A 101,148-nucleotide genomic window follows, 5' to 3' on the forward strand; every position below is an offset into this window, starting at 1 on the left:
CCCGACGGGGTAATGCTTTTAATGCGGATGCCCTGCGCCGTCAGCTGCTGATAGAGGTAAAACCCGTCCGGCAGCGGGCCGCCGGCATGGGATACGCGGATCTGCACTACGCTTTCGTGCCGCAGCAGCGTCGGCGTCAGGCAGATCGCCAGCAGCAGCAGCACGGCGATAGTCAGCCAGGGCAGCATGCGGCGGGGGACAGGGCCATAGATTTTCATGACTCGCCCTTGCCGTTCTGATTCGCCTGGCGTTTGCGCCACAGCACCACCAGCGATCCCACCAGGCCAATTACCAGCAGCACCAGCGGCAGCAGCATCAGGCAGAACATCAGCTCATCTTCATAGCGGCGGAAAATGGGCGTCTTGCCCAGCGCAAAGCCGAACACGGTCAGAATCAGCACCCAGAGCAGCGCGCTGACCCAGTTAAAAAACTGGAAGCGGGCGTTATTCAGCCCGGATAAACCGGCAATGGTCGGCAGCAGAGTGCGCACGAAAGCGATAAATCGGCCAATCAGCAGGGCCGACAGCCCGTGACGATGAAACAGGCTGTGCGCGCGGGCGTGATACTGCGCGGGAAGATGAGAGAGCCATTTCTGCACCGTCGGCGTGTTGCCGAGCCAGCGGCCCTGGATATAGCTGACCCAGCAGCCGAGGCTGGCGCCGGTGGTCAGCACCAGTACGGTGAGCGGAAAGCTCATGGTGCCTTTGGCGATCAGCACGCCCACCAGAATCAGCAGGCTGTCGCCTGGCAGAAAGGCGGCGGGCAGCAGGCCATTCTCCAGAAACAGGATCAAGAAGAGCACGCCGTAAATGGCCCAGACCAGCGTCGGATCGGAGAGGGTTTCGTAGTCCTGTTGCCACAACGCCTGCAGCAACGCTTGCAAAATATCCATCAATCATTCCTGAACATCATTGTTTAACGCGTCTTAAAAGACATAAGCGCAGACCGGCGGTTGGTTATCTGTTTTAGGAGCGCAGTCTGTGCAGAGTTTTCCGGATCCTTCCAGAATAGATTGTTAAATCAGCGAATTTTTAAACCCTGTCGCAAAGGGTAAGAAAGGGTCGATAACTGTAACAAAAATCACAGGTTTGAGACAGGGGAATGTGCCCGCCGCACAGGAGTTTTACCTGCTGACGCGGTCCGCCAAAAGGAGCTTTACACGACCTGACACTATTGCAGATTAACTGACTTTCCTGCGTGAAAACGCAGCAGAATCAAGGTTAATTGCTTGCGCCGTCCGGCAGGATGACGGGATTTTCGGCAAACATGTAACGATCCACATTAAATTCAAAGTCATCGGCGGTCGCGTTAAACAGCATCTGCTTAGTATTTTCCAGATGTTGCCACATCGCCAGTTTGCAGGCGGCGGGATCTTTGCGCATCAGCGCTTTGAGGATTTGATCGTGGTCGTCGCACCAGCTGAGGATGCTGCGCTGGTCGATATGCTCGTGGAGTTTGAGCCAGTAGGGGTTGTGCAGGCGATGCAGCCACATTTTTTCGACGATGGCCGCCAGCGCGCTGTTTTGGGTGGATTGTGCAATACGCACGTGAAACTGCATGTCCCACTGCGAGTCGCGAAAGTGATCTTCCTGACGCGCCTTTTCCTGAATCGCCATCAGTTCGATAATGTCCTGACGCGTCACCTGCGTCGCAGCGAACTCGGCGACGTTGCTCTCAATCAGCTGGCGCGCCTGCAGCAGTTCAAACGGGCCAAAGCTGGCGAATTCGAGCTGGCTGGAGGTCATCACTCGATTCTGCTGCTGACTGGCGATAACGTGAATACCTGAACCTTTGCGCACCTCAACGTAGCCTTCTACCTCCAGCATAATGATCGCCTCGCGCACCACGGTGCGGCTGACGTTCATCTCTTCCGCGATCAGGCGTTCCGCAGGTAGCTTGTCTCCCACCGGGTAAATGCCTGTTTCAATACGGCTTTTCAGATCGCTGGCGAGCTGTTGATAAAGTCGACGAGGTTCGGTCAGTTCCATAGCGCATTCTCGTGTCGCAAATAAAGTTGTTATACCACTTTGCGGCCGTTAAATAAAAGGTCCCGCGCAAGGATGGCGCGGGACGCTTTGCTCTTCGGTCAGCGCTGCTAGCCGCGTACCGGCGCGGCCTGCGGCGGCGTTATCTCTTTTTCCAGCTCCGAGACGGGCTTATTGCGCAGCACCGTCCAGATCACCACCGCGCCCAGCAGATCGAACACCGCCAGCGCGGCGAACAGCGGGCTGAAGCCCAGCGTATCGGCCAGCGCGCCGACCACCAGCGCGAACATGGTGCTGGCTGTCCAGGCCGCCATGCCGGTCAGACCGTTGGCGGTCGCGACTTCGTTACGGCCAAAAACGTCGGAAGAGAGGGTGATCAGCGCGCCGGAGAGCGCCTGATGGGCGAAGCCGCCGACGCAGAGCAGGCCGATAGCGACGTAAGGGCTGGTGAAAAGACCGATGGTGCCGGGGCCGATCATCAGCACCGCGCCCATGGTGACCACCAGCTTGCGCGACACGATCAGGTTCACGCCGAACCAGCGCTGAAACAGCGGTGGCAGATAACCGCCGAGAATGCAGCCGAGGTCGGCGAACAGCATCGGCATCCAGGCAAACAGCGCGATCTCTTTCAGGTTGAAGCCATAAACCTTAAACATAAACAGCGGGATCCAGGCGTTAAAGGTGCCCCAGGCCGGTTCCGCCAGAAAGCGCGGCAGCGCGATGCCCCAGAACTGGCGGTTGCGCAGGATCTGACGCGCCGTCATTTTTTTGGTATTGCCGGTCTGATGCTGCGCTTCCTGACCGGAAATAATGTACTGACGCTCTTCTTCGCTGAGTTTGGTCTGCTGCTTCGGATGTTTATAAAAGATCAGCCAGCAGATCGCCCAGAGCAGGCTCAGCACGCCGGTAATGATAAATGCCATCTGCCAGCTGTGCGCCACGATCGCCCACACGACCAGCGGCGGCGCCAGCATGGCGCCGATAGAAGAGCCGACGTTGAAGTAGCCCACGGCGACGGAACGCTCTTTAGCCGGGAACCACTCGCTGCTCGCCTTCAGGCCCGCCGGGATCATCGCCGCTTCCGCCGCGCCCACCGCGCCGCGCGCCAGCGCGAATCCGCCCCAGCTGCCGGCCATCGCCGTCGCGGCGCAGAAGATCGCCCACAGCACGGCGAATACGGCATAGCCGACTTTGGTGCCGAGCAGGTCGAGCACATAGCCGGCGACCGGCTGCATAACGGTATAACAGGCGGAGTAGGCCGCCACGATGTAGGAGTACTGTTGGGTGGTGATATGCAAATCGGTTTGGAGCGTCGGCGCGGCGACGGCGATGGTATTACGGGTGAGATAACCCAGCACGGTGCCCAGCGTCACCAGCCCGATCATATACCAGCGTAGCCCTTTAATCTTACGCATCATTTACCTCTTCCAGTGTTCTGTCTGCGGTCTTGCCGCTGTTGTTATCTGGAGCGGGACAACCGTGAGCCGACTTAATCTCACGCCCGCAGGTCGCGCAAAAGCGACCCTGTGTTTACCTTGCCATTACGGAGCGAGAGCGTAACTTGTTATACAACTTTAAAAGTTGAGAGCCATCACAAAAGCCCCTTTTGCAATGTGGGATACTTTAAACCTGCGTAATGACAGCCATTTAGCACGCTGCAGAGAGCAAAAACGTCCATGAGTTCAGTGAATAGCTGCTGTTTATGTGAGCGAGATCTCAAAGAATTCTGTGGCTGGTGAAAATTGGTATGATAACTTTGAGCGCATTAAGGCTCTATCCAAGAGGAAGCAAGTATGTCGCGTTTTATGACCGAGGATTTTTTGCTGGATACCGAATTTGCCCGTCGTCTTTATCATGACTACGCAAAGGATCAGCCGATTTTCGACTATCACTGCCATCTTCCCCCGCAGCAGATTGCCGAAAATTACCGCTTTGCCAACCTCTATGACATCTGGCTGAAAGGCGATCACTACAAGTGGCGCGCCATGCGCGCTAACGGCGTGCCGGAGGCCTTCTGCACCGGCGACGCCAGCGATCGCGAAAAATTCGACGCCTGGGCGCGCACCGTGCCGCACACCATCGGCAATCCGCTCTACCACTGGACGCACCTTGAGCTGCGTCGTCCTTTCGGCATTACCGACACCTTGCTCTCTGAAAAAACCGCCGACAGCATCTGGGAGCGCTGCAACGCGCTGCTGGCGCAGGATGATTTTACCGCGCGCGGCATCATGCAGCAGATGAAAGTGAAAATGGTCGGCACCACCGACGATCCGCTGGATGATCTGCAGCACCACCGCGCGCTGGCGCAGGACGGCAGCTTCGGCGTCAAGGTGCTGCCGAGCTGGCGTCCGGATAAAGCTTTTAATATCGAAGCGGAAAGTTTCCTGCCGTGGATTGAGAAACTGGAGTCGCTGACCGACGTCAGCGTGCGTCGCTTCGACGATCTGCGCCGCGCGCTCAGCAAGCGTCTCGACTACTTCGCCGAGCACGGCTGCAAAGTGTCGGACCACGCGCTCGACGTGGTGCTCTACGCCGAAGCGGACGATGCGACGCTGGACGCCATCCTGGCTGGCCGCCGCGCCGGCAAGGCGTCGGACGGGCAGGCGATCGCGCAGTTCAAAACCGCCGTGCTGGTGTGGCTGGGCGGCGAATATGCGCGTCGCGGCTGGGTGCAGCAGTACCATATCGGCGCGCTGCGCAACACCAACCGCCGCCAGTTCGAACTGCTGGGGCCGGACGTCGGCTTCGACTCGATTAACGATCAGCCGCTGGCGGAACCGCTGGCGAAGCTGCTGGGCGCGCAAAATCTGCATAACGCGCTGCCGAAAACCATCCTCTACTGCCTGAACCCGCGCGACAACGAAGTGCTGGCGACCATGGCGGGCAACTTCCAGGGCGAAGGCGAGGCGGGCAAAATGCAGTTCGGCTCCGCCTGGTGGTTCAACGATCAGCTCGACGGCATGCAGCGCCAGATGACGCAGCTGGCGCAGATCGGCCTGCTCAGCCGCTTTGTCGGCATGCTGACCGACAGCCGCAGCTTCCTCTCCTATACGCGCCACGAATATTTCCGCCGTCTGCTGTGCCAGATGATCGGCCGCTGGGTCGAGAACGGCGAAGCGCCGGGCGACGAGGCGCTGCTGGGCCAGATGGTGCAAAACATCTGCTTCAATAACGCGCGCGACTACTTTGGCATCGAGCTGGGAGCCTGATCATGCAGCGGCTAAACCGTCACGACTTTCCCGGCGCGACCTACAGCGAGCGCGTCATCCAGTTCGGCGAAGGCAACTTTCTGCGCGCCTTTATCGACTGGCAGCTCGACTGGCTGAACCAGCACCAGGGCACCGACGCGGGCGTGGTGGTGGTGCGGCCGCGCAACCGGACCGTCAGCGACAGCCTGAATCAGCAGGACGGGCTCTATACCACGCTGATCCGCGGGCTTAACGAGCAGGGCGAGCGCGTCAGCGAAACGCGCCTGATCCGCAGCCTGAATCGCGAGATCCAGCCTTACGTCCAGCACGAGGATTTTCTGGCGCTGGCGCGCGCGCCGCAGATGCGCTTCGTCTTCTCCAACACCACCGAAGCGGGCATCGCTTTTGTCGAGGGCGATCGCCTGACGGATGCGCCCGCATCCAGCTTTCCCGGCAAGCTGACGCAGCTGCTGTGGACGCGCTTTGAGCACTTTAACGGCGCTGAAGACAAAGGCTGGCTGATTGTGCCCTGCGAGCTGATCGACCATAACGGCGACGCGCTGCGCGAGCTGGTGCTGCGCTATGCGCGCCACTGGCAGCTGCCGGAAAGCTTCGCCGCCTGGGTGTCGCAGCACTGCGTGTTCTACAACACGCTGGTGGATCGCATCGTGACCGGCTTCCCGCAGGAGAGCGAGGCGCTCACCGCTCAGCTCGGCTATGAAGATCGTTTTCTGGTGGCGGGCGAGGTCTACTACCAGTTCATTCTGCAGGGGCCGCGCGCGCTGTTCGACGAGCTGAAGCTCGACGCGCTGGCGCCGCAGGTGCGGCGGGTGGATGACATCGCGCCGTGGAAGGCGCAGAAAGTGGCGATCCTCAACGGTGCCCACACCGCGATGGTGCCGGTGGCGTTTCAGGCCGGTCTGGAGAGCGTCGGCGAGGCGATGGCGGATCCGGCCATTGCAGGCTTCGTCGATCGCCTGCTGCGCGAGGAGATCATTCCCACGCTCGATCTGCCGCGCAGCGAGCTGCACGCTTTCGCCGACGCGGTCGAGCGACGTTTCCGTAACCCTTTTATCCGCCATGCTCTGCTCTCGATCGCGCTCAACGGCATGACCAAGTTCCGCACTCGCCTGCTGACGCCGCTGCTGGCATCGCACGCGCAGAGCGGCATCTGGCCGCCGCGTCTGACCTTTGCGCTGGCGGCGCTGATCGCCTTCTATCGCGGCGCATCGGCGGAAAAAAGCTGGCCGCTGCAGGATGACGCGCACTGGCTGGCGCGCTTTGAAAAAAACTGGCAGGCCCTTAATAACGACCAGATCTCCCCGGAACAGCTGGTGCGCGAGGTGTTAAGCGACGCGCAGCACTGGGGCGAAGATTTGACCCGGCAGCCGCAGCTGGTGGCCGAGGTCAGCCGACACCTGCAAAATATCATCGCCCACGGCATGCGTGAGGCGTTGAGCACACTGGGATAAAGCTATGCAAGACGCGATTAAGATTCACTCTCAGGACAACGTCGCCGTGGCGCTGCGCGACTTAGAAGCAGGGCAGACCATCGATCTGCAGCAGACGGCGGTGCAGCTGCAGCAGGCGGTGACGCGCGGCCATAAGTTCGCGCTGCGGCCCATCGCCGAGGGCGAGCTGGTGATCAAGTATGGGCTGCCGATCGCCCACGCCACGCAGCCGATCGCCGCAGGCGAGGTGATCCACTCCAGCAACGCGCGCACCAACCTGAGCGATCTGGACGAGTACGACTACCGGCCGGAGTTTGTCGAGGTGCCGCCGCAGCCGGGCGATCGCGAGGTGCAGATCTATCGCCGCGCCAATGGCGACGTTGGGATCCGCAACGAGCTGTGGATCTTGCCGACCGTGGGCTGCGTCAACGGCATTGCGCGTCAGATCCTGCAGCGCTTTCTCAAAGAGACCGACAACGCGGCGGGCACCGACGGCGCGTTTCTGTTTAGCCATACCTTTGGCTGTTCGCAGCTGGGTCAGGATCATGAGAATACCCGCACCATGCTGCAAAATATGGTGCGCCATCCTAACGCCGGCGCAGTGCTGGTGATCGGGCTCGGCTGCGAAAACAATCAGGTCGACGCCTTCCGCGAGACGCTAGGCCTGCCGGAGAGCGACCGTATCCAGTATATGGTGTGCCAGCAGCACGACGACGAAGTGGAAGCAGGGCTGGAGCATCTGCGCGCCCTGTATGAGGCGATGCGCCATGACAAGCGCCAGCCGGGCAAGCTGAGCGAGCTGAAGTTCGGCCTGGAGTGCGGCGGATCGGACGGTTTCTCCGGCATTACCGCCAACCCGCTGCTGGGGCGTTTCTCCGATCAGATGATCGCTAACGGCGGCACCACGGTGCTGACCGAGGTACCGGAGATGTTCGGCGCGGAACGTATCCTGATGAGCCGCTGTCGCGATGAGTCGACCTTTGAGAAGACGGTGGCGATGATTAACGACTTCAAGCGCTATTTTATCGACCATCAGCAGCCTATTTATGAGAACCCGTCGCCGGGCAATAAAGCGGGCGGCATTACCACGCTGGAAGAGAAGTCGCTGGGCTGCACCCAGAAGGCGGGCTCCAGCCAGGTGGTGGACGTGCTGAAGTATGGCGAGCGGCTGAAGACGCCGGGACTGAATCTGCTGAGCGCGCCGGGCAACGACGCGGTCGCCACCAGCGCGCTGGCGGGCGCGGGCTGCCATATGGTGCTGTTTAGCACCGGACGCGGCACCCCCTACGGCGGCTTTGTGCCGACGGTGAAGCTGGCGACCAACTCGCCGCTGGCGGAGAAGAAGCCGCACTGGATCGACTTTAACGCCGGTCGTCTGCTGGAAGGAATGAGCATGGATGCGCTGCTGGAGGATTTCGTCGACACCATCGTGGCGATTGCCAGCGGCGAGCTGACCAACAACGAGAAGAACGATTTCCGTGAGCTGGCGATTTTTAAAAGCGGCGTGACGTTATAGTTTGTCGGGCAAAAAAATGGCGGCCTGAAGGCCGCCATTGCTGTCTGTCAGTCTCGAGCCCTTCGCGGGTGGCAGGGTCCGATCGCAAAGTCGCTAAACGCATCCCTGCTCGCTCGGCCCGCGCCTTCCCTGGCGCGGGACGCTTTGCTCTTCGGACCCTGCCACCCGCTCTTTAGGCTATTAAGCTATCTGAACGATCAAGCCCGGCTGGTTTCGCGCTCGGCTTCCGCCTGACACACCGCCGCGGTAAACAGAATATCAGTCGAAGAGTTCAGCGCCGTTTCGGCGGAATCCTGCAGCACGCCGATAATGAAACCGACCGCGACCACCTGCATTGCCAGATCGTTGGGAATGCCGAACATATTGCAGGCGACCGGGATCAGCAGCAGCGAACCGCCCGCCACGCCGGATGCGCCGCAGGCGCACAGCGAGGCCACCAGGCTCAGCAGAATCGCCGTCGGCACGTCGACACTGATCCCCAGGGTATGCACCGCCGCCAGCGTCAGCACGGTAATAGTGATGGACGCGCCCGCCATGCTAATGGTGGCGCCCAGTGGAATCGACACCGAATAAGTATCCTCATCCAGATTCAGGCGTTTCGCCAGCGCCATATTCACCGGAATATTGGCCGCCGAGCTGCGGGTAAAGAAGGCGGTCACGCCGCTCTCGCGCAGGCAGGTAAAGACCAGCGGATAAGGGTTGCGGCGAATCTTGCTGTAGACCAGCAGCGGATTCACCACCAGCGCCATCAGTAGCATACAGCCCAGCAGCAGCGCCAGCAGATGCGCATATTGCCACAGCGCGCCGAAGCCGGTAGAGGCCAAAATCGACGCTACCAGGCCGAAAATGCCGATCGGCGCGCAGCGGATCACGCAGCGCACCAGCCAGGTTACGGCGTTTGAGGCGTCATTAAGCAGGTCGCGCGTGCTCTGTGCGCTGTGGCGAAACGCCAGGCCGAGGCCGATCGCCCACACCAGAATGCCGATATAGTTGGCCTCCATCAGCGCGGTGATCGGGTTAGCGACCATGCTCATGAGCAGGCCGCGCAAGACTTCGGTAATGCCCGACGGCGGCGTAATCTCGGTTTTACCGACCGCCAGCGTCAGCGTCTGCGGCACCAGATGGCTAAACACTACCGCGACCACTGCCGCGAAAAAGGTGCTCAGCAGATAGAGCGCGATAATGGGTTTGATATTGGTTTTCTGGCCCTGCTGGTGATTCGCAATCGAGGCGATTACCAGCACCAGGACCAGCAGCGGGGCGACAGCCTTCAGCGCGCTAACGAACAGCTCGCCCAGCAGGCCGACGGCCAGCGCCGCATCTTTCGAGACCCAGGCCAGTGCCACGCCAGCCACCAGCCCTACCATAATTTGTTTCACCAGGCTTCCTGCGAGTAGCGCGCCCAGACGACCGGAAAATGAGTTCTGCATAATTGTTCTTTACGTTGTAGCGAGATGTGGCTTCAGAGGACGTCGATTAACGCGCCTGAAGCGGTTTGCCCGGCGGAGTATAAGGAAAAGAGCGGACGAGGAAAGAGATAATTCTGTCGGTGCGAGGGCGATCGGATTTCTATTATGCTGTATGAAGAGAGTGTGACAGAGCGATGAAATGTCGCATCCGGGGCTGGCAAAATAAAACAGGGGCATTACCTGCCCCTGTAGCGGATTATTGCGAGAGTTTTTTCTGGTCGTTTTTGCGATTCACCCAGGCGTTGATCAACAGGGTTGAACCGAGGATCACGCCGACAACGCCCAGCGAGATCGCCACCGGAATATGGTAGAACTCGACGATCAACATTTTAATGCCGATAAACACCAGCACGATCGCCAGGCCATATTTGAGCATCGAGAAACGCTCGGCGACGTTGGCCAGCAGAAAATACATCGCGCGCAGGCCGAGGATAGCGAACAGGTTAGAGGTCAGTACGATAAAGGGATCGGTGGTCACGGCGAAGATCGCCGGGATGCTGTCGACCGCGAAAATCACGTCGCTCAGCTCTACCATAATCAGCACCAGCAGCAGCGGCGTCGCAAACAGCACGCCGTTCCTGCGGGTGAAAAACTTCTCGCCCTCCAGCTCGTCAGTCATGCGCAGATGCTTGCGCAGCCAGCGTACCACCGGCTTATCGCCCACCGCATTCTCATCATCTTCTTTGGAAAAGGCCATCTTCAGGCCGGTCAGCAGCAGGAAAGCGCCGAACAGATAGAGGATCCAGCTAAACTGCGTCACCAGCCAGCTGCCCGCGAAGATCATAATGGTGCGCAGCACGATGGCGCCCAGCACGCCGTAAATCAGCACGCGGCGCTGCAGCGCGGCGGGAATAGAGAAGTAGCTGAAGAGCATCAGCCAGACGAAGACGTTATCGACCGCCAGCGCTTTTTCCAGTACATAACCGGTCAAAAATGCCAGGGTTTGCGTGGTGGCGACTTCGCGCCCGGCGCTTCCCTCGAGATACCACCAAAAGGCGGCGCTGAACAGCAGCGACACCGACACCCAAATCAGTGACCAGACGGCCGCCTGTTTAAAACTCATGGTCTGCGCGCCGCGTCGTCCCTGCAAAAAGAGATCGATCGCCAGCATAATCAGCACCACCACTGCAAAGCTGCCCCAGAGAAGAGGCGTTCCTACTGTCTGCATAGCGTTTCCTGCCCTGAAATAAAAAACGGCTGAAGTCAGAAGACGTCAGCCGCTTTACAGGGATGTAAGCAAACCTCGCCTTCCGGCAAGGTCTCACTTACAACGCAGAATCAGATTCCGGGTTGCCTGACGACCGGATGCTTACGCACCGTAATGACGATCGTGCAGCTTACAAGTTACTCCCCTTTGCTGTCCGTTAAGATAGGCGCTGGCCATGAAAGAGGCAAGCACAGCCATTCATATTTAGACATATTTACACAGCCGGCTCGTCGGCCGGGAAAACCACGCCGGTCTGACGGCGGATTTCGGTCAGCAGCGCGGCGGTGATGCGCGCGGTTTCCAGTCCAGGATGATCGACATGGCGCTGGCGCACCAGCTGCACAAAACTCTGGGCCTCATAAAGCATGGTATTGATATGCTGCGGCTGGCTGAGATCCTGCACCTGAGCGGCGCTCTGGCGCGGCACCAGGCTGACCGACTGCATCTCCGACAGCTTTTCGATCAGCAGCGAGCCCGCTTCGCCCTGAATTTCGCTGGCAATGCGCGAATCGCTGACCTTGGAGTGCAGCAGCGTGACGTCGAAGTCGCCGTAGTCGAGCAGCACGCTGCCGTGGCCGTCGACCCCGCTCGCCAGCAGCGTAGCGCGTGCGCTTACCGCCTGCGGCGCGCCCCACAGCGCCACCGCCGTCGCCAGACAGTAGTAGCCGATATCCATGATCGAGCCGTTGGACCAGCGCGGATCAAAGGTATTGGGATTCTCGCCGTCGAGATAGCGCTGATAGCGCGATGAATACTGGCAGTAGCTGAACAGCGCCTTGCGCAGCGGGCCGATGGCGGGCAGCGCCTGCTGCAGCTGTGCGAAGTTGGGCAGGCTGGCGGTTTTAAACGCCTCGAACAGCACCACTTGATGCTGACGGGCGCAGGCGATCATCCGCTCCGCCTCGTGCAGGTTGGAGGCGAGCGGCTTTTCGCAGATAACGTGCTTGCCGTGCGACATAAACAGCAGCGCCTGCTCGCAGTGGAGTGCATTCGGGCTCGCCAGATAAACCGCATCGATAAGATCGCTGGCGGCCAGCGCCTCCAGCGAGGTAAAGAGATGTGAACAGGGATAGTCTGCGGCAAAGGTTTCCGCCTGCTGCTGCGAACGCGAATAGATGGCGTTCAGGCGCAGATGGCCGGTTTCATGCGCGGCATCGATAAACTGGCGCGTTATCCAGTTGGTTCCCACAATAGCAAAACGGATCACGTCGGCTCTCCTGCGGCAAATAGCGGCAGAGTAACACGGCCGGCACCGGGCGCAAGCGCTGATAGTAAAGGCAATTTAATTATGCGATCCGCCTTCCAGTCAGGTACAAGCGACAGATTCCGGGAGGTAAAGAGCACATGCTGTTTAGAGGTGGAAAGCGATGCGTTTGCCAGAAGGCAATTCTACATCCAGGCTGAGCTTGCCCCCCATTGCCTCAATGTAGCGCTTAAGTGTTGCTATCTTAAGCTCGTTGCCGCGTTGCTCTAGCTGAGTAATCGCGGGCTGGCTGATGCCCATCGCTTCCGCAACGCTTTTTTGCGACAGTTGCAGCTCCTCTCGCATCATCTGTAAGCCGGTTTCGAGCACCATCTCGTCTGCCATATCGCGTATGCGCTGCTGGCTTTCCGCTGAGCGTGCGGCAATAGCGTCATCAAGCGTTCTCATCGTTTCCCCTTCAGGTTGTTCAGGTGCGCCGTGAATTCATCGTCGGCAATACGTATCATGCGCGGGTAAAAATTTTTATCATTGCTTTTATCACCTGCGCAAAGGATGACCGCTCTGCGTACGGGATCAAACGCGAAAAAAGCGCGTACCGGCTTTCCAGCGTATTAAATACGAAGTTCTTTCATATTCTTGTGTCGCGATCCATTCACCGAATCTGCATAAGGCCGAGGCAGCACAGGTCCGTACGTCCTGAGGTTGATAAGATCGGCAAGGATTTTTTCCTGTAAAGCCTCTTCCTGTTCTTCGAACCACGCATCGAATACCTTACCGAAAAGCACAGTCCACATAGAATATCCTTATAAGCTGTAGCTTATAAAAATGCTATAAGCTACAGCTTATAAAAGCAAGAGGCACGACATGATGGTTCATTGCCAGTCCATCCAGCCTTTGCAAGTGAGTCGCCTCTCACGCTTCACGCCAGCCTCCTTGTTACGTTTTATGATATATATCCCGCAAGAGGGAACCGCGCGATAGTGACGGCGACTGGCTGAAAAAGGTGGAGAACGCGCTTGAAAGGAAGTAAACACGCACTGAACTGGACCACGCTGCTGGTGGCGATCCCGGTCGGACTGGCGGCGTCGCTGGTGACGCTGGCGTTTCGCGGCGTTATCGAGCTGATCAACCGTTTGCTGTTCAACAGCGGCAGTGAGATTACCGTGGCGATGCACGTCTGGCCATGGATCTTCTGGCCGCTGCTGGTGGGCGCGGGCGGCGTGCTGGCGGGTTTTTTCCTGCGCTACGCGGTGAGTATCGAACAGCAGCAGCAGACGGTAAAGACCGACTACCTGGAGGTGATTAACGCGCGGCTCGACGCGGTGCCGACCCGCACCTCGCTGTTTCGCGCGCTCTCCTCTATCGCCAGCATCGGCTCGGGCGCCTCTATCGGTAAAGAGGGGCCGATGGTGCAGCTCTCCGCGCTGTGCGGCAGCGTGCTGGGCCGCTGGATCCCCGCCTCGCTCAACCTGAAAAACAGCGACGTGGTGGCGATGGCCGCCGCCGCCGGACTTTCATCGGTCTACCACGCGCCGCTGGCGTCGGCTATTTTCGTGGCTGAAATCGCCTTCGGCATTTCGGCGCTGCAGCGCCTGATCCCGCTGGTGATCGCCTCGTCGGTCGCCGTGATGACCATGTGGTCGCTGGGCTTCCGCAACGCGCTCTATCCGCTGGCGGACGCTAGCTTTCAGATGGACGTAAGCAGCCTGCTGCTGACGGTTGTCATTGGCCTGGCCGCCGGGCTGGCGGGCTGGCTGCTGATTAAGCTTATCGCGCGCAGCAAAGCGCTGTTCGGCCATATCCGTTCGCTGCCGCTGCGGCTGGGCGCCGGTGGGCTGGCGGTAGGGCTGCTGGCGCTGATCTCCACCGATATCCTGGGCAACGGCTACGAAGTGATCGTCAAAATCATGGCGGGCGACTATCTGCTGCCGGGCCTGCTGCTGCTCTTGCTGCTGAAGACGCTGGCGACCACGCTGTCGGTCGGCTCCAACGCGGTGGGCGGTCTTTTTACGCCGTCGCTGCTGATCGGCGCGCTGCTCGGCGTGGCGCTGGCGACGCTGGGCGCAGCGCTGCATCTGCCGCTCGGCAACCTGCTGCTCTACGCGGCCATCGGCATGGCGGCTGTGCTGGCTGCCGTCAGTCAGGCGCCGCTGATGGCGATCCTGATGGTGCTGGAGATGACCCTCAACAGCTCGCTGCTTTTTCCGGTGATGATCGCCGCCGTGCTGGCGTCGATGGTGGTCTATCGCCTGCAATCCGCCAGCACCTATCCGGTGGTCGGCAACCACTTTAACCGCTCGGAGGCGAAATATGACTTCGACAATATGCGCGTGGCGGAGCTGATTATTCCGGGGGCGGCGCTGCAGCCGCAGGAGTCAGTCGGGCAGGCGCTGGCGGTCAGCTCGCTGAAGCGCGAGCGCTACGTCTACGTGATTAACGCGGCGGGCGCTTTTCTCGGCGTGGTCTCGATCCACGATATCGCGCGTAAGGTGCTGGCGCAGGAGATCACGCTGGATTCGCCGGTCTCTACGGTCATGGACGACAACTTTCCCTTCGTCTACCAGAATCAGAGCATGCGCGAAGGCTGGGAGGCGTTCGCGCGCGTGACGCTGGAGCGCCTGCCGGTGCTGAATAATCCGCAGGAGAAGCGCTTTCTCGGCGCGCTGACCAAAACCAGCCTGATCCAGAAAGCGCAGGAGTTCCTTTAGGCCGCGTTGCCGCGCATCGCCTGATCCGTCATCCAGAGCCGGGCGTCGAACTCCAGCTGATGGTAGTCCGGCTCCATATGGCAGCAGAGCTGATAGAACGCCTTGTCGTGATCTTTCTCTTTCAGGTGCGCCAGCTCGTGCACCACGATCATGCGCAGGAAAGGCTCGGGCGCGAGGCGGAAAAAAGTCGAGACGCGGATCTCCGCTTTGGCCTTGAGGTTGCCGCCCTGAACGCGTGAAACGGCCGTATGCAGGCCCAGCGCGTGTTTCATCACCTTGATTTTATTGTCCCAGATGACTTTGCTGATCGGCGGCGCGTTGCGCATAAAGCGATTTTTCAGCGCCTGGGTATAGTCATATAACGCTTTATCGCTAACGATATTGTGGGTGTCGGGATAGCGCTGCTGCAAAAAAGCGCCAAGCTTTTCATGTTTGATCAGCGTCTGAACCTGCTGAAGGATGTTCTCAGGATAACCCTGCAGATAGATGAGTGAGGACATTAGGGATTCCCGGCGAAAGACAGTATACTGCGCCCCCTTTTTAGGGCGTAAAACAGCCAGATTGTACCAGCCGGAGAATTCATGAGCCAACTTGAACTAGCGGATCGCACCCTGATCCTGCATCGTTTTCCGCAAATGCGTGAAGAGAGTCCGCTTCAGGCGTGGGATGCGGCAGATGAATATTTGCTGCAGCAGACGCTGCCGGAAGGGCCGATCCTGGTGTTCAACGACAGCTTCGGCGCGCTCACCTGCGCGCTCAATCCGCGTCCGGTCTGGCACGTCAGCGACTCCTGGCTCAGCCAGCAGGCGACGCGGCAAAACCTGCGCCTCAATGAACTTGACGACGGCGAAGTGCGCTTTCTCAGCAGCCTCGACCCGCTGCCTGCCGCGCCGGCCGCGGTGCTGATCAAGGTGCCGAAAACCCTGGCGCTGCTGGAGCAGCAGCTGCGCGCCCTGCGCGAGGTGGTGACCGCCGATACGGTGATCCTGGCGGCGGCGCGCGCTAAAGAGATCCATAACTCCACGCTGCAGCTGTTCGAGAAGATCCTCGGCGACACCCGCACCTCGCTGGCGTGGAAAAAAGCGCGTCTGATCTACACCCAGTTCAGCGCGCCGACGCTGGCGCCGCAGGCGGCGACCACCGTCTGGCCGCTGGACGAGACGCCCTGGCAGATCCACAACCACGCCAACGTCTTCTCGCGCACCTCGCTGGATATCGGCGCGCGCCTCTTTATGCATCACCTGCCGGAAAATATCGAAGGCGAGATCGTCGATCTCGGCTGCGGCAACGGGGTGATCGGCCTGATGGCGCTGGAGAGCAATCCGCAGGCGGAAGTGCATTTTCTTGACGAGTCTTACATGGCGGTGGCGTCGAGCCAGCTCAACGTCGAGGTGAACCGCCCGCAGGATGTGACGCGCTGCGTCTTTCGCGTCAACAACGTGCTGAGCGGCTATCCGTCAGACCGTCTGCACGCGGTGCTCTGCAACCCGCCGTTCCATCAGCAGCACGCCGTCACCGATCACCTGGCGTGGCAGATGTTCCGCGACGCCAAACGCTGCCTGCAGTACGGCGGCGAGCTGCGCATCGTCGGCAACCGCCACCTCGACTATCACCACAAGCTGAAAAAACTGTTCGGCAACTGCACGCTGGTGGCCTCGAACCAGAAGTTCGTGGTGCTGCGCGCGGTGAAGATGCGCTGATCAGATAGTCAGCGCGAGCTGCACCGCCTGGGCGATTGCCCGGCGGGCATCCAGCTCCAGCGCCACGTCGGCGCCGCCGATAAGGTGAACGGACTTGCCATGGGCACGCAGCGCCGCCTCCAGCTCGCACTGCGGCTCCTGACCGGCGCAGATAATGACGTTATCCACTACGACTCTCTCTACTGCGCCGTCGCGGCGCAGCAGCAGCCCCTCATCGTCGATCGCCAGATACTCGACGCCGCCCCACATGCGCACGCCGCGCGCCTGCAGCGTGGCGCGATGGATCCAGCCGGTGGTTTTGCCCAGACCCGCGCCCGGTTTGCCCGGTTTACGCTGTAGCAGCCAGATGGCGCGCGTAGCAGGCTGCGGCTCGGCGTGCGTCAGGCCGCCGCGCTGCGCCAGCGTCAGGTCGATGCCCCATTCGCGGCAGAAGCTTTCGCTGGTCTGCGCTTCCGCCGGCTGAGAGAGGTACATGGCGGTATCGAAGCCGATGCCGCCCGCGCCGATAATGGCGACGCGGCTGCCCACCGGCTTTTTGTCGCGCAGGACCTCAAGATAGCTGAGCACGCTCGGATGATCGATGCCGGGAATCGCCGGCGTGCGCGGCTGAATGCCGGTTGCCAGCACCACCTCGTCCGCCTCGACCAGATCCGCCGCCGTCACCCGACAACCGGTTTGCAGCTCGACGCCGGCCGCGGCAAGCTGGTGAGCGAAGTAGCGCAGGGTTTCGCTAAACTCCGCTTTGCCCGGGATCTGGCGCGCGATGTTGAACTGGCCGCCGATAGCGTCAGCAGCTTCATAGAGTTGCACCCGATGGCCGCGCTGCGCCGCCTGCAGCGCGAAGGCCATGCCTGCCGGACCGGCGCCCACCACCGCGATAACCTTCGGCGCGGCGCAGGGCGTTACCGGCATCAGGGTTTCGTGGCAGGCGCGCGGGTTCACCAGACAGGAGGTGATCTTGCCGACAAAGATCTGGTCGAGGCAGGCCTGGTTGCAGGCGATGCAGGTATTGATGCTTTCCGCCGCGCCGCGCGCCGATTTGCTGACGAAGGCGGCGTCGGCGAGAAACGGACGCGCCAGCGATACCATATCGGCGCAGCCGCTCTGCAATAGCTGCTCGGCCACCTGCGGATGGTTGATGCGGTTGGTGGCGATCACCGGCACCGAAACATGCTGACGCAGCCGCCGCGCCGCTGAAGCGAAGGCCGCGCGCGGCACCGAAGTGGCGATGGTGGGAACGCGCGCTTCGTGCCAGCCGATGCCGGTATTGAACAGGGTGACGCCGCTTTTCTCTAGCGCGGTCGCCAGCGTCAGCGTCTCTTCCAGCGAGCTGCCGTCTTCCACCAGATCCAGCATCGACAGGCGGAAAATCACAATAAAGTCGCGGCCTACGGCGTCGCGCACCGCGCGGGTGACGGCCAGCGCGAACGCCTGGCGGCGCGGCGCGTCGCCGCCCCAGCGGTCGCTGCGCTGATTGGTGCGCGGCGCTAAAAATTGATTAATCAGGTAGCCTTCCGAGCCCATGATCTCTACGCCGTCATAGCCCGCGCGCTGCGCCAGCCGCGCGCAGCGTGCGAAATCGTCGATGGTTTGCAGGATCGCCTGCTCACTCATCTCCTGCGGCAGATAAGGATTAATCGGCGCCTGAATCGCCGAGGGCGCCACCAGATCCTGCTGGTAGCTGTAGCGGCCGGTATGCAGGATCTGCAGAGCGATTTTGCCGCCTTCCGCATGTACCGCGTCGGTAATCTGGCGGTGCCAGCCGCACTGCTCCGGCGAGACCAGCGTCGCGCCATGCTTCATCGCCACGCCCTGGGCATTGGGCGCGACGCCGCCGGTGACGATCAGCGCGACGCCTTCGCGCGCGCGTTCGCCATAAAATGCGGCAAGGCGCTGGGCGCCGTCGGCATGCTCTTCCAGTCCGGTATGCATCGAGCCCATCAGGAAGCGGTTGCGCAGCTGCGTAAACCCCAGGTCGAGCGGGGCGAACAGGGCAGGGTAGGCGTGACTCTTCACGGCGGCATCACTCTGGTAAGTGGTCGGATGAGTGTAATGTAGCTGCCGTGATGTTAAAAAAAAGTGAAAGTTTGCCGCGCTGTGAGGCGCATCATAAAAGCGAGCCTTAGCCGCCCCGACGGCGTATCCATGAGAAGCGCGACTGATAGCCGCTGTTGAAGTGGGTGTTGCGGCGATAGCTGGAGCCGGTTTCCGCCATGCAGTAGGTGCAAAAGCTGACGTTTTCGATGTTCGCCGCCGGCACGCCCGCCTCTGTCAGTCTTAGCGTCGCCAGCTGCGGCAGATCGAACCAGACGCCGTTGCGGGTCGCCTTCGCCTGCGGCCTGACGGCAAGCGGATTGTGCGGCTGCTCGCGGTGCCAGCAGGGCTGCTGCGATCCGGAGAGCGTGGGCGCGACGGCGCTCAGCATCTCCTCGCCCAGCTCATAGCAGCAGGGCGCGATGGCTGGCCCAATGGCGACATAAAGACCGTCCGGCGAGCTGCCCGTTTCGCACAGCCTGTCGACGGCGCGCTCCAGCACGCCCGCCAGCGTGCCTTTTAGCCCGGCATGCACCGCCGCCACGCGCCGCTGCTGCGTATCGGCAATCAGCACCGGCAGGCAGTCGGCGGTATAGACCGCGACCGGCCGGGCGCCCAGGCCGATAATCCCGTCGGACTCGCAGCTTTTCGGCGGCACGTTGGCTTCGTCATCCACCACCGTGGCGCTGTGGCGCTGACGGCCGTAAGCGACATCGTCGGGCGGCGCTTCGCCTGCGGGCTGAAAGGCATAGTCAACCCACTCCAGCGCATCAAGCAGGGTAGAGCGTACGCGGATTCCCATATGAATCTCCTCTGAGGCGTTTGGCTGCATTCAGCTTAGGTTAACTGCTACATTTTTAAAGCGTTACCTCTTCCCACTTTCGGCTTAAGGATAACAGGATGAAAATGACCGCAACGCTGCTGACCAGCGGCCTGATGGCGCTGATGCTGTCGGGCTGCGCCTCGCAGACAACGCAACATGCGCAGCAACAGCTCGGCCAGCAGTCGGTGCTGGCTCTGAACTGGTTCCAGCAGTCCGGCGAGTATCAGGCGCTGACGTGGCAGGCCTTCAACGGCGCGCGGCTGGCGTTCGACGCCGCGCCGTCGCTGACCGGCAAGCCCAAGGCGGTAATCGTCGATCTCGATGAAACCATGATCGACAACAGCGCCTACAGCGCCTGGCAGGCGAAAAACGGCCAGCCGTTCAGCGCGCAAAGCTGGTCGACGTGGACCCAGGCGAAGCAGGCGCTGGCGGTGCCCGGCGCGGTCGATTTCGCCCGCTACGTCACCTCGCACGGCGGCACGCTGTTCTACGTGTCGAACCGCGACCAGAAAGATTTCGACGCCACCGTCGCTAATCTGACGCAGCTCGGCTTCCCACAGGTCACGCCGCAGACCGTGCGCCTTAGCACCGGCAGTTCTAACAAGCAGGCGCGTTTCGACGCCATCAAAGCGGCGGGCTACAACGTGGTGCTCTACGTCGGCGATAACCTCAACGATTTCGGCGCGTCGACCTGGCATCAGGGCAACGCGCAGCGTCGCGCCTTTGTCAGCCTGAACCACGCGCTGTTCGGCACCCAGTTCATCGTGTTGCCTAATCCGCTCTATGGCGACTGGGAGAGCGGCATGGCGGAAAACTACAATAAGCTGACGCCGCCGCAGCAGCTCTCAACGCGCGATGCGCAGCTGAAAGCGTGGAACGGTAAATAATTCGTCAAGCGAAAGAGCCTGCGTCAGCAGGCTCTGCTTTTTATCCGCCGATATTTACGTTTACAGGTAACTATTTTGCTGCAAACTAATTTAATTATCTCTTACTTTCAAAACCACCTTTATTAAGTTTATTACGCTGCCTTTTTTGCCAGCAGCCAGTGTTAATCGCTATTGGTTAAAAAATTAATTCGGATTTTTCTGTAATAAAGTACCGCTGGTAACTGAGCATGTGTAAAAGCCAGCGCAGCTGGAATGTCATTATTTGTCAGCAGAAAGAGCTTTTAAATAATAAGGTTATTTCAATGCATTGATAATAATAATTTTTAATGGTTATCCCCGCATCGCTTAAATCAGGCGTACTTAAATAGTTTTACCTTAAATTTACCTCTGCTGAATTATTCCTTACAAAAAGCGGGCAGCCCTGGCCTGGAGAAAAATTACGGATGCGTAATTAATCATAAACGTCTATAAACAATTTCTGTGATCAACTGCGTTATTTCTTAAACCGACGCCGGCTAACTGTGAGCCGGTTCACCGCCTTGTTCGCCTGAATATTCGATCCCCGGTTGTTGAGAGAGACGATTGTGACGACACTGAAACCATTATTAGCGAAAAATCGCAGCTGGGCGCTCCAGCGCCGCGAGCGTAATCCTGACTATTTTGAAAAATACCTCCATCAACAAAAACCGCATTCACTCTGGATTGGCTGTTCAGACAGCCGCGTACCGGCCGAAGTCCTGACCGGCTCGCATCCCGGCGAACTCTTCGTTCATCGCAATATCGCCAACATGGTGGTCGACGGCGATGACAACCTGATGAGCGTGCTGCAGTACGCCATCATCTATCTTGGCGTAAAACGCATCGTGCTGTGCGGCCACTACGGCTGCGGCGGCGTTCAGGCGGCGCTTGACCTGCCGCAGAGCCCGCTGGCGCACGAAGACTCGGCGCTGGCGCGCCGTATCGCCGCGCTGCGTCAGGCATTGGGAAACGAACTGCCCGATGAGCCGCAGCCAGCAGCGGAGACGCTGAACCGGCTGGTGGAAGTTAACGTGCTGGCGCAGTTCGCCCGTCTCGCCGCCGCCGCCCCGGTGCGCGACGCGTGGCGCGCGGGCCAGACATTAGATCTGTTCGGCTGCGTTTACGATCTGCAGTCGGGCCACCTTAAAGAGTTAATCCAGCAATCAGCAGAGGAATCTTCGCCATGAATGTGAATACGCTTCGTCAGGATATTCCTGCCGGCCTGGTGGTTTTTCTGGTGGCGCTGCCGCTCTGTCTGGGCATCGCGCAGGCGAGCGGACTGCCGCCGTTCGCCGGCCTGCTGACCGGAGTGATCGGCGGGCTGCTGGTCACCGCGCTCAGCCCGTCGCGCTTTGCCGTTAGCGGCCCGGCGGCGGGTCTGGTGACAATCGTCGTCGCCTCTATCGAGACGCTCGGCAGCTTCAGCGCTTTTCTTACCGCGCTGGTGCTGGCCGGCCTGATGCAGTGCGGCCTCGGCCTGCTGCGCGCCGGTCGTTTTATCTCGCTGGTGCCGGGCAGCGTCATTAAAGGCATGCTGGCGGCTATCGGCATTTTGCTGATTATCCAGCAGATTCCGGTGGCGTTCGGTATCGAGGGCGATGCCGGTCTGGCCGGATTCGCCAGCGGCGCCGCGACCTTTTCCGCGCCCGCCATGCTGGTCGCCGGCGGCAGTCTGGCGATCCTCTGGCTCTGGACCACGCCGCTGGTGAAAAAGGCGGGCGTGCTGGGCTGGATACCCGGTCCGCTGGTGGCGGTGCTGTTCGGCTGCGCCGCCACGGTGTTCGGCGGACGGCTGATGCCGGAGATGGCGGATCAGCTGTCGCGCATCGCGCTGCCGCAGTTCGACAGCCTCTCCGCGCTGGCGGCGCAGCTGGAGAGTCCGGCCTGGAACGCGTGGCAAAATCCGTCGGTCTGGGTGGTGGCGGTGACGCTGGCGCTGGTCGCCAGCCTGGAGACGCTGCTGAGCCAGGAGGCGCTGAAGAAGCTGCGCCCGCAGAATCCGCCGCCGTCGCCCAATCGCGAGATGTTCGCGCAGGGGATCGGCAATCTCAGCGCCGGCCTGCTGGGCGCCATGCCGATTACCGCGGTGATCGTGCGCAGTTCAGTGAACGTCAGCACCGGCGCGCAGACCAAGCTCTCTATTCTGATCCACGGCGTGCTGCTGCTGATCTGCGGGCTCTGGTTCAGCGATATGCTGAACGCCATTCCGCTGGCCAGCCTGGCGGCGGTGCTGCTCTATACCGGCTATAAGCTGGCGACGCCGCGCCTGTTTGTGGAGCAGTTCCGCATGGGCGCACAGCAGTACGTGCCGTTCCTCGCCACCATCGGCGGTATTATCCTGTTCGGCATGCTGGCAGGTATCGGCATCGGTCTGGCGACGCAAATGCTTTACAGCCTCTACAAGAGCCACCGCAACGCGCTGCAGCTGACGCGCTATGACGATCACTATGTGCTGCGCTTTCAGCAGAATCTGACCTTTCTGCACAACCCGAAGCTGCAGGGGCTGCTGGCGGAGATCCCGGAGAACAGCGTAGTGATCGTGGATCACGATAACGCCGAGTATCTGGATCCCGACGTGAAGGCGGTGCTGAAGGATTTCGGCGACAACGCAGATAAGCGCGGCATTCGCCTCAGCCAGTGGCCGGTGGCGGTGAAGTAAAAGAGGGATTCGCCTGTTAGGCACCCGCTAGTTTGACTCAGTTGCTGTCTGAAAAATCGGATATCTCGGATAGCCGATTTTTTTATTTAAGGCATAATTTTCGCGCCGTAAGCCAGACGGCGCAGCCCAGATTGCGAGTAGCGTCGATCTCTGCCGTTTATTCACTGAATTGCCCAGGCGGCGAATGCGGTTTAATGGCGTGCGACAATCGTCCGAAACAGGCAGGGAGCGGGGAAATTACAGGCTACAGGGTTCAGACCTATGCGCGTTAAGCTGTTTGCAGAGCACAACACCACAATAAATCTCCTCTCGCTGTTTCTGATCACCCTGCTGTTTTGCTTTTTGGGCAGCCATCTGCGCGTGCCTGCGGAGCTTTCTCTCTTCTGGCCGGTTAACGCCATCGTCGCCGCCGTCATCGTTCGGCATCCCTGGCTGCACCGTATTCGCTACTATCTTGCCAGCTTCGCCGCCATGGTGGTGAACGACACCCTCTTTTCCGGCTGGGCGTGGCCCGCCGTGACGCTTAACGTCGCCAACCTGCTGTTTATCATTATCTCCATCTCGATGCTGGTGAAGCACTACCTGCGCGACTCCGACCGCAGGCAGATCAGCAACGCGCTGCGCATCTTTCCCGCCTGCCTGCTGGCCGCCTTTGCCTGCGCCACCTGGGGCGGGCTGGCGCAGGATTTGAGCTTCGACACCCGCTTCGCCACCGCCTGGGGCGACTGGTTCAGCGAACAGTTCTCTACCGGCGTGATGCTGCTGCCGTTCCTGCTGGCGCGTAACTGGCGCGGCCTGTCGTTTGCCGCGCTGCTCTCGCCGGGCAAATGGCTGCCGCTGCTGAGCGTGGTGCTGTCGCTGGCGGTCGGGGCGATGATGGGCGGCGCCGGCAGCCTGACTTTTCCGGTTCCGGCGCTGATCTGGTGCGCCATCGTCTTGCCGATCCCGGTCACCAGCCTGGTGATCCTGCTGACCGGCATCAGCGAAATCGTGCTGGTATCGCACGGCGTCATGAACATTCAGGGCAACGATAACCTGCTGCATTTAAGTCATCTCACCTCGGCGCGTCTCGGCGTCGCCACCGTCGCCATCAGCCCGCTGATCGTCGCCGTCAGTATGGATGCGGTACGTCAGCTTAATCAGCGTCTCGCGCTGCGCGCCAACTACGATTTTCTTACCCAGCTGCTGTCGCGCTCCGGGCTGTATGAAAGCCTGAAAGAGGAGCCGTTCTCGGCGCAGCGCAACGTCGGCGTCATCCTGCTGGATGTCGACTATTTCAAAGCCATCAACGACAACTTCGGTCATGACGCCGGCGACGGCGTACTGGAGGAGATTGCGCTGCGCATGCAGCAAGTGGTGGGCCAGCAGGGGCGCATCTGCCGCTTCGGCGGGGAAGAGTTTGCTATCGTGCTGTTCGACGCGCGTCCCGAGCGCCTCTACCAGCTGGCGGAAGCGGTGCGACAGGCGATCGGCAAAGAGAAGTTCTGGCTGCAGGGCAACACGGTTACCGTCACCGTCAGCCTCGGGCTGGCGCAGGGCAAGGCGGGCGAAGAGCGCGACTGGCACAGCCTGGTCAACCAGCTGATCTCCGCCGCGGATAAAAACCTCTATCTCTCCAAGCGCAACGGGCGCAATCAGACCACGCCCGCCTTCAGAACCCTTGCGCTGGCCACCAGCGACGTGGCGTAACGCGACGCTTCGCCACTAAACGCTGCTTTTCAGCTGACTGGTTTGCTGATGGCGCTCCAGCGCCAGCTCGATCAGGCGGGTAATCAGATCGCGATAGCTCAGTCCCGCCGCCTGCCACAGCTTGGGATACATGCTGATATTGGTGAAGCCGGGCAGGGTATTCACCTCGTTGACGATAATCTCGCCCGCTTCCGTCAGGAAAACGTCGACGCGCGCCATTCCGCTGCACTCCAGCGCCTGAAACGCCTTAATCGCCACGGCGCGAATCGCTTCGCTGTGCGCGTCGTCGATAGCGGCAGGCACCTGCGTCTGCGCGCCGGTTTCGCTGATATATTTGGTCTCGTAGGAGTAGAAGGCGTCGTGCACCACCACTTCGCCGCACGGGCTCGCCTGCGGATCGTCGTTGCCCAGCACCGCACACTCGATCTCGCGGCCTTTGATGCCGGTTTCAATCAGCACCTTGCGATCGAAGGTAAAGGCGAGATCCAGCGCGCGGTCGAAGTCGTCGATGCTGTCGACTTTGCTGACGCCCACTGAAGAGCCCTGATTGGCCGGTTTGATAAACAGCGGCAGGCCGAGCTGCGCGACGATCTCCGCCGCCTGAATACGCGACCGCTGCGCCTGCGTGACGCTAATCCAGGGTGCGATCTGCAGCCCGGCGTCGCGCAGCAGACGTTTGGTGAAGTCTTTATCCATGCTGACCGCCGAGCCGAGCACGCCAGAGCCGACAAAAGGCAGCGACGCCATGCGCAGCAAGCCCTGCAGCGATCCATCTTCGCCGAGCGTGCCGTGCACGATAGGGAAAATCACATCGATCTGCGACAGCGCATGACCGCTCTGACGGGCGATCACCTGCTGCTGCGACGCGCCAGGCACCAGCGCCACGCTTTCGCCAGCGCGGTTAAGCGCGATGAGCGCCGGATCCTGCGCATTGATGAGAAAGTTCGAGGCGTCGTTAAGATGCCACTGACCCTGTTTATCAATGCCTAACAGCACCGGCTCAAAACGCGTTTTATCGATCGCATCAAGGATATTTTTAGCCGACTGTAACGATACTTCGTGCTCGGCCGATTTGCCGCCGAACACAATGCCTACCCGCAGTTTTGTCATGAGAGCTTGCCTGAAAGGATGTTGCGAAACCCACAAGATAACACGCGGATTTCGCGCTGTAACGGCGTGGCGCAGCGTAGCGTCGGCTTAATTCAGCGTCGCGGAGAGCAGGGCGCGGCACTGGGCGGCGTCGGCGCTGGCCTGCGTCTTTTGCTCAGCGCTCAGCGTCTGCCAGGCGTCCGCCACGTGCTGGCCCAGGCGCGGCTGGAAGTGAATTTTTTGCAGCGCGTAGTCGGAGTTGCCGCCTTCGATAACCGTGCGCATATCCGCCACAAAGCGGCGGCTGTCGTCATGGTGAATCGCGCAGAATACCGAGATGTAATAGGCCTCATCCTCTTTGCTGTAGTGTGGCGTCAGCCAGTACCAGCCGGCGGCTACGCAGAGCAGGATAAGGGGGATGAGAATGTTAAGTCTGAATCGCATGTATCGGTTCGGTTCGCCGGGGCGAAGCGCGGCTCCTTTAAATTAACGTCATCACCACGATGCCGGTGGGGGAAATCTCGTTCAGCGCGCACTCAAACTCCGCGTCGCCGCCGCTGATTCTGACCCGCCCGCCAGGCAGGCGCGCGAGATTGCGCAGGCTGGCCATGCCCTCGATATCCAGCAGCCATTTGCCGTCCACCACCGCCTTAAAGCTGCGGTTAACGATGTACTGCTGCTCGCCTTCAATCACCGCCAGCAGATTGCTGTGAGGCGCCACCTTATCCAGGAACAGCTTGCTCTCCAGAGTCACAAAATCGACAGGCGCCAGCTCACCATTTGTTAATTTCACTCGCTCAATATCGGTGAGGCTCTTCATCGGGTGACTTTCGCTGCCTTTTTCCGCCGTCTGCGCCTGCACCGCGCTAGGGGGATTGCCCTGGCCATAGAGGATCCAGTTCAGTTCGGCATCGGTATCAATAAGGCACTGCACCACCAGATCAGCCGGGAAAGCGTCTCTTTTATAACGCATTGCCAGGTTGCTCGAAGAAAGGCCGACATGCTCGGCATACTGCGACTTCTGTTTAAACCCATAGGCCTGAATCAGCCTGTCGAGGATAGCCCCGCCGCTCCCGTTAAAATTAGTGACTAACATTTTTGAGCTTCCTCTTGTGTTACTAACATATTTGAATTAGCATCACTGCGTTGTGAATGTTATCGCATATAACTGACATTACGTTAACTGGAGATGATGCCCTATGAGGCCTGATATTACAAATGCCATAGCTGCGCTCCTTTTATTACGGATCGGCGTAAAACGCCCCGTTTCAGCGCTTTTTATTCAGGCAGAGCGCCTCTTGCCTGTGTTTTGCGGCAGGCTCAGCACATCGGCTATAGCGACGCGCGGCATGCAGAGCGCGCCAGCGCGGGCAACAAAAACGCCCTGTTCTTTTTCTGTTAACTTTCAGCCAGCCTGATTCACTTATGATGAATAGCCATTCTGAACCTGCGGCGGCCATGAGCTTCGATGAGTTCCGCAAAAGCTGGCGGCGAATGCGGAGCGACAGCCGTAATCCGGCGCTGGTCGCCTTTAACCGACAGAGCGAGGAATTTAAGTTCTGCGTGCTGACGCTGGCGAACCGGGAAAAACCGGGGAGCTTCCGGCTACAGGAGGTCGGCGACGCCTTTGAATCCTTCGATGAGCCGCGCCGCGCGCTGATTATCGCCGCCATGAACAAACTGGTGCGCTGGGGCAGGCTGCTGCCGCGTCCCTTTTCCGACGCCGACCAGTATCTGTCTGAGTAACTGACCTTAACCGCAAATCGATGACGTCAACCCGTCGGGCTTCCCTTTGCCCGCATTCAGGAGAGATAAGATGAAATACCCGAATCCTCACGCCGACAACGACGCGCTGAACGTTCTGCTAACTGCCGCGCGCTGCGACGAACGCAGAGGCCGCGCGCAGGCGGTCGCCGATCGTCTGGCCGCGATGGCGACGCATATCGGCCGCCAGGGACTGAGCGGCGTCGAGGCCGTCGAGCTGCTCCGCTATGAAGCGCAGCGCTACCGCGATGAATCGCAGGAGCTGCGCTAATGGTCGACAGCATGGACATTGAGCAGCAGCGTCAGGCGGAGCAGCTGGCGCTCGATATCGCCGCCGTGACGCAGCGGCCAAAAGGCGTCAGCGCCTTCTTCTGCGAGGAGTGCGACAGCGCGATCCCCGAGGCGCGTCGCCGCGCCATCGGCGGCGTCTCCCGCTGCGTCGCCTGTCAGGAGATTGCCGAGCTGCGTGGCCGTCACTATCAGGGCGGCCGGTAATGCAGCGCGTCTTCTGGCCGTGGAACGCGCCGCGTCAGGCTATCGCCTCGCCATATCCCACGCACGCCGCGATGCAGCAGCGCAGTCGCGAGCTGGCGGCGTTGTCGCAGGCGTGGAGATCGCTGGAGCAACAGCCGGCGCTGGTGCAGCGCGCTATCAGGCTGCGTCACGGCCAGCTCACGCGCGAGCGCGGCCCGGCCCGCGCCGCATCTTATTTGACGACCACTTTTGCCGAGCGCCTGCTGCCGCGCGTGGAGCGGGTCAACGCGCAGTATCGGCTCGGCGCGATGCGTCGCGGCGTGGCCGCGCGGCTGAGCGGCCACGCCGCACAGGAAAAAGGCGCGGCAGAGACGGCAGGCGCGCTGTGGGAGCTGATGCGCCGCTTTAACCAACTGCCCGATATGGCGCGCGCCGATGTCGATCGGCTGGCGGGCGATATCGCCAGCTTTATCTTTGCTGAGCTGGTGCAGCTGCACGCGCAGAATCGCGGCGAATCGGACTGGCGCTACAGCCACAGCCTCTATATGACCGCCGCGCTCCTGACCCGCGAATTCGGCCAGACGCCGCCGCTGTGGCAGAAGGTCACCACGCGCCTCTTCGCGCCGGAAGAGGTAACGCCGGCGATTATGCGTATGCAGGGAGAGACGTGGTGGAAAGGGCGGCTGCGCCGCATCGCCGCCGAATGGCGCGAGCATCTGCAGATTGCGCTGGCGCAGGTCAGCAAAACGCGTTCGCCCTACGCCAGCCGCGCGACCATTGCCGAATGGCGCGATCAGAAGCGCCGCACCCGCGACTTTTTACAGAGCATGGAGCTGGAGGACGAAGAGGGCAACCGCATCAGCCTGATCGACAAGCATGACGGCAGCGTCGCCAACCCGGCTATCCGCCGCTGCGAGCTGATGACGCGTATTCGCGGCTTTGAAACCATCTGCCATGAGATGGGTTACGTCGGCGAGTTCTGCACGCTGACCGCGCCGGCGCGCTATCACGCCACGCTCGGCAGCGGCCAGCACAACCCGAAATGGCGCGGCGCCAGCCCGGCTGAGACGCAGCGCTACCTCTGTCAGCTCTGGCAAAAGGTGCGCGCCAGGCTACACCGCGAGCAGATCCGTCTGTTCGGCATTCGCGTTGCCGAACCCCACCATGACGGCACGCCGCACTGGCATCTGCTGCTGTTTATGCGCCCCCAACAGGCTGCGCAGGTGCGCCAGATCCTGACGGAGTACGCCTGCCAGCAGGAGAGCGAAGAGCTGACCAGCGAACAAGCGCGCAAGGCGCGCTTTCACACCACCGCCATCGATCCGAAGAAGGGCAGCGCCACCGGCTACATCGCGAAATATATCGCCAAAAACATCGACGGCTACGCGCTCGACGGCGAGCGGGACAGCGAGAGCGGCGAGCCGCTGCGCGACTGCGCCGCCGCGGTTTCCGCCTGGGCGGGTCGCTGGCATATCCGTCAGTTTCAGTTTGTCGGCGGCGCGCCGGTGACCGTCTGGCGCGAGCTGCGCCGTCTCACCGACGGCGAGGGGCTGCGCAGAATGAGTGACGAGCTGGCCGAAGCGCGCGCGGCGGCGGACAGCGGCGACTGGGCCGCCTATGTCAACGCCCAGGGCGGCCCGTTCGTGCGACGCGATGCGCTGGCGGTGCGCGTCTGGTACCAGCAGGCCGAAGAGCGCAACAGCTGGGGCGAAGAGATCACGCGCATTAAAGGTGTCTACCTCAGCGCCACGGGCAGCGAGAAACCGCTGCTGACCCGACTGGTTAACTGGAAGCTGGTGCCGAAGCGTAAAGCGGAGGCTGAAAAGAGCGAGCAGGGCGCATCAGCTTGGAGTTCTGTCATTAACTGTACACGGATATCGCGCCCGCCAGGCGTATTAGCGCGGTTAAATCATTGGCCTGATCCGGCGGTGAAAAAAAGGACGAAACCGGCTGGCGATGGCGCTTTATACAGCCAAAATACGCCGCCCTGACGCGCTTTTTCCGCCTTTTTTACTAATTTGGCTTAGGGGTTATCACGCCAAAAAAGTTTCTATATCAATAGCCTAAAGGCAGGTCGTTCAGATCTTAATTTTCTTTATATCAGATTGCATGCTGTGCTACTGTATAGATATACAGTTATAAAATGGGGGAGGGAAAGTGGATACTGATTTACAAGAACAGGTAATGCTTGAGCGCGTCGAGCTCATTGCACGTCTGACCACTGAAGGAGTTTGCAGGGAACGCGACCGGGAAGTGGCCCTCGCTTTGATCGCCGAGATTGCCGGCGACATGATGATAAAAAACAAGGAATTTGCCGTTTCGTTCTCCGCGATACCCACCAATAAATAACAATGCAGGTATAGCGATGAGAGGCGATGGCTCGACGCATAATAAGCGGCAGATCCCACACCTTTCCTTTGACGCTCGCGCCGTCTGACGACGGCTGAACGGAAGCAATAACGGCACCCTCGGGTGCCGTTTTTTTTTGCGCCGCGATCTGGCTGTTTGCCCATATCCCAGCGGGCGGGCCGGCGTTGAGCCGTCGCCCCGCAGCGAGGAGACTGGCTATGCCGGATAGCGCGCAAGCGCCGCCGCACTTAACGGCCCGAACCCGGGTCTGCCGACACCACCTCCAGCGGGGAACAACAACAGTGACGCACCATTTTAGCGTGCCCGTCCGCGGGTCCGATGGGGAGCTATCGCCATGAATATCTACGCGCTCCAGGGCGATACGGTCGATGAGATCTGCTATCGCTACTACGGCCGCACGCAGCAGGCGGTCGAGCAGGTTTACGCCGCCAATCCTGGCCTCGCCGAGCGCGGCGTCGTCCTGCCGCACGGCTGTGCGCTGACGCTGCCCGAACTGCCAGACGCAGCCACCGGCGAAACCGTCAATCTGTGGGACTGAAGATGGAGAAAACCAGCTCGCTGATTAACTACCTGGTCAGCCTGTTTCTGATGTGGCTCGGCCGCCACACCATTCAGGATATCGCGTTTCTGGTCGGCTCCGGCGTGGCGGTCATTACCCTGATCGTCAACGTAGCGACCTTTTTCATCAACTGGCACTACCGCCGCAAAACCTATGAGCTTCAGCGCCGGCGCGCAGGGAGGCTGTCGTGAGCCAGACCGCGAAGCGCTGCGCCGTGGTCGCCGTGCTGGCGATCGCCGCGCTGCTGCCGCAGTTTCAGACCCTGAAAATCTCCTCCGGCGGTTTGCAGCTGCTGGCCGACGCGGAGGGGTGCCGCACCTCGCCCTATCAGTGCAGCGCCGGCGTCTGGACCAACGGCATCGGCCATACCGCAGGGGTGACGCCGCAAAGCATCGTCAGCGAGCGCCAGGCGGCGGTCAATCTGGTCGACGACCTGATACGTGTCGAACGCCAGCTCTCTCTCTGCGTGCCGGTGGCGATGCCGCAGCCGGTCTGGGACGCGCTGGCGAGCTTCGCCTTCAACGTCGGCGCCGGCGCCGCCTGCCGCTCGACCCTGGCCAGCTATCTCAATCAGCAGCGCTGGCGCGCGGCGTGCGACCAGCTGCCGCGCTGGATCTACGTCAACGGCGTGAAAAGCGCCGGGCTGGCGCAGCGGCGCGAGCGGGAGCGCGCCTGGTGCCTGCGAGGCGTCCCATGATGCGCCTCTGTCTTGCGCTGTTGGCGGCGCTGCTGCTGGCGCTCGCCTTCACCGGCTGGCGCGGCGCGCAGGTCGGTGCGCAGTTACGCGAGGCGCAGCGCGCCAGCGCCGCGCTCTCCGCCGATCTCGCCAGCCGTGACCAAACGATCGCCCGCCTCAATCAGGAGGCGCAGGCGAACAGCAAACGCGAGGCGGCGCTGCGTCAGCAGCAGAGTCAGGCCAGCCGCCTCGCTCTTAACCGCGAAGTGCAAATAGCGAGGGAAACCGATGCAAACCAGGCGTTACGCGAGTGGTCTGCTGCCGCTCTGCCTGACGATCTTATCCGGCTGCACAGCCGTCCCGCCTTCGACAACGCCCACGATTATCTGGGCTGGCTGTCCGCGCGTGAACAGCTGTCCAGTGCCGGGCAACAGCCTGCAGACGCAGGGCGATCTGGCGGCAGATAACCGCCAGCTAGAGGCTGCGCTCGCGTCTTGCGGGCTGCAGATTGAAACCATTAAAGCGTGTCAGGAGCAACAGGATGCAGAAACCTCAACAGCTACGCGCGGCGCTGAGCCGCAGCGTGCCGCTGCTACAGCAAAACCCGGAGCGGCTGACCATGGCGATCGCCGCCGGAACGGTGGTGGCGACCAGCGCGCCGTCGCTCTCTTTTGAGTATCGCTACCGGCTGGAATTGACCCTCGTCGACCTGCAGCAGGATATCGAGGCCGTTATCGTGCCGCTGCTCGCCTGGCTGCGCGATAACCAGCCGGAAATGATGGGCAACGCCGAGAAGCGACGCAGCGATTTTACCTTCGCCGTCGACGCCGCCGGCGCGCTCCGCATCGGCCTGCAGCTGACCGAGCGCGTGCTGGTCACGCAGCAGGATAGCGCGCTGCAGGTCACCTTTCCCGGCGAGCCGACGCCGCCCGCTAATGACGACGCGCCGCTGCAGCTCTGGGTGCACGGCGCGCTGGTCAGCGAGTGGCAGCGCTAAAGCTGTTCTGTCATCTCTCAGCGGTCGGCGTCGCGTTGCTGGCCGCATGCACCGGAGGTAACACTAGCGACATGAACGAACATATCAGCGAAATCCTGCGCCTGCTGCGCAACCTTATCCGCATCGGCACCGTCTCGGCGGTGGATCCGCAGAGCGGGCGCTGCCGCGTACGCAGCGGCGACAATGAAACCGGCTGGCTGCCGTGGCTCAGCGCCCGCGCCGGACGCTCTCGCGCCTGGAGCGCGCCGTCAATCGGCGAGCAGGTGCTGGTGCTGAGCCTGGGCGGCGAGCTGAATACCGGCTTTATCCTGCCGGGTATTTTCTCCGACAGCCATCCTGCGCCTTCCGCCTCGGCTGATGCGCTGCACTGGGCGTTTCCCGACGGCGCGGTTATCGAGTATGAGCCGCAGAACGGCGCGCTCAGGGCGAGCGGCATTCAGACCGCTCGCCTGCAGGCGGCGACCAGCATCCTGCTCGACGCGCCGCTGGTGGAGTGCAGCGCAAAGCTGAAAACCGCCACGCTGGAGGTGACCGGCGGCGGCACGCTGCAGGGCAACGTGACCCACAGCGGCGGCAGCCTGAGCTCTAACGGCATCGTGGTGGACGCCCATCAGCATGGCGGCGTGAAGTCGGGCGGCGATCTTTCTGGAGGACCGCAGTGATGGCCGAAAGATATATCGGTATGAACCGCGACAGCGGCGCGGCGCTGGCGGAGCTGGAGCATATCCGCCAGTCGGTGCGCGATATTTTGACCACGCCGCTCGGCTCCAGAGTCATGCGTCGCCGCTACGGCTCGCTGCTGTCGGCGCTGATCGACCAGCCGCAAAACCCGGCGCTGCGCCTGCAGATCATGTCCGCCTGTTATATGGCGCTGTTGCAGTGGGAGCCGCGCATTCAGCTGAGCGCTATCAGCTATGAGGCGTCGTATGACGGCGGCATGACGGTAGAGCTTACCGGCAGCCGCAGCGATACGGCGCAAGCATTTTCCCTGACCATTCCCGTGAGCTGAACCTATGGCAACCATTGACCTGAGCCAGCTGCCTGCGCCCGACGTGGTGGAGGCGCTGGATTATGAAACCCTGCTGGCCGAGCGTAAGGCGACGCTGATTTCCCTCTATCCGGCCGAGCAGCAGGCGGCGATAACCCGCACGCTGGCGCTGGAGTCGGAGCCGCTGGTGAAGCTGCTGCAGGAGAACGCCTATCGCGAGCTGATCCTGCGCCAGCGCATCAACGAGGCGGCGAAAGCCAATATGGTCGCCTGGGCGACCGGCGCCGATCTCGACCAGCTGGGCGCCAACAACGGCGTGACCCGACTGACGCTTAGAGCGGCGGACAACAGCACGCTGCCGCCGACCGCGGCGGTGATGGAGAGCGACGACAACTTCCGCATGCGCATCGCCGCCGCGTTCGAAGGACTGAGCGTGGCGGGGCCGAGCGGCGCCTACGAGTATCACGGCAAAAGCGCCGATGGACGCATAGCGGACGTTTCCGCCACCAGTCCGGCGCCGGCGGAGGTGGTGATCACCGTGCTGAGCCGCGAAGGCGACGGCACCGCGCCTGCCGATCTGCTGACCATCGTGGCGAACGCGCTCAACGATGAGGATGTGCGTCCGGTGGCCGATCGCGTTCGGGTGCAGGCGGCCGCTATCGTCAGCTATCGCGTCGACGCGACGCTGTTTCTCTATCCTGGCCCGGAAGCGGAGCCGATCCGCGCCGCCGCCGAAGCGAAGCTGCTCGCCTTTATCAACGCCCAGTCGCGGCTGGGACGCGATATCCGCCAGTCGGCGCTCTACGCCGCGCTGCATGTAGAAGGCGTGCAGCGCGTCGAGCTGGCGCAGCCGGCGGCCGATGTGGTGCTGGATAAAACTCAGGCTGCGTACTGCAGCGGCTACAGCATCACTGTAGGAGGTTCCGATGAGTGATCGGCTGCTGCCGACCGGCTCTTCGCCGCTTGAGGTCGCCGCCGCCAGGGCGTGCGCCGATATCGAGGCGATGCCGGTGCCGCTGCGCCAGTTATGGAACGCGCAGACCTGCCCGGTGGCGCTGCTGCCTTATCTCGCCTGGGCCTGGTCGGTTGACCGCTGGGACGCCGGGTGGAACGAGGCGACCAAACGCAACGTCGTGGCCGCCTCGGAGTACGTGCACCGGCATAAAGGCACCATCGGCTCGCTGCGGCGCATCGTCGAGCCGCTCGGCTATCTGATCCGCATTATCGAGTGGTGGAAAACCGGCGACGCGCCGGGCACGTTTCGCCTTGACGTCGGCGTGCTCGATACCGGCATAACCGAGGAGATGTACAACGAGCTGGAGCGGCTGATCGCCGATGCGAAGCCGTGCAGCCGGCATCTGATCGGCCTTTCTATCAATCTCGATTCAAGCGGAACGCTGCCGGTAGCGGCCGCCAGCTACAGCGGCGACGAGCTAACGGTTTATCCCTACACCCCTGAAATCATCACCGTGAACGGGCCAGGCTACACCGGCTCAGCGGTACATTTAATTGACCTGACGGAAGTGCGCACATGACAACGAAATATTATGCCCTGCTGACCAATCAGGGCGCGGCCAAGCTGGCGAACGCCACGGCGCTCGGCACTAAGCTGCAGATCACTGACATGGCGGTAGGCGACGGCGGCGGCGCGCTGCCGACGCCGGATGCCTCGCAGACGAAGCTTATCGGCGAGAAACGCCGCGCGGCGCTGAATTCATTAAGCGTCGATGCGGCCAACAGCAGCCAGATTATCGCCGAGCAGATTATCCCCGAGAACGAAGGCGGCTTCTGGATCCGCGAAATCGGGCTGTTCGACGCCGACGGCGTGATGATTGCCGTCGCCAACTGCGCCGAGACCTATAAGCCGCAGCTGCAGGAGGGCAGCGGCCGCACGCAGACGGTGCGCATGATTATCATCGTCAACAGCGCCGCGTCAGTGACGCTGAAGATCGACCCGTCGGTGGTGCTGGCGACGCGCCAGTATGTGGATGATGCAGCGATCGAGGTGAAAGCTTATGCGGATGACTTGATGGCAAAACACATTGCCGCAGCTGATCCGCACAAGCAGTATGCGCCAAAAGAGAGCCCGATTTTTACCGGCGCGCCTAAAGCGCCGACGCCAGTCAGCGGCAATAGCACTACGCTGATTGCCACTACGGCATTTGTACAGGAAGCAATAGCGCGGCTAGTAGATTCCGCGCCAGCTGGGCTTGACACGTTAAATGAACTGGCTAACGCGCTAGGTGATGATCCAGATTTTGCTACGACCATAACGAATCAGATCGCTTCACGAGCGCTAATCGCAGGGAATGTTAATCAACAATTTTTTGTCAAAGATTCTACTGCTGACGGTCATGCGGTTAACCGTGGCCAAATGAATACAGCTCTGGCATTGCGGGCATTACTGACTGGTTCTGTGTCGCAGAAGTTCTGGGTAATGAGTGCACCGGCAGATAGCAATGCTGCCGTTCCGGTTTCATTACTCAACGATGGATTAAATAAAAAAGCCAATCTGAATGGTAATGACCAGACAGATTTTTATGTACGTAATAATGGTGAAACAAATGCGGCAGTGAACAACGCGCGTCTGAATTTCGTGCTGGGAAACTATGCGTACAAAGGCGGTGATGCAAACCAGGGATTTGCAGTGGCAGGGGGTAATAATACTTATAGCGCTGTGGCTTATGGGCAGTTTCAGTCAGGTGTAAACGGTAACGGCGCATGGACTAAGTTGCCTGGCGGCGGGCAGTGGTGTCGTCAGAACCTTAACATCTCATCTAAAAGCAGCTTTAGCTGGACATTTCCGGCTGCTTTTGGCAGTACGCCTGCCGTCTTTATTTCTGCCATCAATGGTGATCCTGCTGTCTGGTGCGCAGGCGTCGGGGCACAGAGCGCGATTTTATATAACAACAACGATACAACCCTGAACGTAAACGTTTTGGCTATCTGGTGATCAATATGAGCGAGCAGAAAAATATCACGTCTGAGCAGAGAGATACGGCCCCATTTGCGGCATATAAAAATCGTTATTTCGTCGCGATAAATAATGAAAATTATATTAATGGCATGCTGATTGCTTTTACCGAGGCGGAGGCACAAAACTATAAGTCGCAGAGCCTGTCTGAGGTGTCGCAAGAGCAGTTTGAATCCATCGGGCCAGATTACCAGCTTGTTGATGGCAAGATTGTAAAGGGAGAACCACTTATACCTGTACTATCCAAAGAAGCTAATCAGGCGATACTATTTGCACGGATTCGAGATGCCAGTGAAAAAATACAAACGCTGGCTGATGCGCTTGATTTTGGGATGGGTCAAGAAGGCGATAATGAACGACTGACCGCCTGGAAAAAATATCGCGTTTTGTTGAGCCATGTTGATATATCTAAGCCATTGCCAGAATGGCCTACAGCTCCATTAGCAAGCACAGCAGCTTAAACATGAGCCCCATGACTGGGGCTTTTTTTTGCGTTTGCTCTAGAGTCATTTTTACCTTTGTTCACTCATCCTTCAGTAAACTCTAACCGCATGATTTCTCTCACCTGACCTGACAATCTGAGCGCACCCTCAACACGGAGTGCATCAGATGTCTGATTATCATCACGGTGTACGCGTTGTCGAAATTAATGACGGCACGCGCACCATTTCTACCGTATCCACCGCCGTAGTCGGCCTGGTCTGTACCGCAGACGACGCAGACGCCTCGGCTTTTCCGCTCAACACCCCGGTGCTGCTGACCAACGTGCAGGCCGCTATCGCCAAAGCCGGCAGCAAAGGCACGCTGTCGGCGTCGCTGCAGGCGATTGCCGACCAGTCGAAACCGGTTACCGTCGTGGTTCGCGTCGCCGAAGGGGCGACCGCCGCGGAAACGATCTCCAACCTTATCGGCACCACCGATGAAAACGGCCAGTACACCGGCATGAAGGCGCTGCTCACCGCGCAGACGCAGCTCGACGTTAAGCCGCGCATTCTCGGCGTGCCGGGGCTCGATTCGCAGGAAGTGGCGACCGCGCTGGCAGGCATCGCGCAGCAGCTGCGCGCCTTCGCCTACGTCTCCGCCTGGAACTGCAAAACCATCAGCGAGGCGATGAACTACCGCAAAAACTTCAGCCAGCGCGAGCTGATGGTGATCTGGCCCGACTTCGTCGCCTGGAACACCGCGACCAACGCCGCCGAAACCGCCTTTGCGACGGCGCGCGCGCTCGGCCTGCGCGCCAAAATCGACAACGACACCGGCTGGCATAAAACCCTGTCGAACGTCGGCGTCAACGGCGTGACCGGCATCTCCTCATCGGTCTTCTGGGATCTGCAGCAGAGCGGCACCGACGCCGACCTGCTGAATGAAGCCTGCGTCACCACGCTGATCCGCAAAGATGGCTTCCGCTTCTGGGGCAACCGTACCTGCAGCGACGATCCGCTCTTTGTCTTTGAAAACTACACCCGCACCGCGCAGGTGCTGGCCGACACTATGGCCGAAGCGCACATGTGGGCCAACGACAAGCCGCTGACGCCGGTGCTGGTGCGCGAAATCGTGGCGGGCATCAACGCCAAATTCCGCGAGCTGGTTAACGCCGGCTACCTGCTGGGCGCCTCCTGCTGGTATGACGAAAGCGCTAACGACGCCGCTACCCTGAAGGCGGGCAAACTCTTTATCGACTACGACTACACGCCGGTACCGCCGCTGGAAGATCTGACGCTGCGCCAGCGCATCACCGACACCTATCTGGCGAACTTCGCCGCATCCGTTAACAGCTGAGGAGCCGGATAAATGGCACTACCCCGCAAACTGAAAGGGTTGAACCTTTTCAACGATTCAAACAGCTATCAGGGCGTTGTCTCTTCCGTCACCCTGCCAAAACTCTCCCGCAAGCTGGACGCCTATCGCGGCGGCGGCATGAATGGCGCCGCCTTTATCGATAACGGTCTGGACGACGACGCGCTCGATATGGAGTGGACCATCGCCGGTATGGACGACCTGGTGCTGACGCAGTGGGGCGGTTCCGCCGTACCGCTGCGCTTCACCGGCTCCTACCAGCGTGACGACACCGGCGAAGAGATCGCGGTGGAGATTGAGGTGCGCGGCCGTCATCAGGCGTTCGACTTCGGCAAAGCCAAACAGGGCGAAGATACTGAAACCAAAATCACCACCAAAAACACCTACTTCAAACTCACCTGGAACGGTAAAGAGCTGATCGAGATCGACACCGTCAACATGGTCGAGAAGGTCAATGGCGACGATCGCCTTGCCCAGCGCCGTAAAAACCTCGGCCTGGCTTAACCCTGACGCCAGCGCCTGGCGCTGGCTTTTTCACCTGTATGAGAGAGAAACATGGAACAGCAAGAGAATATGGTTGAGCTGGAAACCCCGCTGAAACGCGGCGATGCCACGATCGCGCAGGTTGAGCTGATTAGGCCGAGCGCCGGCTCGCTGCGCGGCGTGCGCCTTGCCGATCTCGCATCAAGCGACGTCGATGCGCTGCTGACGGTGCTGCCGCGCATCACGCTGCCTGCGCTGACCAAAGCGGAGTGCAACAGCCTTGACCCGGTAGATCTCATCGCGCTCGGCGGCAAGGTGATTGGTTTTTTGCAAGCGAAGTCGGCAGCGTCGACTGGCCCGGCGGACTGACGGTCAACGATCTGATGGCTGATATCGCCGCCATTTTTCACTGGCCCCTTTCTGAAATGAACGATCTGCCGCTGGCCGAGCTGCTCGACTGGCGGCATAAAGCCCTGATCCGCAGCGGAGCAAATACGGATGAGTGAAGACCTCAAACTGCAGGCGCTGCTGAAGGCGGTTAATCAGGCACTGCGCCCGCTACAGAGCCTCCAGAACGAAACGCAAAACGTCGCCAGTTCGATTGCCGATACGCAACAGAGCCTGGCGGCGCTGCAGGCGCAGTCGGCGAAAATCGATGGCTTTCGCGCCGCCAGCCGCCAGCTGAGCGACACGCAGCAGCAGCTTAAACAGGCGAAGGCGGAAACGGCGGCGCTGGCGCTGGCGCTGGCGATGCGCGCCAGCGGTCAACCTGCGGAGCAGCAGAGCCGCGCGCTGGAAAAGGCGCGTCAGCATACCGCCGCGCTGCAAAGCCAGGCGCAGAGCCTGCGTCTGGCCGTGCAGCAGCAGCGCGCGAGCCTGAACGACGCGGGCATCTCCACGCGCAGCCTGAGCAGCGAGCAGCTGCGGCTGAAAGCGGCCGCGGCGCAGGCCAACCAGCACCTTAACGGTCAGCAGCAGCAGCTTCAGCGGCTGAACCATCAGCAGGAGCGCCAGAACCAGACGGCGGAGCGCTACCGTAAAGGGCAGGCGCTGGCGGGCCAGATCCGCAGCGCCAGTGCTGCGGGCATTGGCCTGGCGAAAACGGGTTTTACTGCCGGCGCCGCGCTGCTGCGTCCCGGCTACGAGCTGGCGCGCGCCGATGCCGCACTACAGGCCAAAACCGGCCTGCAGAAAGGATCGCCGCAGGCCGTCGCACTGGATAAACAGGCGCGCAGCCTCAGCGTGCAGACCGGCGTTCCGGCGCAGGCGGTGGCGCAGACCCAGCTCGATATCGCCCAGGCGGGCGGCTCGGTCGATGACATCGCCTCCGCGACGCCGGTGGCGCTGAACATGGCGCAGGTCAACAGCCACTCGGCGGCGGACAACGCCGGTCTGCTGATGGACGCGAAAAGCGCGTTCGGCCTCGACAGCGGCGATATCGCCCACCTTGGCGATGTGCTTAACTCCACCCTCGACCAGACCGGCATGAAGTTTGAAGATCTGAGCAGCGCGCTGAGCAGCGTCGCGCCGGTGGCGAAAAGCGCCGGCGTCGGCGTTGAGCAGACCTCCGCCATGCTGGGACTGCTGGCGCAAAATCATATTACCGGCGCGGCGGCGGGCGAAGAGGTTAGCGCGATCCTGACGCGGCTGCAGACACGCGACGGCAAGGGCGCTATCGCCGCGCTTGGCGTGTCCACTCGCGACGAAAACGGCGACACACGGCAGATCCTGCCGCTGCTGAAAGATATTCAGGCCGCGTTCGCCAGTAAGGGGATGGATGCGGCGCAGCAGGCGGACGCGCTGAAGAGCATCGTCGGCGCGAAGGCAGCCTCGTCAGCCTCGCTGCTGACGCGGGGCGCTGCCAGCGGCGAACTGGAAACGCTCACCGCCTCGGTACAACACGCCGACGGCGGGACGGCGCGCATGGCGCAGGCGCAGCAGGACAGCCTCGGCGGGGATCTGCAAAAGCTGGACGCCTCGAAGGCGGCTATCGGCGTTGACCTCTTTGCACCACTTGAAGGCCCGCTGCGCACGCTGACGCAGGAGGCGACACAGTTCCTGCAGACCATTGACCAGTGGCTGCAGGATAACCCGACGCTGGCGAGCGGCATCGCAACGGCGGCGGCGGTGGCGCTGACCTTTGTCGGCGCGCTGGGCGCTATCGGCATGGCGGTCTGGCCGGTGGTCAGCGGCGTCGGCGCCATCATGGCCGGGGTCGAGATCCTCGGCGGCCTGTTCACCGTGGTGGGCGGCGCTATCGTCACCGCCATCGGTGCCATCACCTTGCCGGTAGTCGCTATCGTTGCGGCCATTGTCGGCGGCGCGCTGCTGATCCGTCAGTACTGGGAGCCCATCAGCGCCTTTATCAGCGGCGTCGCACAGGGTTTCTCCGCGGCGATGGGGCCGATCGGCGACGCCTTTGCGCCGCTGCAGCCAGTATTTGCCTGGGTGACGGATAAGATTAAGTCGGTGTGGAACGGCTTTACGCAGCTGCTGGAGCCGGTGAAAGCGACGCAGGAGCAGCTGGCCGCCGCCGGCGATATGGGGAAAAGCTTTGGCAATATGCTCGCCGAGGCGCTAAAGATCCCCGGCCACGCGCTGGACCAGCTCACCAGCGGTATCGACTGGGTGCTGAACAAGCTCGGTATCGCCAGCAGTAAAAGCAAAGCGCTAAAGGCGGATCTGCCGCCAGACGCGGCGGCCCCTGAGAGCAGCGCCGCGCCCGCCGCCAGCGGGCTGCAAAGTAACCTGCTGACCAGCGGTCCGACCTACCGGCCGGTAGTGGCGCCCGCCGCGGGCAGCATGACGCAGCAGAACGCTTACACCAGCAATATTACGGTCAATGCGCCAGCTGGCATGGATGCTCATGAGATTGGACGGGTTGTGCAGCAGCATTTAGATCAACAGCAGTTTGAGCAGCAAAACCGGCAGCGCAGCGCCATGACAGGAGGATTCTATCCATGATGATGATCTACGGCATGCTGCCCTTTATGCGGCAGACACTGCCCTATAACCAGCTGATACACAGCAGCGGCTGGAACTGGACCAGCAACAGCCGCGTCGGCAGGCGCCCTGCAGCGCAGTTTACCGGCAAAGACAGCGACAAAATCTCTCTGAGCGGCGAGCTGCGCCCGGAGCTGACCGGCGGTCCGGTTAAGGCGCAGGCGTTTCAGCTGCTGGCTGACGAAGGGCGCGCCTGGCCGCTGATCGGCGGCGACGGCACCATCTACGGCATGTATGTCATCGAGAGCTTTAAGACCACGCACAGCGACTTCTACGCCGACGGCAGCGCGCGCGTGATTGCCTTTACCCTCGACCTGATGCGCGTCGACGAGTCGCTGGTCTCGATGTTCGGCGACCTGAAAGCGCAGGGCAGCGCGCTGTGGGCGAAGGCGGAAGCGGCGGCGGGCAATCTCTCTTCAGGCATTGCGGCGGGAGGCTTCTCACTGTGAGTGAACTCGGCGCGATGGCGATTAAGGCGGGCAGCCGGCCGGCGCCCGATTTTATGCTGTGGATCGGCAGCAAAGATGTAACGCCCAATCTGCGCGATCGGCTGATCTCGCTGACGCTTACCGATAATCGCGGCTTCGAAGCGGATACGCTGAACCTTGCTCTGGACGACAGCGACGGCCTGCTGCAGCTGCCGCAGCGCGGCACGGTCGTATCGCTGTTCCTGGGCTGGGTTGGCCAGCTGCACAATAAGGGCGACTATACGGTCGATCAGGTGAGCCATGGCGGCGCGCCCGATGTGCTGACCATTGTGGCGCGCAGCGTCGATTTTCGCGGGGAGCTGGGCAAGGCGCGTGACCTCTCTTATCACGACGCCACGCTTGGCAGCATCGTGACGCAGATAGCCCAGCGCTGCGGATTGATTTTGCAGATGGCGGAAGGGTTTGCCGGGATCAAGATCGATCATATCGATCAGACCCACGAAACCGATCCCAGCTTTGTCACTCGCCTGGCGCAACGCTATGGCGCGGTCGCGGTTATTAAAGCGGGGCGGCTGCTTTTTTTGCGGCCCGGCAGCGGCCAGTTAGCCAGCGGCGGCGCGATACCCACGGTGACGCTGACGCGCCAGGATGGCGATAAACACAATTTCATCATCGCCGATCGCACCACTTATAGCGGCGTGCAGGCGCGATGGCTCTCAACAAAAGAGGCGAAAACGCATGTGGTGCAGATGCAGCGCAAGGCAAAGGCCACGAACGAGGCTGCGGTTGCCCATCCCGATGCGCAAAGCGCGCCGCAGTTAACGGGTAAGCAGGAAGGGGATTATCTTTCCGGCGCGAAAGAGAGCCTGCTGGTGCTGCCGGACGTTTTTAGCAGCGAAGAGGCGGCGATGCAGGCAGCGCAGGCGAAGTGGAACGAGATTCAACGCGGCGCGGCTCACTTTACCTTTCAGCTGGCAAGCGGACGCGCGGATCTCTATCCTGAAACGCCGGTCAGGGTCAGCGGCTTTAAAGCGGTGATTGATGCCAGCGCCTGGGTGATCAGCAAGGTGACGCACAATCTGACCGTTAACAACGGTTTTACCACCACGCTGGAGCTGGAGAACGACATCACGGATGTGGAATATGAGAGAATTAACTAACTAATAGTTAATTAATTTGCTTTTTGTGAGTTATTTGAGTGATAATGACCGCGTCAACTACTGAGGAACTCACAAATGATGCATTGTCCGCTGTGTCAGAGCGCTGCCCACACGCGCAGTAGCCGTTACATCTCTAACGAGACCAAAGAGCGCTATAACCAGTGCCAGAACATCAACTGCAGCTGCACCTTTAAAACGCATGAGAGCGTGACCGGCATGATTGTGACGCCGGGTAAAATCGAAAAGGTGGCGATAGCGAAGAAGCAGCCTGAGGTTCGAGCCTGAGCGTTTGAGTGTTTGAAAAGCAAAGCCCGCGTAAGCGGGTTTTTTTATGGCGGCAGCGCCGCCTCTTGGAGTTCTGGCGATAAGTGTATGGGGGGCAGGGAGCTTGCCGCGTTAGCAATAACTATTACCGATAAAACTCTGGCTAACACAAACCTTCTGAGAAGGTGGTTTGTGTTTATTACCAGCTAAGTTCTTGTTTGGTGGCTTTGGCGTTCTGTTTGTACATCATTTCAAGCGTTGTGTAGGTGCACATATCCAGCGTTCCCTGACAGTAATCTTTGATGACGCGATCTAATACGGTCCTGTCGCTCACTTTTGTGAGTTTTTTAAATGCAGTCAGGTTCTGCTTTTCCATCATGCGTAAGGTGGTCGGCTGGCACATATCTAGCTGACCGTCGTATTGTTATTCCCTTACTGCGAAAAGTGGAGGAATAGGTGCGGGCGTTAACGCTTCCGCCCCCGATTTTCCCTGTATATACTACAGAAAGTGGGAAGTAGTAAGACCTGTTAGGTGCTTATTCATACTTTCCCGGTGTCACTAGTCACTTAGTAAAATCCATACTGATATTTCGCTTTTTTCCTGAAGCGAATGCCCAATTAGAAGTAGAATACAGCACTTTCATATGACTTGACCATAATACCAACGCTCTTCGGTATACCATTCATCACGATCCTCACTCCCGTAGTATTCGAGTGTAATACCAAGTTCTTGCACATTAGCTGGAAGAATCAGACCCCACTCAGTAGCAAGGCTGCGTTCTTTAATCAAAGTAGAGGCACCATTTTCAGAACGGTCTTCAGTAATAAAACTTTGGTAATAGTCTTCTGAATGATACAGACAGATTTCGCTTGCAAACATATCAGGAAGGCATATAGCAGCTGTAATACGAGGACGTAAATCCATATCTGCAGTTACCGCTATAAGATTTGAACAGGCGTTAATCATGGCTTGCGCGCAAGCTGCCTTATTTTCAAGCGTACTATACTTTCCCTGAACAAGATTGACATCCACAGGGATTTTGAAATTCCAGTAATGCTCATTTTCAGGAAACAGGGCTCGCTCAGGGCAGTTAAAAGTATTAGCCCAACGGTTAAGAGCTTTCAAGCGGCGTGGAATGTTTCTAATTTTGGTTCGGTGATCTCTGTTAAGCCGCCTGCTCATAGATATTTTATATTTTAACCTGTTCAAATGGTTTAGGCTGTAATGCAGCACAAAATCATAGTGTGCTCAAATTCCAGCTAATTGTACATATTAATGTAACTCATTTGCCTAAATTTGAAATCTCTTATGTCTGCTTTCCGCTCAAAGCGGATATTACATTGCTGAGCAGCTTCATGTCACAGGTGACCTAATCGTTACGTAGCCTTAGGGTTATATCAGCTTAAAGCAATGAGATTGCCTGATGTTGGGGGGAAGAGCGACTTTGAACTACTTCAGGCTGGTCTCCTATGAGTATTCTGGAAACCAACTTTATGTAAGTCTTTAATAATTTGGTGGCCCCTGCTGGGTTTGAACCAGCGACCAAGCGATTATGAGAACTATGCGCAGCAACGGAAAAACAATAGTTTGCGTTTAAAATCAGGAACATATTGTGACAATGATAGCCTCTATTTGCCATCATTAACCATCTCTACCGCCACTTTACCGCCACTTGTAGCCAGCGGGTTTAGCTTTGCAGCCTCTTCTAAATGGTCTGGCGCGAAGTGGGCATAGTGCATTGTCATTTTGATATCTGTATGCCCTAAAACGCGCTGTAAAACTAAAAGATTTCCGCCGTTCATCATAAAGTGACTTGCAAAAGTATGGCGTAAAACATGCGTAAGCTGGCCTGCAGGTAACTCAATTCCCGTTCTTTCTAATGCTGAGCGAAATGCGCCGTAACAATCTGAGAATATTCTGCCGGTCTTATTATCAGGGATGATTTTATAAATATCCTCAGTGATGGGGACTGTCCTGTTTTTTCGGCCCTTAGTTTTTGTAAAGGTGATTTTGTATTTAGTGATCTGACTTCTTCTCAGACCCTCGGCTTCTGACCAGCGCGCGCCAGTTGCAAGGCAAATTTTTACCAAAGCTTCTAATTCTTTGTATTCACTCTTTTTGCATTCAGACAACAAGCAATTAATCTGCTCATGAGTGAGCCAGGCCATTTCGGATTCTTCGGTGCGGAATGGCCGTACGTGTTTTAGAGGATTATCACCTTTCCATTCACCTAATCGGCTTAGCTCGTTAAACACGGCGCGGAAATAGGCAAGCTCTAAATTAAGCGTGCGCGGCGAAACTTCGGTTACACGATTTGAGCGAGCAAAATCACCTTTCAATCTGCGCTCACGATAGCGAGAAAACATCTGCGCATCGAAATCTTTAGCCAGCGGTTCCCCCATACATTCAAAGGCATGATTCATGGCTTTCTGTCGCTTTTCACCATCCTTTAAGGTGATCCCGTGCGCGCCATACCAAGAGGTTATCAAGTCCTTCAGTGTGCGACGGTCTTCTTTTTCCTCATGCCAGGGCTGTTGAACCTTATGCTGCTCGTAGGCGATTGCCTCACCTTTGGTGGCGAATTTGGTGCGAGTGCGCTTGCCGTTGTGATAAATCTCACAGAGCCAGCCGCCAGAGGGCAATTTCCTTACTGACATTAAGCAACCTCTTTGAAAATACCAACGACACGCCCTAAAACCTTGATCTCATCCATCCCACATTCGAAAGAAACTTTCCCGCCAGCAACATGCAATTTCTTACCGGGAAGAACAGTAAGTTCTCGTACGCTGACTACTCCATCCACATCAATAAGCTTAAGGCCATCGGTGACGGTCGGGCTCTCATCGACAAAGTAAAGGGAGGATTCGGCCGCAATACACCTGAGATTTTCCAGATCATAAGAAGAGTGGCGAGTGTCTAATTTGTAGTCACCAGAAGCCTGTAATTTGCCTTCACTCAATGTGAATTTTTTAAGCGAAGCAATACCATTTTTCGGTAGTCCGCCGGGCGAGTTGGCTTCGGGCTTCTCGCCTTCCCCTGTCAGAATCCAGTGAAGATCTACGCCCGTTTCAAGAGCGCAAATCGCCGCAAAATCATATGAAACGCTATCTCGTGAATAGCGATTTGATAAAGAACTAGCTGCAATATCGAAGTGGCTCGCCAGCTGGATTTTTTGGGTAAAGCCATAGACAGAGCAGATTCTGTCAAGGATTTGCACGTTGTCTAACTTCGATACATCGAATTTCATTTGTTTATCCGTATTGACCGATTAGCTAATCGGTAGTAAATTTCGGTTTATCGAAACGCACTGATGGCAAACGTTGGCAAAACTAGGCAATCAGTGACAATCATTGGCTAACTGGGAATGATGCAATATGGCTTCTGAAATCGCAATCATCAAAGTGCCAGCGCCTGTCGTAACTGCTGAGCAGTTCGCAGAGCTGGAAGGTGTTTCCCGTCGTACCGTTTATCGCTGGACTACCGGCGACAACCCGAAACTGCCAATCGAGCCGCGCACCATCCGCAAAGGCTGCAAGAAGGCGGGCGGGCCGATCCGTATCTACTACGCACGCTGGAAAGAAGAGCAGTTGCGTAAAGCGTTCGGGCATTCCCGTTTCCAGCTCATTATTGGCGGCTAATTCACATTAAGTGAATAGGGAGATTCGCACATGTTTGATTTTAAGACTTCCACCCATAACCACTATGACGACGCCTGCCGCAAGTTTGCGCTCACGCACAACATGGCAGAACTGGCGCAGCGAGCAGGTATGAAAGTGCAGACCCTGCGCAACAAGCTTAACCCGGAGCAGGTGCATCAGCTGACCGTTCCAGAAGTGCTGTTGCTTACCGACCTGACCGAAGACGCCACGCTGATGGACGGCATGCTGGCGCAGCTGCAATGTCTGCCGTGTGTACCGGTTAACGAGCTGGCAAAAGAGAAGTTTCCGACGTACGTGCTTAAGGCGACCGCCGAAGTCGGGCATATGGCCGCTAACGCCGCGAACCCGGAACGCATTACAGCAACCTGTCGTCGCGGCATTCTTGAAGCGGCCAATACCGGGATCCGCTGCATGATGCTGGCCGCGCTCGCCGTGCAGAATCGCGTTCACTCCAACCCAACTTTAGCCTCAACCGTTGACGCTATCAGCGGGCTGGGTGCTTCGATTGGCATCAGCTGAGGGCGCACGATGATTTCATTTGCGGCACGCCTCAAGCGTCAGAGTCCGTCAATGTCATACGGGCATGGCTGGATTATGGGCGAGAACGGCAAGCGCTGGCATCCGGTACTGAGCCAGCAGGTACAGGTAAAAGAGCAAAGAGGTAAAGCATGGCTATCGAGGGCGATTCAATGCTGGTTGAGCTTTCTGCCGGCCAACGGGTTTCGGCGCTGAATCACGTTGCCTTAATCCGCGCGCAGCTGATGGGCGGCAACTGTGAAAAAGATATGACCCGTTTTTTCTCTGAAATGCGCGATGTGACAGACAGTAATTATCAGGACAACAAGCGCGCACTGAGCGCGATTCTCTTCCTGGCAAACATCGGTAAAGACAGGCACGAGGCTGAATTTAGTGAACTGACTACTGATGAAAGAGCGGCGCTTATTCGTGCAATGAATCATCTAAAAGCAGTCGTGAGTTTATTTCCGAAGCGAATGGCTCTGCCTAATTAAATAACCCCAAGCAAATAAATGGCGTACACCCGCCGGGCATTCTTTTGCCCAAATTCTGGAGAAAGTGAAATGCGAAATATCGAGAAATTTAATTTTGACGCTGACACCGAGGCGCTGGCCGCAGTTATCACCAAGGCGCGCATTGAGGAGCGCAAAGACCGCGCGCTGGCCGTGTCTGAGCGCCTTGTTGAGCTGGCCGTGCACGTACATCAGCGAGGGCTTTCCGGCATCGAAGCTGCTGACCTGATCCGCCGCGAGGCAGAGCGCTATCAGAACGAATCACAGGAGCTGCACTAATGGCCGACTCAATGGACATGGCGCAAGCGCGCGCTGAAGAGCTGCTGGCGCGCAACATCGCCAGCGTGGTTAATCGTCCGGTCAGCGTTGGGGCTTCATTCTGTGAAGACTGCGACGCCCCGATCCCGGAACAGCGCCGCCGCGCCGTGCGTGGCGTAACTCGCTGTGTCAGCTGTCAGGACATGGCCGAACGGTACGCGAAAGTTTTAAAAGGTGGTGCAGCATGAGCGCAATTCATGATTTGAAAATTGGGCCTTTGTATTTCGAGGCGGTATCAAGCGGCAATAAAAAAGCTGAATTAAGAAATAATGACCGAGATTTTAAATGCGGTGATTATCTGCTTCTACGTGAATGGGAAGGGGAATATACAGGGCAGAAATTATTAGTGGTTGTTACTCATATTCTGCCAGTTGAAAACCTGATCCCCGGCGCAGGGAGTTGGGTAATCCTTTCTTTTAGGAGTATTGATGAAAACGATACTTTTAAAATCTTGTCCGCTAATTTTGGAGGCGCTGTATGAGCACCATCCTGAAATGGGCGGGCGGCAAGACCCGCGTAATGCCGAAGCTGCTTACGCACCTGCCAGCAGGTGATCGCCTGGTCGAGCCCTTCGCCGGTTCCTGCGCGGTGATGATGAGCACCGATTACCCTTCCTATCTGGTTGCGGATATTAATCCCGACCTGATCAACCTGTACCGCCAGATAAAGGAGCACACCCGCCCCTTTATCGTTGTGGCGGCCAGCCTGTTCAATCAGAACACAACCGGGGAAAGCTATTACGCTGTCCGGGAGGCGTTTAATCACAACCCGGCGCTGCCCCTGCTGGAGCGCGCCGCGCACTTCCTGTACCTGAACCGCAACGGCTATCGCGGCCTTTGCCGCTATAACCGTCGCGGCGAGTTCAATATCCCTTTTGGTAATTACTCAAAACCCTATTTCCCGCTGGCAGAAATTGAGGCATTCGCGGAAAAGGCGCAGCGTGCGACGTTTATCTGCGCCGACTTCCGCGAGACGCTGCGCCTGACTAAAGCTGGCGATGTGGTGTACTGCGATCCGCCATATGACGGGACGTTTTCGGACTACCACTCAGCGGGCTTTAACAAGGATGAGCATCACGATCTGGTCAGCATGCTGATGGACGTCTCCGAGCGCTGCCCGGTTGTCGTTTCAAACAGCGACACCCTCTACACCCGCAGCATTTTTCGCGCATTTGACATTACCAAAATCAGCGTAGCCCGCTCGGTTGGCGTTGCCGCCGGTGAGGGCAAGCGCGCCTCGGAAATCATCGCCGTGCGCCGTCCACAGGGGAGCGCAGTTTTTGTCGGCGTTGATCCGGCGGCAGGCGCTGGCTGGTCTGCAGAAGTGCAGGCGGTTCAATGATTCAGGAATACGCTTACCCGTGGAATGCTCCACGGGAAGCCATCGCCAGCCCGTACCCCACCTATGAGGAGGTGCACAGCCGCAATCAGATGAATGCGGCTTTGGCGCGTGCGCAGGAGCTACTCGAAAAGCAGCCGACGCTGATCCAGCTCGACGTCAGGCGTCGCGTCAGCGAGCTTGAAAAGACCCAGGGCATTGCCCGTGCCAATGCGTACTTAGCAAAGACATTTGTTGAGCGCACATTGCCACGCGTTGAATGCGTCAGTGAGCAGTACCGCCTCGAGGAAATGAGCAGCGGCACGTTTAACCTGCTGGCAGGCAACGCCGTTCAACAGGCTGGCGCGGCCAGCGCGGCCGGTACGCTGTGGGAACTGATGCGCCGCTTCAACCGCCTGCCGGATATGGCGCGCGCCGACGTCGATCTGCTGGCCGGGGATGTGGCTAATTTCATCCTCGCCGAGCTGGTACAGGCGCACGCGCAGGCCAGCGACGAGTCGGATTACCGTTACACACACCGCGTTTACATGACCGCCGCCACTATCACCCGTGAACTGAGCCAGACGCCGCCGCTGTGGGAAAAGGTCACGTCCCGCCTGTTCGACCCGGAGGAAGTGACCCCGGCGATCATGCGTATGCAGACCGAAAAGTGGTGGAAGGGCCGCCTTCGCCGCGTCGCCGCGTCTTGGCGCGAGCACCTGCAGATTGCCCTGGCTAACGTCAGCAAAAAACATACCCCCTACGCCAGCAGCATGACCGTCTCAGAGTGGCGCGAGCAGAAGCGCCGCACCCGTGAGTTTCTGAAGGGCATGGAGCTGGAAGACGAGGAAGGCAACCGCATCAGCCTGATCGAAAAGTACGACGGCAGCGTAGCCAACCCGGCGATCCGCCGCTGCGAGCTGATGACCCGCATTCGCGGCTTCGAAAACATCTGCAACGAGATGGGCTTTATCGGCGAGTTCTACACGCTGACCGCCCCGGCGCGCTATCACGCCACAATCAAGACCGGCCATCGCAATCGCAAGTGGAATGGCGCCAGCCCGGCCGACACCCAGCGCTACCTCTGCGGCGTCTGGCAAAAAATCCGCGCCAAACTGCACCGCGAAGAAATCCGCATCTTCGGGATCCGCGTTGCCGAGCCTCATCACGACGCGACCCCGCACTGGCACATGCTGATGTTTATGCGTCCCGAACAGGTTGAGCGCGTGCGCGAGATTATGCGCGACTACGCCTGGCAGGAAGACAGCGGCGAGCTGAAGACCGACAAGGCCCGCAAGGCCCGCTTTCACGCGGAGGCTATCGACCCGGAGAAGGGCAGCGCGACGGGCTACGTTGCTAAGTACATTTCCAAGAATATCGACGGCTACGCGCTGGACGGCGAGACGGACGACGAAAGCGGCAAAGACCTGAAGGAAACCGCCTCGGCCGTTTCCGCCTGGGCGGCCCGCTGGCACATCCGACAATTCCAGTTTGTGGGCGGCGCGCCGGTGACGGTTTACCGCGAGCTGCGCCGCATGGCTGACAGCGACACCGCGCACGGCCTCAGCGTTGAGTTTGCGGCCGCGCATGACGCTGCCGATGCGGGAGACTGGGCAGGATACGTCAATGCACAGGGCGGCCCGTTCGTTCGCCGCGACGAGCTGGCCGTGCGCACCTGGTATCAGGCCAGCGATGACGTGAACGAATACGGCGAGGAAACCGTGCGCATAAAGGGCGTTTATGCAACTGAAGTTGGCGAAGATACGCCGATCCTCACCCGTCTCGCGCAGTGGAAGATTGTGCCGAAACGTGCCGTTGATTTGGGTTTTGAATTTAAGGACGCGTCCGCGTCCTCTCGGAGTTCTGTCAATAACTGTACGGGAGGTTTGAGATCTGAGGATCCGAACCCGCCGGAAAGTTTCGACAATATCGACCTGGACGGCATGAGCAGACGAGAAAGACGGCAGCTGCTGAGCCGGATCAGGGCACAGGAGCCAGAGAAAAGACATCGGCAGCTGAGGCGGTCGGACAAAATCGAGGCCGCATGCGACAACGTGATAGGCCAGGTGAAGGAATTATGCGGTGAAACCATCAGCCGCGGTCTGGCCGTGCGCCTGATTGGCGGCACGCAGACCAAGATCGCCGGCCGCCTGTTCCGCAGCTCGGCTTATGGCGATCTGTTCCGGCCAAAAGTTGAGGCCGATAAAGCAGGAATATTAGAAAGATTTAACAGACTCGCTGAATTGGCCAGGTCTAACAAAGCCTGATTGATGGGCCGTTTTGGTAAAGCATTGACAAAAAATTGATGTAGATACGGTTTTGGGCGATAGGGGTGCGATGTAAATAAAACGCATCTATATCAGGTAGATAAAAAGTGCTTTTTGGTGAGACATTTTTCTTTCGAAGATTCTGGAGCCTGTGCTACTGTATAAATAGACAGTATATTTATTGGGGAGGGCGCATGGATAACGTTTTGAAAGAGCGGGTAATGCTTGAGCGGGTAGAGCTGATAGCGAGACTTACATCAGAAGGGATCTGCAGAGAGCGGGATAGGGTGATTGCTTTAAATCTCATTGCTGAGATAGCGCGTAACACCTCGATAACCAACAAGCAGTTTTCGGTCGTGTTTTCGGCCGTGCCGTTTGAAGAATAACGAGCGAGGTTACGACTGTATGCGAATAGAAATCATGCTCGATAAAAATCAAAAGATAAGCCAGCCAGTTATAGATGCTTTTGATGCCGAGGTTAGCCGCCGCGTTTGCGCTCTTTTCCCCGACGCCGAGGTGCAGGTGCGCCAGGGTAATCATACAAGAATAGAAATGCCGGGCTTAAAGCTCGATGAGGACAGAAGCCGCGTGAACGAGCTGCTGCAGAACGTGTGGGAAGATGAGAGCTGGCTGATCGAGGTAACGCTGCCAACGTCAAAAGCTTGATTTTGGCGGCGGCGGAGTTGAACAACGAGCATTGCGAGGCGTTAGGCTATGGCTAAGAGTGCAGATAAATTCAAAATCGTGCATCGTGGCGAGTCGCTAACTTACTACACGCCGGGCGAATGGGTCTTTTTTCAAAGATCCAAAGAAAGCGGTGGCGGGTACTGGCTCGGCAGGACATACGATTTTGTTTTCATCATTGAGTTGCCTCAGCCCGTTTCGCTTCATCAGGGTATCCTTTTTCTTAACAGCCTGGAGCCGCAAAGCACCTTTAAGCTGGAGTCAGCAGACAATTTTAAGCTGCAGTGAGCTATGCATGCATAACGTGCATGGATCTGCATGCGATTACCACAGCTGAAAACATGCGACGAGGCCAGTGCTGGCCTCGTTTTTTCTGTCTGATGCAACTGCATCAAAAGCGATGCACAAAGCGGGCAGGCGTGGCGGGGATAGCATTGCGCGCGGCGTACAGACGCTACATTCTTTATATGCGCCTTCCAGCTTAACTTTACATGCCAACAACCCTGTTGTACGTTAACTCATCAAAAAAATATTTGGGCCGCTCATCAAATGAAAGGAAACTCTCTAGGTGATATAAGAGCAGAATCTGATACCAACATGCTCGAAAAAGCTTTTTGGGAAACAGCTGACTACAAATCCATATTAGAATCAAGCGATCGCTGTATTATTGTTGGCAGACGCGGCACAGGAAAAAGCGCCCTGGTACATATGCTTTCAAAAAAATGGAAAGCTAAACCTAAAACAGCAGTTATAACCATTGCCCCTGAAGAAGAGCAAATAATTGGTTTGAGGGATGTTTTTTCTATATTTGGAACTAATTACTCTCAGATAAAAGCTGGTATAAAACTTTCTTGGCGTTACGCTCTTTACATGGAAGTAATTACAGAAATAGCCAATCATTATAAATTAAAAAATGATTTGGATGTATTGTCTATACAAAGTCATATCCAAGGGTGGGGGGCTCGTCGACAAGCTATTGCTACAAAAATAAGGAAGAAGCTCAATACGATTATAGATAAAAATAAAACCCCTGCATCATTAATAGCTGACCTATCTGATATATTTGAATTTGACTTGCTTGAAGAAGTTATTTTAGAAGCCCTTGAGAAATCAGACTATCAAATGATCATTCTTGCCGATCGATTAGACGAAGGTTATAGCCCTGATGATTTGGGTGTAGCAATTGTTGATGGCTTTGCTCAAACGGTAATTGACTTAAAAGCTAGAACTAAAGAAAGGATAATCTCATATGCTTTTATAAGAGACAATATATATCGTTCCATATCAAAGATGGATCCTGACTTTACCCGTAATATAGAGGGTCAAACTTTAAGACTTCACTGGGATGAATATAATTTGTTCAATGTGGTTTGTAATCGACTTAGAGTTGCCTTTGATGTCCAGAAAGAAAATAATTTAAAAACTTGGAATCAATTTGCCGCCAGAGAGCTAAAAGGCATGGAAGGGTTTAGAACCGCATTGAAGTTAACGTTATATAGGCCAAGAGATATTCTAGTGCTGTTAAACGATGCCTTTTTACGTGCTGGCTCGAACGATCGAAATACTATAATACTGGATGATATTGACTCAACTGCAAAGTCAATCTCGATAAACAGGCTTAACGATTTACATAAAGAATACGATACAATTTTCCCTGCACTCGAAGAGTTTACTAGAAAGTTTAATGGGCATGATCCTGAAATGTCTTTAGGAAGCGCTTCAATAATATTAAAAGAAGTTTTAGATAATGACGATTTGCCTAGGGATAAACTTCAAGATATATTGCTTTTCGACGGGCCGATACAGGTTATTCAAAGGTTATATAGCGTAGGTTTTATAGGTTTATATAATGATCAAACGTCATCATTCGTTTTCTGTCACGATGGAAAAGATCCAGATCGAGATTTCAAACATGAAAGCAGAATACTCATTCACCCTTGCTATTGGTTGGCATTAGGGCTTTCTCGAAGTGAAATCAAGCTTAGTGAGGCTGAAGATATACATGATGAATATGATATTGAGGTTAGCTCTATATCAACCGAACAGCGTAAACAAAAAATAGGGGCTTTGCTCAGCGAGCTAAATTCAATAGATTCTGGTGTGGCGGGTGCTCACGACTTTGAATCGTGGTGTTTAAAAACCTTGAGGATACTTTTCGCTGGGGATTTACATAACATAGAGTTGCACAGTAATAAGAATGGCATTCAACAACGAGACATTATAGCAACTAATTCTGGTGAGCGTTCAGTATGGAAAAGGATTATTGAAGACTATCAATCAAGAATGGTTATCTTTGAGATAAAGAATTATGTTGAACTTCGCCAAGCAGACTACAGGCAAGTTAATAGCTATCTAAGCAATGAATATGGGAAAATTGCATTTATTATAACTAGGGATCATAAAAATGAACTTGATAAACACAAGGAGTTGGCGTGGGCGCAAGAAATATATCATACGCACAAAAAGTTAATTATTAAGCTTTCTTATAAATTTATTGAAAAGCACTTATCTAAAGCTAGAAACCCTCAGAAACACGACGCAATCAACACTGAGGTTAACAAGCTTCTTGATACTTACATTAGACAATACTTACAAATAAAAAGTAGATGATATTATTGTTGGTGCGGCTCTTAACGAGCCGCTTTTTTGGGGCTAACTCTCCAGTATGTAAGGGCTAAATTTAATCACTTCATCTTCGAGCCAGAAATTAATCTCTTTCATCCTTTCCTGTAATGGTATTAATTCGTTACGCACGAACACCTGAGACGCCTTCACCGCGTCGCCGAACCCGCCGGAGTTATCCGGGATAATTCCCATCATCTGCGGCGGCACGCGGTGCGCGCTGAGCAGATCGTCACGGCTGGCTTTCTTGATGTTAAAAAAATCGTCTTTCGTCGCGACTTCGCTGAGAGGCAAGATCTTGATACCGTCCGGCTTGCCGTTCGGAGCGTACATGAACAGGTTACGGAAATTCCCCAGTCCTTTGGTGTCGCGCATTGCCTGACGCATCCGATCGATATCGCTGCTGCTCTGCGCCGCGTCGGTCATGTAGAGGATGTACCCGGCGTGGGCGCCGTTCTGGTAATACTTGCGGCGGAACAGTGTCGCCGCCTCATTCAGCCAGGCGGAGTTAAGCGCGCTGAGATATTCCGGCAGGCCGTACAGCTCCTGATTGATATCCGGCTCCAGCAGATGAAACACGCTGCCCGCCGTAAACTCATGCGGCTCTTTCCAGTCGTTTACAAACCAATAGACGCCTTCCCCAATGCCCTTGCGAGTGAATTTTGCCGGTGAGGTTTCAAGGCGGAGCGGCTTGCCCAGGCTGTTGCGGCGCAGCTCGGCAAAAGCGTTACCGAAAACCAGATAGTCCAGGGCGAACTTGCTGAATTCCTGTTGACTCATCATCGGGTGTGGAATGAAGGTTGAGGCCAGTATGTTGCGCTTCACGTAAATCGGCGAGCTGTGATGCACGGCCGCGCGCAGGCTTTTCGCTAATCCGTGAAAGCTGACCGGTGGCTCATACCAGCGCCCGTTACCGATGCACTCTGCGTAATCCAGAATATCGCGCTTGTCCATCACGGGCGTGGGCTCGCCGAAGGTGAACGCCTCGGCGTGCTGCTGAGGTGCGGTTGCCTGTACCGGTTGCGCGGTGGCGGAATGGGCCTTGCGGCCCCTGCGTTTGCTCATTAGTAAAACTCCAGAATTGAGGGGCTGGCGCCGCCGCTGGCTGCGGTAAGCGGTTCGTTTAAGAGAGCGTGCATAATCGCCCAGGCGACGTCCGCGTGGCTGGCTTCCTCGCTGCGGCTCGCCTCATAGGTTGAGCGGTTTCCGCTGGCCGTCATGGTTTTGCGGATCGCCATAAAGGATTGCGTGATATCCGTCGCCCCGGCGTCATACTCAAGGCGCCCGCTGCTGATGGTGTCTTTAGCCTTCAGCACCATTGCGGTTTTCACCTCCGGCGAGTATTTGATTTCGCGCGCCGCCGGGTAAAACTGGCGTACCAGCTGGAAGACGCCCTGCCCGATGCCGGTTGCATCAACGCCGATATATTCCACGGTGTACTTTTTCGTTAAGTCCTCAATGGATTTCGCCTGCGCAGCAAAATCCATGCCGCGCCACTGGTGGCGCTCCAGCACGCGAAACTTACCGCCCGCCACAACCGGCGGCGCGATGACGGCGCAGCCTGCACTGTCGCCGGTGTGCGACGGGTCATAGCCGATCCAGACCGGGCGGTAAGCAAACGGGCGCGGCAGGTACGGGTTAAAGTCTTCCCACTCCTCCAGGCTGTCGATCATGCAGGTCTGCAGCTCGGCGAACGGGAACACGCTCGCCTCATCATCGACAAACTCACACATCAGCAGGTTCTGATATTCCGCCGGGCTGTATTCAAGCTGCAGCTGGTCAATGTCGAACAGGTTGCAGCCGCCGGTCAGCGCGTCCTCAACCGTGACAATCTGGCGCCACTGGCCGTCACCGCACAGCGCGCCTTTCGCCAGGTGCGAATGCGAAAGGTCTATCTCGATGCGGTCATCTTTGCTGCGGCGTCCTTTGTTGAACAGCGCGCCCGACCAGAACGGATAGGCGCTGTGTGACAGGCTCGACGGTGTAGAAAAGTAGGTGGTGCGCCACTTCTTGTGCAGCGACATCCCGCTGGCAACCTTGCGCAGCTCCTGAAATTTCGGGATCCAGAAATATTCATCCAGGTACAGATTGCCGGTGTAGCTCTGCGCGGTGCGCACGTTCGTGCCGAGAAATATCAGGCGGGCGCCGTTCGGCAGCACGATGGGATCGCCTTTCAGGTCAACGTCTGCCTGCCGGGCAAAGTCGAGGATGTAGTTTTTAAAGACGTGCGCCTGCGCCTTGCTGGCCGACAGGAAAATCTGATTGCGGCCGGTGGTGAGCGCATCTATCAGCGCCTCGCGGGCAAAGTAGAACGTCGCGCCAATCTGGCGAGACTTCAGAATGTTGCGGATGCGGTGAGTCAGCCCGGCCCGGTGCCAGTTGAGCTGATACTCAAAGCAGCCATCCATAAACAGTTCGGTAAGTTTCTCCGTCTGTTCGTCGCTGAAAACGTTTTTAGCCGGCGGCTGGCGCTCGCCCTTATTGCGGTTGCGCACGTTCGGGTTTAAGTCCGCCTCGTTGCCGCTGCTGCGGTAACGCTCAACGCGGGCAAGGCGCTCTATCTGACGGCCGAGCGCATCTATCTCCTTGTAGTCACCATTCCCTTTGACCTCTTTCATGATGAGCTGAATCAACCGGGCTTCCATGCTGGATTCCACGCGACTGATGGGCGCAACGTCATCCCACGCGTCGCGCAGCTTCCAGCTCTGCACGGTTGGCGTTTTCTGTTTGAGCGTCTCCGCTATCTGGCGCACGGAATAACCCTGCCAGTAAAGCAGCGCGGCCTGACGGCGCGGATCGCTGATGATGGTGGTCGGTGTCATGTTCATGCAGCCAAGGCTACCGGCGCCGAAAATGGCGCGCCTGCTGTCTCTGTTTGCTGATGCATGAGCGGTCTGGCATTCGTTGAGGGATTGTGTCGCGGCGGGGAAACTGGCCCCGAACCGACCCTACACCCTGACCGGAGCCTGATTAATGGCAACTAAAGCAAAGCGTTTTCGCATCGCAGTTGAAGGCGCAACCACAGACGGCCGCAATATTTCCCGCGACTGGATTTCTCAGATGGCGAAAAACTACGACCCGACCGTGTATGGCGCCCGCATCAACATGGAACACATCCGGGGTTATGCCGCTGACAGCACGTTCCGCCGTTTCGGCGACGTGACCGGCCTCGAGGCCGAAGAAATCGGCGACGGCCCGCTCACAGGCAAGCTGGCGCTTTATGGCTGGATTGATCCGACGTCGGAGCTGGTCGAGCTGACCAAAGCGCGACAGAAAATCTACACCTCTATCGAAGTTAACCCCGATTTTTCCGACACGGGCGAGGCGTATCTGGTCGGCCTGGCTGTGACCGACGACCCGGCGAGCCTCGGCACGGAAATCCTGAGCTTCAGCGCCACGGCCAAAGCTAACCCGCTGGCGTCACGCAAGCAGGACAAAGGCAACCTGTTTACCGCCGCTGAAGAAACCGTGATCGAGTTTGAAGAGGTGGCTGACCCGTCCCCGTCCCTGATGGCACGCATTTCCGCATTGTTCTCCGCCAAAAAGAAAACCGACGGCGAGCAGTTCGCCGACGTCGGCGCGGCGGTGACGGTCGTAGCCGAGCAGGTGCAGCTGAACGCGGAGAGTCAGACGCAGAAACTGTCGGCGCTGGAACAGTCCGTCAATGCGCGACTGGAGGCTATCGAGCAGCAGGCCGGGGAAGACCGTGCCGCTTTTGCTGGGCTGCAGGAGCAACTGTCGCAGACCGACGGCAGCTTTAACCGTCGTCCGGCGTCAACCGGCAGCGATCCAAAGTCCGGCGCCCAGACAGACTGCTGATCAGGCGTGGCCTGAACGACAAAACCCAACACAGAGATAAACAGGAACGCCAATGCGCAAGAATACCCGCTTCAAGTTTAACCAGTTCATGACCCGCCTCGCCGAGCTGAACGGCGTAGAAACCGACGACATGAACAAAAAATTCACCGTGGAGCCGTCAGTCACGCAGACCCTGATGACCCGCGTGCAGGAGTCGTCCGCCTTTCTGACCCGCGTCAACATCGTGCCGGTGTCCGAAATGAAGGGCGAGAAAGTCGGGATCGGCGTGTCCGGCTCGATTGCCAGCACGACCGACACGGCAGGCGGCGACGAGCGCGAAACCGCTGACTTTGCCGCGCTGGATAAGCAGGGTTATGAATGTGTGCAGGTCAACTACGACTTTCATATCCGCTATAACACCCTCGACCTGTGGGCGCGCTATGAAGATTTTCAGGCCCGTCTGCGTGACGCCATCGTGAAGCGCCAGGCGCTCGACCGCATCATGATTGGCTTCAACGGCGTAGAGCGTGCCAAAACCTCTAACCGTGCGAAGTTCCCGATGCTGCAGGACGTGGCCGTAGGCTGGCTGCAGAAGTACCGCAACGATGCGCCTGAGCGCGTGATGAGCAAAATCACCGACGAAAGCGGCGCCGTAGTGTCTGCAAAAATCCGCGTCGGCAAAGGTGGCGACTACGCCAACCTCGACGCGTTGGTGATGGACGCAACCAACACCCTGATTGAGCCGTGGTATCAGGAAGACCCGGAGCTGGTTGTAATCGTGGGCCGTCAGTTGCTGGCCGACAAATACTTCCCGATCGTCAATCAGTCGCAGGCCAACACCGAGCAGCTGGCCGCCGATCTCATCGTCAGCCAGAAACGCATCGGCAACCTGCCAGCGGTGCGCGTGCCGTATTTTCCGGCAAATGCGTTGATGATTACCCGCCCGGATAACCTGTCGATTTACTGGCAGGAAGGCACGCACCGCCGCCTGATTGACGAGGTGCCGAAGCGCGACCGCATCGAAAACTACGAGTCCATCAACGAGGACTACGTGATTGAGGATTACGCGGCCGGTTGCCTGGTTGAAAACATCGAGGTCGGTGAGTTCAGCGCGGCTGCAGAAACCCCGGCAACACCGGAGGCGTAACGCATGTTAAGCCCTGCCCGACGTCACCGCATGCGCCAGGAGGCTATCGAAGCCTCGCAGAACGCCGACAACCCGCTGCGCCACGCCAGCGGCTATGAGCAGATGCTCATCAAGCTGAACGACGACAAGCGCCGCCTGAAGAAAGTGCACTCCAACGAGCGCAAGGCGGAAATGAAACGGCAGCTGCTGCCTGAGTACGTGCCGTGGGTATCCGGCGTGCTGGAGAAAGGCAAAGGCGCACAGGATGCCGTGCTGATGACCGTCATGATCTGGCGGCTCGATGCGGGCGACGTGACCGGCGCGCTGGAAATCGCCCGGTACGCGCTGGCGCATGGTCTTGTCTCGCCTGACGGCTTCAAGCGCGCCAGCCTGCCGTATCTGCTGGCTGAGGAAGTCGCCAGCGCGGCAACGCGAGCCTGGACGGCAAAAGAGCCGGTCGATGTCTGCCCGCTGCTGGCGACTATTGCGATGACGGAATCCGAAGACATGCCCGATCAGGTGCGCGCCAAGCTGCACAAGATAACCGGGTATGTGCTTCGCGATGCGGGCAGGGCTTCGGAGGCGATGACCCACCTTGTACGGGCGCAGCAGCTGCACGACGGCTGCGGCGTCAAAAAAGACATTGAGCGGCTGGGAACGGCGATGAAAAAGCAGGCCATCGCCAGCCGCTGACCGAACGCGACCCCGCGCACGGGCGGCAGGACGGCAACGCACTTTCAGTGTCTGCGCCGACCTCCACCGCCCACCTATTTTAAAGGCCGATTATGCATAACACGGTTGTTATCCCCGCCCCGCGACCGGCAGAGACTGCCGAGCCGCCGGTGAAGAATACGTTTTTCTGGCCTGACGTTGACCTGCAGCAGCTGCGCGAGTCGCTGCGCTATGAGGGAACGGTCACGGCGCAGCGCCTGCGTCTGGCCGTGAAAACGGCGATCTCGGAAGTGAACGCCGAGCTGTACGACTGGCGCGCCACACAAATAGCCGCGGGCTTTAAGCTGCTTGCCGATGTACCGGCGGAATCGCTCGACGGCGAAAGCGAAAAGGTGACGGCGTACCTTGCCGCCGTCGGCGCCCTGACCGCTGCGACCATTGTCGAACGCTATCGCGGCTATGACGCCAGCGGCACAAAAAAGGCGGGCGAGATTGAGGCGAGCGCCGACGAATACTGGCGCGACGCGCGATTCAATATCAGCCGCATCGCCGGGAAACCTGGCTGCATTGTGGATCTGCTGTGATGAACGTTTACGCGCAGCAGGGCGATACCGTTGACGAAATCTGCCAGCGCTATTACGGGCGAACGGGGCAGGCGGTCGAGCTGGTTTATGCGGCTAATCCGGGCCTTGCGGAAAGCGGGCCGGTGCTGCCGCACGGCTGCGAGGTAACGCTGCCCGATCTGCCGGACTCTTCAACGGGTGAAAGCGTCAACCTGTGGGACTAAAAAATGGAAAAAATCAGCTCTGTGATCAACTACCTGATTGGCCTCATCCTGATGTGGTTCGGCCGTCATACGCCACAGGATATCGCCTTTATGGTCGGTTCGGGCGTGGCCGTTATCACGGTTGTCATTAACGTGGCGACGTTTTTTATTAACTGGCATTACCGCCGCAAAACCTACGAGCTGCAGCAGAGCATGCGGGGGGTGAGCCTTGAGCCAGACCGCTAAGCGCTGCGCCGTGGCGGCGGTGCTGGCTATCGCCGCGCTGCTGCCCCAGTTCAAAACCCTGCAAACCTCCGAGGCCGGGCTGGCGCTTATCGCCAACGCAGAAGGATGCCGCACGTCGCCTTACCAGTGCAGCGCCGGAGTCTGGACGAACGGCATTGGTCACACAGAAGGCGTTACGCCGCGCAGCCAGGTCAGCGAGCGGCAGGCTGCGGTTAATCTCGTTTATGACGTGATGCGCGTCGAGCGCGGGATCGGAGCCTGCATGCCGGTTGATATGCCGCAACCGGTTTACGACGTGACCATATCCTTTGCGTTCAACGTCGGCGTGCATGCGGCCTGCGGATCGACCTTTGCCCGGCATATCAGGGCGCAGCGCTGGGCTGATGCCTGCAACGAGCTGCCCCGCTGGGTATTCGTCAACGGCGCGCGCAATCGTGGGCTGGAAAACCGCCGCGCGGCGGAAAAGGCGTACTGCCTGCGGGGTGTGAAATGACGCGCCTGATAGCGGGACTACTGGCCGTAGCGCTGCTGGCGCTGGGACTGACCGGCTGGCAGTGGAAAGTCGCAAAAGATGATCTCAGCAGCGCGCAGCGCATCATCGGCACGCTGTCGGCAGGTATCGATAGCCGCGACAAAGCGACAGCCAGGCTGGACGCGGATGCGAAGGCCAGCCAGAAACGCGAGGCTGAGCTGCGGCTGATGCAGGGGCGCGCCAGCACGGCCGCGCTGAACCGTGAAATGCACATACAGAGAGAAACCGATGCGAATCCGATATTGCGTAACTGGTCTGCTGCTGATCTGCCTGACGATGTTATCCGGCTGCACAGTCGCCCCGCCTTCGCCAGCGCCAGAGATTATCTGGATTGGGTGTCCGCGCGTGACAAGCTGCCCGGTGCCGGGAAACAGCCTTAAAACGGCCGGCGATCTGGCGGCGGATAATCGCCAGCTAGAGGCCGCACTCGCCGCCTGCGGGCTGCAGGTCGAAGTTATCAAAGACTGCCAGGAGCAACACGATGCTGAAACCGCAACAACTACGCCGGGCGCTGACCGACAGCGTGCCGGAGCTGCAGCGAAACCCTGACGCGCTGAACGTCTTTATCGACAGCGGGCGCATTGTCTCGACGCTTGCCAGCTCGCTGTCGTTTGAATATCAGTACCGGCTGAACATGGTGATTACGGATTACGCCGACAATATCGATCTGCTGATCGTGCCACTGCTTGAATGGCTGCGGACAAATGAGCCTGACATTATGGCAACCGAGGAAAAGCGCCGGACGGGCTTTACCTTCACAGCGGACGTGATCAGCGACACGACCAGCGATATCAGCATAGAGCTACAGCTGAGCGAGCGCGTGATCGTGAAACAGGTAGACGGCGCGCTGCACGTCACGCACGTCGGCGAGAATCCGCTGCCGGATAACGACGCGCGGCCGTTGCAGCTGTACGCAGGCGGCAAGCTCATCAGCGAGTGGCAATCATGAGCGACCTGCAGCTGGTAAACGACCGTCTGGAGGCACTCATCAGCAGCCTGTCAGCCCCGGCCCGCAAAGAGATGGCGCGCAGCATTGGGCGCAAGCTGCGCGCCCGTCAGCAGCAAAATATCAAGCGCCAGCAGGCGCCAGACGGCACGCCGTTCAAGCCCCGAAAAGCGCAGCCGGTGCGCAGCAAAAAGGGGCGCATCAAGCGCGAGATGTTCGCAAAGCTTCGCACAGCGAAATATATGAAGACCCAGGCCAGCGCCAGCGAAGCGGTGATCGAGTTTACAGGTAACGTGCAGCGCATGGCCCGCGTACACCATTACGGGCTGCGCGACCGGCCATCGCGGAAGGGTAAAAAGGTGCAGTATGAGTCACGCCTGCTATTAGGAATCAGCAAGCATGATATTGAGATGATTGATGAGCTAGTCATCAATCATCTATACTAATTATTTGCTACCTTTTATTACGCGCTCTGAATATTCGCTCAGTAAAGAAGTTATGTCCAGTTTGTGCGGCTTGAAGAAGTTGTGAACTGTTGCTTCGTCTAAAGAATGGATGTCGTAACTTTTAAGTTCCTTAAAAAAAGAACGTGTATTTTGTTTGAGATTTTTCAATTTCGCAGGCCTCATTACTTCAACCGGATAATTAAAGTCACCATAATAAGATAAGATTTTACTGCTAATCACCATTATATTCTTGCACGCTGCATCATTATATTCATCCCTGAACCAGCCACAGTGGTTGTTCATCTGACCTGCTTCGTGTTTATTAATTTCCTTGCGATCTTCTTTAACTTCATTTTTGCATTCTATGAGAAAATATTGTTTATCGACCCCTCCCCAAAGAGCATCGGGACCTTTCTTTATTTCTTTGTCTGGTCGCTGGCTAATAAAACCAAGCATTGTCCCAAGATCAGAGATAGCCTGCTCAAACTTTTCTGATTGAACACCAAATGATAGATTCTGAAGTATGCCATCAACCTCAATCATCATAGACTCATATGTTTCATGAGAATTAATCCAATTTATTACTCTCATTACTCGTGAAGAGTTAATGCTTTCAATTTTTTTATAGGTGACACCATCTCTTGGTTTTAGCAAGTTTATATTTTTCTGAAATGCAGATTTTTGTATTCTGTCAGAATCTACCTTACTTGAAGTATAAGTAAATCTAGCTTGCAACTGGAGATACCATGCCTTTTCCATTTCATTATTTGTAAACTCATCACTAATTCGCTGAATCAATTCACAAGCCTTTTTCACTTCTCCCTTTTGCAGTTCTTTCTCAGCTAAGTATTCAAGATTAATCAAGTCATACAAAGAATTTTGATAAGCAGGTAATGATACCTCGTTCATTGATTCTTGATAATACTCTTTCCATCCCTCGTCCCTTAGTAAGGATTTATTAATCAAATCTATAAAAATCTGCTTTGGTTTTGCACCTTTGCTTATATCTTCCTGAGTAAAAGATACTATTTGCTCACCTAGCTCAATTTGCATTTGAGTTTGTGGTGAAAAATATTTTTTTGTTAAAGGGCTTTTGAGGAACTGTACTAAATCTCCTCCGGTAATAACAATTACGCTATAATCTTTTTCACCCCTTACACTTCTACCCAAACCTTGCTCTACTTTTTGAGCAGTCAATATGTTAATTATATCACTGCTTGGGCGACATTCTTCTTCGTATCTTTCAGCAAGACTTTCTGAGTATGGCTTAGAATCTACTATAAGGATACGGCATGAGCTATCAGGTAAGTCAATACCATCATACCTATTTGCAAATACCATTGAGTGACTAAAGTCACCTGCTTTTAATTTTTCTATATTAGAAAATATAGTATCCGTTGTTGATACAATTGCTCCATATTTTTCATATTGTGCTTTGTTATTAAAACTAGGAGCAAGACAAACTGTGCCAAATCTTCTTTTGTCCCGGGGTTGCAATAACATACTTATGACTTTATCACGGTCTAGTGATTCATCTATAAGTGAAGGTATTAATACCATTTTCTCCCCTGACCAGATTAAATCAGGATTAATAAGAGGATCTCTAACTGAGTCAACATCAAATCTCAGGCCTTTTATAAAGAAAGAATCGTTTTGAGTTGTGGCAGACATAAGGAATCGATGTTTGGCTTGACTGAATGTACCAAATACATCAATTAAAGATACTATTGGTGAGATCTCTAACGATTCAGATGATATAAAAGCTTGGCAATTATGAAGGTTATCTTTAATAAGCGGCCAAGTATATTTTACATTCTTATCTGAAGCGTGCTGGATTAGGGTTTTTGCAACTACTTCTTTTTTGTCAATCCATGACCAATAAGGAATCGGCAAAACTGAAGAGTGACCTATACCACTTTCGATTTCTAAAAAACTTCCTTCGCCTTGTTCTTTCAATTCATCTGCGAAAATGTTCATGAATTGATTATATATTTCATGCTCTCTATTTATCTTAATTGTGAAGCAGTTTTTTATTGCATCGATACATGCCTGAGAGTCATCTAATATAATAGAGTTAGGTACGATTGATTTTGCACCTAATCCAAAGACAGTAACTCCGTTAAATATTTTTTGCACATGAGTTATGAGGATCTTTTTTCCTGCAAGGAAATCATCAGGAATTTTTTTTGATGAATCAATTATGCAATAAGGTATGCCAAACTTTTCTGCATCTATTACAGCTTGTTTGGCTAGATAGATGTTGGGGCATACATATATACAAGGTGCGCCAGTCTCATTCAATTTTGACTGTAATATTAACAGGCCAATAAGAGTTTTACCCTCTCCGGTATGTAATTTTATTATATTATCTCTTCGTTCTTTTTTTTCGCTAAACCACGAGTTAAGGATCTTAATTTGAGATGGCCTCAATGGCCCAGCATCACTTTTTCTATCCAATGTATCATAAATTTCAACCGGGTTAACTCTTTTAGGTAACTCTTTCTTTCTCAGTTTATTTTTAAAATCAACCATTTAAACTCTCCATTTTCTAGGTTAAGTCTTGTTGATTCAACAAGTATTGTTAATGTATTCCTGGTTTGTACGTTGTTCAATAGCAGAACAGCTCTGTATTCAAATTTGATGATTTTACTTTCAAAGTAATGGCATGAACTCAAATGAAAAAATCAATGAAATTCAGCGCCTGCTGCGCAACCTGATCCGTATCGGAACAGTGTCAGCCGTCAATCTAACCGACGGACTTTGCCGCGTCGATACGGGAAATAACACAACTAACTGGCTTCACTGGCTGAGCGCCCGCGCGGGTAAAACCCGTTCTTGGAATGCGCCGTCTGTGGGCGAGCAGGTGATCGTCTTATGCCTGGGCGGCGAACTCGATACCGGCTTTGTGATGCCGGGAATCTTCTCGGACGACAACCCGGCGCCGTCGGCGTCGGCGGATGCGCTGCACTGGTCATTTCCTGACGGCGCTGTGATCGAGTATGAGCCGGAAAGCGGCGCACTGACCGCAACGGGCATACAGACGGCAACCATTAAGGCGGCGGTAAAAATCCTGTTCGATTCACCAGAGGTGGAGTGCACCAGGCTTCTGAAAACCGCGCAACTGGAAGTCACCCAGGGCGGCACGATGAAAGGAAACGTGTCGCACAGCGGCGGCAGCCTTAGCTCTAACGGTATCGTGGTCGATGCTCATCAGCATGGCGGCGTGAAGTCGGGCGACGATCTATCGGGAGGGCCGCAGTAATGGCAGAAAAATATATCGGTATGAACCGCGATAGCGGTAGCACCCTGACCGATCTCGATCACATCCGGCAGTCAGTGCGTGACATTCTGTTGACGCCGCTCGGCGCCAGGGTGATGCGCCGTCAGTATGGCTCGCTTCTTTCCGCACTGATTGACCAGCCGCAAAACGAGGCGCTGCGCCTGCAGATTATGTCGGCCTGCTATCTGGCGCTCCTGCAGTGGGAGCCGCGCATCAGGCTGACCGCCATCAGTTTTGAGACGGACTATAGCGGCGCAATGGTGGTCGAGCTGACGGGCAACCGCACCGACAACGCGCAGCCTCTTTCCTTAACCGTTCCTGTGAGCTGAGAACATGGCAACTATCGACCTGAGCCAGCTGCCCGCGCCTGACGTGGTGGAAGCGCTGGACTATGAATCCCTGCTGGCCGAGCGCAAGGCGACGCTGGTTTCCCTTTACCCGGCAGAACAGCAGGACGCTATCGCGCGCACGCTGGCGCTGGAGTCGGAACCTATCGTTAAGCTGCTGCAGGAAAACGCCTATCGTGAGCTGATCCTGCGCCAGCGTATCAACGAGGCGGCAAAGGCCAATATGGTGGCGTATGCGCTGGATGGCGACCTTGACCAGCTCGGCGCAAATAATGGCGTTTCTCGCCTGATTATTACCCCGGCCGACGATACGACCATTCCGCCGACGGCCGCCGTGATGGAAAGTAATGACGATTTCCGGCTGCGCATCGCCGCCGCCTTTGAAGGGCTGAGCGTAGCCGGGCCGACCGGCGCCTATGAGTACCACGCCAAAAGCGCCGACGGCCGCGTGGCGGACGCCTCGGCCATCAGCCCGTCGCCTGCCGTCGTGACCGTGACCGTGCTCGCCCGCGAGGGCAACGGCGCCGCCGGTGACGACCTGCTGGCCGTAGTAAGCGCCGCGCTTAACGACGAGGACGTGCGCCCGGTCGCTGACCGGGTGAGCGTGCAGTCGGCGGAGATCGTGAACTATGAAATCGAAGCCGAGTTGTATCTCTATCCGGGGCCGGAGGCAGAACCTATCCGCGCCGCCTCTGAGGCAAAGCTCGCCGCCTATGTCACCGCGCAGAAACGCCTCGGCCGGGATATTCGTTTGTCGGCGCTTTATGCCGCCATGCACGTTGAGGGCGTGCAGCGCGTCAACCTGATTAAGCCATCAGCCGACGTCGTGCTCGATAAAACGCAGGCGGCTTACTGTACTGGCTACGTGCTGACCGTGGGAGGCTCGGATGAGTGATCGCCTGCTGCCGACCGGTTCATCAGCGCTTGAGGTTGCCGCTGCCGAGGCGCTGGCGAGCCTGGGCGCCATGAACGTGCCACTGCGTCAGCTGTGGAACCCGCAAACCTGTCCGGTTGTGCTGCTGCCTTATCTGGCGTGGGCGTGGTCGGTTGATCGCTGGGATTCAGCCTGGAGCGAATCGACAAAGCGTAGCGTGGTTGTTGCCTCGCAGTTCGTGCACCGACACAAAGGCACAATTGGCGCTATCCGCCGTGTCGTTGAGCCTTTGGGGTATCTGATCAAGGTTATCGAGTGGTGGAAAACCAACGAGGCGCCAGGCACGTTCCGGCTAGATGTGGGCGTGTTGGATACCGGCATTACCGAAGAAATGTATAACGAGCTGGAGCGGCTGATAGCTGACGCGAAGCCTTGCAGCCGTCACCTTATCGGCCTATCCATCAATCTTGATGCGAACGGTATTCTGCCGGTTGCCGTTGCCAGCTATAGCGGCGATGAGCTGACGATTTACCCTTACACCCCTGAACTTATCAGCGTCGGCGGGCCGGGTTATTCCGGCGCGGCCGTGCATCTTATTGACCTGACGGAAGTGAGCGCATGACGACTAAATATTTTGCCCTGCTGACCAATCAGGGCGCGGCTAAGCTGGCGAACGCCGCCGCACTCGGCACGAAAGTGAATATCACCTCTATGGGCGTCGGGGACGGTGGCGGCACGTTGCCGACGCCAGATCCAGCGCAGACGAAGCTCATCGCAGAGAAGCGACGCGCGCAGCTTAATTCCATGACTGTAGACGTGGCGAACAGCAGCCAGATTATCGCCGAGCAAATTATCCCCGAAAGTGAAGGAGGATTCTGGATCCGCGAGATTGGCCTGTATGACGCCGACGGCGTGCTGATTGCCGTGGCGAATTGCCCGGAAACCTACAAGCCGCAGCTGGCCGAAGGCAGCGGCAGAACGCAAACCGTGCGCATGATTTTGATTGTGAACAGTACCAGCGCGGTAACGCTGAAGATAGACCCGGCTGTTGTGTTGGCGACCCGACAATATGTTGATAGCGCCGTGATTGAGGTGAATTCCTATGCTGACAGCCTGATGGCCGCGCATGTGAAGGCCGACAATCCGCATAGTCAGTATCCGCTGATCAAGAACGCGCTGAAGGAAATGGCTGATGCTGGTTTGCTGCCGGACGTTCTCAAAAACCTCGGTTTAGGCGAAGCCGCGAAACGCGCCGTCGGCGCTGGCGTAAACCAGATACCGGACATGTCATTTTATGACCTGACTGTGAGCGGGGATTCCAGCTCAAGGAAGCTGACTGCGAAGTTACCCAACGGCTTTATTATCAAGGCCGTCTTAGGCTCGGCCGACCAGAACGGATGGTTTGATATTGCGTTTGATACGCCGTTTCCAACGGAGATTTTATTTGCATGGGGGGCTGAGCGTGCGCCTAACAGCAACCTCAACCAGACCTCCACAGTGGCGGTCAATCTCAGCCTTTCGTCAGCAAAGCACATCGTCGGGCAGATGCGATCAATCACTTCGGGCGTCAGTTCTCTGGCGGGCGGTCTTTCAGCATTTGCATTAGGAAGGTAACAGCATGAATTACATTTTCTCAGCCGTTAACGATAAATACAGCCCTCCGGTGCTAAACGCTTTTTATCGTATCTCCGATAAAACAGATTATGAAAATGCTGGAACATGGCCGAAAAATTACACGGCAATCTCTGATGAAGTTTACGAAGAATTTAACCGGACACCTCCTGCCGGTAAAACTGTAGGAGTATCCGACGGGCTGCCTGCATGGGTAGACATTCCGCCACCGTCACATGATGAAATGATCGCCACGGTACAGCAAAAAAAGCAGGCTCTGACAGATGCCGCCATGCTGTCAGTGAGCGTTATTCAGCTCAAACTGCAGGCCGGAAGAAAGCTCACCGAAACAGAAAGCGTAAAGCTCAATGCGGCCCTTGATTATATAGACGCAGTGGCAGCAATAAATCCTGAAGACGGGCCAGATATAGACTGGCCGGTACTTTCTTGATTGCAGTCTGCAAGATGGCTTGAATTTATTTCCCCTTAGAATTAAGTGGTTTGCGTCTCCGGGTATTGCGTAGGCGCATTGTTATCTGTGGCGTATTCCTTCAGGTGAGCGGGATATGCCACAGATACAGATCGCCCTGAAAAATGAAACTCTTCCGCGCCCCATATAATTGCCTGCCGTAAAAACGCCTCTACCGCAGCCGATACTTCAACAGCATCAGCTGGGGCGTTCATGTCTTGAAGGAAAAAACCAACCGCGCCCGGACTAAAAAGCATGTTTTTCATATCAGTACCCTATTGATTCAAAATGAACGGTCGGCGCTTCGCCGAGAACGGACGTTGTGTACGCCACGGTAAATCGCGTTTTTGACACGTCGCTACCGGTATCGGTATCACGATGAATAGCCAGCGTTCGACCTGCCATTGACCCCTGCACCGTGTAGGCCGGGCTGGCAAGCGTGGCATTCGTGGAAACCTGCGCATTCAGGTACTGCCTCGGAAAAGCGACGCGGTAATAGTGGGTGTAATAATCAACGCCGCCAATCGTCTGCTTATTAAAGTTGCCCACGGGGGCCAGCGTCGCTGTTCCAAACTGCCTGATCATACCGTTGGGTAACGCATCCCAGCCGTTTTGCCCGTTTCGGGAAAAGGTGAAAGTGGACATGTCCGGTATCTGGTTTACGCCAGCGCCGACGGCGCGTTTCGCGGCTTCGCCTAAACCGAGGTTTTTGAGAACGTCCGGCAGTAAACCGGCATCAGCCATTTCCTTCAGGGCGTTCTTGATTAACGGATACTGATTATGCGGATTGGCAGCTGCTACATGGTCTGCCAGAAGCTGATCCGCGTACTGCCTGACCGTCAGAATGTTGTCATCAACATATTTACGGGTAGCCAGCACCACGGAGGGGTCAATCTTCAGGGTGATGGCGTCGGTGCTGTTGACGATGATGAGCATCCGCACGGTCTGCGTGCGTCCGCTGCCCTCCTGCAGGGCGGGCTTGTAGGTTTCCGGCGTATTACAGACCGCTATCAGCGTTCCGTCGGCATCAAACAGGCCCATTTCCCGGATCCAGAATCCGCCCTCCGTTTCGGGGATCACCTGCTCGGCTATCACCTGGCTGGCGTTGGCCGGATCGATGCTCAGCGTGTTGATGGCTGCCCGGCGCACCTCGTTTACCAGCTTTGTCTGGCTGGCGTTCGGCGTGGGCAGCGTGCCGCCGCCGTCGCCCACGGCCATCTGCGTGATATTCAGCTTTGTGCCGAGCGCGGCGGCGTTGGCAATTTTGGCTGCGCCGAGGTTGGTCACGATTGCATAAAATTTTTGTGTCATTGTCCGACTTCCATCAGGTCGATAACGTGAACCGCCGCGCCCGCATACGTCGGGCCGCTGACGGAAAGAATTTCCGGGGTGTACGGGTAAATCGAGAGATCGTCACCGTCATAGCTCGCGGCGGCTATACGCGTTTCGCCGCTCACCTGCAGGTTGATAGACATGCCCAGCAGGTGACGGCTGCAGGGTTTGGCGTCACTGATGAGCCGCTCCAGCTCGTGATAGGTTTCTTCCGTAATGCCCTGGTCCTGCACGCCGATGTCCAGGCGAAACGTGCCGGGCGCTTCGCCGGTTTTCCACCACTCAATAACGCGGATCAGGAACCCGAACGGCTCCACCACGCGCCGGATAGCGCTGATGGTTCCCTTGTGCTGATGAATATAAAACGCATCGAGCACCACCTGTCGCTTGACACTTTCCGCCCAGCCTTCGTCCCATCGGTCCACCGAAAACGCCCAGGCGAGATACGGCAGAAAGCTGACCGGGCAGGTTGCCGGGTTCCACAGGTCGCGCAGGGGCACGTTCAGGCCGGTAATGCCGCTGCAGGCTTCCGCCAGGCGGCGCTCCAGCGCGGACGAGCCGGACGGCATCAGGCTGCTGTTGCTCATGTCAGCACCTCGTCAGCCGCCACCGAAATGTCCGTGCCGGTGCAGTTACCCGCCGCCGTACGGTCCAGGATGATGTCCGCAGCCGGTTCGATCATTTCCACCCAGTCCACGCCGGGCACGCGCAGCACCGCCCCGTAGGACTCGCGGCGCACGCTGCGGCCCAGCTTTTTCTGCTCGGTGAGGTAAGCGGCCAGCTGCGCGTTTGCCGCCTCCAGGCAGGGGCCAGCCGCCACGCCATCAAACAGGTGCAGCTTTGCCTTCACGCTGTAGTCATGAATGGTCGCGCCCTGCACGGTGACGCGGTCCGCTACGGGCCGCACCGTTTCCGCGTTCAGCGCGGTGTTCACTGTAGCCAGCAAATCCGCCGGCGCTTCGCCATTGCCTTCGCGGCTCAGGACGGTTATCAGCACGCTGGCCGGTGACGGGCTGGTTGCCGATACGTCCTGGACGCGGCCGTCCGCGCTCTTTGCGTGAAACTCATAGGCCGCCGTCGGCCCGGCCACGCTCAGCCCCTCAAACGCCTCCGGCACGCGCACGCGCAGGGCATCGTCGGTTTCCATCACGGCATCGACCGGCGGCACCGCGTCAGGGTCAGCCGGGGTCACGGTCAGGCGCTGCACGTTATGGTTTGCGGCCAGCTGGTCCAGATCGCTGCCGAGCGCGTACGCCACCATGACCGCCTGCGCCGCCTCGTTGATGCGCTGGCGCAGCAGGATTTCCCGGTAGGTGCTTTCCTGTAGCGTCTTCACCATCGGATCGGACTCCAGTGCCAGCACGCGGCGCACCGCCGCCTGCTCCTCCGTCGGGTAGAGCGCGATCAGCGCCTCTTTGCGCTCGGCCAGCAGGGTTTCAAAGTCCGGCACCTCAATCACTTCAGGCGCGGGCAGCTGGGAAAGGTCAATTACTGCCACTGTTCACCCCCGTTGAAACAGACATGGCAACCGGCGAGCCGTCATCCCGCTGGCCGGTCAGTTCAACCACCATTGAGCCGTCGAAGGCGCTGGTAATGTTGACGGTGTTCAGCCTGATACGCGGCTCCCAGCGGCTGAGCGCGGTATACACCGCCGCCATCACCTGCAGGCGGATCACGTCGTTTTGTGGCTGGTCAATCAGCACCGACAGCAGCGAGCCGTATTCCCGGCGCTGCAGTCGGCTGCCTTCTGGCGTCATCAGGATGTCGCGCACGCTCTGGCGGATATGGTCGATGTCGGTGATCGCCTCGCCGGTGTCGCGGTTCATGCCGAGATACATCATTGCGGCCCTCCTGACATATCGCTGCCGGACTTCACGCCGCCGTGCTGATGGGCATCCACCACGACGCCGTTTGAACTCATGCCGCCGCCGCCCTGCGTCACCGCACCGTTCATCACGGTTTCGCTGTTGATCCGGGTCTGGTCAGCGTCCACGCCAAACTGCTCAGTGATGAGCTGGATCCCGTCGGCCGCCTCTATGCGCATGCTTTTGATGTTCTTTATCAGCAGCTGGCCGGTTTCCGGCTCGTACTGAAACCAGCCGCCGTCCTGAAACACGGTTGTCGCGCCGTTTTCTGAGTAGTCCGGCGGCGGAAAGGCGTCGGAATAGATGGCGGGCAGCGCAAACGCGGTTTCGAGGTTGCCGCCCAGGCTCAGCAGCACAACCTGCTCGCCGACGGTGGGTTTCCACCATGTGCGGGTGTTACCGGCGCGCGTGGTGAGCCAGTTAATCCAGTTGGTTTCGATGTCGCCCGTTTTCACCCGGCACAGCCAGTTCACCGGGTCCACCTCGGACACGGTGCCGGTGCGGATCAGGTTGGTGATAAGGCGCATGATTTCGGTCAGTTTTTCGTTCATGGTCTGAGAGTGTCACTAAGGCAGGGGCCGGGCATCTGCCCGGCATTGTCTGAGGTATGGCACAACGACGGGCGGCTACTCTGTCAGCCAGCGCAGCAGGGTGTCGCGCACTGAGCTTTCAACCTCGTCATTTACGCCCAGCAGCGGGCGCTCCGCATATTTAACCATCGTGCCGCGCCGGTTTACCCGGTCGCGAAGGCCGTAGTGATGCACGCGGGCCAGCTTCTGCACGGCAGGCGCAAAGGCTATTTCGGCCTGATCGGCGCTGGCCTGCGCCTTCAGGTATTTTGTGGTTTTGAGCTTCGCAAACATCTTGCGCCGGATCCGGCCCGGCTTCGTGCGGGCCGTGGCGCGGCGGGGTTCCCATGCGGTGCCGTCCGGGGCGCGCTGCGCTGTGATGTTCGCCTGCTGAATGCGGCGCACGTCGCGCGCGACCTCGCGCAGCATCCTTTTTCTGGCCGACGGTTCAAGCTGCGCCAGCAGCGAATCCAGCCAGGCGTCAACCTCATGCAGTTCAGCCATGGCGCGTCGTCCAGAACTCCTCCGGCACGTCCGGCTCCGGCACGGCCTCAATGGTCATTTTCCCGTCCACCTCCCGCGCCAGCACCCGCTCGGTCAGCTTCAGGTTCATGCTGATGTCGCAACGGTCATTGCCGAGGATGTCGGCCTCAAAGGTAAAGAGCTTTTCCCGCTCGCCGGGGTTCTGCAGGGCGTCCGGCTGATTTTCCCGCAGCCAGAACATTACCGGGGCCATCAGCAGGTTCTGGTCGCCGGTAAAGTCGGTAATCACCACGTTCAGGGTGTAGCGGTATTCCCATGAAATCGACGCGGCGGACGTGGCAACCAGCGCACCGTTATCCACGAACAGGTGCAGCCGGTCGGGATTGTCCGCCACGTAGGGCACGGCTTTATTCAGGGCGTTTCGCAAGGACTGCGGCTTGTTCATCGTCTTTTTCCTGACAGCTGATGATGGTATCGACCTTATCCGCGCACGCCGCCCAGGCGGCCTCGGTTTCATCCAGCAGGGCGTTCAGATCGCCGTTACTGCGCGGCGCGGCCGGGTCCAGCTGGCAGCGGGTGATTTTGGGACAGCCACTCACGGTAAGATTCACCTCCGGTGAGGGCCGGTCGCTGGCGCAGCCGGACAACAGGATCAGGCAGAGGGGAATCAGCCCAGCGGCGCAGGTCTTCATTTTCACGTTTAAGCTCCTCAATGGTGCGTTGCCGGTCGCGCAGCAGTCTGCCGTTTTGCTCGGCGGCGGCATAAAGCTGCGTCTGCGCCTGGCTGTTCGTCTGCGTAAGAATGTTCAGGGCGATCAGCTGGCCGTTCTTCTGCGACAGCTTTTTGCCCTGTTCCGCAATCGCCGCCTGCTGCGTGCTGATGGTGTGGTGCGCATTGCTGAGCCGCCATGACTGCACGCCGAGCGCGGCCAGCATGAGAAGGGCAAGCGCTGCTGCCAGCAGCACCCGCCTCATGCGCCCGCGCCCCTGAGACACCACGCCATTTCACGCTGGCGGCGGTTCTCCAGCCCCTGATTAAATACGCCTTTGACGTAAACCCAGCGCGGCAGCTGTCCGCAGGCCTCACGCCATCGCCCCTGTTTCAGCAGCGCTACCATGGTCGAGCCGCAGGCGTTGCCGGTGCCGACGTTGAACGCCAGCGACACCAGCGCGTCATAAACCTGCTGCGGCATTGATACCTCCACGCAGCGCGCCAGTGCCGCCTCGACGCGTAACACGTTTGTGATGAAGTTGCCCGCCGCCTGCCGCTCGGTGATGGTTTTCCCCGGCACCACGCCGCGCGTGTTGCCGATCCCGTCGGTCCAGACGCCGGCGCTGCACTGGTACGGCTGCAGGCGGCAGCCCTCATAGTCCGCGATGAGCTTCAGCCCCTCCACGGAGGTGTGCAGCTGCTGAAAGCCGGGCAGCGTGGCGGCCAGCGCCAGTACCACGCCCACGGCGCAGCGCTTAACGGTTTGCAGATTCATATTCCTCCCGCGTGATGCGCCCGCTTGCCAGCAACAGATAGGTTTTGCGTTTGTAGTACCAGCTGATCACCGCCATCAGAATGCCGATAAGCAGGCCAGCCACGGTTGAAATGTCTTTCAGCGACATGTCGCCCAGCCACGCCATACCCACGGCGATAAACCAGACGATCCCGGCGCGAATGCGTTCCCACATAGTTCAGTCCCAAAGCTGGACGGCCTGCACGGTTGCCGTCGTCGTCACGTCCGGCAATTCCAGTTCCAGCCCGTGCGGCAGGATGGGGCCATGCTCAGACAGCCCCGGATTCGCCCGTATAACCTGCTCGGTCATGCCCTGCGTGCGCCCGTAGTGACGCCAGCAGATCGCGTCTACCGTGTCGTACTGCTGCGCACGCACTTTCATCAGATAAGCTCCACGGTGCTGTGCGGCAGGCTCTGCACGCGGCTGATGGCCCAGCGCGCGTCCCGCCACAGGTCGCCGGTCGTGTCGGCCAGCTCTTCGCCGCGCTTCGCCGCAGCGGCGGTCGCGTCAAAGTCCTGATAGCGCTCGTTAAGCACCGCACGGGTCCAGCACCACACCGCGTTAACGTAGTGATGCAGTCGCACGCTCTCACCGGCCAGCTTCTCCGCTGGCACGTCGGCCAGGGTGTTAAACCCGCGCAGCTCCTGCCGCTCCCGCCATGAATAAAGCTCGGTATTGACCTCCGCCATCGCGGTGAGCACCACCTGCTTTAAGCGCTCCGGCGTAACGGTGCCGTCTACGCGCATTACGCTGCGAAACTGCGCCAGATCGACGTCCGGCCAGAACGAGTTGTTAGGGATAATTTCCGGCGTTCCCGTCGCCTTCTGCGGCGCTACGAATTCCATAGCCTTGATACTCCTGAAAAGGTTGGGCGGTGGACGGGGTTTTGATTAGGCTCAGCCTGTCGCCACCCCGTGCCGCCCCGCGCGTGGGCACGTCCGGTTATCAGCTGGCGTTGCGGATTTTCCGCTCCAGCTGCTCAATGTCTTTTTTCACGCCGCAGCGCTCGTCGAGCTGCAGCGCCTGCTTAAGGTGATTCAGGGCCATCTGGGGCTGGCTGCCGGTGAGCACGTAGCCGATGGACTTGTGCAGGCGGGCGCGCGACTGGTCCGGCATATCCAGCCCGTCGGTTGCCTCCAGCGTCTGCATCAGCAGGGCAGGATCAAAGTCGCTTTCTGCCATCAGGGCATTTTTAGCGGCGTCGGCCATCTCTTCAGCCAGCAGGGTCTGCACGTTGCGGTTAAACCCCTGCGGCATAGACCAGCCGTGCTTAAGTGCATGGCGGCCAACGGCCAGCGCCCCGGCATAATCCCCGGCGTCAATGCGCCACAGCATCGCGTACATCAGCACGTCATCCTGCTGCGCGCCGTCGGCGGCCAGCACGCCGTCTACCCAGGCGGCATATTTCGGCAGCACTTCCACCTTGATTTCGGCTTTTTTTACGTTGGACTGAATGCCTTTGAGGCGGCGGCGGTCTTCACCCAGCTGCATTAGCATCAGCTCGTAGCCGTTCGCGTGCCGGGCAGAGCCGCCCGTACGGGCGGCCTGCTCAGCCTGAACGCGCAGGCGGTGCTGCCGTGCGGGACTCAGGCTCATGGTTTACGCTCCGGCACCGGCATCAGCTGGCGCGCTAAAGTCGCCGATGGTGATGTTTTCGATCAGCGCGGCGCAGCGGTAGTCCTCCACCACGTACGCTTCGTTAACCGACTCGTAGTTCTCGATGCGGTCGCGCTTCGGATTGTCGATAACCGAGCGGCGGCGGGTGTCCTCCTGCCAGTAAATCGACAGGTTATCCAGACGGGTGATCAGCAGGGCGTTCGCCGGGAAGTACGGCGCGCGCACCGCCTGCAGGCCGCCCATGCGTTTCTGGCTGATGATGAGATCGGCGGCCAGCTTTTCGGTGTTGGCCTGCTCACTGTTGACCAGCGGGAAATACTTGTCAGACAGCAGCTCACGCCCACAGATAACCACCATTTCGTCATCGTCCTGGAAGATGGGATCGATAAGCTCGTTAACCGTATCCATGACCAGCGCGTCCAGGTTGAGATATTCGCCGCCTTTGCCGACCTTCACCGATCCGGCGGTGGTTTCGCCGTCTTTAGTCGTGCTACCCATCACGTTGTCCGGGGCGTCTTCGCGCAGCTTCTGCAGCCAGCCTTTGTTGACGTCCTGCAGCAGCGGGTTCTCTGCGCGGTTAGAGGTTTTGGCACGCTTCACGCCGTTGAAGCCGATCATGATGCGGTCCAGCGCCTGGCGCTTCACGATGGCGTCGCGGATGCGGGTCTGGAAGTCCTGAAACTTCGCCCACATGTCCAGCTTCGCGTAGGTAATGGCCGTGTCGAAGTTGGTCTGCTCGCACTTGTACTCGGTGTCGGTCATCGCCGTTGGATCGGTCGGCTCGCGGTCCTTAGAGCTGGTATCGGTAGTGCCTGCAATGGTGCTGCCGACGCCGAGGCCCAGCAGCTGGCCGGACTGCTCGGATACGGCGATAACGTTAACCAGCGTCAGAAACGCGGTGCTCTGCTGGATGGTGTCCTCCAGCGTCTGCGCCACGGACGGCTCCACGCTGAACTTGCTGGAAAGCTCCGCAATCTCTACGGAATAGATGCGCGCCAGCTGGCTCAGGTAGGCGTTAAAGGCGAAACGGGTCTGTTTTTTCATGGGGTCTACTGCTCCTTAGCAGTTGGTCAGGTGAGCGGCCGGCGCATCGCCGCCCGGTGCGCGCTGGCGGTAGTCGGGGCGGCTGTCTGCGCGCTCCAGCTGCTCTTTAAGTTCGTTAAAGGCTTCCTTCTGCGCCGACAGATCATCCAGCTGCGACTGCAGGCTGCTTTCCAGCTGGCTCAGGCGCTCGGCCTGCTCGCCCAGCGTCCTGTCGGTGCGGGTGCCATAGTTCTGCTGCTCGCTGGCAATCAGCTCGACCGCCTGATGCACGTCGCTGAAACGGTCATCGTCGGTCTGCTTTTGTTTGGCAAACATCGCCTTGATGCGGGTAAACAGGGCGGGCTTTTCCTCCGGCACCTCTTCCAGCTCGATCACGGTTTCGGTGGCGGCGGTAAAAAGGTTGTCCGGGTGCTGTTTGCGGTTTGCCAGCGGGTTCTTTTCCGCCGACGCGCTGAACGCCAGCATTTCGGTGCCGAGGCTCGCCGGATCGTCCGTGGCAGCCAGGCCGACCAGGTAGGCTTTGCCGGTGTCGGCAAATTTGGTGCTGACCTCCATGGAGGTGAAAAGCTTCTGGCCCTTTTTGACCAGCTCGACGAGCGAATCCGTTGGCAGGATGTCGGCGTAGAGCGCCATTTTCCCGGCCAGCGGTCCGTCGGTGATTTCCTCCGCAACCAGCGCGCTCACCGAGCCGTAGCGGTTAAAGGTGCTGTCCGGGGCGTAAGACTTGATGTGCTCCAGATTAATCAGCGCGGTGTAGACCTGCGGGTTGTACGCGGCGGCCATCTGCACGAGCCACTCGCGGGAAATTTCGCGCCCGTCCGTGGTGGCACCTTCCACCCCGATCCGAAAACGCTTTGCAGTTACTGTCATGAGCCAGGCTCCGTTGTGAAAAATCGCTTTGAGGCTCTATGTTTGCGGCGGGAGGGGTATCGAAACAACGCGGGGCCATTGTGCGGAAAACCATACAATAAGGGGCGGCGGAAAAGGGGCCGCCGGGGCCGTATTTTGGGGCCATGACAACGACACTCGCCCCCGAAGACCTCGATCCCCGCAGGCAGGCCTTGCTCCTGTACTTTCAGGGATACCGTATCGCCCGCATTGCTGAAATGCTGGGAGAGAAACCCGCAACCGTTCACAGCTGGAAGAAGCGCGACAAGTGGAACGACTACGGCCCGCTTGACCAGATGCAGCTCACTACCGCCGCGCGCTACTGTCAGCTGGTTATGAAGGAGACGAAAGAAGGGAAGGACTACAAGGAAATTGACCTGCTGGCGCGCCAGTCCGAGCGCCACGCCCGCATCGGCAAGTTCAGCAACGGCGGGAACGAGGCGGACCTTAACCCGAAGGTGGCAAACCGAAACAGCGGCCCCCGTAAGCCACCGGAAAAAAACGTATTCAGCGACGAACAGATCGAGAAGCTGCAGGAGATTTTCCACGGCTCGATGTTCGGCTATCAGCGCCAGTGGTGGGATGCGGGCAACAAGCACCGCATCCGCAACGTGCTTAAATCCCGTCAGATCGGCGCGACGTTTTATTTTGCCCGCGAGGCGCTGATCGATGCCCTGACCACCGGGCGCAACCAGATTTTTCTCTCAGCCAGCAAGGCGCAGGCGCACGTCTTCAAGCAGTACATCATGGAGTTCGCCAAAGAGGTGGATGTAGAGCTGAAAGGCGACCCGATGACGCTCAGCAACGGCGCATGCCTGTACTTTCTCGGCACCAATGCTCGCACCGCGCAGAGCTACCACGGCAATCTCTACCTGGATGAATATTTCTGGATCCCGAAGTTTCAGGAGCTGCGCAAGGTAGCGTCCGGCATGGCCCTGCACAAAAAATGGCGGCAGACCTACTTTTCCACCCCGTCCAGCCTGACGCACAGCGCCTATCCGTTCTGGTCCGGCGCGCTCTTCAACCGTGGGCGCGCTAAGGCGGACCGCGTGGACATCGACCTGACCCACGGCAACCTGTCGCCGGGCCGCTTCTGCGATGATGGCCAGTTCCGCCAGATTGTCACGGTTGAGGACGCCGTGCGCGGCGGTTGTAACCTGTTCGACCTCGAGCAGCTGCGCCTGGAGTACAGCCCGCCGGAATATCAGAACCTGCTGATGTGCGAATTCGTGGACGACCTGGCGTCCGTGTTCCCGCTGCAGCTGCTGCAGAAGTGCATGGTAGACAGCTGGGAAGTCTGGAACGACTTCGAGGCGCTGGCGCTGCGCCCGTTCGGCTGGCGCGAAGTCTGGATCGGCTATGACCCGGCGAAGGGCACGCAGAACGGCGACAGCGCCGGATGCGTGGTTATCGCGCCGCCCGCCGTGCCGGGCGGTAAGTTCCGCATTCTGGAACGGCACCAGTGGCGGGGCATGGACTTTCGCGCGCAGGCCGAGTCCATCAAAAAGCTGACGCAGCAGTATAACGTCACCTATATCGGCATCGACTCCACGGGCGTCGGCCTCGGTGTCTATGAAAACGTGAAGATGTTTTTCCCGGCGGTGAAAGAATTTGTCTACAACCCGAACGTGAAAAACGCCCTGGTGCTGAAGGCGTACGACATCATCAGCAGCGGCCGTCTGGAGTTCGACGCCGGGCACCTCGACATCGCGCAGTCATTCATGGCCATCCGCCGCGCCACCACGGCCAGCGGCAACCGCCCGACCTACGAAGCCAGCCGCAGCGAAGAGGCAAGCCACGCCGATCTCGCCTGGGCGACGATGCACGCGCTGGCAAACGAACCGCTGCAGGGCGAAGCCGCCCACAGCCGCAACATTATGGAGATTTACTGATGAGCAAACGCAGGAACCGTACGCGCACCCAGCCTGTGCAGCAGCAGATGACCGGCGGCGCGGCGGCAGAAGCTTTTACCTTCGGCGACCCGGTGCCGGTACTGGACCGCCGCGAGCTGCTCGACTACGTAGAGTGCGTCATAAACGATCGCTGGTATGAACCGCCGGTGAGCTTTGACGGGCTGGCGCGCACGTTCCGCGCGGCCGTGCATCACAGCTCGCCGATCAACGTGAAGCGCAACATCCTGACCAGCTCGTTTATCCCGCACCCGTTACTGAGCCAGCAGGCTTTTAGCCGGTTTGTGCAGGACTATCTGGTGTTCGGCAATACGTATCTGGAGAAGCGTACCAACCGCCTCGGCGGGGTGATTGGGCTGGAGCCTGCCCTGGCGAAGTTTACGCGGCGCGGAACCGATCTCGACACCTACTGGTTTGTGCAGTACGGCCTGAACACGCAACCTTATAAGTTCACGCCGGGCAACGTGTTCCACCTGATGGAGCCGGATCTGAATCAGGAGGTTTACGGCCTGCCGGAATATCTTTCGGCCATCCCGTCTACGCTGCTGAACGAGTCGGCGACGCTGTTCCGCCGCAAGTATTACCTCAACGGCAGCCACGCGGGTTACATCATGTACGTTACTGACCCCGCGCAGAATCAGGAAGATGTGGACGCCATGCGCAAAGCCATGAAAAGCACGAAGGGCCCTGGCAATTTCCGCAACCTGTTCATGTATTCGCCGAGCGGTAAAAAGGACGGTATTCAGATCATCCCGCTGTCAGAGGTAGCGGCTAAAGACGAGTTTTTGAATATCAAGAATGTGAGCCGGGATGACATGCTGGCCGCGCACAGGGTGCCGCCGCAGATGATGGGCATTATCCCGAACAACACCGGCGGGTTCGGTGACGTGGAGAAAGCCAGCAAAGTGTTTGTGCGAAACGAACTGATGCCGTTGCAAAAGCGATTTGAAGAACTGAACAGCTGGCTGGGTGAAGAGGTAGTTCGTTTTGAACCTTATAATCTAGAGGCTGGTTAAATTTCATGCACAGATTATTGATATGCAAATAATCTGTGCATCATTTTTATACTGCGGGGTTTAAATAATCACCCACTTCGTCGGCCTGCAAGCTAATGTACTCTACTCGCCATTGGTCCATTCTTCTTAAGGCGTATAGATTAAACTCAATGTCTGGAACAGGGTTGCAAGACATAAGAGCAATGAGTTCACTTTGTGCCGGATCACCATGATAACCCATGAAAAGCTCTGTTATATGTGTAACAGCCTTTTCTGCTTCCTCTCTCGCTACCGGACCACTATCAATCGCATCATAAACCACATGAATGTTTAACTCATATGGTATACCTTCTTCCAAATCACTAAAGCGATCCTCACCCAAATCAAAAAACACGCCTAGCAAATAATCCGAATGTGCGGCAATGATTTTTGCCAGCTCTTTTTCAAATTTAAATTTCCCGCGATCAAAGGTACGAAGCCTACTCTCGAATACATCGGGAAACGCCGGACGCCCATAGCGTGCCGCAAGCCATTGTTTCAGGGCTTGCTTTTCTTTAGGAGATATGGCGTAAAACTCATCGCACGCTGCGCTCGAAAGCTTTTCTTTTTCAATTTTAAACTTGTTAACTTGCTTGAGTTCTACAGCGCTCTGATTTACATCTAAAACCTGTTCAAAATTTAAATGCAGTATTCGCGGATGCTTAGCGTGAGAGTAATTGCCAGCCCCTTTTATTAAGGGGCCAGCTATGAGTTCAACTTCTGGCTCAGAACTTTGTAAGTCGCAGTCATGACTGATAACGACAACTTTAACGCCGGTTTGCTCTTCCGAAATTATACCTAAGGAAACAGCATCCTCATGCTTAAGAACGTGGCCTTGGCGCCATGTTGTACCAGAGTCAACCATATACGACTATTTACTCCTTAAATCCTGACCCAGGGATAGAAACCGAAGACATCCAGCCATCGGTTGCCACTCCTTTACTACCTACCAGATTTGCTTTGGTTCCAGCTTCTTTTAGAGTGCGAGCCTCTTCAATCAAGACATTAACTGATTGCTGCCAGTCATCGCCACGTTTTATCAAATCTATGATAGAAAGACCTTCAAACGCTTTCATCTTCGACATCAGTTTAGCGTTTTCAATACCAGCCTCATTAAAGCGGTCAGAGACTCTGCTCAATTCAATGATATAACTTGCTTTTTCTATGTCATCGGGTTGGCTTTCACCTGATAACCATTTATAAAGAGCCTGCCGAGTAATGCCTAAATCTTTTGCTAGTTCCGACATGGACGGAGCAAGGGTATCTCGAACATTTTTCAGATGGTCAGATACAGTCCTAACATCTACCAATTCGTTCTCAATATCATTATCAAATTCAGCTTCAGATTTCATCAATCCAAACTGAACCTTAGATTGCACGTAGCCACGCCACTGGTTCACATCTTTAACTGAGAAATTGGAACCGGTGCTGCTCAAAAATAAAGAGGATGCAACCATTAATGCTCCAGCGACTGTTGGAGCAAACCCGGGCGTTTCATAGAAACTTCCAGTCATAGATTGACGCATATCACACCTCCTCGGCGTTATGACCACTTAGCAGTAGCGTACGGCGAAATCATCTTATTAAACGTACCTTTTATCACACTATGTAGGGAAGTGAATTGTTCCTCAACCAAATCGATGGATGGGGGCACATTTCCTTCAACATAATGATCAGTATCTATAATGCCATGCCACAAGGGGGTCGTAGTCTTGAATCGCTCAAGCATATCAACACCAATAGGCACCATGTCAGGTGGAAACCCTAACTGACCATTCATTTTATGTAAGCGAGTAACTATAAAACCATTACTAATAACTGGACCAACATTTGTCTGAAAAACCATTTCGTTAACCGATTGAACTTGCTGCAATTTTAAGTCGAGGCCATGTAGCCCCTCACATAAATATTGTTCAATCGTTTCACCTGCTTCAGGTAAAACTGCATCTAAGTAACGAAGTCCTAGCCGAGTAATCAGGGCTGGCTTTGGATTGTTCATGACTACTGTAAGACCTTTCATCAACTCTTTAAGAAAAGGTTGGTGCGTTTCATAATCCGTTGTGTGATACGTTATGAAATCGTTACCTAAAACAAAGCCTGAAGTCCTGTTCAGATCCGACATATACCATTGTTGAACCGTTTCAAAGGCAGGCTGTGCCGGCTCATTTGGAGCACTAAACTCAAATTTGATTTGGATAGATTCCCTACTCTCAAAAAGCGGGTAGCCTTGCAAGCGTAACGCGTCTTGTATGTCATCAACATACTTTTTCATCGCCTTAACCGGCGTGAATTTTATTTGTGCAAGCACATAGTAAACGGGTGCATTGGACATACGTTTGTTGTCGCTCATGTCGCCCTCCTAATTTGTCATATCAAAAAAACATCTACCAACTACGTACAGTTTACATCTTGGTTGACACTTTAACCACCACTTAGTTTCAATCTGTTTCGATTCAAACCATATTCTTCTTTATCGTAGCTGGCGCGCGCTCGTACCCCCGCCACGCCTGCCCGCTTTATGTAGTGGTTTTCATGCAGGTGCATGACATAAGCAAAAGCCCGCCATTACTGGCGGGCCGGGGCATAAACGATCCTTTCGGGATCATGCGAATTCATGCGGCATAGTCATGCAGTGCCGGGAAACATTAAAACAGGGGCAACTGGTCATCAGGCTCTGACTCTGGCACTTCAACTTTTCGCCTGGTGAAATCCATGACAAGCAGAAGAGCCTCCCGGTAAGTCAGGGGAAACGGCCGGCCCAAGATAAACGCATTTTCGAAAGTCTGCCCCAGCCAGAAACCACCGCCACACTCGCGCGACCGTTGAAACATAACCCATCCACCTGGACGGAAATATGGGAGGGTTTCACCACGGAAAACAACCTGAAATTCAGAGTCTCGTCCCCCCATAACCTAACGCCTCGCTCGCTCGTTGTTCAACCCTGCCGCCGTCAAAATCAAGCTTTTGACGTCTGCACGGTTATCAGTGTAGCCAGCTGTCATCTTCCCAGACGTTCTGAAGCAGATCATTTAGCCGCCGCCTGTCCTCGTCGAGTTTAAAGCCAGGCATTTCTATTCTTGTGTGGCTTCCCTGCCGTACCCGCACTACTGCTTCGGGGTAAAGCGCCACTACGCGCCTGTTTATCTCGTCATGAAAAGCTTCAATCACTGACTGGCTTAGTTTTTGATTTTTATCAAGCATAATTTCAATGCGCATAGTCTCCCCCCTAATTATTCAGATACTTGTATAGATCGTGAATATTCGTGGCTTCTTACCTTACGCATCAGCTCATCAGTCAGCTCTGAAACCCACTGAATCGCGAGCTGTTTCTCATCTTCACTGCAATCACTTGCCGCAACAAGTTTCATAAATAAATCAATACGCTGGAGCTTCATTGACTCCAAAAAATAGTCTCGCATAATCCCTCCGCACAATGAACAACTGGTTATGCATACAGTATATTACGATTTTCCAAATGTGAAATGATTTTTTATGGTCAATAAGACTTTATCTGAAAGCAGGCTCTTGAAGTTAGGGCGTTAATTGGCTTCTTTCGTACCCTTAGAGGCACGAGCCAAGCGCCCTATTCGCTCCAGAATTTCATAATTTTTAAGTCCAGCACGAGGCCTCACTAACTCACCATATGCAGAGCTGCGAAACAGTCGGCCAGCAATTTTCGTCTGCGTGCCGCCAATCAGGCGCACGGCCAGTCCGCGGCTGATGGTTTCACCGCATAAATCCTTCACCTGGCCTATCACGTTATCGCACGCGGCCTCAATTTTGTCCGACCGCCTCAGCTGCAGGTGCCGCTTTTCTGGCTCCTGCGCCCTGATCCGGCTCAGCAGCTGTCGCCTTTCTCGCCTGCTCATGCCGTCCAGGTCGATATTGTCGAAACTTGCCGGCGGGTTCGAATCCTCAGATCTCAAACCTCCCGTACAGTTATTGACAGAACTCCGAGAGGACGCGGACGCGTCCTTAAATTCAAAACCCAAATCAACGGCGCGTTTCGGCACAATCTTCCACTGCGCCAGACGGGTGAGGATCGGCGTGTCTTCACCCACTTCCGTTGCATAAACGCCCTTGATGCGTACGGTTTCCTCGCCATACTCGTTCACGTCTTCGCTGGCCTGATACCAGGTGCGCACGGCCAGCTCGTCGCGGCGCACGAACGGGCCGCCCTGTGCGTTAACGTATCCTGCCCAGTCTCCCGCATCGGCGGCGTCATGCGCGGCTGCAAACTCAACGCTGAGGCCGTGCGCGGTATCGCTGTCTGCCATGCGGCGCAGCTCGCGGTAAACCGTCACCGGCGCGCCGCCCACAAACTGGAATTGCCGGATGTGCCAGCGGGCCGCCCAGGCGGAAACGGCCGAGGCGGTTTCCTTCAGGTCTTTGCCGCTTTCGTCGTCCGTCTCGCCGTCCAGCGCGTAGCCGTCGATATTTTTGGAAATGTACTTAGCGACGTAGCCCGTCGCGCTGCCCTTCTCCGGGTCGATAGCCTCCGCGTGAAAGCGGGCCTTGCGGGCCTTGTCGGTCGTCAGCTCGCTGCTGTCTTCCTGCCAGGCGTAGTCGCGCATAATCTCGCGCACGCGCTCAACCTGCTCGGGACGCATAAACATCAGCATGTGCCAGTGCGGGGTCGCGTCGTGGTGCGGCTCAGCGACACGGATCCCGAAAATGCGGATTTCTTCGCGGTGCAGCTTGGCGCGGATTTTTTGCCAGACGCCGCACAGATAGCGCTGGGTGTCGGCCGGGCTGGCGCCGTTCCATTTACGGTTGCGATGACCGGTTTTGATTGTGGCGTGATAGCGCGCCGGGGCGGTCAGCGTGTAGAACTCGCCGATAAAGCCCATCTCGTTGCAGATGTTTTCGAAGCCGCGAATGCGGGTCATCAGCTCGCAGCGGCGGATCGCCGGGTTGGCCACGCTGCCGTCGTACTTTTCAATCAGGCTGATGCGGTTGCCTTCCTCGTCTTCCAGCTCCATGCCCTTCAGGAACTCACGGGTGCGGCGCTTCTGCTCGCGCCACTCTGAGACGGTCATGCTGCTTGCGTAGGGGGTATGCTTTTTGCTGACGTTAGCCAGGGCAATCTGCAGGTGTTCACGCCATGACGCGGCGACGCGGCGCAGGCGGCCCTTCCACCACTTTTCGGTCTGCATGCGCATGATCGCCGGGGTCACTTCCTCCGGGTCGAACAGGCGGGACGTTACCTTTTCCCACAGCGGCGGCGTCTGACTCAGCTCGCGGGTGATGGTGGCGGCGGTCATGTAAACGCGGTGCGTGTATTTGTAATCCGACTCGTCGCAGGCCTGCGCGTGCGCCTGTACCAGCTCGGCGAGGATGAAATTAGCCACATCCCCGGCCAGCAGATCGACGTCGGCGCGCGCCATGTCGGGCAGGCGGTTAAAGCGGCGCATCAGCTCCCACAGCGTGCCGGCCGCGCTGGCCGCGCCAGTCTGTTGAACGGCGTTACCTGCCAGCAGGTTAAACGTGCCGCTGCTCATTTCGCCGAGGCGGTACTGCTCACTGACGCATTCAACGCGTGGCAATGTGCGCTCAACAAAGGTTTTTGCTAAGTACGCATTGGCACGGGCAATGCCCTGGGTCTTTTCAAGCTCGCTGACGCGACGCCTGACGTCGAGCTGGATCAGCGTCGGCTGCTTTTCGAGTAGCTCCTGCGCACGCGCCAAAGCCGCATTCATCTGACTGCGGCTGTGCACCTCCTCATAGGTGGGGTACGGGCTGGCGATGGCTTCCCGTGGAGCATTCCACGGGTAAGCATATTCCTGAATCATTGAACCGCCTGCACTTCTGCAGACCAGCCAGCGCCTGCCGCCGGATCAACGCCGACAAATACTGCGCTCTCCTGTGGACAGCGCACGGCGATGATTTCCGAGGCGCGCTTGCTCTCACCGGCGGCAACGCCAACCGAGCGGGCTACGCTGATTTTGGTGATGTCGAAAGCGCGAAGAATGCTGCGGGTGTAGAGGGTGTCGCTGTTTGAAATGACAACCGGGCAGCGCTCAGAGACGTCCATCAGGATGCTGACCAGATCGTGATGCTCATCTTTGTCAAAGCCCGCTGAGTGATAGTCCGAAAACGTCCCGTCATATGGCGGATCGCAGTACACCACGTCGCCAGCTTTAGTCAGGCGCAGCGTCTCGCGGAAATCGGCGCAGATAAACGTCGTACGCTGCGCCTTTTCCGCGAATGCCTCAATTTCTGCCAGCGGGAAATAGGGTTTTGAGTAATTACCAAAAGGGATATTGAACTCGCCGCGACGGTTATAGCGACAAAGGCCGCGATAGCCGTTGCGGTTCAGGTACAGGAAATGCGCGGCGCGCTCCAGCAGGGGTAACGCCGGGTTATGGTTGAACGCCTCACGGACAGAATAATAACTTTCGCCTGTGGTGTTCTGATTGAACAGGCTGGCCGCCACAACGATAAAGGGGCGGGTGTGCTCCTTTATCTGGCGGTACATGTTGATCAGGTCGGGGTTAATATCCGCTACCAGATAGGAAGGGTAATCGGTGCTCATCATCACCGCGCAGGAACCTGCGAAGGGTTCGACCAGGCGATCACCTGCTGGCAGGTGCGCCAGCAGCTCCGGCATTACGCGGGACTTGCTGCCCGCCCATTTCAGAATGGTGCTCATGCCGCACCGCCTTTTGAAACTTTCGCGTACCGCTCAGCCATGTCCTGACAGCTGACACAACGAGTCACGCCACGCACGGCGCGGCGGCGCTGTTCCGGGATCGGTGCGTCGCAGTCTTCGCAGAATGAAGCCGCAACGCTGATCGGGCGATTAACCACGCTGGCGATGTTGCGCGCCAGCAGCTCATCGGCGCGCTGCTGCGCCATGTCCATTGAGTCAGCCATTAGCGCACCGCCTCACGAGCTTCGTTCTCATAGCGCTCTGCTTCAGCGCGGATTAACTCAATAGCCTCAAAGCGACTCGAAGATTTACGCTCAATCTGATCGGCCAGCGCAACCAGGCGGCGCGCTACGAGCAATCCACGCTCTGCGCGCTCTTCCAAACGCGCAGCAGTGAGAAGCGTTGTCAGCTGCTCAACGTCAGCGTTAAAGGTTTTAATTTCGATATTTCGCATTTCACTTTCTCCAGAATTTGGGCAAAAGAATGCCCGGCGGGTTTACGCCATTTATTTGCTTGGGGTTAATTAATTAGGCAGAGCCATTCGCTTCGGAAATAAACTCACGACTGCTTTTAGATGATTCATTGCACGAATAAGCGCCGCTCTTTCATCAGTAGTCAGTTCACTAAATTCAGCGGCGTGCCTGTCCTTACCGATGCCAGCCAGGAAGAAAATCGCGCTCAGCGCGCGTTTGTTGTCCTGGTAATTACTGTCTGTCACATCGCGCATTTCAGAGAAAAAACGGGTCATATCTTTTTCACAGTTGCCGCCCATCAGCTGCGCGCGGATTAAGGCAACGTGATTCAGCGCCGAAACCCGTTGGCCGGCAGAAAGCTCAACCAGCATTGAATCGCCCTCGATAGCCATGCTTTACCTCTTTGCTCTTTTACCTGTACCTGCTGGCTCAGTACCGGATGCCAGCGCTTGCCGTTCTCGCCCATAATCCAGCCATGCCCGTATGACATTGACGGACTCTGACGCTTGAGGCGTGCCGCAAATGAAATCATCGTGCGCCCTCAGCTGATGCCAATCGAAGCACCCAGCCCGCTGATAGCGTCAACGGTTGAGGCTAAAGTAGGGTTAGAGTGAACGCGGTTCTGCACGGCCAGCGCGGCCAGCATCATGCAGCGGATCCCGGTATTGGCAGCTTCAAGAATGCCGCGACGACAGGTTGCCGTAATACGCTCCGGGTTCACGGCGTTAGCGGCCATATGCCCGACTTCGGCGGTTGCCTTCAGCACGTACGTCGGAAACTTCTCTTTTGCTAGCTCGTTAACCGGCACGCACGGCAGACACTGCAGCTGCGCCAGCATTCCGTCCATAATGGTGGCGTCCTCTGTCAGATCGGTAAGCAACAGCACTTCTGGAACGGTCAGCTGATGCACCTGCTCCGGGTTCAGCTTGTTGCGCAGGGTCTGCACTTTCATACCTGCCCGCTGCGCCAGCTCCGTCATGTTGTGCGTAAGCGCAAACTTGCGGCAGGCATCGTCGTAATCGGTATGTGTGGAAACACGAAAATCAAACATGATTATTCCCTTTCGTTATCCCAGTATGGGTCCGTCAAGCCTGAACTGTGATGTGATAGCCAGACGCGGCCTCTACGATTAACGCAAGCATGTTGACTTCAATCAGGCCGTTTGCGCCTTCTTTCTTTCTGATTGGTAAGCGGTTTTCTTGGTACATCTTACGAGCAGTACGCTTGCAGATGCCGGTGCGTCGGCAGTACTCATCCAGAGAGATGAAGGGCTCAGAAATCACAAAGTTGAGATTTGGTCGCATTGAAAAATCACGCTTCATAATGCAAGATTCCTTTTGGGTTTGGGATGTATCTATTTGTCACTATATGGCACAACTCACGAAACGAAATATAGGATCACAAAACGCCAATGTCAACACACAACAACACTAAACGGAATGAATCAAACCTGGTTCGTGAATCCGTGGAAAGTAACAAAGGCGGTAAAGAGGTTATTTTTCGCATTGTTGAAGCCTATGGATTCAGCAGCAGACAGGCTTTATGCAACCATTTAGGCGTTTCACAAAGCACGCTTGCTAACCGCTCAGCACGCGATACATTTCCTGCTGATTGGGTCATTATTTGTCATGTTGAGACTGGCGCATCGCTAACATGGCTTTCCACAGGCAAAGGCGTACCGTTTGAGGATGCCCCGAATTCACGAACAGTGATTTTAGAAAGAAAGAAAATCTCAAATGGGATGCTTGAGGATGCAGGAGATTACCTTTTGGATGGTGAGCATCTACAAAGTGGATTGACGTCTCCATTTATCGTAGAAGCAGATAGAAGCACCTACCTCGTAGATTCTTATGAAGGCGACATCGTAGACGGATTGTGGCTGATTGAATTTGATAAACTGGTTAGCATACGTGAGCTAGTACGCTTTCCAGGTGGCAGGGTTCGCGTCGAAAATGGCAAGGCTTCATTTGAATGCCAGGCAAATGAGATCAGAACCTTAGGCAAAGTCATTTCAAAAACTGAGTATCTCTAAGAACTATGGCTGTCAGTAAACTAGCTAATGGAAAGTGGCAGGCGCAGTTTTTCCCTAACGGGCGAGACGGTAAACGTATCCGCCGTCAGTTCGCCACAAAAGGCGAGGCGCTGTCATATGAGAAACACATTAAAGCACAAGCGCAAGATAAGCCTTGGCTTGGTGAGAAGACAGATAAAAGACGAGTATTTGATTTAGTTGAAACTTGGTACAACGCGCACGGCATAACACTATCAGACGGACAAAAGCGAAAAGATGCAATGGAGTTTGCCTGTAAAGCTATGGGTGATCCGCTTGCCACAGAGTTCAATGCGCGCGTCTTTTCAGCATACCGCGAGCAACGATTGTCAGGAAAAATTACCCGCTCAAACCGCGTTAAAACGGTAACGCCCAGAACGGTTAATCTTGAATTGGCATATTTTCGGGCTGTATTTAATGAGCTTCGCCGCTTAGATGAATGGACGGCACCTAATCCGTTAGACAATGTCAGAGAATATAAAATAGCCGAGTCAGAAATGGCCTATCTAACCAGTGAGGAAATAAGAGCATTGCTAAAAGAATGTGAGCAAAGCCGTTCTAAAGACTTGCTGGCAGTGGTGAAATTATGCCTGGCTACCGGCGCGCGCTGGGGTGAGGCTGAAACATTGAAAGGAAATCAAATACGAGCCGGTAAAGTTATTTTCATTAAAACGAAGGGTAAGAAAAACCGCGCAGTTCCGATTAGTGATGCGTTGCTGGAAGAGCTTCCATCAAGCCGGAAGGCAAAGCCTCTCTTTTCATCTTGCTATGCCGCCTTCCGCTCTGCATTAAAACGAGCAGAAATTGAAACGCCTGCGGGCCAATTAACTCACGTTTTACGCCATACCTTTGCATCACATTTTATGATGAACGGCGGAAACATTTTGGTGCTGCAACGCATCTTAGGGCATACGGATATTAAGGTAACAATGCGCTATGCCCACTTTGCTCCTGACCATCTTTCTGAGGCAATAAACCTCAACCCATTAAACGGGCTTTGATGGCAGCAAAATGGCAGCAGAGCATGTTACTATTTGTCATTAACTGCCACTATATGGCAGACTAATAAAATTAAAAATCAGTAACTTACTGTTTTTTCTGAAAACATTTTCGGACTCATAATCGCTTGGTCGCTGGTTCAAACCCAGCAGGGGCCACCAAATTTACCCAATAAAATCATATGCTTAAGCCGCTCACCGAAGCGGTTTTTTTGTATCTGGCTTTTCGAGTGGCGGTAAAGTGGCGGTGCATTTTCACCGCCACTGACGCCCCCCCAACAGATTCGCCAGGCAAACTCACCTCAAAAGGACGTTTGATAATGCGATTACATATAGCTCTGCTCAGCACTTCATTATTATTTTCTTCGGTCGTTGCGGCTCAATCATCAGACGTCACTACACTGCAAAATAAGCTAAAACCCTGGCAACCTTTGGAAGTTAATCTTAAGCAGGATCAGATCACGGTCGTGTTACCCGCCGCATCCGTCAATGATCAAACCTATAATGCAATAATCTCCAGTGGCGTATGCTCACCTATCTGGACAAAAGGCGTACCTGCTGGCTACCTCAAAAAAATCAAATTAATCAACGTCACCAATAAATTCAAAGCTAGCGGATATTCCTTTGAAAACCCGCTATCGACGTGCGATGAAATGGGTAAATTGATGGATGAGCCCGCTACGGTAGTAATGCTAGGCAATACCCACACTTACAAGGGTGGCGAATAGCACAAACAAAAAACCCCGTCAGTGCGGGGTTTTTTATCGGCATTGCATTTTAGTGCAGTAATGATGGCTGATATTCGTGCTTAGTATGCAAGGGCACGGGATTAATCTGCCCTGGCGTTACAATAATCACTGCCAGCGTTTCATGCGTTTTGAAAGAACAACTGCAGTTGATATTCTGGCACTGGTGATAGCGTTCTTTTGTCTCTTTAGAAATATAACGGCTGCTTTTAGCGTGTGCGGCGGTCTGGCAAAGCGGACAATGCATCATTGGTGGCGTCTCCCTGTAAGCTCGTAGCTTTAATACTCCAAATCCCCAAAATGAGCAACAACTTTCACTTATTGTGAATCATCTTCGTCTGATTCTGCCTGATACTCGACGTCTGACAACAGAACTTCAAAATCCAGCTGCGTGGTATAGCCGCTGCTGCTAAGGCTATGCGTTACCTTGCTGATGAGCCACGGCTGCGCATCGATCACCGACTTGAAGCCGCTGACTTTGACCGGCGTTTCCGGGTACAGGTCAGCGCGCCCCATCGCGAGCGTGAGCGAAAACTCCGCAACGCCGCGCTGCAGCTTATCCCATTTTGCCTTAGCTGCCCGCATTGCTGCTGCCTTTGTCGCGTAAACAGTCGTCAGCGTGAATACGTTGTCTTCAGTTCCCGCCAGGTAATCCCCCTCCCTGGCCTCCGGCGTTTTGGCCTCGGCCGCCTTTTTCTTCTTTGCCGCCGGGTGCTCCAGCGCACGCAGGTGCTTTATCTTCGGCTTGCGCTTTATCTTTACCTTTTTTGGCTTTGGGTCTTTGGTATGCAGCCAGCTCGCCGAGACGCCGGTATAGGCGCCACGGTCTGCGATACTGAAGCTGTGCCGGTCGCCATCCTGCCGCGTGATAGTCATCTGCGGGATGGGCTTGCCGCTGATAGTGACGCCGTTACCCGGCCGGATGAACAACAGACGCCCAGCCTTTACCGCCGCTACCGCGCCGTAAAGCGTGGCGAGGCGCGTCAGGAATTTCGCGTCGGTCTCCTGCGTCTGGTCGATGTGCGCCACGGAGATCCCGGCGAAACCGTCGGCCAGCATTGGCTTAAGCTTATTCCGCTCGGCTATCTGCGTCACGATCTCGCCCAGGGTTGTATCGTGATAGGACACTTCCCGGCGGGAATTGAGCGTGCCGCGAAAATCCGCGCTACGGGCGCGAATAGTCATGGTATCCGGCGCGCCGTGGTGCTCAACCTCATCAACGGTAAAATCACCTTTACCGAAAAGCGTTTGCCCCTTCCAGCCGAGGAACAGCTTTATTACTGCGCCGCGCACCGGCATAGCCAGCTGTCCGTCGGCGTCATCCAGCTCAATATCCAACTGGTCAGCCTCAAAGCCGCGGTTGTCGGTCAGCGTCATCGAGATAAGCCGATCCCTAATATTGGTCGTAACGTCCTTAGAGTTAACCGTCAGCATAAAATCAGGCGTAAGTCGCGCTCCGGCCTGCACTGGCAGGCTGCTTATTCCGATCATCCGAGTAGCCCTCCCGCTGAGGAAACCAGATTCCCGGCCGCCGATTTCACGCTGTCGATGGCTGACGTAAGCTGCCCTGGCAGATTACCGGCGCCACTGATAAGCCCGTCGGCCTGCTTTTTCAGGTCGCCAAACATTGACGTCAGAGACTCATCAACGCGCTTGAGGTTCAGCGTGAACATGATTTTACTGGCCGTCCCGTTAGGGAAAAACTCGCTGAAAGAGTTGGAAATGCTCTCGATCACATACATGCCGTAAATCATGCCGCTGCCGCCAATCAGCGGCCACGCCATCCCTTCGTCGGCAAGCAGGCGAATAGTCGTCAGCGACACAGCCCCGCCGGTAATCTCTGGTCGCAACTCCCCGGACAGCGTGATTTTCTCGTCGCCGGGCCCAATAAACTGCGCGGCCGGCCGCTGCCCGAATCGGCTGTTAGTCGGCCAGCGGTAATCGATATTCTGCTGCAGATCCCCGTAAGGCAGGGTCTGGCGCATAAACGGCAGCATGCCATAAATCATCATCATCGTTTAATCCTCCCAGCCCATTTTGCTGCGGTTCTGCGCCTGCCGGTTGCGCTGCTCTTTTTCCCTGTGTTGCGCCATCAGCGCCAGCGCATCGTCTTTGCTCATGCCGTCGTGCATGTTGATTTCATACTGGTAGGTATTTTGGCTGCGGTCGGTATACCCGCCCCCGGCAGACGGCGAAGGAACCGGCTTGTACGAGCCGCCGCCGTAAGCAAAGTTATACTGCTGCCCGCCGGTATCGACGCCCGCGCCGCCTGTCGCCATCGGATCCGAGGATTTTACTTTGTCTTTCAGGCCGTCGGATTTAGTGTCGATGATGCCGAGCTTTTCCAGTACCCAGTCGATACCGCTGCGTAGCTGGCTCAGCGCCTCACCGGGTATTTTCAGCGCCTGCGCCAGCATGTTGCCAAACTTCTTACCCATCTCACCGGCAGACGCCAGCTCAGACTGCGTGGATTTCACCGGCTCCAGCAGTTTACCGAACCAATCCCACAGCTCTTTGAGCTTATTGCCCACCCATTCAAAGACGGGCTTTAACGGGCTGAATGCATCCCCTATCGGCCCCATCGCGGCGCTGAACCCCTCAGCAACGCCAGCGATAAAGGCTTTGATTGGCTCCCAGTATTTCCGTACAAGAAGCGCCCCGGCCACAATTGCCGCCCCAACGGCGACTATTGGCAGCGAGATGGCGCCGAACGCTGTTGCGATGGCTCCGCCCGCAATGCTGAATGCCGTACCGAGAAAACCCGCCCCGGCAACAAGCAGGTTAACGGCCGTAATAACCGGCCAGGCAACAAGCCCGATGGCGCCCAGCGCGCCTACGATAATCATTCCAGCTGCGGCGATTTTGGCTATGCCACTTGATAGATTTGGATTGGCCTGCACCCACTTATCTATCTGCAGCAGAAAGTTTGTGGTGTCCTGCGTAAGCGTGCGCAGGCTGTTGTCCATCTGGTCAAAGATATCAGTGCCGAGCGCCTCATAAGCTGACTGCAGCTCTTTGAAATCGCCGCCGAGGTTGTCCTGCTGCACGTCAACCAGTTTTCCCGTGCTGCCGTCGGATCCCTGAAACGTCTTTGTCAGCTTATCCAGTTCACCATTGGCCGCGTTTTTCATCAGGGTGACGGCGGACGATGCCGCCTCTTCCCCGAAGATGGTTTTCAGGTATTCCGCCTGCTGCGCCGTGCCGAGTTTGTTTTTCTCAAAGGATTTCTGCAGCTCCTTCAGGATAGTGAAGAAGGGGCGCATGTTGCCTTTGCTGTCGGCGGTTTTGACGCCCAGCTCCTTGATGGCTTTGAAAGCTTCGCCGGTTGGCGCCTGTACGCGCAGCAGCATTGCGCGTACCCCCGTTCCGGCCATGCTGCCCGTTGTGCCTTCTTTTGCGAGCGCCCCGATCATGGCCGTCGTCTGCTCGACACTGACGCCAGCGTTTTTCGCAACCGGCGCGATGTAGGTCAGCGCATCGTTTAGCCCGTCAAAGTCGGCGGCGGTTTTGTTAAGCGTGGCGGAAATCACATCGCCCAGGTGGGCAACCTGACTGTTAGCCAGCCCGAAAGCGTTTTTCGTGCTCATCAGCAGCTTGGCGCTTTCTTCCATCGTGCGGTTATTGGCAAGCGACATATTCAACGTAACCGGCGTCGCCGCCTTGATGTCGTCAACGCTCCCGCCGGATTTGGCGATGATGATTTGCGCTTGCGCGGCGTCGTTCGCCGAGGCGGCGGTGTTGTCGCCGATGCTGCGCGCCTGGGTTCGCAGGGACTGGAACTCAGGCGAATTTTTATCAAGGCCGAGGGTTGCCTGCAGTGTGGAGTTTGCCAGGGCGAAGTCATAACCGGGGCGCAGCACTGTTGACGCGGCCACGGCGCCAACCGTAGCCGCTCCGACACCGGCAGCGCCCGCGTTGCGCACTCTGGCGGACAGCTCCTGCCCTTTGCGGTAGCGCTCGCTGGTCAGGTTCAGCCGCTCCTGCTGCGCGTTCAGGCGTTGCAGTTCCTGCTTCTGGCGGCTCAGGCTGACGGTAGCCTGCGCCGACGCGGTTTTAAGCCGCTGCTGCTCGCTGCTCAGGCTGCGCGTGGAAATCCCTGCGGCCGTCAGCGCCTCCCGCTGCTGCTGCACCGACAAGCGCAACGCATTGGATTTGGTCTGCAGCTCAGCGGCTGCCTGCCGGGCCTTCTCCAGCGCGCGGGCCTGCTGCGTAGTTGGCCGCTCGGCACTCTTGAACGCCAAGGCCAGTGCTGCCGCCTCGGCCTTTGCATCCTTGAGATTTTGCTGCGTGACGGCCAGCTGCGCGCTGGCTTTGCGGAAACCGTCAATTTTGCCCGCCTGCGCGTCCAGCTCCTTGATGGTTGACTGTGTCTGGCGTATGTCAGACGACAGATTTTTGGCGGCGGTTTGTACGGCTTTAAAGGGGCGCGAGGCTTTGTCTACCGCATTCAGCAGCACCTGCACCTTGAGGTTATTGCTCATCCGGGTTTGCTCCGCTGCGGATAAAGGCTTTATGCCGCCAGTCCATCAGCTCGGCCAGCGGCATGTCGTACATCTCGGAGGGTTGCCAGTGGAATATCGTGGCGATGTCGGCCATCAGGTCATTAACCGTCAGGCCGTGCGGCCAGTCTATTCGTCCGACTTCGACTGCAAAAAACCGATCACCTTGCCGCCCAGCACAATTAGGTCAACCGGATCGAGGGCGTTACACTCGCTCTTTGTCAGCGCTGGCAGGGTGATGCGCGGCAGCACGGTCAGCAGGGCGTCTACGTCCGACTGGCATAGATCAGCCAGGCGTACACCGCGCAGGCTTCCGGCCGTTGGCTTAATGACGTCAATCTGCTTGATTTCGGTTTCGCCGCGCTTCAGCGGGGTTTCCAGTACAACGGTGTTTTCGTTCTGTTCCATGTTCGCTTTCTCTGTTCACTGTAGTCAGGTAATGCCAGCGCCGGGCGCCAGCGTCAGGGTTAAACCAGGCCGAGGTTCTTGCGGCGCTGCTCCAGTCGGTCGGTGCCGTTGACCTTTTCCACCATGTTGATGGTGTCAATCTCAATCAGCTCTTTGCCGTTAAAGGTCAGCTTGTAATAGGTGTTCTTTGAGGTGACTTTGATTTCCGTGTCCTCGCCCTGCTTGGCCTCACCAAAATCAAAGGTCTGGTGTTTCCCGCGCACCTCAATCTCTACCGCGATTTCCTCGCCGGTATCGTCGCGCTGGTAGGAGCCGGTAAAGCGCAGGGGAATGTCAGAGGCGCCCCACTGCGTGAGAACCAGCTCATCCATGCCGCCGATGCTCCACTCCATATCAAGCGCGTCATCTTCCAGACCGTTATCAATAAAGGCCGCGCCGCTCATGCCGCCCGCGCGGAACGGATCGAGCTTGCGCGCCAGCTTGGGCAGCGTGACGGCAGTCACGACGCCCTGATAGCTGTTGGCGTCGTTGAAAAGGTTCATGCCCTTTAGTTTGCGTGGCAGTGCCATTTATCCAGATCCTCAACTGTTAACGGACGCGGCGAAGTTCGCCAGATAGGTGTCGGTGATGCGCTGGCGAAGGGTCAAATCTTCAAGCGGTGGGACCGGCGTATAGTCGTAGTCGATAAAGAGTTTGCCCGCCTTCAGGCTGTCTGTGTCGTTGGCGCTCTCGTCGTACCAGCAGGAGGCGCCCAGCAGATAACCGGCGCTGACCATCTCGCGGAATTTGGCGTTGATGCCTGCGATAATTTCGGTCACAAGAATCGGCGTCAGCGGCTTGTCTACCGCCCACATGTGCCCCTCTGCCATCGTGTCGGCCAGCACCTGCGCGGTGCGGGTGTAGTTCTCAAACTGGAACAGCGGGTCATCGCTGCAGGTGCGGTTGCCCCAGAAGCGGAAACCGTCTTTACGGATCAGCGTGGTGACGTCCGCCTCGTTGAGCAGGTCAGCGTCGGTGCCGGTCTGCTGCAGATCCCAGAATACCGACGCGGAGATGCCGGTCACGCCGTTAACGCCCACATTGGACAGGGTTTTATGCCAGCCCGTGTCGTTGTCGATTTTGGCGCGCAGGCCCAGCGCGCGAGCGGTCGCGTATGCGGTATCGGATTTGCTGGTCGTGGTGTTCCAGGCGAGAAAGTCCGGCCAGATCACCATGACTTCACGCTGGCTGAAATTCTGACGGTACAGGCGGGCCTCGGAAATGGTTTTGCAGCCCCATGCTGAGACATAGGCAAAGGCGCGCAGCTGCTGCGCGATGCTCGCCAGCGCGGTTGCCACTTCCAGTGAATCCAGCCCCGGCACGCCGAGAATGCGCGGCTTGACGTCAAGCTGGGTCTGCGCAGCAAGCAGCGCTTTCATGCCGGTATACTGGCCGTTTTCATCCGTGCCGCCGATGATATTGGAAATGGTTTCGGCCTCGTCGGTGCCTTCGGCCACGCGAACTACGACGGTGACGGGCTTAGACTGATCGGCGATAGCCTGTAGCGCGGCGGCGAGCGTGCCTTTCTTGCCAGCCTTGCCGACGGCGCCCTGCACGTTGGTGATCAGCACGGGCGTGTTAAGCGGGAAGGTTGCCGCGTCCGCATCCTGCGCGGTGCAGACCATGCCCACGATTGCGGTTGATACGGTGGAGATGGTGCGCGTGCCGTCGTTGACTTCGACGACGCGGACACCGTGATGATAATCTGCCATCTGTTGCACTCCTGATTAAAGGTGTGCTCAGAGTGTCAGGTCAGGCAGGGCTTCGCATTTTGTCATGGCCCGCTGGTATATCAGCAAACAGATTCACGCAGGCTGCGCTGCCGCTTCGCCGGGATATAGCGATAGAGCGTTTTTACAGATACTTCAAGAACAAGAGACACCTGCTGCAGCGTCGCCCCTTTGGCGATCATTCTTTCAGCTTTGGCTATCACTTCGCCGGTCATAATCCGGCGCCTACCTCCAATTCTTCCATGTTCTCGCGCTGCGGCCAGCCCGGCGCGGGTGCGCTCCACTATTAATTCACGCTCCATTTCTGCCAGGGCGCCCATGATGTGGAAGAAGAAACGCCCCATTGGCGTGATGGTATCAATGCTGTCGGTGAGGCTGCGAAAGTTAATTCCTCGCGCCCTCAGTTCCTCGGTCAGCATTACAAGATTCCGCATGCTACGACCGAGCCGATCCAGCTTCCACACAACCAACGTGTCGCCCGGCTGCAGGCAGCGCAGCGCTTTCTTTAGCCCCGGCCGATCTGTGCTTTTGCCGCTTTTCCTGTCCTCGAAAATCAGCTCACAATCTGCGCTCTGCAACGCTAACCGCTGTAAATCCGTATTCTGGTCATTTGTTGACACCCTGATGTAACCGATTAGCACTCTGGATTCCCCGTAAATGGCCGCAATTTTGCCAGCGCGGGCCAGTACAGGGCCAGGGCTTTGCTTCTCACAAACCTCGGTTTAGGCGAAG

127 protein-coding genes and 4 pseudogenes (1 of these 131 running past the window's edge) are annotated in these 101,148 nt (G+C 57.2%); 69 read left to right on the plus strand and 62 right to left on the minus strand.

The annotated features are described in order from the left end of the window. From mzrA to JS46_RS20020, 4 genes are all read right to left on the minus strand, one after another. Window positions 1-218, minus strand: the 5' portion of a protein-coding gene (gene mzrA, locus JS46_RS20005) for an EnvZ/OmpR regulon moderator MzrA (protein ID WP_033754997.1). Its footprint begins 145 nt before the window's first position; 218 of the gene's 363 nt are visible here — the first part of the coding sequence; its start codon is at window positions 216-218; its stop codon lies off the left edge, out of view. After that, on the minus strand, window positions 215-892 hold the full coding sequence (locus JS46_RS20010) for a DedA family protein (protein WP_033755000.1): 678 nt from the start codon (window positions 890-892) through the stop codon (window positions 215-217). The genes mzrA and JS46_RS20010 overlap by 4 nt, the downstream gene beginning before the upstream one ends. 328 nt (window positions 893-1,220) lie before the next feature. Next, window positions 1,221-1,988 carry a transcriptional regulator ExuR gene (gene exuR, locus JS46_RS20015; protein WP_033755003.1) on the minus strand — a complete coding sequence of 256 codons (768 nt, stop codon included), beginning with the start codon at window positions 1,986-1,988 and terminating at the stop codon, window positions 1,221-1,223. Between the two features lie 107 nt (window positions 1,989-2,095). Next, entirely contained in the window at window positions 2,096-3,400 is a 1,305-nt protein-coding gene (locus JS46_RS20020; protein ID WP_033755298.1) for an MFS transporter, read from the minus strand. 378 nt (window positions 3,401-3,778) lie between these two features. Between JS46_RS20020 and uxaC the strand changes: the two genes are divergently transcribed. From uxaC to JS46_RS20035, 3 genes are read left to right on the plus strand one after another with little or no spacing between them, the layout of a single operon-like run. Then, a complete protein-coding gene (gene uxaC, locus JS46_RS20025; protein WP_033755006.1) occupies window positions 3,779-5,194 on the plus strand; it encodes a glucuronate isomerase in 1,416 nt (471 codons plus the stop codon). A 2-nt stretch (window positions 5,195-5,196) separates the two neighbouring features. Next, window positions 5,197-6,645: a tagaturonate reductase gene (locus tag JS46_RS20030; RefSeq protein WP_033755008.1), complete on the plus strand. Its 1,449-nt coding sequence runs from the start codon at window positions 5,197-5,199 to the stop codon at window positions 6,643-6,645. A gap of 4 nt (window positions 6,646-6,649) precedes the next feature. Then, the gene (locus tag JS46_RS20035; protein WP_033755011.1) at window positions 6,650-8,140 is read left to right on the plus strand and encodes a UxaA family hydrolase; all 1,491 of its coding nucleotides are present in this window, start codon (window positions 6,650-6,652) and stop codon (window positions 8,138-8,140) included. Between the two features lie 197 nt (window positions 8,141-8,337). Here the strand turns inward: JS46_RS20035 and sstT are convergent, their stop codons facing one another. From sstT to JS46_RS22975, 5 genes and pseudogenes are all read right to left on the minus strand, one after another. After that, a complete protein-coding gene (gene sstT, locus JS46_RS20040; RefSeq protein ID WP_033755012.1) occupies window positions 8,338-9,570 on the minus strand; it encodes a serine/threonine transporter SstT in 1,233 nt (410 codons plus the stop codon). A 235-nt stretch (window positions 9,571-9,805) separates the two neighbouring features. Then, window positions 9,806-10,777 carry a TerC family protein gene (locus tag JS46_RS20045; protein ID WP_033755015.1) on the minus strand — a complete coding sequence of 324 codons (972 nt, stop codon included), beginning with the start codon at window positions 10,775-10,777 and terminating at the stop codon, window positions 9,806-9,808. 253 nt (window positions 10,778-11,030) lie between these two features. Beyond that, the gene (locus JS46_RS20050; protein WP_033755017.1) at window positions 11,031-12,023 is read right to left on the minus strand and encodes a Gfo/Idh/MocA family protein; all 993 of its coding nucleotides are present in this window, start codon (window positions 12,021-12,023) and stop codon (window positions 11,031-11,033) included. Between the two features lie 144 nt (window positions 12,024-12,167). After that, on the minus strand, window positions 12,168-12,467 hold the full coding sequence (locus JS46_RS20055) for a helix-turn-helix domain-containing protein (protein ID WP_033755019.1): 300 nt from the start codon (window positions 12,465-12,467) through the stop codon (window positions 12,168-12,170). Further along, window positions 12,464-12,814, minus strand: a pseudogene (locus JS46_RS22975) (type II toxin-antitoxin system RelE/ParE family toxin). The gene JS46_RS20055 and the pseudogene JS46_RS22975 overlap by 4 nt, the downstream one beginning before the upstream one ends. Before the next feature lie 222 nt (window positions 12,815-13,036). Between JS46_RS22975 and JS46_RS20065 the strand changes: the two are divergent. After that, window positions 13,037-14,728 carry a chloride channel protein gene (locus JS46_RS20065; protein WP_033755022.1) on the plus strand — a complete coding sequence of 564 codons (1,692 nt, stop codon included), beginning with the start codon at window positions 13,037-13,039 and terminating at the stop codon, window positions 14,726-14,728. Here JS46_RS20065 and JS46_RS20070 read toward each other — a convergent pair. Then, on the minus strand, window positions 14,725-15,228 hold the full coding sequence (locus JS46_RS20070) for a M48 family metallopeptidase (protein ID WP_033755025.1): 504 nt from the start codon (window positions 15,226-15,228) through the stop codon (window positions 14,725-14,727). The two genes, JS46_RS20065 and JS46_RS20070, sit on opposite strands and share 4 nt — an antisense overlap. Before the next feature lie 81 nt (window positions 15,229-15,309). Between JS46_RS20070 and rlmG the strand changes: the two genes are divergently transcribed. Next, window positions 15,310-16,428, plus strand: coding sequence for a 23S rRNA (guanine(1835)-N(2))-methyltransferase RlmG (rlmG, locus tag JS46_RS20075; RefSeq protein WP_033755027.1), 1,119 nt, complete (start codon window positions 15,310-15,312; stop codon window positions 16,426-16,428). On the opposite strand, the gene JS46_RS20080 is transcribed toward rlmG, so the two are convergent. Together JS46_RS20080 and JS46_RS20085 are read right to left on the minus strand one after the other, a co-directional pair. Beyond that, the gene (locus JS46_RS20080) at window positions 16,429-18,444 is read right to left on the minus strand and encodes an NADPH-dependent 2,4-dienoyl-CoA reductase (protein ID WP_033755029.1); all 2,016 of its coding nucleotides are present in this window, start codon (window positions 18,442-18,444) and stop codon (window positions 16,429-16,431) included. It lies immediately after the preceding gene. Between the two features lie 106 nt (window positions 18,445-18,550). Next, window positions 18,551-19,264 carry a polyphenol oxidase family protein gene (locus JS46_RS20085; RefSeq protein ID WP_033755032.1) on the minus strand — a complete coding sequence of 238 codons (714 nt, stop codon included), beginning with the start codon at window positions 19,262-19,264 and terminating at the stop codon, window positions 18,551-18,553. Window positions 19,265-19,362: 98 nt separating this feature from the next. Between JS46_RS20085 and JS46_RS20090 the strand changes: the two genes are divergently transcribed. The 4 genes from JS46_RS20090 (at window position 19,363) to JS46_RS20105 (ending at window position 24,538) form a co-directional block, all read left to right on the plus strand. Then, window positions 19,363-20,172: a 5'-nucleotidase, lipoprotein e(P4) family gene (locus JS46_RS20090; RefSeq protein WP_033755035.1), complete on the plus strand. Its 810-nt coding sequence runs from the start codon at window positions 19,363-19,365 to the stop codon at window positions 20,170-20,172. Window positions 20,173-20,756: 584 nt separating this feature from the next. Beyond that, the gene (locus JS46_RS20095) at window positions 20,757-21,377 is read left to right on the plus strand and encodes a carbonic anhydrase (RefSeq protein WP_033755038.1); all 621 of its coding nucleotides are present in this window, start codon (window positions 20,757-20,759) and stop codon (window positions 21,375-21,377) included. Window positions 21,378-21,379: 2 nt separating this feature from the next. After that, window positions 21,380-22,849, plus strand: a complete 1,470-nt coding sequence (locus JS46_RS20100) for a SulP family inorganic anion transporter (RefSeq protein ID WP_152560724.1) — start codon at window positions 21,380-21,382, stop codon at window positions 22,847-22,849. Window positions 22,850-23,110: 261 nt separating this feature from the next. Continuing rightward, window positions 23,111-24,538, plus strand: a complete 1,428-nt coding sequence (locus tag JS46_RS20105; protein ID WP_033755044.1) for a GGDEF domain-containing protein — start codon at window positions 23,111-23,113, stop codon at window positions 24,536-24,538. A 15-nt stretch (window positions 24,539-24,553) separates the two neighbouring features. On the opposite strand, the gene ddlA is transcribed toward JS46_RS20105, so the two are convergent. From ddlA to JS46_RS20120, 3 genes are all read right to left on the minus strand, one after another. Next, window positions 24,554-25,648, minus strand: coding sequence for a D-alanine--D-alanine ligase (gene ddlA, locus JS46_RS20110; protein ID WP_033755047.1), 1,095 nt, complete (start codon window positions 25,646-25,648; stop codon window positions 24,554-24,556). 87 nt (window positions 25,649-25,735) lie between these two features. Beyond that, a complete protein-coding gene (locus JS46_RS20115) occupies window positions 25,736-26,071 on the minus strand; it encodes a hypothetical protein (protein ID WP_033755050.1) in 336 nt (111 codons plus the stop codon). Between the two features lie 37 nt (window positions 26,072-26,108). Beyond that, the gene (locus JS46_RS20120; RefSeq protein WP_033755053.1) at window positions 26,109-26,723 is read right to left on the minus strand and encodes a phage repressor protein CI; all 615 of its coding nucleotides are present in this window, start codon (window positions 26,721-26,723) and stop codon (window positions 26,109-26,111) included. 329 nt (window positions 26,724-27,052) lie between these two features. Between JS46_RS20120 and JS46_RS20125 the strand changes: the two genes are divergently transcribed. The 25 genes and pseudogenes from JS46_RS20125 (at window position 27,053) to JS46_RS20240 (ending at window position 43,585) form a co-directional block, all read left to right on the plus strand. Then, complete coding sequence (locus JS46_RS20125; protein ID WP_051905656.1) at window positions 27,053-27,373, plus strand: hypothetical protein; 321 nt, start codon at window positions 27,053-27,055, stop codon at window positions 27,371-27,373. A gap of 70 nt (window positions 27,374-27,443) precedes the next feature. Beyond that, window positions 27,444-27,662, plus strand: coding sequence for a DUF2732 family protein (locus tag JS46_RS20130; protein ID WP_033755057.1), 219 nt, complete (start codon window positions 27,444-27,446; stop codon window positions 27,660-27,662). After that, a complete protein-coding gene (locus JS46_RS20135) occupies window positions 27,662-27,886 on the plus strand; it encodes a TraR/DksA C4-type zinc finger protein (protein ID WP_033755058.1) in 225 nt (74 codons plus the stop codon). The genes JS46_RS20130 and JS46_RS20135 overlap by 1 nt, the downstream gene beginning before the upstream one ends. Beyond that, complete coding sequence (locus JS46_RS20140; protein ID WP_051905657.1) at window positions 27,886-29,856, plus strand: replication endonuclease; 1,971 nt, start codon at window positions 27,886-27,888, stop codon at window positions 29,854-29,856. The genes JS46_RS20135 and JS46_RS20140 overlap by 1 nt, the downstream gene beginning before the upstream one ends. 166 nt (window positions 29,857-30,022) lie before the next feature. Continuing rightward, the gene (locus JS46_RS24270; RefSeq protein ID WP_033755060.1) at window positions 30,023-30,214 is read left to right on the plus strand and encodes a hypothetical protein; all 192 of its coding nucleotides are present in this window, start codon (window positions 30,023-30,025) and stop codon (window positions 30,212-30,214) included. Window positions 30,215-30,569: 355 nt separating this feature from the next. Next, on the plus strand, window positions 30,570-30,773 hold the full coding sequence (locus JS46_RS20150) for a tail protein X (protein WP_033755063.1): 204 nt from the start codon (window positions 30,570-30,572) through the stop codon (window positions 30,771-30,773). A gap of 2 nt (window positions 30,774-30,775) precedes the next feature. Then, window positions 30,776-30,985, plus strand: coding sequence for an HP1 family phage holin (locus tag JS46_RS20155; protein ID WP_033755066.1), 210 nt, complete (start codon window positions 30,776-30,778; stop codon window positions 30,983-30,985). Then, window positions 30,982-31,491: a lysozyme gene (locus tag JS46_RS20160; RefSeq protein ID WP_033755069.1), complete on the plus strand. Its 510-nt coding sequence runs from the start codon at window positions 30,982-30,984 to the stop codon at window positions 31,489-31,491. The genes JS46_RS20155 and JS46_RS20160 overlap by 4 nt, the downstream gene beginning before the upstream one ends. Continuing rightward, a pseudogene (locus JS46_RS20165) lies at window positions 31,491-31,838 on the plus strand (LysB family phage lysis regulatory protein); the annotation flags it as partial. The gene JS46_RS20160 and the pseudogene JS46_RS20165, both read left to right, overlap by 1 nt. Then, a pseudogene (lysC, locus tag JS46_RS24660) lies at window positions 31,759-32,073 on the plus strand (Rz1-like lysis system protein LysC); the annotation flags it as partial. The pseudogenes JS46_RS20165 and lysC (JS46_RS24660), both read left to right, overlap by 80 nt. Next, on the plus strand, window positions 32,012-32,467 hold the full coding sequence (locus JS46_RS20170; protein WP_033755074.1) for a phage tail protein: 456 nt from the start codon (window positions 32,012-32,014) through the stop codon (window positions 32,465-32,467). The pseudogene lysC (JS46_RS24660) and the gene JS46_RS20170, both read left to right, overlap by 62 nt. Window positions 32,468-32,538: 71 nt before the next feature. Beyond that, window positions 32,539-33,129, plus strand: coding sequence for a phage baseplate assembly protein V (locus JS46_RS20175; protein WP_033755077.1), 591 nt, complete (start codon window positions 32,539-32,541; stop codon window positions 33,127-33,129). Then, the gene (locus tag JS46_RS20180; protein ID WP_033755080.1) at window positions 33,129-33,476 is read left to right on the plus strand and encodes a GPW/gp25 family protein; all 348 of its coding nucleotides are present in this window, start codon (window positions 33,129-33,131) and stop codon (window positions 33,474-33,476) included. Before JS46_RS20175 ends, JS46_RS20180 begins: the two co-directional genes overlap by 1 nt. A gap of 4 nt (window positions 33,477-33,480) precedes the next feature. Next, window positions 33,481-34,389: a baseplate J/gp47 family protein gene (locus tag JS46_RS20185; RefSeq protein ID WP_033755083.1), complete on the plus strand. Its 909-nt coding sequence runs from the start codon at window positions 33,481-33,483 to the stop codon at window positions 34,387-34,389. Further along, window positions 34,382-34,990, plus strand: coding sequence for a phage tail protein I (locus tag JS46_RS20190; protein WP_033755085.1), 609 nt, complete (start codon window positions 34,382-34,384; stop codon window positions 34,988-34,990). Before JS46_RS20185 ends, JS46_RS20190 begins: the two co-directional genes overlap by 8 nt. Then, entirely contained in the window at window positions 34,987-36,408 is a 1,422-nt protein-coding gene (locus JS46_RS23930) for a phage tail protein (RefSeq protein ID WP_081876081.1), read from the plus strand. Before JS46_RS20190 ends, JS46_RS23930 begins: the two co-directional genes overlap by 4 nt. A 5-nt stretch (window positions 36,409-36,413) precedes the next feature. Further along, window positions 36,414-36,890 carry a tail fiber assembly protein gene (locus tag JS46_RS23935; protein WP_235213019.1) on the plus strand — a complete coding sequence of 159 codons (477 nt, stop codon included), beginning with the start codon at window positions 36,414-36,416 and terminating at the stop codon, window positions 36,888-36,890. A gap of 148 nt (window positions 36,891-37,038) precedes the next feature. Further along, window positions 37,039-38,208: a phage tail sheath protein gene (locus JS46_RS20210; protein WP_033755087.1), complete on the plus strand. Its 1,170-nt coding sequence runs from the start codon at window positions 37,039-37,041 to the stop codon at window positions 38,206-38,208. A gap of 12 nt (window positions 38,209-38,220) precedes the next feature. Then, window positions 38,221-38,730, plus strand: coding sequence for a phage major tail tube protein (locus tag JS46_RS20215; RefSeq protein WP_033755091.1), 510 nt, complete (start codon window positions 38,221-38,223; stop codon window positions 38,728-38,730). A gap of 51 nt (window positions 38,731-38,781) precedes the next feature. Then, window positions 38,782-39,078 carry a phage tail assembly protein gene (locus tag JS46_RS20220; RefSeq protein WP_033755093.1) on the plus strand — a complete coding sequence of 99 codons (297 nt, stop codon included), beginning with the start codon at window positions 38,782-38,784 and terminating at the stop codon, window positions 39,076-39,078. 14 nt (window positions 39,079-39,092) lie between these two features. Then, window positions 39,093-39,215, plus strand: coding sequence for a GpE family phage tail protein (locus tag JS46_RS23105; RefSeq protein ID WP_051905658.1), 123 nt, complete (start codon window positions 39,093-39,095; stop codon window positions 39,213-39,215). Continuing rightward, complete coding sequence (locus JS46_RS20225; protein WP_033755095.1) at window positions 39,208-41,673, plus strand: phage tail tape measure protein; 2,466 nt, start codon at window positions 39,208-39,210, stop codon at window positions 41,671-41,673. Before JS46_RS23105 ends, JS46_RS20225 begins: the two co-directional genes overlap by 8 nt. After that, entirely contained in the window at window positions 41,670-42,161 is a 492-nt protein-coding gene (locus JS46_RS20230; RefSeq protein ID WP_033755097.1) for a phage tail protein, read from the plus strand. The genes JS46_RS20225 and JS46_RS20230 overlap by 4 nt, the downstream gene beginning before the upstream one ends. Before the next feature lie 14 nt (window positions 42,162-42,175). Continuing rightward, on the plus strand, window positions 42,176-43,300 hold the full coding sequence (locus tag JS46_RS20235; protein ID WP_033755100.1) for a contractile injection system protein, VgrG/Pvc8 family: 1,125 nt from the start codon (window positions 42,176-42,178) through the stop codon (window positions 43,298-43,300). A 75-nt stretch (window positions 43,301-43,375) separates the two neighbouring features. Beyond that, window positions 43,376-43,585: an ogr/Delta-like zinc finger family protein gene (locus tag JS46_RS20240; protein WP_033755103.1), complete on the plus strand. Its 210-nt coding sequence runs from the start codon at window positions 43,376-43,378 to the stop codon at window positions 43,583-43,585. A gap of 178 nt (window positions 43,586-43,763) precedes the next feature. Here the strand turns inward: JS46_RS20240 and JS46_RS24275 are convergent, their stop codons facing one another. From JS46_RS24275 to JS46_RS20255, 4 genes are all read right to left on the minus strand, one after another. Next, on the minus strand, window positions 43,764-43,967 hold the full coding sequence (locus JS46_RS24275; RefSeq protein ID WP_152560722.1) for a hypothetical protein: 204 nt from the start codon (window positions 43,965-43,967) through the stop codon (window positions 43,764-43,766). Window positions 43,968-44,204: 237 nt separating this feature from the next. Further along, a complete protein-coding gene (locus JS46_RS23605; RefSeq protein WP_235213020.1) occupies window positions 44,205-44,690 on the minus strand; it encodes a DUF3916 domain-containing protein in 486 nt (161 codons plus the stop codon). Window positions 44,691-45,193: 503 nt separating this feature from the next. After that, window positions 45,194-46,222 (minus strand): tyrosine-type recombinase/integrase, encoded by a 1,029-nt coding sequence (locus JS46_RS20250; protein ID WP_033755106.1) that lies wholly within the window; start codon window positions 46,220-46,222, stop codon window positions 45,194-45,196. Continuing rightward, complete coding sequence (locus JS46_RS20255) at window positions 46,222-46,812, minus strand: phage repressor protein CI (RefSeq protein ID WP_033755108.1); 591 nt, start codon at window positions 46,810-46,812, stop codon at window positions 46,222-46,224. The genes JS46_RS20250 and JS46_RS20255 overlap by 1 nt, the downstream gene beginning before the upstream one ends. Before the next feature lie 127 nt (window positions 46,813-46,939). On the opposite strand from JS46_RS20255, the gene JS46_RS20260 reads away from it, so the two are divergent. The 13 genes from JS46_RS20260 to JS46_RS20315 all read left to right on the plus strand — a co-directional run bounded on the left by JS46_RS20260 (window position 46,940) and on the right by JS46_RS20315 (window position 55,448). Next, window positions 46,940-47,203, plus strand: coding sequence for a hypothetical protein (locus JS46_RS20260; RefSeq protein ID WP_033755111.1), 264 nt, complete (start codon window positions 46,940-46,942; stop codon window positions 47,201-47,203). A 30-nt stretch (window positions 47,204-47,233) separates the two neighbouring features. After that, complete coding sequence (locus JS46_RS20265; protein ID WP_033755114.1) at window positions 47,234-47,743, plus strand: phage regulatory CII family protein; 510 nt, start codon at window positions 47,234-47,236, stop codon at window positions 47,741-47,743. A 9-nt stretch (window positions 47,744-47,752) separates the two neighbouring features. Continuing rightward, window positions 47,753-47,956 (plus strand): phage filamentation protein Fil family protein, encoded by a 204-nt coding sequence (locus JS46_RS23610; protein WP_072010466.1) that lies wholly within the window; start codon window positions 47,753-47,755, stop codon window positions 47,954-47,956. After that, complete coding sequence (locus JS46_RS20270; protein WP_033755116.1) at window positions 47,893-48,234, plus strand: DUF5347 family protein; 342 nt, start codon at window positions 47,893-47,895, stop codon at window positions 48,232-48,234. Before JS46_RS23610 ends, JS46_RS20270 begins: the two co-directional genes overlap by 64 nt. A gap of 69 nt (window positions 48,235-48,303) precedes the next feature. Beyond that, a complete protein-coding gene (locus tag JS46_RS20275) occupies window positions 48,304-48,531 on the plus strand; it encodes a DUF2732 domain-containing protein (RefSeq protein WP_033755118.1) in 228 nt (75 codons plus the stop codon). Further along, window positions 48,531-48,758: a TraR/DksA family transcriptional regulator gene (locus tag JS46_RS20280; RefSeq protein ID WP_033755121.1), complete on the plus strand. Its 228-nt coding sequence runs from the start codon at window positions 48,531-48,533 to the stop codon at window positions 48,756-48,758. The genes JS46_RS20275 and JS46_RS20280 overlap by 1 nt, the downstream gene beginning before the upstream one ends. Next, window positions 48,755-49,051 (plus strand): DUF3850 domain-containing protein, encoded by a 297-nt coding sequence (locus tag JS46_RS20285; protein ID WP_033755124.1) that lies wholly within the window; start codon window positions 48,755-48,757, stop codon window positions 49,049-49,051. The genes JS46_RS20280 and JS46_RS20285 overlap by 4 nt, the downstream gene beginning before the upstream one ends. Then, on the plus strand, window positions 49,048-49,911 hold the full coding sequence (locus tag JS46_RS20290) for a DNA adenine methylase (RefSeq protein WP_033755127.1): 864 nt from the start codon (window positions 49,048-49,050) through the stop codon (window positions 49,909-49,911). The genes JS46_RS20285 and JS46_RS20290 overlap by 4 nt, the downstream gene beginning before the upstream one ends. Then, window positions 49,908-52,154 carry a replication endonuclease gene (locus tag JS46_RS20295; protein ID WP_033755129.1) on the plus strand — a complete coding sequence of 749 codons (2,247 nt, stop codon included), beginning with the start codon at window positions 49,908-49,910 and terminating at the stop codon, window positions 52,152-52,154. The genes JS46_RS20290 and JS46_RS20295 overlap by 4 nt, the downstream gene beginning before the upstream one ends. A gap of 194 nt (window positions 52,155-52,348) precedes the next feature. After that, window positions 52,349-52,540: a hypothetical protein gene (locus tag JS46_RS20300; protein ID WP_033755131.1), complete on the plus strand. Its 192-nt coding sequence runs from the start codon at window positions 52,349-52,351 to the stop codon at window positions 52,538-52,540. A gap of 19 nt (window positions 52,541-52,559) precedes the next feature. After that, the gene (locus JS46_RS20305; protein ID WP_033755133.1) at window positions 52,560-52,820 is read left to right on the plus strand and encodes a DinI-like family protein; all 261 of its coding nucleotides are present in this window, start codon (window positions 52,560-52,562) and stop codon (window positions 52,818-52,820) included. A gap of 48 nt (window positions 52,821-52,868) precedes the next feature. Further along, window positions 52,869-53,126, plus strand: a complete 258-nt coding sequence (locus JS46_RS20310; RefSeq protein ID WP_033755136.1) for a hypothetical protein — start codon at window positions 52,869-52,871, stop codon at window positions 53,124-53,126. Window positions 53,127-53,387: 261 nt separating this feature from the next. Beyond that, on the plus strand, window positions 53,388-55,448 hold the full coding sequence (locus JS46_RS20315) for a P-loop ATPase, Sll1717 family (RefSeq protein WP_033755139.1): 2,061 nt from the start codon (window positions 53,388-53,390) through the stop codon (window positions 55,446-55,448). A gap of 42 nt (window positions 55,449-55,490) precedes the next feature. Here JS46_RS20315 and JS46_RS20320 read toward each other — a convergent pair whose 3' ends face one another. Both JS46_RS20320 and JS46_RS20325 read right to left on the minus strand, forming a co-directional pair. Next, window positions 55,491-56,525 (minus strand): phage portal protein, encoded by a 1,035-nt coding sequence (locus tag JS46_RS20320; protein WP_033755143.1) that lies wholly within the window; start codon window positions 56,523-56,525, stop codon window positions 55,491-55,493. Further along, window positions 56,525-58,288 (minus strand): terminase ATPase subunit family protein, encoded by a 1,764-nt coding sequence (locus JS46_RS20325; RefSeq protein ID WP_033755145.1) that lies wholly within the window; start codon window positions 58,286-58,288, stop codon window positions 56,525-56,527. Before JS46_RS20325 ends, JS46_RS20320 begins: the two co-directional genes overlap by 1 nt. Window positions 58,289-58,433: 145 nt before the next feature. Here JS46_RS20325 and JS46_RS20330 point away from each other — a divergent pair, with 145 nt between their 5' ends. The 11 genes from JS46_RS20330 (at window position 58,434) to JS46_RS20375 (ending at window position 63,992) form a co-directional block, all read left to right on the plus strand. Next, a complete protein-coding gene (locus tag JS46_RS20330) occupies window positions 58,434-59,279 on the plus strand; it encodes a GPO family capsid scaffolding protein (RefSeq protein WP_033755148.1) in 846 nt (281 codons plus the stop codon). 52 nt (window positions 59,280-59,331) lie between these two features. Continuing rightward, entirely contained in the window at window positions 59,332-60,405 is a 1,074-nt protein-coding gene (locus JS46_RS20335; protein WP_033755151.1) for a phage major capsid protein, P2 family, read from the plus strand. 3 nt (window positions 60,406-60,408) lie between these two features. Further along, on the plus strand, window positions 60,409-61,077 hold the full coding sequence (locus JS46_RS20340; protein ID WP_033755154.1) for a terminase endonuclease subunit: 669 nt from the start codon (window positions 60,409-60,411) through the stop codon (window positions 61,075-61,077). 92 nt (window positions 61,078-61,169) lie between these two features. Further along, a complete protein-coding gene (locus tag JS46_RS20345) occupies window positions 61,170-61,640 on the plus strand; it encodes a head completion/stabilization protein (protein WP_033755157.1) in 471 nt (156 codons plus the stop codon). Beyond that, the gene (locus JS46_RS20350) at window positions 61,640-61,843 is read left to right on the plus strand and encodes a tail protein X (RefSeq protein WP_033755160.1); all 204 of its coding nucleotides are present in this window, start codon (window positions 61,640-61,642) and stop codon (window positions 61,841-61,843) included. Before JS46_RS20345 ends, JS46_RS20350 begins: the two co-directional genes overlap by 1 nt. 3 nt (window positions 61,844-61,846) lie before the next feature. Continuing rightward, window positions 61,847-62,068, plus strand: coding sequence for an HP1 family phage holin (locus JS46_RS20355; RefSeq protein WP_033755162.1), 222 nt, complete (start codon window positions 61,847-61,849; stop codon window positions 62,066-62,068). After that, entirely contained in the window at window positions 62,052-62,561 is a 510-nt protein-coding gene (locus JS46_RS20360; protein WP_033755165.1) for a lysozyme, read from the plus strand. Before JS46_RS20355 ends, JS46_RS20360 begins: the two co-directional genes overlap by 17 nt. Then, on the plus strand, window positions 62,558-62,980 hold the full coding sequence (gene lysB / locus JS46_RS20365) for an Rz-like lysis system protein LysB (RefSeq protein WP_033755167.1): 423 nt from the start codon (window positions 62,558-62,560) through the stop codon (window positions 62,978-62,980). The genes JS46_RS20360 and lysB (JS46_RS20365) overlap by 4 nt, the downstream gene beginning before the upstream one ends. Beyond that, a complete protein-coding gene (gene lysC / locus JS46_RS24665) occupies window positions 62,877-63,149 on the plus strand; it encodes an Rz1-like lysis system protein LysC (RefSeq protein ID WP_235213021.1) in 273 nt (90 codons plus the stop codon). The genes lysB (JS46_RS20365) and lysC (JS46_RS24665) overlap by 104 nt, the downstream gene beginning before the upstream one ends. Next, window positions 63,082-63,549 carry a phage tail protein gene (locus JS46_RS20370; protein WP_033755169.1) on the plus strand — a complete coding sequence of 156 codons (468 nt, stop codon included), beginning with the start codon at window positions 63,082-63,084 and terminating at the stop codon, window positions 63,547-63,549. The genes lysC (JS46_RS24665) and JS46_RS20370 overlap by 68 nt, the downstream gene beginning before the upstream one ends. Continuing rightward, window positions 63,546-63,992: a phage virion morphogenesis protein gene (locus JS46_RS20375; protein WP_033755172.1), complete on the plus strand. Its 447-nt coding sequence runs from the start codon at window positions 63,546-63,548 to the stop codon at window positions 63,990-63,992. Before JS46_RS20370 ends, JS46_RS20375 begins: the two co-directional genes overlap by 4 nt. Here JS46_RS20375 and JS46_RS20380 read toward each other — a convergent pair whose 3' ends face one another. Next, the gene (locus tag JS46_RS20380) at window positions 63,993-66,524 is read right to left on the minus strand and encodes a DEAD/DEAH box helicase family protein (protein WP_033755175.1); all 2,532 of its coding nucleotides are present in this window, start codon (window positions 66,522-66,524) and stop codon (window positions 63,993-63,995) included. It abuts the gene before it with no gap. Window positions 66,525-66,657: 133 nt separating this feature from the next. On the opposite strand from JS46_RS20380, the gene JS46_RS20385 reads away from it, so the two are divergent. The 6 genes from JS46_RS20385 to JS46_RS23620 are packed head-to-tail and all read left to right on the plus strand — an operon-like array spanning window position 66,658 to window position 70,555. After that, a complete protein-coding gene (locus tag JS46_RS20385; RefSeq protein ID WP_033755177.1) occupies window positions 66,658-67,254 on the plus strand; it encodes a phage baseplate assembly protein V in 597 nt (198 codons plus the stop codon). After that, a complete protein-coding gene (locus JS46_RS20390) occupies window positions 67,254-67,601 on the plus strand; it encodes a GPW/gp25 family protein (RefSeq protein WP_033755179.1) in 348 nt (115 codons plus the stop codon). The genes JS46_RS20385 and JS46_RS20390 overlap by 1 nt, the downstream gene beginning before the upstream one ends. Before the next feature lie 4 nt (window positions 67,602-67,605). Further along, a complete protein-coding gene (locus tag JS46_RS20395) occupies window positions 67,606-68,514 on the plus strand; it encodes a baseplate assembly protein (protein ID WP_033755181.1) in 909 nt (302 codons plus the stop codon). Further along, window positions 68,507-69,115, plus strand: coding sequence for a phage tail protein I (locus JS46_RS20400; protein ID WP_033755184.1), 609 nt, complete (start codon window positions 68,507-68,509; stop codon window positions 69,113-69,115). Before JS46_RS20395 ends, JS46_RS20400 begins: the two co-directional genes overlap by 8 nt. Further along, the gene (locus JS46_RS24670) at window positions 69,112-70,107 is read left to right on the plus strand and encodes a phage tail protein (protein ID WP_081876082.1); all 996 of its coding nucleotides are present in this window, start codon (window positions 69,112-69,114) and stop codon (window positions 70,105-70,107) included. The genes JS46_RS20400 and JS46_RS24670 overlap by 4 nt, the downstream gene beginning before the upstream one ends. A 4-nt stretch (window positions 70,108-70,111) precedes the next feature. After that, window positions 70,112-70,555, plus strand: a complete 444-nt coding sequence (locus tag JS46_RS23620) for a tail fiber assembly protein (RefSeq protein WP_072010468.1) — start codon at window positions 70,112-70,114, stop codon at window positions 70,553-70,555. A 41-nt stretch (window positions 70,556-70,596) separates the two neighbouring features. Here the strand turns inward: JS46_RS23620 and JS46_RS20415 are convergent, their stop codons facing one another. The 17 genes from JS46_RS20415 to JS46_RS20490 all read right to left on the minus strand — a co-directional run bounded on the left by JS46_RS20415 (window position 70,597) and on the right by JS46_RS20490 (window position 79,859). After that, window positions 70,597-70,839, minus strand: coding sequence for a hypothetical protein (locus JS46_RS20415; RefSeq protein ID WP_033755187.1), 243 nt, complete (start codon window positions 70,837-70,839; stop codon window positions 70,597-70,599). Window position 70,840: 1 nt separating this feature from the next. Continuing rightward, on the minus strand, window positions 70,841-71,884 hold the full coding sequence (locus JS46_RS24675; RefSeq protein WP_235213022.1) for a phage tail protein: 1,044 nt from the start codon (window positions 71,882-71,884) through the stop codon (window positions 70,841-70,843). Beyond that, on the minus strand, window positions 71,881-72,492 hold the full coding sequence (locus JS46_RS20425; protein ID WP_033755190.1) for a phage tail protein I: 612 nt from the start codon (window positions 72,490-72,492) through the stop codon (window positions 71,881-71,883). Before JS46_RS20425 ends, JS46_RS24675 begins: the two co-directional genes overlap by 4 nt. Next, the gene (locus tag JS46_RS20430) at window positions 72,489-73,403 is read right to left on the minus strand and encodes a baseplate J/gp47 family protein (protein ID WP_033755192.1); all 915 of its coding nucleotides are present in this window, start codon (window positions 73,401-73,403) and stop codon (window positions 72,489-72,491) included. Before JS46_RS20430 ends, JS46_RS20425 begins: the two co-directional genes overlap by 4 nt. Further along, on the minus strand, window positions 73,390-73,746 hold the full coding sequence (locus JS46_RS20435; protein WP_033755193.1) for a GPW/gp25 family protein: 357 nt from the start codon (window positions 73,744-73,746) through the stop codon (window positions 73,390-73,392). The genes JS46_RS20430 and JS46_RS20435 overlap by 14 nt, the downstream gene beginning before the upstream one ends. Continuing rightward, window positions 73,743-74,321, minus strand: a complete 579-nt coding sequence (locus tag JS46_RS20440; protein ID WP_033755195.1) for a phage baseplate assembly protein V — start codon at window positions 74,319-74,321, stop codon at window positions 73,743-73,745. Before JS46_RS20440 ends, JS46_RS20435 begins: the two co-directional genes overlap by 4 nt. Window positions 74,322-74,396: 75 nt before the next feature. Next, on the minus strand, window positions 74,397-74,843 hold the full coding sequence (locus tag JS46_RS20445) for a phage virion morphogenesis protein (protein WP_033755198.1): 447 nt from the start codon (window positions 74,841-74,843) through the stop codon (window positions 74,397-74,399). After that, window positions 74,836-75,267, minus strand: a complete 432-nt coding sequence (locus JS46_RS20450) for a phage tail protein (RefSeq protein ID WP_033755201.1) — start codon at window positions 75,265-75,267, stop codon at window positions 74,836-74,838. Before JS46_RS20450 ends, JS46_RS20445 begins: the two co-directional genes overlap by 8 nt. Next, window positions 75,230-75,469 carry an Rz1-like lysis system protein LysC gene (lysC, locus tag JS46_RS24680; protein WP_233215846.1) on the minus strand — a complete coding sequence of 80 codons (240 nt, stop codon included), beginning with the start codon at window positions 75,467-75,469 and terminating at the stop codon, window positions 75,230-75,232. Before lysC (JS46_RS24680) ends, JS46_RS20450 begins: the two co-directional genes overlap by 38 nt. Next, on the minus strand, window positions 75,363-75,797 hold the full coding sequence (gene lysB, locus JS46_RS20455; RefSeq protein ID WP_033755203.1) for an Rz-like lysis system protein LysB: 435 nt from the start codon (window positions 75,795-75,797) through the stop codon (window positions 75,363-75,365). The genes lysC (JS46_RS24680) and lysB (JS46_RS20455) overlap by 107 nt, the downstream gene beginning before the upstream one ends. After that, the gene (locus JS46_RS20460; protein ID WP_033755206.1) at window positions 75,794-76,309 is read right to left on the minus strand and encodes a lysozyme; all 516 of its coding nucleotides are present in this window, start codon (window positions 76,307-76,309) and stop codon (window positions 75,794-75,796) included. The genes lysB (JS46_RS20455) and JS46_RS20460 overlap by 4 nt, the downstream gene beginning before the upstream one ends. Further along, window positions 76,290-76,502 (minus strand): HP1 family phage holin, encoded by a 213-nt coding sequence (locus JS46_RS20465; RefSeq protein ID WP_033755208.1) that lies wholly within the window; start codon window positions 76,500-76,502, stop codon window positions 76,290-76,292. The genes JS46_RS20460 and JS46_RS20465 overlap by 20 nt, the downstream gene beginning before the upstream one ends. A gap of 3 nt (window positions 76,503-76,505) precedes the next feature. Then, a complete protein-coding gene (locus tag JS46_RS20470; protein WP_033755211.1) occupies window positions 76,506-76,709 on the minus strand; it encodes a tail protein X in 204 nt (67 codons plus the stop codon). Next, window positions 76,709-77,173, minus strand: a complete 465-nt coding sequence (locus tag JS46_RS20475; protein ID WP_033755214.1) for a head completion/stabilization protein — start codon at window positions 77,171-77,173, stop codon at window positions 76,709-76,711. The genes JS46_RS20470 and JS46_RS20475 overlap by 1 nt, the downstream gene beginning before the upstream one ends. A gap of 100 nt (window positions 77,174-77,273) precedes the next feature. After that, window positions 77,274-77,924, minus strand: a complete 651-nt coding sequence (locus tag JS46_RS20480; RefSeq protein WP_033755217.1) for a terminase endonuclease subunit — start codon at window positions 77,922-77,924, stop codon at window positions 77,274-77,276. Between the two features lie 3 nt (window positions 77,925-77,927). Next, window positions 77,928-78,989, minus strand: coding sequence for a phage major capsid protein, P2 family (locus JS46_RS20485; RefSeq protein ID WP_033755220.1), 1,062 nt, complete (start codon window positions 78,987-78,989; stop codon window positions 77,928-77,930). Window positions 78,990-79,004: 15 nt separating this feature from the next. Next, entirely contained in the window at window positions 79,005-79,859 is an 855-nt protein-coding gene (locus tag JS46_RS20490) for a GPO family capsid scaffolding protein (RefSeq protein ID WP_033755222.1), read from the minus strand. Window positions 79,860-80,002: 143 nt separating this feature from the next. Here JS46_RS20490 and JS46_RS20495 point away from each other — a divergent pair, with 143 nt between their 5' ends. Together JS46_RS20495 and JS46_RS20500 are read left to right on the plus strand one after the other, a co-directional pair. Beyond that, window positions 80,003-81,769 carry a terminase ATPase subunit family protein gene (locus JS46_RS20495; RefSeq protein ID WP_033755223.1) on the plus strand — a complete coding sequence of 589 codons (1,767 nt, stop codon included), beginning with the start codon at window positions 80,003-80,005 and terminating at the stop codon, window positions 81,767-81,769. Next, window positions 81,769-82,803 (plus strand): phage portal protein, encoded by a 1,035-nt coding sequence (locus JS46_RS20500; RefSeq protein WP_033755226.1) that lies wholly within the window; start codon window positions 81,769-81,771, stop codon window positions 82,801-82,803. Before JS46_RS20495 ends, JS46_RS20500 begins: the two co-directional genes overlap by 1 nt. Before the next feature lie 46 nt (window positions 82,804-82,849). Here the strand turns inward: JS46_RS20500 and JS46_RS20505 are convergent, their stop codons facing one another. The 14 genes and pseudogenes from JS46_RS20505 to JS46_RS20565 all read right to left on the minus strand — a co-directional run bounded on the left by JS46_RS20505 (window position 82,850) and on the right by JS46_RS20565 (window position 91,268). Beyond that, on the minus strand, window positions 82,850-83,686 hold the full coding sequence (locus JS46_RS20505; protein ID WP_033755229.1) for a hypothetical protein: 837 nt from the start codon (window positions 83,684-83,686) through the stop codon (window positions 82,850-82,852). A 10-nt stretch (window positions 83,687-83,696) separates the two neighbouring features. Continuing rightward, the gene (locus JS46_RS20510) at window positions 83,697-84,347 is read right to left on the minus strand and encodes a helix-turn-helix transcriptional regulator (RefSeq protein WP_152560723.1); all 651 of its coding nucleotides are present in this window, start codon (window positions 84,345-84,347) and stop codon (window positions 83,697-83,699) included. A gap of 17 nt (window positions 84,348-84,364) precedes the next feature. Beyond that, window positions 84,365-85,171, minus strand: coding sequence for a TIGR04255 family protein (locus JS46_RS20515; protein WP_033755235.1), 807 nt, complete (start codon window positions 85,169-85,171; stop codon window positions 84,365-84,367). Window positions 85,172-85,242: 71 nt separating this feature from the next. After that, window positions 85,243-85,437: pseudogene (locus JS46_RS24845) on the minus strand (hypothetical protein). A 366-nt stretch (window positions 85,438-85,803) separates the two neighbouring features. After that, window positions 85,804-86,037, minus strand: coding sequence for a DinI-like family protein (locus tag JS46_RS20525; RefSeq protein WP_033755238.1), 234 nt, complete (start codon window positions 86,035-86,037; stop codon window positions 85,804-85,806). Window positions 86,038-86,051: 14 nt separating this feature from the next. Next, entirely contained in the window at window positions 86,052-86,240 is a 189-nt protein-coding gene (locus tag JS46_RS20530) for a hypothetical protein (RefSeq protein ID WP_033755241.1), read from the minus strand. A gap of 120 nt (window positions 86,241-86,360) precedes the next feature. Further along, the gene (locus JS46_RS20535; RefSeq protein WP_033755244.1) at window positions 86,361-88,613 is read right to left on the minus strand and encodes a replication endonuclease; all 2,253 of its coding nucleotides are present in this window, start codon (window positions 88,611-88,613) and stop codon (window positions 86,361-86,363) included. Further along, window positions 88,610-89,473: a DNA adenine methylase gene (locus JS46_RS20540; RefSeq protein ID WP_033755246.1), complete on the minus strand. Its 864-nt coding sequence runs from the start codon at window positions 89,471-89,473 to the stop codon at window positions 88,610-88,612. Before JS46_RS20540 ends, JS46_RS20535 begins: the two co-directional genes overlap by 4 nt. Further along, window positions 89,470-89,697 carry a TraR/DksA C4-type zinc finger protein gene (locus JS46_RS20545; protein WP_033755248.1) on the minus strand — a complete coding sequence of 76 codons (228 nt, stop codon included), beginning with the start codon at window positions 89,695-89,697 and terminating at the stop codon, window positions 89,470-89,472. The genes JS46_RS20540 and JS46_RS20545 overlap by 4 nt, the downstream gene beginning before the upstream one ends. After that, window positions 89,697-89,927, minus strand: coding sequence for a DUF2732 family protein (locus tag JS46_RS20550; RefSeq protein ID WP_033755251.1), 231 nt, complete (start codon window positions 89,925-89,927; stop codon window positions 89,697-89,699). Before JS46_RS20550 ends, JS46_RS20545 begins: the two co-directional genes overlap by 1 nt. Window positions 89,928-89,996: 69 nt before the next feature. Further along, window positions 89,997-90,338: a DUF5347 family protein gene (locus JS46_RS20555; RefSeq protein WP_033755254.1), complete on the minus strand. Its 342-nt coding sequence runs from the start codon at window positions 90,336-90,338 to the stop codon at window positions 89,997-89,999. Beyond that, window positions 90,275-90,478: a phage filamentation protein Fil family protein gene (locus JS46_RS23635; protein ID WP_072010466.1), complete on the minus strand. Its 204-nt coding sequence runs from the start codon at window positions 90,476-90,478 to the stop codon at window positions 90,275-90,277. The genes JS46_RS20555 and JS46_RS23635 overlap by 64 nt, the downstream gene beginning before the upstream one ends. Before the next feature lie 9 nt (window positions 90,479-90,487). Next, window positions 90,488-90,997: a phage regulatory CII family protein gene (locus JS46_RS20560; RefSeq protein WP_033755256.1), complete on the minus strand. Its 510-nt coding sequence runs from the start codon at window positions 90,995-90,997 to the stop codon at window positions 90,488-90,490. A gap of 34 nt (window positions 90,998-91,031) precedes the next feature. Beyond that, complete coding sequence (locus JS46_RS20565) at window positions 91,032-91,268, minus strand: hypothetical protein (protein WP_033755259.1); 237 nt, start codon at window positions 91,266-91,268, stop codon at window positions 91,032-91,034. Between the two features lie 89 nt (window positions 91,269-91,357). On the opposite strand from JS46_RS20565, the gene JS46_RS20570 reads away from it, so the two are divergent. The 3 genes from JS46_RS20570 to JS46_RS20580 all read left to right on the plus strand — a co-directional run bounded on the left by JS46_RS20570 (window position 91,358) and on the right by JS46_RS20580 (window position 93,722). Next, window positions 91,358-91,978 carry a phage repressor protein CI gene (locus JS46_RS20570; RefSeq protein ID WP_033755262.1) on the plus strand — a complete coding sequence of 207 codons (621 nt, stop codon included), beginning with the start codon at window positions 91,358-91,360 and terminating at the stop codon, window positions 91,976-91,978. Window positions 91,979-91,983: 5 nt separating this feature from the next. Continuing rightward, window positions 91,984-92,997 carry a tyrosine-type recombinase/integrase gene (locus tag JS46_RS20575; protein ID WP_033755265.1) on the plus strand — a complete coding sequence of 338 codons (1,014 nt, stop codon included), beginning with the start codon at window positions 91,984-91,986 and terminating at the stop codon, window positions 92,995-92,997. A 179-nt stretch (window positions 92,998-93,176) separates the two neighbouring features. Beyond that, complete coding sequence (locus tag JS46_RS20580) at window positions 93,177-93,722, plus strand: hypothetical protein (protein WP_235213023.1); 546 nt, start codon at window positions 93,177-93,179, stop codon at window positions 93,720-93,722. 49 nt (window positions 93,723-93,771) lie between these two features. Here the strand turns inward: JS46_RS20580 and JS46_RS23640 are convergent, their stop codons facing one another. From JS46_RS23640 to JS46_RS20620, 9 genes are all read right to left on the minus strand, one after another. Beyond that, the gene (locus JS46_RS23640) at window positions 93,772-93,990 is read right to left on the minus strand and encodes an ogr/Delta-like zinc finger family protein (protein WP_072010470.1); all 219 of its coding nucleotides are present in this window, start codon (window positions 93,988-93,990) and stop codon (window positions 93,772-93,774) included. Window positions 93,991-94,058: 68 nt separating this feature from the next. Next, window positions 94,059-95,231: a phage late control D family protein gene (locus tag JS46_RS20590; RefSeq protein WP_033755269.1), complete on the minus strand. Its 1,173-nt coding sequence runs from the start codon at window positions 95,229-95,231 to the stop codon at window positions 94,059-94,061. After that, window positions 95,228-95,755: a phage tail protein gene (locus tag JS46_RS20595; RefSeq protein WP_033755271.1), complete on the minus strand. Its 528-nt coding sequence runs from the start codon at window positions 95,753-95,755 to the stop codon at window positions 95,228-95,230. Before JS46_RS20595 ends, JS46_RS20590 begins: the two co-directional genes overlap by 4 nt. 3 nt (window positions 95,756-95,758) lie before the next feature. After that, the gene (locus JS46_RS20600) at window positions 95,759-98,221 is read right to left on the minus strand and encodes a phage tail tape measure protein (protein ID WP_033755274.1); all 2,463 of its coding nucleotides are present in this window, start codon (window positions 98,219-98,221) and stop codon (window positions 95,759-95,761) included. After that, window positions 98,211-98,336: a GpE family phage tail protein gene (locus JS46_RS23110; protein ID WP_051905661.1), complete on the minus strand. Its 126-nt coding sequence runs from the start codon at window positions 98,334-98,336 to the stop codon at window positions 98,211-98,213. Before JS46_RS23110 ends, JS46_RS20600 begins: the two co-directional genes overlap by 11 nt. Window positions 98,337-98,368: 32 nt before the next feature. After that, a complete protein-coding gene (locus JS46_RS20605; RefSeq protein ID WP_033755277.1) occupies window positions 98,369-98,647 on the minus strand; it encodes a phage tail assembly protein in 279 nt (92 codons plus the stop codon). Window positions 98,648-98,706: 59 nt separating this feature from the next. Further along, entirely contained in the window at window positions 98,707-99,216 is a 510-nt protein-coding gene (locus JS46_RS20610) for a phage major tail tube protein (RefSeq protein ID WP_033755280.1), read from the minus strand. A gap of 12 nt (window positions 99,217-99,228) precedes the next feature. After that, window positions 99,229-100,398, minus strand: coding sequence for a phage tail sheath protein (locus tag JS46_RS20615; protein WP_033755282.1), 1,170 nt, complete (start codon window positions 100,396-100,398; stop codon window positions 99,229-99,231). An 80-nt stretch (window positions 100,399-100,478) separates the two neighbouring features. Then, window positions 100,479-101,057 (minus strand): recombinase family protein, encoded by a 579-nt coding sequence (locus JS46_RS20620; protein ID WP_033755285.1) that lies wholly within the window; start codon window positions 101,055-101,057, stop codon window positions 100,479-100,481. Window positions 101,058-101,148 lie beyond the last annotated feature (91 nt).

This window comes from Pantoea sp. NGS-ED-1003, from assembly GCF_000738765.1.
In the GTDB taxonomy this organism is placed as follows: Bacteria; Pseudomonadota; Gammaproteobacteria; order Enterobacterales; family Enterobacteriaceae; genus Pantoea; species Pantoea septica.

What these genes read in the sequence shown, in the direction of transcription:
- JS46_RS20220 (WP_033755093.1), top strand. Translation starts at nt 38,782, where the DNA reads ATGGAACAGCAAGAGAATATGGTTGAGCTGGAAACCCCGCTGAAACGC.
- JS46_RS20425 (WP_033755190.1), bottom strand. Translation starts at nt 72,492, where the DNA reads ATGAGCAACAGCAGCCTGATGCCGTCCGGCTCGTCCGCGCTGGAGCGC.
- JS46_RS20355 (WP_033755162.1), top strand. Translation starts at nt 61,847, where the DNA reads ATGGAAAAAATCAGCTCTGTGATCAACTACCTGATTGGCCTCATCCTG.
- JS46_RS20235 (WP_033755100.1), top strand. Translation starts at nt 42,176, where the DNA reads ATGGCGATTAAGGCGGGCAGCCGGCCGGCGCCCGATTTTATGCTGTGG.
- JS46_RS23110 (WP_051905661.1), bottom strand. Translation starts at nt 98,336, where the DNA reads ATGGCCGACATCGCCACGATATTCCACTGGCAACCCTCCGAGATGTAC.
- JS46_RS20510 (WP_152560723.1), bottom strand. Translation starts at nt 84,347, where the DNA reads ATGCGTCAATCTATGACTGGAAGTTTCTATGAAACGCCCGGGTTTGCT.
- JS46_RS20090 (WP_033755035.1), top strand. Translation starts at nt 19,363, where the DNA reads ATGAAAATGACCGCAACGCTGCTGACCAGCGGCCTGATGGCGCTGATG.
- JS46_RS20180 (WP_033755080.1), top strand. Translation starts at nt 33,129, where the DNA reads ATGGCCGAAAGATATATCGGTATGAACCGCGACAGCGGCGCGGCGCTG.
- JS46_RS20315 (WP_033755139.1), top strand. Translation starts at nt 53,388, where the DNA reads ATGAAAGGAAACTCTCTAGGTGATATAAGAGCAGAATCTGATACCAAC.
- JS46_RS20555 (WP_033755254.1), bottom strand. Translation starts at nt 90,338, where the DNA reads ATGGCTATCGAGGGCGATTCAATGCTGGTTGAGCTTTCTGCCGGCCAA.
- JS46_RS20030 (WP_033755008.1), top strand. Translation starts at nt 5,197, where the DNA reads ATGCAGCGGCTAAACCGTCACGACTTTCCCGGCGCGACCTACAGCGAG.
- JS46_RS20290 (WP_033755127.1), top strand. Translation starts at nt 49,048, where the DNA reads ATGAGCACCATCCTGAAATGGGCGGGCGGCAAGACCCGCGTAATGCCG.
- JS46_RS20440 (WP_033755195.1), bottom strand. Translation starts at nt 74,321, where the DNA reads ATGAACGAAAAACTGACCGAAATCATGCGCCTTATCACCAACCTGATC.
- JS46_RS20600 (WP_033755274.1), bottom strand. Translation starts at nt 98,221, where the DNA reads ATGAGCAATAACCTCAAGGTGCAGGTGCTGCTGAATGCGGTAGACAAA.
- JS46_RS20475 (WP_033755214.1), bottom strand. Translation starts at nt 77,173, where the DNA reads ATGGAATTCGTAGCGCCGCAGAAGGCGACGGGAACGCCGGAAATTATC.
- JS46_RS20550 (WP_033755251.1), bottom strand. Translation starts at nt 89,927, where the DNA reads ATGCGAAATATCGAAATTAAAACCTTTAACGCTGACGTTGAGCAGCTG.
- JS46_RS20190 (WP_033755085.1), top strand. Translation starts at nt 34,382, where the DNA reads ATGAGTGATCGGCTGCTGCCGACCGGCTCTTCGCCGCTTGAGGTCGCC.
- JS46_RS20610 (WP_033755280.1), bottom strand. Translation starts at nt 99,216, where the DNA reads ATGGCACTGCCACGCAAACTAAAGGGCATGAACCTTTTCAACGACGCC.
- lysB (WP_033755167.1), top strand. Translation starts at nt 62,558, where the DNA reads ATGACGCGCCTGATAGCGGGACTACTGGCCGTAGCGCTGCTGGCGCTG.
- rlmG (WP_033755027.1), top strand. Translation starts at nt 15,310, where the DNA reads ATGAGCCAACTTGAACTAGCGGATCGCACCCTGATCCTGCATCGTTTT.
- JS46_RS20270 (WP_033755116.1), top strand. Translation starts at nt 47,893, where the DNA reads ATGGCTATCGAGGGCGATTCAATGCTGGTTGAGCTTTCTGCCGGCCAA.
- uxaC (WP_033755006.1), top strand. Translation starts at nt 3,779, where the DNA reads ATGTCGCGTTTTATGACCGAGGATTTTTTGCTGGATACCGAATTTGCC.
- JS46_RS20215 (WP_033755091.1), top strand. Translation starts at nt 38,221, where the DNA reads ATGGCACTACCCCGCAAACTGAAAGGGTTGAACCTTTTCAACGATTCA.
- JS46_RS23930 (WP_081876081.1), top strand. Translation starts at nt 34,987, where the DNA reads ATGACAACGAAATATTATGCCCTGCTGACCAATCAGGGCGCGGCCAAG.
- JS46_RS20265 (WP_033755114.1), top strand. Translation starts at nt 47,234, where the DNA reads ATGTTTGATTTTAAGACTTCCACCCATAACCACTATGACGACGCCTGC.
- JS46_RS20070 (WP_033755025.1), bottom strand. Translation starts at nt 15,228, where the DNA reads ATGTCCTCACTCATCTATCTGCAGGGTTATCCTGAGAACATCCTTCAG.
- JS46_RS20370 (WP_033755169.1), top strand. Translation starts at nt 63,082, where the DNA reads ATGCTGAAACCGCAACAACTACGCCGGGCGCTGACCGACAGCGTGCCG.
- JS46_RS20490 (WP_033755222.1), bottom strand. Translation starts at nt 79,859, where the DNA reads ATGACAGTAACTGCAAAGCGTTTTCGGATCGGGGTGGAAGGTGCCACC.
- JS46_RS24275 (WP_152560722.1), bottom strand. Translation starts at nt 43,967, where the DNA reads ATGTGCCAGCCGACCACCTTACGCATGATGGAAAAGCAGAACCTGACT.
- JS46_RS23635 (WP_072010466.1), bottom strand. Translation starts at nt 90,478, where the DNA reads ATGATTTCATTTGCGGCACGCCTCAAGCGTCAGAGTCCGTCAATGTCA.
- JS46_RS20525 (WP_033755238.1), bottom strand. Translation starts at nt 86,037, where the DNA reads ATGCGCATTGAAATTATGCTTGATAAAAATCAAAAACTAAGCCAGTCA.
- JS46_RS20210 (WP_033755087.1), top strand. Translation starts at nt 37,039, where the DNA reads ATGTCTGATTATCATCACGGTGTACGCGTTGTCGAAATTAATGACGGC.
- JS46_RS20230 (WP_033755097.1), top strand. Translation starts at nt 41,670, where the DNA reads ATGATGATGATCTACGGCATGCTGCCCTTTATGCGGCAGACACTGCCC.
- JS46_RS20020 (WP_033755298.1), bottom strand. Translation starts at nt 3,400, where the DNA reads ATGCGTAAGATTAAAGGGCTACGCTGGTATATGATCGGGCTGGTGACG.
- JS46_RS20250 (WP_033755106.1), bottom strand. Translation starts at nt 46,222, where the DNA reads ATGTCAGTAAGGAAATTGCCCTCTGGCGGCTGGCTCTGTGAGATTTAT.
- ddlA (WP_033755047.1), bottom strand. Translation starts at nt 25,648, where the DNA reads ATGACAAAACTGCGGGTAGGCATTGTGTTCGGCGGCAAATCGGCCGAG.
- JS46_RS20150 (WP_033755063.1), top strand. Translation starts at nt 30,570, where the DNA reads ATGAATATCTACGCGCTCCAGGGCGATACGGTCGATGAGATCTGCTAT.
- JS46_RS20415 (WP_033755187.1), bottom strand. Translation starts at nt 70,839, where the DNA reads ATGAAAAACATGCTTTTTAGTCCGGGCGCGGTTGGTTTTTTCCTTCAA.
- JS46_RS20155 (WP_033755066.1), top strand. Translation starts at nt 30,776, where the DNA reads ATGGAGAAAACCAGCTCGCTGATTAACTACCTGGTCAGCCTGTTTCTG.
- JS46_RS20010 (WP_033755000.1), bottom strand. Translation starts at nt 892, where the DNA reads ATGGATATTTTGCAAGCGTTGCTGCAGGCGTTGTGGCAACAGGACTAC.
- JS46_RS23105 (WP_051905658.1), top strand. Translation starts at nt 39,093, where the DNA reads ATGGCTGATATCGCCGCCATTTTTCACTGGCCCCTTTCTGAAATGAAC.
- JS46_RS20565 (WP_033755259.1), bottom strand. Translation starts at nt 91,268, where the DNA reads ATGAAGCGTGATTTTTCAATGCGACCAAATCTCAACTTTGTGATTTCT.
- JS46_RS20135 (WP_033755058.1), top strand. Translation starts at nt 27,662, where the DNA reads ATGGTCGACAGCATGGACATTGAGCAGCAGCGTCAGGCGGAGCAGCTG.
- JS46_RS20305 (WP_033755133.1), top strand. Translation starts at nt 52,560, where the DNA reads ATGCGAATAGAAATCATGCTCGATAAAAATCAAAAGATAAGCCAGCCA.
- JS46_RS20595 (WP_033755271.1), bottom strand. Translation starts at nt 95,755, where the DNA reads ATGATGATGATTTATGGCATGCTGCCGTTTATGCGCCAGACCCTGCCT.
- JS46_RS20340 (WP_033755154.1), top strand. Translation starts at nt 60,409, where the DNA reads ATGTTAAGCCCTGCCCGACGTCACCGCATGCGCCAGGAGGCTATCGAA.
- JS46_RS20255 (WP_033755108.1), bottom strand. Translation starts at nt 46,812, where the DNA reads ATGAAATTCGATGTATCGAAGTTAGACAACGTGCAAATCCTTGACAGA.
- JS46_RS20505 (WP_033755229.1), bottom strand. Translation starts at nt 83,686, where the DNA reads ATGGTTGACTCTGGTACAACATGGCGCCAAGGCCACGTTCTTAAGCAT.
- JS46_RS20470 (WP_033755211.1), bottom strand. Translation starts at nt 76,709, where the DNA reads ATGAAAGTGCGTGCGCAGCAGTACGACACGGTAGACGCGATCTGCTGG.
- JS46_RS20335 (WP_033755151.1), top strand. Translation starts at nt 59,332, where the DNA reads ATGCGCAAGAATACCCGCTTCAAGTTTAACCAGTTCATGACCCGCCTC.
- JS46_RS20540 (WP_033755246.1), bottom strand. Translation starts at nt 89,473, where the DNA reads ATGAGCACCATTCTGAAATGGGCGGGCAGCAAGTCCCGCGTAATGCCG.
- JS46_RS20530 (WP_033755241.1), bottom strand. Translation starts at nt 86,240, where the DNA reads ATGCGAGACTATTTTTTGGAGTCAATGAAGCTCCAGCGTATTGATTTA.
- JS46_RS23935 (WP_235213019.1), top strand. Translation starts at nt 36,414, where the DNA reads ATGAGCGAGCAGAAAAATATCACGTCTGAGCAGAGAGATACGGCCCCA.
- JS46_RS20295 (WP_033755129.1), top strand. Translation starts at nt 49,908, where the DNA reads ATGATTCAGGAATACGCTTACCCGTGGAATGCTCCACGGGAAGCCATC.
- JS46_RS23620 (WP_072010468.1), top strand. Translation starts at nt 70,112, where the DNA reads ATGAATTACATTTTCTCAGCCGTTAACGATAAATACAGCCCTCCGGTG.
- JS46_RS20375 (WP_033755172.1), top strand. Translation starts at nt 63,546, where the DNA reads ATGAGCGACCTGCAGCTGGTAAACGACCGTCTGGAGGCACTCATCAGC.
- JS46_RS20120 (WP_033755053.1), bottom strand. Translation starts at nt 26,723, where the DNA reads ATGTTAGTCACTAATTTTAACGGGAGCGGCGGGGCTATCCTCGACAGG.
- JS46_RS20480 (WP_033755217.1), bottom strand. Translation starts at nt 77,924, where the DNA reads ATGAGCCTGAGTCCCGCACGGCAGCACCGCCTGCGCGTTCAGGCTGAG.
- JS46_RS20225 (WP_033755095.1), top strand. Translation starts at nt 39,208, where the DNA reads ATGAGTGAAGACCTCAAACTGCAGGCGCTGCTGAAGGCGGTTAATCAG.
- JS46_RS20260 (WP_033755111.1), top strand. Translation starts at nt 46,940, where the DNA reads ATGGCTTCTGAAATCGCAATCATCAAAGTGCCAGCGCCTGTCGTAACT.
- JS46_RS23610 (WP_072010466.1), top strand. Translation starts at nt 47,753, where the DNA reads ATGATTTCATTTGCGGCACGCCTCAAGCGTCAGAGTCCGTCAATGTCA.
- JS46_RS20045 (WP_033755015.1), bottom strand. Translation starts at nt 10,777, where the DNA reads ATGCAGACAGTAGGAACGCCTCTTCTCTGGGGCAGCTTTGCAGTGGTG.
- JS46_RS20560 (WP_033755256.1), bottom strand. Translation starts at nt 90,997, where the DNA reads ATGTTTGATTTTCGTGTTTCCACACATACCGATTACGACGATGCCTGC.
- JS46_RS20280 (WP_033755121.1), top strand. Translation starts at nt 48,531, where the DNA reads ATGGCCGACTCAATGGACATGGCGCAAGCGCGCGCTGAAGAGCTGCTG.
- JS46_RS20175 (WP_033755077.1), top strand. Translation starts at nt 32,539, where the DNA reads ATGAACGAACATATCAGCGAAATCCTGCGCCTGCTGCGCAACCTTATC.
- JS46_RS20460 (WP_033755206.1), bottom strand. Translation starts at nt 76,309, where the DNA reads ATGAATCTGCAAACCGTTAAGCGCTGCGCCGTGGGCGTGGTACTGGCG.
- lysC (WP_235213021.1), top strand. Translation starts at nt 62,877, where the DNA reads ATGTTATCCGGCTGCACAGTCGCCCCGCCTTCGCCAGCGCCAGAGATT.
- JS46_RS20300 (WP_033755131.1), top strand. Translation starts at nt 52,349, where the DNA reads ATGGATAACGTTTTGAAAGAGCGGGTAATGCTTGAGCGGGTAGAGCTG.
- JS46_RS20185 (WP_033755083.1), top strand. Translation starts at nt 33,481, where the DNA reads ATGGCAACCATTGACCTGAGCCAGCTGCCTGCGCCCGACGTGGTGGAG.
- JS46_RS20325 (WP_033755145.1), bottom strand. Translation starts at nt 58,288, where the DNA reads ATGAACATGACACCGACCACCATCATCAGCGATCCGCGCCGTCAGGCC.
- lysB (WP_033755203.1), bottom strand. Translation starts at nt 75,797, where the DNA reads ATGAGGCGGGTGCTGCTGGCAGCAGCGCTTGCCCTTCTCATGCTGGCC.
- JS46_RS20435 (WP_033755193.1), bottom strand. Translation starts at nt 73,746, where the DNA reads ATGATGTATCTCGGCATGAACCGCGACACCGGCGAGGCGATCACCGAC.
- JS46_RS20400 (WP_033755184.1), top strand. Translation starts at nt 68,507, where the DNA reads ATGAGTGATCGCCTGCTGCCGACCGGTTCATCAGCGCTTGAGGTTGCC.
- JS46_RS20130 (WP_033755057.1), top strand. Translation starts at nt 27,444, where the DNA reads ATGAAATACCCGAATCCTCACGCCGACAACGACGCGCTGAACGTTCTG.
- JS46_RS20500 (WP_033755226.1), top strand. Translation starts at nt 81,769, where the DNA reads ATGAGCAAACGCAGGAACCGTACGCGCACCCAGCCTGTGCAGCAGCAG.
- JS46_RS20035 (WP_033755011.1), top strand. Translation starts at nt 6,650, where the DNA reads ATGCAAGACGCGATTAAGATTCACTCTCAGGACAACGTCGCCGTGGCG.
- JS46_RS20115 (WP_033755050.1), bottom strand. Translation starts at nt 26,071, where the DNA reads ATGCGATTCAGACTTAACATTCTCATCCCCCTTATCCTGCTCTGCGTA.
- JS46_RS20125 (WP_051905656.1), top strand. Translation starts at nt 27,053, where the DNA reads ATGATGAATAGCCATTCTGAACCTGCGGCGGCCATGAGCTTCGATGAG.
- JS46_RS20310 (WP_033755136.1), top strand. Translation starts at nt 52,869, where the DNA reads ATGGCTAAGAGTGCAGATAAATTCAAAATCGTGCATCGTGGCGAGTCG.
- JS46_RS20615 (WP_033755282.1), bottom strand. Translation starts at nt 100,398, where the DNA reads ATGGCAGATTATCATCACGGTGTCCGCGTCGTCGAAGTCAACGACGGC.
- JS46_RS20170 (WP_033755074.1), top strand. Translation starts at nt 32,012, where the DNA reads ATGCAGAAACCTCAACAGCTACGCGCGGCGCTGAGCCGCAGCGTGCCG.
- JS46_RS20385 (WP_033755177.1), top strand. Translation starts at nt 66,658, where the DNA reads ATGAACTCAAATGAAAAAATCAATGAAATTCAGCGCCTGCTGCGCAAC.
- JS46_RS20485 (WP_033755220.1), bottom strand. Translation starts at nt 78,989, where the DNA reads ATGAAAAAACAGACCCGTTTCGCCTTTAACGCCTACCTGAGCCAGCTG.
- JS46_RS20605 (WP_033755277.1), bottom strand. Translation starts at nt 98,647, where the DNA reads ATGGAACAGAACGAAAACACCGTTGTACTGGAAACCCCGCTGAAGCGC.
- JS46_RS20515 (WP_033755235.1), bottom strand. Translation starts at nt 85,171, where the DNA reads ATGAGCGACAACAAACGTATGTCCAATGCACCCGTTTACTATGTGCTT.
- JS46_RS20285 (WP_033755124.1), top strand. Translation starts at nt 48,755, where the DNA reads ATGAGCGCAATTCATGATTTGAAAATTGGGCCTTTGTATTTCGAGGCG.
- JS46_RS20380 (WP_033755175.1), bottom strand. Translation starts at nt 66,524, where the DNA reads ATGGTTGATTTTAAAAATAAACTGAGAAAGAAAGAGTTACCTAAAAGA.
- JS46_RS20330 (WP_033755148.1), top strand. Translation starts at nt 58,434, where the DNA reads ATGGCAACTAAAGCAAAGCGTTTTCGCATCGCAGTTGAAGGCGCAACC.
- sstT (WP_033755012.1), bottom strand. Translation starts at nt 9,570, where the DNA reads ATGCAGAACTCATTTTCCGGTCGTCTGGGCGCGCTACTCGCAGGAAGC.
- JS46_RS20275 (WP_033755118.1), top strand. Translation starts at nt 48,304, where the DNA reads ATGCGAAATATCGAGAAATTTAATTTTGACGCTGACACCGAGGCGCTG.
- exuR (WP_033755003.1), bottom strand. Translation starts at nt 1,988, where the DNA reads ATGGAACTGACCGAACCTCGTCGACTTTATCAACAGCTCGCCAGCGAT.
- JS46_RS24670 (WP_081876082.1), top strand. Translation starts at nt 69,112, where the DNA reads ATGACGACTAAATATTTTGCCCTGCTGACCAATCAGGGCGCGGCTAAG.
- JS46_RS20350 (WP_033755160.1), top strand. Translation starts at nt 61,640, where the DNA reads ATGAACGTTTACGCGCAGCAGGGCGATACCGTTGACGAAATCTGCCAG.
- JS46_RS20465 (WP_033755208.1), bottom strand. Translation starts at nt 76,502, where the DNA reads ATGTGGGAACGCATTCGCGCCGGGATCGTCTGGTTTATCGCCGTGGGT.
- JS46_RS20450 (WP_033755201.1), bottom strand. Translation starts at nt 75,267, where the DNA reads ATGAACAAGCCGCAGTCCTTGCGAAACGCCCTGAATAAAGCCGTGCCC.
- JS46_RS20575 (WP_033755265.1), top strand. Translation starts at nt 91,984, where the DNA reads ATGGCTGTCAGTAAACTAGCTAATGGAAAGTGGCAGGCGCAGTTTTTC.
- JS46_RS23640 (WP_072010470.1), bottom strand. Translation starts at nt 93,990, where the DNA reads ATGATGCATTGTCCGCTTTGCCAGACCGCCGCACACGCTAAAAGCAGC.
- JS46_RS20590 (WP_033755269.1), bottom strand. Translation starts at nt 95,231, where the DNA reads ATGATCGGAATAAGCAGCCTGCCAGTGCAGGCCGGAGCGCGACTTACG.
- JS46_RS20345 (WP_033755157.1), top strand. Translation starts at nt 61,170, where the DNA reads ATGCATAACACGGTTGTTATCCCCGCCCCGCGACCGGCAGAGACTGCC.
- JS46_RS20055 (WP_033755019.1), bottom strand. Translation starts at nt 12,467, where the DNA reads ATGAGAACGCTTGATGACGCTATTGCCGCACGCTCAGCGGAAAGCCAG.
- JS46_RS20240 (WP_033755103.1), top strand. Translation starts at nt 43,376, where the DNA reads ATGATGCATTGTCCGCTGTGTCAGAGCGCTGCCCACACGCGCAGTAGC.
- JS46_RS24675 (WP_235213022.1), bottom strand. Translation starts at nt 71,884, where the DNA reads ATGACACAAAAATTTTATGCAATCGTGACCAACCTCGGCGCAGCCAAA.
- JS46_RS20545 (WP_033755248.1), bottom strand. Translation starts at nt 89,697, where the DNA reads ATGGCTGACTCAATGGACATGGCGCAGCAGCGCGCCGATGAGCTGCTG.
- JS46_RS20570 (WP_033755262.1), top strand. Translation starts at nt 91,358, where the DNA reads ATGTCAACACACAACAACACTAAACGGAATGAATCAAACCTGGTTCGT.
- JS46_RS20395 (WP_033755181.1), top strand. Translation starts at nt 67,606, where the DNA reads ATGGCAACTATCGACCTGAGCCAGCTGCCCGCGCCTGACGTGGTGGAA.
- JS46_RS20140 (WP_051905657.1), top strand. Translation starts at nt 27,886, where the DNA reads ATGCAGCGCGTCTTCTGGCCGTGGAACGCGCCGCGTCAGGCTATCGCC.
- JS46_RS20535 (WP_033755244.1), bottom strand. Translation starts at nt 88,613, where the DNA reads ATGATTCAGGAATATGCTTACCCGTGGAATGCTCCACGGGAAGCCATC.
- JS46_RS20495 (WP_033755223.1), top strand. Translation starts at nt 80,003, where the DNA reads ATGACAACGACACTCGCCCCCGAAGACCTCGATCCCCGCAGGCAGGCC.
- JS46_RS20105 (WP_033755044.1), top strand. Translation starts at nt 23,111, where the DNA reads ATGCGCGTTAAGCTGTTTGCAGAGCACAACACCACAATAAATCTCCTC.
- JS46_RS20085 (WP_033755032.1), bottom strand. Translation starts at nt 19,264, where the DNA reads ATGGGAATCCGCGTACGCTCTACCCTGCTTGATGCGCTGGAGTGGGTT.
- JS46_RS20580 (WP_235213023.1), top strand. Translation starts at nt 93,177, where the DNA reads ATGCTTAAGCCGCTCACCGAAGCGGTTTTTTTGTATCTGGCTTTTCGA.
- JS46_RS20320 (WP_033755143.1), bottom strand. Translation starts at nt 56,525, where the DNA reads ATGAGCAAACGCAGGGGCCGCAAGGCCCATTCCGCCACCGCGCAACCG.
- JS46_RS20445 (WP_033755198.1), bottom strand. Translation starts at nt 74,843, where the DNA reads ATGGCTGAACTGCATGAGGTTGACGCCTGGCTGGATTCGCTGCTGGCG.
- JS46_RS20390 (WP_033755179.1), top strand. Translation starts at nt 67,254, where the DNA reads ATGGCAGAAAAATATATCGGTATGAACCGCGATAGCGGTAGCACCCTG.